Origin of the sequence: Lentisalinibacter salinarum (genome assembly GCF_040706555.1) — a bacterium.
Taxonomy (GTDB): Bacteria; Pseudomonadota; Gammaproteobacteria; order Steroidobacterales; family Woeseiaceae; genus Lentisalinibacter; species Lentisalinibacter salinarum.
Genome location: NZ_JAPDRH010000003.1, coordinates 56256 through 167709, shown reverse-complemented (window position 1 = coordinate 167709; position 111454 = coordinate 56256). Strand labels below are relative to the sequence as shown.

Here is a 111454-nt window from a genome sequence, read left to right as displayed (position 1 = left end):
TTGATGCTCGTCGGCCTGGCGGTGGTATCCTTCTGGCCCGAGCTGTCCCTGTTCCTCATCGATGACTGAGGGATGACTGACGGACGGGACGGCCGCGAAGAAGAATCAGCGGCGGTCTCTGCGAAGACCGCCTACAACGGTTTCGAGAGAGGAGAGAGCAAATGGCTATCAGTGCCGGAGAACGCATGCCGGAGGGGACGTTCGGCGTGATGACGTCCGAGGGTCCCGGACAGATGACGACCGACGAGTTGTTCAGCGGCAAGAAGGTGGTGCTCTTCGCCGTGCCGGGCGCCTTCACGCCCACCTGTTCCATGAATCACCTGCCCGGCTACGTCGAGCATGCGAAGGACTTCGCGGGGAAGGGCATCGATACCATCGCCTGCATGTCGGTCAACGACGCGTTCGTGATGGGTGCCTGGGGCAAGGACCGGGGCGTCGGCGACAAGGTGTTGATGCTCGCGGACGGCAACGGCGACTACACGCGGAAACTCGGTCTCGAGCTCGATGCCAGCGGCTTCGGCATGGGGCAGCGCAGCCAGCGATTCGCCATCCTGGTCGATGACGGCGTGGCGAAAGTGGTCAACGTCGAGGCGCCCGGGCAGTTCGAGGTGAGTTCGGCGGAGACGATGCTGGCGGCGGTCTGAGCGACGCAGTGGCCGCGCCGGTCAATCGCCGGGTCGTCCTCGCGCGCGTCCCGGACGGCGTCCCGGTGCCGGGCGATTTCCGCCTGACCGAGGGTGAGGCGCCGGAGGCCGGGCCGGGCGAGTTCGTCTCGCGCACGCTCTGGCTGTCGCTGGACCCCTACGTCCGCGGGGTAATCTCCGGCCGTCACCTTTCCGCCGACAAGGTCGGGCCGGGCGACGTCGTGGTGGGCAGCACCGTATCGGAGGTCGTAGCCTCCCGGCATCCGGATTACCGGCCCGGGATGCTCGTCGCCGACCGCAACGGTTGGCAGGAGTACGGCCTGTCGGACGGGGAGGGGGTGCGCGTCCTCGATGCGGACGGGCCGCCCCCGTCACTCGCCCTGGGCATCTTGGGCATGCCCGGTCTGACCGCCTGGGCCGGCCTGAAATTCCTGGCGAGGCCCCGGGCCGGCGAGACGGTGGTGGTATCCGCGGCGGCGGGCCCGGTCGGCAGTATGGTCGGCCAGATCGCGCGCCTGAGCGGCGCGCGGGCGGTCGGCATCGCGGGTTCGGCGGAGAAGTGCGAGCTGGTGACCGGGAGCTTCGGCTTCGACGAGTGCATCGACTACCGGCGCGAAGATCTGCGGGAACGCCTGGCGGCCACCTGCCCGGACGGCATCGACGTCTATTTCGACAACGTCGCCGGTGACACCCTGGCGGCCGTGATGGGTAATCTGGCGCTCGGCGCGCGTATCGTGCTCTGCGGCATGATCGACCAGTACAATCGCAGCGGCGAGCCGCCGCCCGGCCCGAACCTCGGACCGGTGATCGGCGCCCGGGCCCATATCCACGGGCTCGTGGTCTACGACTATTACGACCGCTGGGACGAATTCGCGGCGGAGGCGGCGGCCTGGTACCGGGACGGCCTGATCCGGGCCCGGGAGGACGTCTCGGACGGACTTCGGAACGCGCCGGAGGCGTTCTGCCGCCTGATGCGGGGCGAGAATGTCGGCAAGGCCCTGGTCAGGGTGGCGGAGGCAGGCTGATGCTCTACGATCTGCTCGTGCTCGTGCATGTGATCCTGTTCGCCTACTGGCTCGGCGGCGACCTCGGCGTGTTCTACGCCAGTCGCTTCGTCTCGAATCCCGACCTCGGACGCGAGGCGCGCAAGACCGCGGCCGCCATCATGTTGGCGGTCGACATGTCGCCGCGCATCTGCATGGTGCTGATCCTGCCCGCCGGCCTGCATCTGGCCGCGATCCGCCAACAGTTGCCGCTGTCCGATGCGGCGCTGGCCCTGATGTGGGTGGTGTCGTTCGTCTGGCTGGCGCTGGTGCTGGCCGTACACTTCGTGCAGGCGCCGCCGGCGGCCCGTGCCCTTCAGCGCACGGATTTCGGTCTGCGCCTCGTTGTCATCGGTGCCACGGTGGGGGCCGCCGTGTGGCACATCGTGGACCCCGGCTGGATTCGCGCCGACTGGATCGCGCTGAAACTCCTCCTTTTCGCCGTCACGGTGGGCTGCGGGCTGGCGATCCGCATCGCGCTGAAGCCCTTCGGCCCCGCGTTCGCCAGCCTGATGGAGGAGGGGTCCCGGCCGGCCACCGAAGGGGCCATACAGCGCAGCCTGACCCGGGCGCGTCCCTTCGTCGTCGCGATCTGGGCCGCACTGGTGCTCGAGGCGGCGCTCGGAATCTTCCAGCGGCCGGTCTAGCAGCGGCCGGAGGACGCGGTGATGCCCGGGTACGGCGGACGGCGATGTCCGCCGCACCCGCGGCCGATCAGCTGCCCAGCTGCTCCTCGAGCTCCGGGATGGCCTTGAACAGGTCGGCCACCAGGCCGATATCCGCCACCTCGAAGATGGGCGCGTCCTCGTCCTTGTTGATCGCGACGATGGTGCCGGCGTCCTTGATGCCGGTGAGATGCTGGATGGCGCCCGAGATGCCGATGGCGATGTAGAGCTCCGGCGCGATGATCTTGCCGGTCTGTCCCACCTGCAGCTCGTTGGGCACGTAACCCGCGTCCACGGCGGCCCGTGAGGCGCCCACGGCCGCGCCGAGCTTGTCGGCCAGTTTGAAGATGATCTCGAAGTTCTCCTCGCTGCCGAGCGCCCGGCCGCCGGAGACGACTCGCGGGGCGGTGGCCAGATCCGGCCGGTCCGACGAGCCCGCCTGAAGCTCGAGCCAGCGGGTATGCGTGGGCAGCTCCGCGCTGACCGAGGCCGCCTCGACGTCGGCACTGCCGCCGTCCCCCGCGGCCTGGTAGGAGGCTGCACGCACCGTGGCGACCAGCGTCTTGTCCTCCTGCGCCTTCACCGTGATGATGGCGTTGCCGGCATAGATGGGCCGCTTGAACTCGTACGGGCCGAGCACCTCCATGACGTCGGAGATCTGGTTCACGCCGAGCAGCGCCGCCACCCGGGGCATGAGGTCCTTGCCGAAGCTGGTGGAAGGGCCGAACAGGTGGGTGTAACCGTCGGCGAGTTCGGCGACCTGGGGCGCCATTACCGCGCCGAGGGCATGCTCGTTGGCGTCGTTCTCGACCGTGAGCACCTTCGTCACGCCGTCGATGGCCGAGGCCTGCTCCGCCACGGCGGAGGCGTCCTTCGCGAATACGGCGACGTGGATCTCGGCGCCCTCGATGCCGGAGGCGCATTTGACGCACTTCGGCGTGCTCGGGTTCAGGGATTGCCCGTCGTGTTCCGCAATGATCAGTACTTTAGCCATCAGACCAGCCCCTTTTCCTTCAGTGCATTTACGAGTCCCGCGACGTCTTCCACCATGATGCCCTTCTGTCGCTGCGGCGGCGGCTCATAGGCCGTGATCTCGAAGTCGGCTCCCACGCTCACCCCCAGGTCGTCGGTACTCATGGTCTCGAGCGGCTTCTTCTTGGCCTTCATGATGTCCGGCAGCTTCACGTAGCGCGGTTCGTTCAGGCGCAGATCCGCGGTGACGACGGCCGGCAGGTCCACCTCGATGACTTCCAGCCCGACATCCACCTCGCGGGTGATCTTCGCCTTGCCGTCCGCGAGTTCCAGGCCGGAGCAGAACGTCGCCTGGGGCCGGTCCCAGAGTGCGGCCAGCATCTGGCCGGTCTGGTTGGCGTCGTTGTCGATGGCCTGCTTGCCTAGGATGACGAGTCCCGGCTCCTCCTTGTCGATGAGGGCCTTGAAGACCCTGGCGGCGCTGAGCGGGTCCACGGCCTCACCGGTCTCGACCAGGATGGCACGGTCGGCGCCCATGGCCAGGCCGGTGCGCAGCTGCTGCTGGGCCTCGCCGGGCCCGATGGAGACCACCACGACCTCGCTCGCATCGCCGCGCTCCTTGATGCGCAGCGCCTCCTCGAGCGCGATCTCGTCGAAGGGGTTGATACTCATCTTCACCCCTTCGGTCTCGACGCCACTGCCGTCCGATTTGACCCGGACGCGGACGTTGTAGTCCACGACCCGCTTCAGTCCTACCAGAATCTTGTCCACGAATACTTCTCCTCGGGGGTGCGTGCCCGCACCCTTGTTGGATGACACATGCAAACACGTTATTGTCACTGACCGACGCCGGAGTGACAAGGTGCTGCAATGCAGCGAAAACGGCAACCGTCGACCACCCGATGTCCGAAACCCCGCTCATAGAGCCCGCCGAACTCTCGGCCCTCACGGTCGACGAGCGCCTGCGCGTCGTCGACTGCCGTTTCGTGCTGTCGGACCCGGAAGCCGGGCGCAGGGCGTACGGGGAGGGGCACCTGCCCGGGGCGGTCTACGCGCATCTCGACGACGACCTCGCGGGCCCGGTGACGCCGCTGAGCGGCCGCCATCCGCTGCCGGATCCCAACCACTTCGCCGCGCTGCTCGGCGCCTGGGGCATCCGTCCCGACTCGCTGGTCGTCGCCTATGACGACGCCTCCGGGGCGCTGGCGTCACGGCTGTGGTGGATGCTGGGCTGGGTGGGCCACGGGCCGCGGCGGGTCCTGGACGGCGGGATCGATGCCTGGTGCGCTGCCGGACTGCCGCTGACCACCGCCGAGCCGGTGCCGCCCCGCGCGCCGGCATATCCGGTGCGGCCGGATCCGGAGCGGGTAGCCGGGACGGAGGCGGTGATCGAGGCACTCGCGGCCGGAGTCCCGGTGGTCGATGCGCGTTCGCGAGAGCGCTTCCTGGGCCGCCACGAGCCGATCGACCCCGTGGCCGGGCATATCCCCGGATCGCTCAATCACCCGTTCTCCGCCAACCTGGCCGAAGACGGCCGCTTCCTGCCCGCCCGCGAGCTGGCAGCCCGGCTCGGGAGCCTCGGCGTAGGCGACGACGGCAACGCCGTCTCGCTGTGCGGCTCCGGTGTCACCGCCTGCCACACCATCCTCGCTGCCGCCGTCGCCGGGCTGCGCGAACCCCGACTGTATCCGGGCAGCTGGAGCGAGTGGATCCGCGATCCGGATCGTCCGGTGGCTGCCGGCCGGGACTGATCGGCGCGCACCCGGCGCCGGGAACCGGCGGCGCCAACGGCTGTCTTATTTCTGCAACAGCCCGTCGATGCAGGATCTTGTCCGGCATCATAGTCGTCTAGAAAGTAATATGTATCAATTAGTTATAGCGTCTTTCTTATGCGTTTTATCGCTCCTGGCAAGCGCCGATGATCGGGTGGAGACCTCGCCGCAGGCGCTTCTCGAGCCCGCTAACGATTGCATCTTCGCGCGATCCGTCAGAGACTACACTCCGCTCGATCGGTCGCACCTGATCCTGCGGGGACCCTCCCGCAAGCGAGCCTACCTGGTCACGGTGACAGGTGCCGCCACGAGCCTCAGGACCGACTGGCGCATCGCTTTCAGGACGCGGGATTCGCGTCTCTGCCCCTGGGGCGACGATGCGATCCTCGTCGACGATCCGGTGCAACGTGAGCTGCGGATCACCTCGATCCGCGAGATCAGTGACCGCGACGTCGACACGTTGATGGTCCACTTCGGCCGCAGGGAGGCCGACGAACAAAAGGCTCCGGAGCCGGCCGACGTGCCGGATGCCGGGGTCGAAGAGCTGGACAGGCCGATACCCAGCCCGCAATAGCGGGTCCGACCTGTCTCGCGATCCGCGCATCATCTCCGTGCGGACCCACCCGGGTGGCCCGTCAGGGTCACCCGGGTTTTTATTGGGCCGGGTCTGCGGCCTGTCGAAGGTGCGCGGCCGGGGTTTGACTTTCCCGTCCGAGGACCTAAAGTGTCAGGCCATCCTGACACGGACTCGCGCGAATTCCCGCAAAAAAACAGCCACATGGTCGCCAGCTATTCAGAAGAACAGGACCTGATCAGGCAGCTCGAGTCCATCTGTGGCGCCGGTTTCGTCTCGACCGATCAGGACGAGCGCGCTTTCTTTTCCCACGACGTGTATCGAAACGGGGCGACCGCGGCCGCCGTTGCCGCACCGGCAGACGCCGATCAACTCGCAGCGGTGGTGGCGGCGACCACCCGATCGGGCTATGCGGTGATCGCGCGCGGGGGCGGCATGTCCTATACCGACGCCTACCTGCCCATCTGTGCCGACACGGTGATCGTCGACAGCCGACGGCTGGACCGAGTGCTGGAGGTGAACGCGGAGGACAACTACGTGCGCGTGCAGGCCGGCTGCACCTGGGCGGCCCTGAACGAACGGCTGGCCGAGGAGGGCATGCGTACGCCTTACTGGGGGCCGTTGTCGGGCATCCGGGCGACGGTGGGCGGTGCGCTCTCCCAGGGCAGTATTTTCCTCGGCTCGGGGCGCTATGGCACCGCACAGGACAGCGTGCTGGGCCTGGAGGTGATCGCCGCGGACGGCAGCCGCATCGTGACCGGCAGTGCCGCCACGGGCCGTGCACGGCCGTTTTTCCGCTACCACGGTCCCGATCTCACCGGCCTGTTCACCGGCGACTGCGGAGCGCTGGGCTTCAAGACGGAAGCCAGCCTGCGTCTGATCCGCCGTCCGGCGGCGACCGAATACCTGTCCTGGTCGCTGCCGGACGCCGAAGCCCTGTTCCGGACGATGTCCGCGGTGGCACGCAGCGAGGCCGCCTCCGAGGTCTTCGCCTTCGACCCGTACCTGCAGTCTCTGAGGATGAAGCGCTCCAGCCTGGCCGAGGACGTCCGGACGCTGGGCAAGGTCGTGGGCGGCGCCGGATCCCTCGCCCGCGGACTGCGCGACGGCCTGCAGCTCGCCCGATCCGGCCGCGGCTTCCTGGACGACGTGCCCTATTCGCTGCACGTGAGCGTCGACGGCCGGGATGCGGCCGATGCGGCGGCCGGCGCCGCGGCCGTGCGCGCCGCGGTCGGCGGTGCGGGCAAGGAGATCGACAACGCCGTGCCGAAGGTGATGCGGGCGCATCCCTTCGCGGAGGTGAACAGCATGCTCGGGCCGGCGGGAGAGCGCTGGGCCCCCGTGCACGGCATCGTGCCGCCGTCGGAGGCCGCGGCCCTGTACGCGCGCCTGGAGGCCCTGTTCGAGCGCCATGGCGAGGAGGCCGAACGGCTCGGCGTGCATCACGGTTACCTGTTCTGCACCATCTCCAACCACGCGCTCCTGATCGAGCCGTGCCTGTACTGGCCCGGCGAACGCACGGCCTTCCACGAACGGGTGATGGACGACAGCCATCTCTCGCGTCTGCCGCCGGGTGAAGACAATCCCGAAGCCGCGGCGCTGGCGGCGTTGCTGAAAGACGAGCTGGCCGGCCTGTTCCACGCGGCGGGCGCGACGAGTTTTCAGATCGGCAAGTTCTACCGGTACCGGGAGGGGAGGGATCCCGGGGCCTGGTCGTTGCTGCAGGCGGTGAAGCGGCAGGTGGACCCGGACGGGCTGATCAATCCCGGCGTGCTGGGCCTCGCCTGAGCCGCCGGAGCCGGCCCCGACGGCCGGGACTTCTGACCGAAGCCGACTACCAGTTGCGGCCGCCGACCCAGCGGCCGGCGACGCCGCGGAACGGGCGTAGGTCGATGTCGTCCCAGAGTCCGGCGGCGTAGTAGGGATCGCGTTCCAGAAAAGCCATTGCCTCCTCCCGGTCACGGGCATCGAGCACGTAGAGACTCCCCGTCATCTCGCCGTCCGGTCGGTCCAGCAGCGGGCCGGCGACCAGGATGGTGTCGAGGTGGGCCTCCACGAATTCGAGGTGGGCGGCGAGGTGTCGGCGTCGGATCTCCGCGCCGTCCGGTCCGTCCCGCAGCCAGGCTGCCATGGCCATCGGCGTCTCCTTCCAAGTACACATCGGGGCGTCCAGATAGTAGCATTCGCCGGCAGCCGTCCCGGCTGCGGGCGACAGGCGACGGCGGATACCCGGCAATCCATACTCGAGAGCCCGACGTCGAGCGCCAATCGGCAGCGCCGCGCAAGAATGGCGCAGAGGAGAACCATGCATAGCAGCAGGGAGGTCGGCCCGAAGCGTTACCGCGAGAGCTTCGGCCGCTACTTCGAGGAGTTCGAGCCCGGTGCGGTCTACGAGCACCGTCCCGGCCGCACGGTGACGGCCACCGAGAACACCTGGTTCACCCTGCTCACGATGAACACCCATCCCCTGCATTTCGACGAGCGTTACGGCGCGGCGTCCGAGTTCGGCCGCAATCTGGTCGCCAGTCCGTTCACGCTGTCGCTGCTGGTCGGCATGAGCGTGAGTGACGTGAGCCAGAAGGCCATCGCCAACCTGGGCTGGAAGGAGATCCGGCTGCCCCATCCGGTGTTCGCCGGCGATACGCTGTACGCCGAGACGGAGGTGCTGGAGAAGCGTGAGTCCCGCTCGCGCCCGGAGGCCGGCATCGTCACGGTGCGCACGATCGGCCGCAACCAGGACGGCGTGGTGGTGTGCGAGTTCGAGCGCACGATGCTGATACCGAAGCGCGGCCATGCCGTCGACGACCGCATCGACTACTGAATCCCAATAGTGTCAGTGACCCGGGAGCAGCCATGAGCAACACCGCCGGCAACGCCGAAGGCGACAACCGCTACAGCGCCGAGGAGGAAGAGGCGATCCTGGATGCCGTCGGGCGCTGGGTCGAGCAGGAGGTCCGGCCGATCGCGCGGGAGTACGACCTGGCGGACGAATACCCCCACGAACTGGTCGAACAGATGAAAGGCCTGGGACTGTTCGGCGCCACGATCGGTCAACGCTGGGGCGGCCTCGGCCTGAGCGCCCGCACCTATGCCCGCCTGGTCGCGTTGATCAGCGAGGCCTGGATGGCGCCCACGGGCATCTTCAACTCCCACCTGATGATGGCGGCCTGTGTCGAGCGTTTCGGTACGGACGAGCAGCGCGAACGCTGGCTGCCCCGGTTCGCCGCCGGCGAGCTGCGTGGCGGGCTTGCGCTCACCGAGCCGGATGCGGGCACGGACCTGCAGGGGATCCGCACGACGGCGACGCGCGAGGGCGACGCGTACGTGGTCAACGGCACCAAGACCTGGATCACGAACGGCCTGCATGGTGACTGCGTCGCGCTGCTGGTGAAGACCGACCCGGACGCCGAGCCCCGCCACCGCGGCATGAGTCTTTTCATCGCCGAGAAGGGGCCCGGTTTCACCGTCGGTCGCAAGCTCGCGAAGCTCGGCTACAAGAGCATCGACAGTGCGGAGCTGATCTTCGACGGCTATCGGGTGGGCGCCGACGCGCTGGTGGGCGGCGAGGAGGGGCGCGGATTCATTCAGGCGGTGGGAGGCCTCGAGCTCGGCCGCATCAACATCGCCGCGCGTGGCGTCGGTATCGCGCAGTCCGCGCTGAACCGGGCGGTGCGCTACTCGCAGGAACGCAAGACCTTCGGCAAGCCGATCTGCGAGCACCAGGCCATCCAGCTCAAGCTCGGCGATATGGCCACGCGCGCCGAGGCGGGCCGTCTGCTGATGATGCAGGCGGCGGCCAAGTACGACCGCGGCGAACGCTGCGACATGGAAGCCGGCATGGCCAAGCTGTTCTGCTCGGAGGCGGCGCTGGAGAATGCCACCGAATGCATGCGCATACACGGCGGCTACGGCTATTCGCCGGAGTTCGAGGTGGAGCGGCTTTACCGGGATGCGCCGCTGATGTGCATCGGCGAAGGCACCAACGAGATGCAGCGCATCATCATCGCCCGCCAGCTGATCGAGCGCCGCCGTCTGTGAAGGCGCCGCTGGCAGGGCTGCGGATCCTCAGCGTCGAGCAGTTCGGCGCCGGCCCCTACGGCAGCCTGTATCTCGCCAACCTGGGCGCGGAGGTGATCAAGATCGAACAGCCCGGCACGGGCGACCCGGCGCGGCACATGGGCGCCTGGCGGCTCGGCGAAGACGACAGCGACTACTACCAGACCTTCAACCTGGCAAAACGCAGCCTGACCCTCGACCTGAAACGGCCGCGTGGGCGCGAGATCCTGTACCGCCTGGTCGCCCGCAGCGATGCGGTGATGAACAACCTGCGGGGCAGCCAGCCCGCGCGCCTCGGGCTCGACTACGCCTCCCTGGCACCGCACAACCGGGCCATCGTCTGTGGTCACATCTCCGCCTACGGCCGGGACAACGAGCGCGCGGACTGGCCCGGCTACGACTACCTCATGCAGGCCGAGGCCGGTTTCCTGTCGCTGACCGGCGAACCGGACACGCCGCCGGCGCGCTTCGGGCTGTCCATCATCGATTTCATGACCGGCGTCGTGGGGGCCCTGGGCCTGGTGGCCGCACTGCGCGAGGCGGAGCGGAGCGGGCAGGGCGGCGACGTGGACGTGAGCCTGTTCGACGTGGCCCTGCACCAGCTGACGTACCCGGGTACCTGGTACCTGAACCGGGGTGCCGTCACCGGGCGTCTGCCGCGCGGCGCCCATCCCTACGCCTCGCCGAGTCAGCTGTGCCGCACCCGGGACGGCTGGATCTTCATCATGTGCATGACGCAGAAGTTCTGGGAGATCCTGCTGGAGATCATCGGCCGCCCCGACCTGGCAGAGGACCCCCGCTTCCGGGATCTCGCGGCACGCAACGAGCATCGTGACGCTCTCACGGCCGTGCTGGACGAGGTGCTGGGCGAGCATGACAGCGCCGAGTGGCTCGAGCGCATGCAGGGCCGCATCCCCGCCGCGCCGGTGCTCGACGTGCCCGCCGCGCTGGACAATGCCTTCGCGCATGCCGTGGGCATGGTGGAGGAGACGCCCCACCCGTCGCGCGCGTCGTTCCGCAGCCTGGCCAATCCTATCCGCATCGACGGCGAGCGGGCGCCCGGGAGGACCGGCTCGGGGCTCGGGGCCGACAGCGACGCGCTGCTGGAAGAGCTCGGCTACACGGCCGGGGAAATCGAGGCCCTGCGCGGCGAAGGCGTGATCTGAGCCGGCACGGCCGGCGGCAGACGGACAGCGAGAGGATACGATGAGCGAAGACCTGGTACTGCAGCGCGACCACGCGAGTCTCTTCGGCGAGATTGCCTACCTCAGCGCGAAGCCCGGCCACGAGGGCACGGAGCGCGGGCGCGAGAACTTCCAGATCCACGTTCACGCGGACGGTTGCCGGACGGTCACGGCCCACTGCGAGATCGACGAGGCACCGAGCGTGATGCGCGACATCACCTACAGCGTGGACGCAGACTGGATGCCCACGGACTGCTTCGTGCGCCTGAGCGTGGGTGACCGCTTCACCGGCAGCGGCTGGTTCCGTTTCGCTGCGGACCATGCCGAGTGCGAGACCTGGTCGGCCGCCGAGGGCCGCGTCACCCAGCGCATGGAGCTCGCCCGTCCGCTGGAGACCTTCCAGAACCATGCCATCGCCTGCGACGCCTGGCACCTGCGGCTCTATGACCGCAGCCAGGGCCCGGGCGTGCAGGTGATCGAGCCCATACTGCTGTCGTCGCCCGACCACCGCGGCGCGACGGGCCCGATGCTCTTCTCCATCGGCATCGGCGTCGAGTACGTCGGCGAGGAGACCATCGAGGTGCAGGCGGGCGTTTTCGACGCGCTGCATTTCCGTTTCGTGTCCACGCCCGGCCTGCCCCAGGAGCATCCGCCCTACGACGTCTGGTGCACCCCCGACGAGTTCCTGTTTCTGCGCGGCCTCACCGGCGGCTACATGCGCACCCATTACGAACTGGCCAGCCTGCGCCGCTGAGCGCGCTCCCGGCCCGGAGACGACCATGACCCACCTGGCGCCCGCCGGCACCCGCTCCACCTGGCTGTTCTACGGCTGGGTGATCGTCGCCATGGCCTTCGTGACGCTGTGGATCTCCAACGGCATGACCCTGAGCGGGCTCACGGTCTTCGACAACGAGCTGCTGGCGGCCCTGAATCAGCCCGAGAGCATCGGACCGATCCGGCAGATGGCGGAGGAGGGCGGTCTGCGCGGCTGGGCGGCGCAGCAGATCCTCACCGACGAGGGCGAGATATCCCGCGCCGCCTACAAGTTCCGCGACACGCTCACGCTGCTGTCCGCGGGCCTGATGGGGCTGCTGGCCGGGGCGCTGGCCGACCGCATCGGCATCCGGCCCCTGATGGTGTTCGGACTGCTGCTGCTGTCCGGCTGCAACCTGATGTACGGGCGCGTGGACACCATCTGGGAGATGTATGGTATCCACTTCCTGTTCGGCATCGTGCTCACCACCGCCGGACTGATCGTCAACGTCATGCTGGTGTCGCGATGGTTCGTGCGGCTGCGGGGCGTGGCCATCGGCATCACGCTGGCCGGCACCAGTCTCGGCAACGCCCTGCTGCCCACCATCAACACCCTGCTGATCCAGTCGGAAGGCTGGCGCGCCGCCTTCGGCTGGATCGCCATCCTGCCGGTACTGCTGATCCCGCCGCTCCTGCTGCTGGTCAGGGACAAGCCCGCCGACAAGGGACTCGCGCCCCTCGGCGGGGTGCAGACCCGGGCCGGCCGCGCCTCATCGGACGACCTGCCGGGGATGACCTACGCCGAGGCGCTGCGCGACCGGAATCTCTGGCTGATCGCACTGATCGCGTTCTGTACCTTCTATGCCATCCTGGGCGCCGCCTCGAACCTGTTCCTGTACCTGAACGGCCGCGGGTTCACGCCGCAGACTGCCGCGGCCGGCATCGGCCTCGTGTTCACGCTGGGCCTGGTCGGCAAGATCGGCAGCGGCGTGCTGGCCGACCTGATCGGCAAGAAAAGGGTCTTCATCCTGGGCCTGGCCGTGATGTTCGGCGGCAGCCTGCTGATCCTCAACCCGGGCGCCATCTGGATCGGACTGGTGCTGTTCGGCTTCGGCTGGGGCGGGCTCTACACGCTGCTGCAGCTGCTGTGTGCCGACATCTTCGGGTTGAAGGCGCTCGGCAAGATCATCGGCACCATCACCATCCTGGACGCGGCCGGCGGCGGGCTCGGGCCGTTCCTCACCGGCTACTTCTACGATCTGAGCGGCAACTACGAGCTGTCGTTCGCCGTCATCGCCGGTCTCGTGGGAGCGGCGCTGATGGCGGGGCTGCTGATCCGTATCCCGGAGCTGCCGCCGGGCGCGAGCGCGGAGGACGGCCAGGCCGGCGAGCGCGATCGGAGCCCGGCCGAGGCGGCTCAGTAACCCTCCCAGCTGTCGCTGACCTTCTCCTCGTCGATGAGCGTGCGGCGGGCGATTTTCCCGGCCTTGATCCACTGCCAGACCCGGCAGCGGTAGCGGCCGCAATCGGACATCTGGATCATCTCGTAGAGATAGAGGTCGGGCTCGCCCTTGCGCACCCAGTTCAGCATCAGCGTGCGGTTGTAGTCGTCCAGCGGCACCTCGGCTGCCCAGCCCGTGATGAGTTCGTTGTCGAACCAGACGCGCCCGTCGCGATACGTGGCCGGAAAGTCGCGGGTCTCGGTGCTGCCGTCCTTCCAGGTGTACAGGTTGGTCTGGTGATAGGGATACTCTCCCGCCGCCGGAAAGCGGCAGATCAGCCGGCTGCGGTGTTCGTCTATCTTGTTGCCTTCGGCATCGGCATGCCGGTACCAGCCATCCCAGACGCCTTCGTTGGCCGCCAGCAGTGGCATCGTTTTCCGGATGTCGCTCATCGGTTCCTCCGTAGCGTTGGTCGGGCGGCTCGCGCCGGTCCGGCCGGAGTATAACGCCCGCTGCGGGCGGCCGTGACGGCCGGGCTAATCGGCGCCGCGCCACTGCTGCCGGGCGGGCGGGGAAGGCGATTCCGTGGCAGAATCCAGCGTTATGGTGGCCTGGGTCACTGAATCGGGCCGCTATACGGCCTAGTATGCGGCCTGGTATACGGCCGAGGATTTGCCGGGAAGGACCGGCCCGGCACCGGTGGGAAGAGGACCATGACGAGACCCGTATTCGATTCCAGCACGGCCCTGCACGATGTCCGCTACGAGATCCGCGGCCAACTGGCGCGGCGCGCTCACGAGCTCGAGAAGATGGGCTACGAGATCGTTCACCTGAATATCGGCAATCCGGGCCGTTTCGGCTTCCGCACGCCGGAGACCATGCGCCTGGCGATGATCGAGAACCTGGCCCAGTCCGAAGCCTATTCGCATCAGAAAGGAATCTTCCCCGCCCGCGAGGCGGTGGTGATGCAGCAGCAGAGCCGCGGTGTGGCCGGCGTCACGGCCGAGGAAGTGTTCATCGGCAACGGGGTCAGCGAGCTGATCGATCTGACCCTGCGGGCGATGCTGAACCGCGACGACGAGATCCTGGTGCCCAGCCCCGACTATCCGCTGTGGACGGCCGCCGTCACGCTGAACGGCGGTCGCGCGGTGCATTATCCGTGCCTGCCGGAGAACGGCTTCCTGCCCGACCCGGAGGCGCTCGAGTCGCTGATCACGCCGCGCACCCGGGCCATCGTGGTCATCAACCCGAACAATCCCACCGGCGCCGTCTACCCGAGGGAGCTGCTGGAGCGACTCGCTGCACTCGCCGAGCGCCACCGGCTGATCATGCTGGCCGACGAGATCTACGACCAGATGGTCTACGACGGCGCCGAGTTCGTCCCAATGGCGACCCTCGTCAACGAGACTCTCTGCATCACCTACAGCGGCCTCTCCAAGGTCTACCGGGCCTGCGGCTACCGCGTGGGCTGGGCCGTGCTGAGCGGCGCCCTGGAACGCGCCGGGGGCTACCTGGAGGGGCTGGAGCTGTTGGCCGCGCTGCGGCTGTGCAGCAACGTGCCGTCCCAGTGGGCGGTCCAGACCGCGCTGGGTGGCTTCCAGAGCATCCGCCAGCTCGTCGCTCCCGGCGGCCGGCTGTACCAGTCGCGCCAGACCGTGCTCGACGCCGTGGAGGCGAGCCGTTACCTGGAACTGGTGGCGCCGATGGGCTCGATGTACGCCTTCATCGGCGTGAATCCGCGCCGCTATCCGGGCTTCGACGACCAGGCGTTCGCGCTGGACCTGCTCGAGAACCGGCACGTACTGGTGGCACCCGGGACGAGCTTCAACACGCCGTACCGCAACCACTTCCGCATCACGATGCTGCCCGATTCCGACACCCTGGAAGAGGTCTTCGGGCGCATCGAGGAAGTGCTGGAGAGCGGCGTGCGCGGCCGCGTGACCGTTGCTTGAACCTTTTCGAGAAAATGAAGCGAACTTACTGATACTTCTATCTTATGACTGACGATTCGGTAGCCGGGAATACCGTGATCGTCACCGCCAGCCGGCGTCTGGCACGTCACCTGCGCCTGCGCCATGCCGCCGGGCGCGCTGCGGAGGGAGCGGCGGCCTGGCTGGCCCCGCGCTACCTCCCCTGGGACGTCTGGCTGGCCGAGGTCTGGCAGGCGGCGGGTTACCGTCCGGAAGGGCCCCTGCCCGCGCCGGTGCTTACCCCGCGGCAAAGCCGCACGCTGTGGGAGCGGGCGGCGTCGCGGGCGCTCGGGGAATCCACCACCTTGGCGGCAACCGGCGGTCTCGCGGCCCAGGCTGCCGCGTCCTGGCAGAGAGCCTGCGACTGGCGGGTTCCCGCCGAGGCCATACGCGAAGCGGCACGCTCGCCCGATGCCACTTTCCTGGCGCGGGCCAGCGGCTATTACACTGCGGCCTGCACGGAGGGAGGCTGGCAGGATCCGGCGGCACTGGCCGGCGCGCTGGCCGCGCGGTTCCGCCGGGGAGAGGCGGTGGTCGACGGGCCCGTCACTTTCGCCGGCTTCGAGCGCCCCGCGCCGGCGCAACGGGATCTGGTGGACGCCATGCGGGAGGCCGGCGTCACAGTGACGATGGAGTCGGGCGAGCATCGGCCTGCCGCCGCGACGGTCTCGGTGCGCCACGCGCCGGACCGCGATGCGGAGCTGCGGGCGGCGGGTGCCTGGGCGCGCGAATGTCTGCTGGCGGAGCCGGAACGTCGGGTCGGCATCATCGTGCCGGACCTCGCGGGCCGTGCCGCCCGGGCCGGGCGTCTGATCGGCGAGGGCTTCAGCCCCGGCTGGCAGCTGCGCGCCGACGCGGTCAGCGGCATCAATGTCTCCTACGGTCGCCCGCTGGCGGAATACGGCCTCATCGATGCGGCGCTCGGGGTACTCGGGCTGATCCGGGACGACCCGGACTTCGCCATGCTCGGCCGACTTTTGCGTAGCCCGTTCCTGGCACCGGCCGTAGACAACGGCCGGGCCGCCCTGGAGATCGCCCTGCGGGACCTGCCCGACCGCCGCTGGGACCTCGTCCGGCTGCCCGAGGCGCTGGGCAGGTCGGCCGATCGTCTGCCCGAGTCGGCCACGGTGTTCGTCGGTACATTGGCGGGGGTCGCGGCACAGCGCGGCGACTGGCAGGCGCGCGCCATGCCCGCGGTCTGGGCGGAGCGCATCGATAGCCTGCTGACGGCGGCGGGCTGGGGCCGGGAGACGGCCATGGACAGCGAGACCTGGCAGCTGGTCAATGCCTGGCGCAACGTCCTGAACCAGTTCGCCGCCACCGGCCCGGTCAGCGGGGCGATCAGTGGGCACGGGGCGGTGGCGCAGGTCGCCGCCATCGCGCGGGAGACCCTGTTCCAGCCCGAGTCCGACGACGCCGCCGTGCAGGTGATGGGCATGCTGGAGGCTTCCGGCATGACCTTCGATGCGCTGTGGATCGCGGGCCTCGACACCACCACGTGGCCGCCGCCGCAGCGGCCCGATCCGCTGCTGCCGATCGGTCTGCAGCGGGACTACGGCATGCCCGACGCGACGCCGGCGGATACCCTCGACTACGCGCGACGCATCTATACCGGGCTGCTCGGTTGCGCTCCGGAAGTCGTGGTGAGTTGGCCGCGCAGGGAGGGCGATGCGGAGCTGACGCCGAGCCCGTTGCTCGCCGGCCTGCCGGCCGCGGGCAGCGTCGCGGAGGTGCCCGTCTACGCGGAGACTCTGGCCGGGAGTGCGGCGCTCGCTCGGGTGGAACCCGACCCGCCGCCGCCGCTCGCGGCCGGCGAGACGCTGCCGGGCGGGCACGGTGTGCTGTCCGCCCAGCGGACCCAGCCCTTCGATGCCTTCGCCCGCTACCGGCTGCGGGCCGAGCCCCTGGAGACCCCGGTGGCCGGTCTGTCCGCGCGGGAGCGTGGCACGGTTATTCACCGGGCGCTGGAGGCGGTCTATCGGCGCTGGCCCGACCGGGACCGGCTGGCCGCGGCGGGCGCGGACGAACGGGGCCGAGCCGCCGGTGACGCGGTCGAACGCGCCCTGGCGCGCTACGGCAGGGGCGCCGATGCGCGACTCGCGGGCCTGATCGCGCTCGAGAGCGAGCGCTGCGCCGTCCTGGTCACACGCTTCATCGAGGCCGATCTGGTCCGGCCCGGCTTCGGCGAAGTGATCTGCGAGGAACCCCGTGAGGTGGCCGTCGGACCGCTGCGGCTTTCCATCCGGCCGGACCGCATCGATGCCGTCGACGGCGGCTGGGCGATCATCGACTACAAGACCGGCGCCACCGGCACCGCCACGGGGGTCGACCCGGAGAACCCGCGCCAGCTGCAGCTCGTGGTGTATGCCATCAGCCAGCCCGGGCGGGTGCGCGCGCTGGCCGTCGGCGTCGTCCATCCCCACCGCATCGGCTATCGCGGCGCCCGGGATGCCGACCTGGAGTGGCCGGGCACCGGCGTGCAGTCCGTCGACGACTGGCCCGCCCTCCTGAACGCCTGGAAGGCGCAGGCCCACGGGCTGGCCGAGGCGGTGGCTGCGGGCGACGCGAGGGTGAATCTCAGCCTGGGGCTGGACGACCAGCGGCCGCTGGCCGTGCTGAGCCGGGTGGCGGAACTGGCCGACCTGGCCGACGGAGAACAGGGGTCGTGAGCGATCAGCCCATCCCGGATCAGGCCGAGCGCGATGCGGCCCTCGACGTGGAGCGTTCGTTCATCGTCCAGGCGCCCGCGGGTTCGGGGAAGACGGAGCTGCTGATCCAGCGCTATCTCCGCCTCCTCGCCCGCGTGGAACGGCCGGAGGAGATTCTGGCGATCACGTTCACGCGCAAGGCCGCCGCGGAGATGCGTACCCGCATACTGGCGGCACTGGAGCGGGCGCGGGCGGGCGAGCAGGGCGATTCGGAGCACGAACGGCGCACGCTGGCGGCAGCGGGGGAGGCCCTGAACCGCGACCGGGACAGGGAATGGCAGCTGACGGCATTCCCGGAGCGCATGCAGATCATGACGCTGGATGCGTTCAACGCCCGCCTGGCGGCTGCGCTGCCGGTCACCTCGGGTCTCGGCGGCCGGGTGCGCATGGTCTCGGAGGCCGGCGAGTCGGGTATCTACCGGGAGGCGGCCCGGGCCACGCTGGACTGGGTCGCGGAGAGCGGGGAGACCGGCGACGCCGTGCGGGGACTGTTCCGTCACCTGGACAACGATGCGCTGGTGTGGGAGCGCTCCATCGCCGAGATGCTCGAGAGACGGGACCAGTGGCTGGCCATCACCGGTACCGGGCCGACCGGCCAGGAAGAACGGCTGCGGCGGCACTTCGAACAGGCCATCGCCATGCTGGTGACGGATCGGCTGCGGTCCCTGGACCGGGCGCTGCCGGAGGCCGCGCGGCAGCCGCTGCTCGAACTCGCCCGTTTCGCCGCCGGCAACCTGGCGGAAGCGGGGCGGGAGACGCCGCTTGCGCCGCTGCACGGCTGCGACGTCTGGCCCGCTCCCGACGCTCGACAGCTCGCGCAATGGCAGGCGCTGGCCTGGCTGCTGATCGCGCCGAGCAGCGGCGACTGGCGCAAGCGCGCGGACAAGAACCTGGGCTTCCCGCCGGGCAGCGACCGGGAGAAGGAGGCGCTCACCGCCGTGATCGAATCGCTGGCCGGATGCGAGGGTCTCGACCGGTTGCTGGCGGACGCCGCCAGACTGCCGCCGCCCCGTTACGCGCCCGAGCAATGGGAGGCGCTCACGTCCCTGCTGCACGTCCTGCCCCGGGCCACGGCCGAACTGAAGACCCGGTTCGCCGCCCGCGGACTGGCCGACTACGTGGAAGTGGCACTCGCCGCCCGTACGGCCCTGGGACCGCCGGACGAGCCGACCGACCTGGCGCTGGCGCTCGATTACCGCATACGGCACCTGCTCATCGACGAGATGCAGGACACCTCGCTGGGCCAGTACGCGCTGCTGGAGAGCCTGACCGCAGGCTGGGACGGCCGGGACGGGCGCACCGTGTTCTGCGTCGGCGATCCCATGCAGTCCATCTACCGCTTCCGGGAGGCGGAGGTGGGCCTGTTCCTGGCGCTGCGGGCGAGAGGCATCGGGCTGCTCCGGCCCCGGGAACTGGTGCTGCAGACCAACTTCCGCTCCGGCGGCAATCTCGTGGACTGGGCCAACCGGGCCTTCGCCCGGGTGATGCCGGCGGAGGACGACCTGGCCACCGGCGCCATCCGCCACAGCCCGTCGCAGGCGGCGCCGGGCCGGGAAGGCCTGGGCGAGTGCCGCGTCCACGCGCTGCTGGATGCCTCGCCCCGGGAGGAGGCGGAGACCGTGAGGAGGCTGCTCCGGGAGGCCATGGACGAACCGGGGCCCGGCGAGGTGGCCGTGCTGGTGCGCAGCCGCACCCATCTGCGCGAACTGCTGCCGCTGCTGCGCGCCGACGGCGTCGCCTACGAGGCGCTGGAGATCGACCGGCTCACGGACCTGCCGGAGGTGCAGGATCTGCTCGCACTCACCCGCGCCCTGATTCACCCGCTGGACCGGGTCGCCTGGCTCGCGCTGCTGCGGGCGCCCTGGTGCGGCCTCACGCTGGCCGGGCTGCACGCGCTGACGGTCGGCGATGCGCTCAGCCCCGTCATGGACCTCATGGACCGGGAGGAGCGCCTCGCGCGCCTGGACGCCGGCGAGCGGCGACGGGTGGAGTGGGTGCGGGAGCGACTCGCGGCAGCCCTCGAGCGCCCCGGGCTGCGCTCCCTGCGCGAGCGCGTGGAGCTGGCCTGGTTCTCGCTGGGCGGACCGACGCTGCTCCCGGGTGCCGCGGAAGCGGCGAATGCCTGCCGCTATCTCGATATCCTGGAGAGCCTCGAATCCGGCGGCACTCTGCCGGACGTGGCGGACCTCGAGTCCCGTCTGGACGAGGAGCGGGTCTCCAGCGAAGGCGCCGGCGCCCGCGTCCAGGTGATGACCATCCACAAGGCGAAGGGGCTGGAGTTCGATGCCGTCGTCCTGATGGGGCTCGGCCGCCAGCCGCGAGGCAACCTCCGCGCGGTGCTCAACTGGCTCACGCTGCCGGACGAGGAAGGTCACGAACACCTGCTGCCGAGCCCGATCGGCGCCCGCGGCGAGCGGGACAACGATCCCCTGCACGAATTCATCCACGGCGTGGAAGCGGAGAAACAGCGGCTGGAGCTCGACCGCCTGCTGTACGTGGCATGCACCCGTGCCCGCCGCACCCTGCACCTCGTGGGCCACACCCTCAGCCGGGACGGCAGCGCCCGGCCGCCGCCGGCCGGCACGCTGCTGGCCCGCCTCTGGCCGGCGCTCGAAGCCGACTTCGCCCGGGCCGCGGAGGCGGACGCGGGTGCCGATGAAGGGCACACGGCCGGCGACCCGGGCGCCGAGCTCGTGGCACCCCGGATCCGCCGCGCGGTGCAGCCCTATCGAGCCGGCGAGCTGCCGGTGCCGGTGGCGCCGCCGGCGTTGCGCTTCGCGTCGCCCGGTGCGGAAGCCGCGATCGAATACGCCTGGGTCGGCCGCGACCTGCGCCATGTGGGCACCGTCGTGCACGGCTGGCTGCAGCGGATGGCGGACTGGCCGGACGTGGATGTGGCGCGGCGCCGGCTCGAGGGTCTCGATGAGCGGCACGCCTCGCTGCTGGAAACCGCCGGGGTCTCCGCGGAAGGGCTGGAGGCGGCGGTGAGCCGGGTGCGGGCGGCCCTGCGCGGGACGCTGGAAGACCCGGCCGGTCGGTGGATCCTGTTCGGCACTCATCGCACCGCTGCGACGGAACTGCCCATTGAGGGCATTGCCGACGGACGACTGCTGCGCGTGGTCATCGACCGCTGTTTCGTCGACGAGTCGGGGACGCACTGGGTGGTGGACTACAAGACCTCGCTGCACGAGGGCGGCGACCTGGAACGGTTCCTGAGCGAGGAGGCCAGGCGCTACGCGGAACAGATGGCCGGCTATCGGCGGCTGTACGCCGCGGTGTACGGAGAGACGCCGCTGAGTCTGCTGTACTACCCGCTACACGGGCGCGTGGTGGCCATGGACGAGGCGGCGGCCTTGCGGCTCAGAGACGGCCTGCCAGGCTGAACTCCCGGCGTCCGGCCTCGTCCGGCGAGCCGAGGAAGCGCAGCGAGTTCGCGAGTGCGGCCGGCGCGCCCGGCCGCGCCTTGACCTGACCGCGGAGCTCGTAATTCCGCTCGCCGGTCAGCGCGATCTCGCCGGCCACTTCCAACGGTCCGCCGCCGTCCGCCAGGACGCCTCGCAAGCCGCCGTTCTCGGTGGGCAGGAACTCCACCCGGTAATTGCCGATGGAATTATTGCCCGCCGGCCGGTACACGAGATCCTCGACGCTGACGGTGCCCACCAGCTCGCTGGGCCAGCCGTCGTCGAAACGCCCGCGCTCGATGTCCGCGCGCAGACGGCCTTCCGCCTGTGCCACCGGCATGATCCGGGAGACGCTCTCGAGCGGCACGGACGCCTCGAGATCGGAGACGCTCAGCGCGCCCGTGACGCTCAGCGCGACGTCCCCGCGGACGCTGCCGCCCGGCAGTTCGGCGTCGATGCGGTAGCCCGCTGCCCCGCCCAGCAGGGCCGCCGGGCGGAATTCCCAGCTCAGCGGCGCCAGGAAAATCCCGCCGGCGGATGCACGCGCCGCACTGCCGCTCCAGATCGTACCCTCGACGCCGGCGGCGCGGAACTCGGTCGGGGCGAACCAGGCCACGGCGAGACGCGCGGGGAACAGGGCGACCAGGCCCAGAACGAACGCCGCGGCCGCGGCCGCGATGAGCAGACGGCGGGAGAACACTAAAGCGCCCGTTCCAGTGTGAGCGTGGCATCCACGCGGCCGGGCTCCGCACGATTGGAAAATGACGCGGCGCCGATCTCGATGTCATGCTGGCTGCCGAGCTGGCCCAGCCATTCCACCAGCGCGTCGAAGGCCACGTTCTCGAAGCTGACCTGGATGGAATCGCCGTCCAGGGGCCTGCTGCGTTTCAGCGTGGTGCCGAGCCCGCGCTGGCGCACGGTGCTGTCGATGACCACCACCAGAGACTGGCCGACCGGCGCGGACGCGGTGCCGCCGCCCGACGGAGACGGGAGACGGCCGCGCAGCTGGCGCAGATCGGTGACGAGTTCGCGCTGACTCTCCACCTGGTTCTCGAGCCGGCTGTTGGCCCGGTCGAGAGGCAGCCAGACGGCCAGATAGATCACCACTACGACGGTGAGCACGCCCGCCAGTGCCACCAGCATCTGCTCCCGCGGAGCGAGGTCCTGGAACCAGTCCTTCATGCGCCCGTTCCCTGGATCTGCAGGCGGCTGCGGACGCTGCCCTCCTGCTGGTCGGTGGACTGGATCCGGGCCGTGAAACGCCCGCCCTGGTCTACCAGCTTGCGCAGCCGATCCAGCGTCGCGACGTCCGGTGCGGTCAGCCGGATGTCCATGACGCCGTCGCGATAGCTGATGGCCTCGATGCGCGTGCCCGAGGTCTGGCTCATCGCGGTGCTGATGCTCTCCAGCGTCGCAAGGAACTGGCGCGACGTCTGCGCGGTGCCACCGCCCTGGCCGAGACGCGCGAGCTCGGAGTTCATCTGGGCGCGGGGATCGCGCACCTCGCGCACCCACGGGAAGGCGGCGCGGAAGGCCTCGTTCACCTCGGCCCGCAGCCGCTCGTCCTCCGCCCGCAGCTCGGCGTATCGGAGGCCGCTGCCGATCAGCGTGAGCACAATCAGCGCCGCCGCGAGCGCGGCTGCCGCCCGCCATGGCCGCAGCAGCGAGCCGGTGGCGCTGCGGGGCGCATAACGGCCCTGCAGCAGATTGATGCCGCCGCCGGCGGCGACCGTGACCGCAAGCCGGGGCAGGGCGCCGTCAGGCAGCAGCTTGACCTCCAGACTGTCCAGCTGCTGGCGCAGGGCCTGGAATTCCAGTTCGTGGCGCTCGGCGACCTCAGAGTCGCTGTAAATCAGTACGTGCCGGGGCACCTCCGCCGCCTCGCCGGCAGACTCTCCACGCTCGTCCGGGTCGTCCAGCGCACCGATGGCCGCCAGTGCGTCGCCGGGGCGCAGTCCCTCCAGCGCGAGTTCCATCGTGGCGCCGTCGTTCAGGATGATGCGGTCGTCCTCGATCAGTGCGCTCAGCGTGCCGGGGATGCGGGCGAGGCCCTGCGCTTCGCTGAACACGCCGGCCGGCTCCATGCCGGCCTCGCGCAGCCGTGCCAGCAGGGTGTCGAGGAACTCCCGCTCGACCACCGCCACCGGGATGCGGCCGTTGCTGCGCCGCTCGCCGGCGGCGAAGTGGAGCCGGTCCACGTCCTGGGCCACCTGTTCTTCCAGGGCGAAGGGCAGCGCCTGCAGCAGCCGGGCGCCCTTGGCCGGGACGTCGGCCGAAGTCAGCAGCACCTCGGTGGCGGGCACCAGGACGTGCACGCGGCGGTCGCCGGCCGCCGCGGCGGCTTCGGCCAGCGTGCCGTGGCCGGGTTCGCCGCGGCGCACACCGCTGGAGTCGACCGCCAGCCAGTCCGTCTCGCTCGCGTCAGCGCCCGCTACGCGGATGACGAAGATCTCGGCCATGCTCTATTCGGTGCCAAACGTCCTCAGGATGGGCGACACGTCGCCCTGGGGGCCACGCTGGAGGAGACTGTACATGGTGAGCCTGACCGTGCCAATACGGACAACACTCTCCAGCCGAAAGTAATTCGTTGATTCGCCGAGCGTATTCAAGACCTCCGGCTGCACGAGCGAGGAGAACGACGCCGTCACGTCGGCGAAGCCGCCTTCCTCCCGCTCCGCCAGCAGGCGCTCGGCGTCGGCGGCCGTCACGTTCTCGTCGAGCGACTGCAGCACGGCCGGCGTGGCCGTGTTCACGTTGATGGTGGTGCGGCCTGGCAGCGCGGTCACGTGGGGCCGCAGGATGCGGTAGATGTCCGGGTCCATGCCGGATACCGCCGCCAGTTCGCTGGCGCTGGCGACGTAGATGTTGGCGCTGCGGTAGGGCGGCATGCGGCCGGTGTACTCCCCGTCCTCCGCGCCGTCGGGGAACAGGGGTTCGGTGTCCGCATCCAGCCAGTCGGCCACGGAGCCTGCCAGCGAGGGCGGCAGGCCGAGCGCGAGGAGCAGGCGGCGGAACTGCTCGAGAGACGGTTCGTCGATCGCCCCGTCCGCGTTCAGCAGGTTGTTGATGTTGAAGCGGCCCTGCAGGTCCGTGAGTCCGCCGGCGATCTCGCCGCTCATGCCTGCGCCGTCCACCGGCAGGGGCGGCAGCCGCTGGGCCCAGATCTCGCCCAGGTGATCGGTGTCGCTCTCCTCGGCATCCTGGCGCAGGATCATGCCCACCCATTCCTCGGCGCCGAGGGCTACCTGGGCGGCCTGTTCCCGCCACAGCAGGTTCGTGGTGCGCCGGACATCGAGCGTCGTATCCCAGGCGAGGCTCACCGCATAGAGCGTGCAGAGCGCCACGATCAGCATCGCGAACATCAGGGCGACAGCCCCACGCTGCCGCGCGGGTGTACTCACTGGATCACCTCGACGACCCGGCGGATCTCGCCAAGCTCCTCGATCACCAGCACGATCTCGACGGCGCGGGGCCGCAGCGCCAGACCGAGAGCACCGGCACCGGCGTCCGGCGGCCATTGCTCCGTCCACTCGTCGCCGGAGAGATAGCGAATCCGTATGTCCTGCACGCCTTCGAGCAGCGTCGCCTCGGCGGGCTCGGTGCCCAGCGTGCGGTCCATCACCGGCCACTGCCGGCGGATGAGACGATCCTCCTCGATGCGGTACGCCACCCGCTGCAGCGCCGGGCGGGGCAGCACCAGGGGGTTCGACCAGCCGCCGCGGCTGAGCTCCACCAGGTCGAGGGAACGGGCGTCGGCGCGCAGGACCGGCAGGCGGCCGTCTCCGAGTTCGTCCCGCACGGGCCGTGGGGTCAGCTGTCCGAAGTCGAGACTCATACGCTGCACGGTGCGCTGCAGGGCCTGCAGGCGGCTCATCTGCTCGCTCACAACGCGGGAGGCTTCCACCACCCCGTTCAGCGTGGTGTAGGACGCGGCCGCCAGCGCCGCGAAAATGGCCAGCGAAACCATCACCTCGATCAGCGTGAAGCCGGCCTGCCGCGGCGCCGTTCTCACCGGTCCGCCCCTTCGCCGAGCGGGAGCGACCAGGCCATGTTGGCGGCGCCCGGCGGTCCGGGCTCGCCGATGAAACCGCTGACGTTGCGCACCACGTCCTCCGGCCGTTCGGCCAGGGAGACGGCGATGTCGATGCGGCGCAGGCTCTCGACGCCGGTCTCCGAAATCACGTATTCCCAGCGCCAGAGCCGGTCGGCCATCTCGGTCTCGCCGTTCGAGCGGCCCGGGTCCGGGAATTCGCCGCTCAGCCGCAGCTCGGTGATCTCGTTCAGGCCCACGTACAGGGCGAGGGTGCGGTCCCGCAGACTGCGTGAGGTATCGATGCTCTGCGTGCCCATGGCGAGGACCGCAGACAGGCCGAGCGACGCCACGGCCAGCGCGATCAGCACCTCCACCAGAGTGAAGCCCCGCGCGTTCAAGGTTCGTCTTCCGTAACCAGTTCGACCCGGCCGAGGAAGTCGCCGGTGAGTTCCGCGCGGGCATCGTCGAAGTCCCGGCTCAGCGTCAGCTCGAAGGGCGTCGTATCGCCGCTGGAGAGCAGCAGCACATGGGGCGTGGGGCCGGGGTCCGGCCCGTCGTCCGGGTCGCGGCGCTGACGGTCGCCCTCGATGGCCTCGAACAGCCGGATGTCACGGGATTCCAGGGTCAGGTCGAGGCGCAGGTCCTCGGCCAGCGTGCGCTCGCGCAGGATCTCGTCGCCGGCCAGCTCTACCCAGGCGCCCGTCTGCGGGTCCTGCTCGTAGAAGCGGTAGCCGTGCAGCCCGAAACGCAGTCCGTAGTCCCGGCTCTGCATGGCCGCTTCCTCGGCCGCGAGCTCGATCAGCGCGGCGAGGCGGCGTGCTTCGCGCTGGAGTTCGCGGTCGTCCTGCAGGAGCCCGATGCTTGGCAGCACCGCCGCCACCGAGATGCCGAGGATGACGATCACCACCAGCAGTTCGATCAGGGTGAAGCCCCGACCGGCCGCCGGGCGTCCCGATTCCTCCGCCGCACGGGACATCATTGCCGCCGCGGTGGCCGGACGATCACTCGTCCAGGGACCAGTTCCCCCGGTCCGCATCGATGCCCTCGCCTCCGGGCCGCCCGTCGGCACCCAGCGTATAGATGTCGATTTCGCCGTGCTGACCGGGGTTCAGATACTGATAGACGTTATCCCAGGGATCCTTCGGCAGCCGGTCCAGATAGCCGCCCGCCCGCCAGTTCTTGATGTTCGGATCGTTGGGGCGCTCCACCAGCGCGGCGAGGCCCTGCTCGGTGGTGGGGTAGCGGAAGTTGTCCAGGCGATAGAGCTTCAGCGCCGATTCGATGCTGCGGATATCCTGCTTGACCTTGGATATCTGGGCGTCGTCGATGCGGCCGATGACGTTCGGTGCGATGATGGCCGCCAGCAGGCCGATGATGACCACGACGACCATGATCTCGATCAGCGTGAAGCCCGCCTGTCGGGTAGCGCCTGCGGCGCCGCGCTCCGGCACCTGGCAAGTCAGGTAATGTTGCACGATATCTCTGCTCCGGGGAAAACCAGGGAAGCCACGTGTACAGCGTTCGAGCGCTGTCCTTCAATCAACGAAATTGTAGCAAACATGGGGTTACGAACCGGCAATTCCGCTGACGGCTGGTGGGACTCCTTCGGCGGCGCGAAGGTTCCTTTCGCCGTGCTGGCATGCGCGGCTCTCGTGGCGGCCGCGGCCGGAGAGGACGGGGCGGCCGCGCTGCGCTACAGCCGGGCGGCCGTGGCCGACGGCGAATGGTGGCGGCTGGCCGCCGGCCACCTGGTCCATCTCGGCCCCGGCCACCTGCTGCTGAACCTGGCCGGGCTCGCCCTGGTGGGCTGGCTGACCGGGCGCGAGTACGGGCCGAGCGGCTGGTGGCTCGTGGCCGGCGTATCGGCGGCCGCGATCTCCGCCGCGCTGTATCTGCTGCATCCCGGCGTCGCCTGGTACGTCGGCCTGTCCGGCGTCCTGCACGGGCTGCTGGCGGGCGGACTCGTGCCGGCGCTACGCCGCCGGGATCCTGCCGCGATGATTCTCGCGGCATTGCTGGCCGGCAAACTCGCATGGGAGGCCCTGGCGGGGCCCCTGCCGGGAGCCGAGCAGTCGGCCGGCGGCCCCGTGCTGGTGGAAGCCCATCTTTACGGTGCCCTGGGCGGGGTCGTCGCCGGGCTCGGCGCGCTGGGATGGTCGCGCCGGAGTCGGGCGACACAGACGTTATAATCCCGCCAGCCGCGTCGGGGGAGGGGACTCCCGGCCCGGCGCCGATGTCGCCATCGAGGGGAGGACCGCGTGAAGACAGCATTCGTGTTTCCGGGCCAGGGATCGCAGTCCCTCGGCATGCAGGCCGAGCTCGCCGAGGCGTTCCCGATCGTGCGCCAGACCTACGAGGAGGCCGGCGAGGCGCTCGGCCGTGACCTCTGGAGCCTGTCCCGGGAAGGTCCGGAAGAGCAGCTGGGACTGACCGTCAACACCCAGCCGCTGATGCTGGCGGCGGGCATGGCCGCGTGGCGCGTCTGGCGGGAGCGTGGCGGAGCCGCGCCGGCGTGGGTCGCGGGCCACTCCCTCGGCGAATATGCCGCGCTGGTGGCGGCCGGTGCGCTGGCGTTCACCGATGCGGTGCGGCTCGTCGCGGAGCGGGCCCGATTCATGCAGGAGGCGGTCGCGGAAGAGGCCGGCGCCATGGCTGCCGTCCTGGGCCTGGACGACGACGCCGTCCGTGCGGCCTGTGAGCAGGCGGCGCCCGCCGGTGTGGTCGAGGCGGTCAACTACAACGCACCCGGCCAGGTCGTGATCGCCGGCGAGAAGCCGGCCGTCGAGCGCGCGATCGAGGCGGCGAAGGAGAGCGGCGCGCGTCGGGCCATGCTGCTGCCGGTCAGCGTGCCGTCTCACTGCCGGCTGATGCGGCCGGCGGCGGACCGCCTGCGGGCGGCGCTGCAGGACGTGTCGATCGATCCACCCGGGATACCGGTCGTCAACAACGCCGACGTCGCGGTCGAGTCCGATCCGGCCGCGATCGCCGACGCGCTGGTGCGCCAGCTCTACAGCCCCGTGCGCTGGGTGGAGACGGTGCAGCGCTTCGTGGCCGAGGGCGCCGGCCGGGTGGTCGAATGCGGTCCCGGCAAGGTGCTGGCGGGGCTGGGCCGGCGCATCGATCGTTCGCTGCCCCATGCTGCCTTGGATACGCCGGCGGCCCTGGATGCATTGCTGCAAGAAGAGGAGTAACCGATGGCTGGAATCTTCGCTGCCGACGTACTGGAGGGGCAGACCGCCCTGGTGACGGGTGCCTCGCGGGGCATCGGCGCTGCCATCGCCGACGGACTGGCCGCCGCGGGTGCCCGGGTGATCGGCACCGCCACCTCCGAGGCCGGCGCCAGGGCCATCGGTGAACGGCTGGCCGGGCAGGGCGAGGGGGCGGTGCTGGACGTCTCCGATCCCGCGTCGGTGGATGCGCTGACGGGCGGACTGGAGTCGCCCCCTGACATCCTGGTGAACAACGCGGGCATCACCCGGGACAATCTCCTGCTGCGGATGAAGCCGGACGAATGGGACGATATCCTGCAGACCAACCTGTCCGGCGTCTACCGCATGAGCAAGGCCTGCCTGCGCGGCATGATGAAGAAGCGGGCGGGCCGCATCATCAGCATCGCCTCGGTGGTCGGCGTAATGGGCAACGCGGGACAGTCGAACTATGCGGCCGCCAAGGCCGGCATCATCGGCTTCTCCAAGTCGCTAGCCCGCGAGGTCGGTTCGCGCGGTATCACCGTCAACGTCATCGCGCCCGGGTTCATCCGCACGGACATGACCGGCGCGCTGGAGGAGGGCCAGCAGGAAACGCTGCTCGGACAGATTCCGCTCGGCCGGCTCGGCGAGGCTGCGGATATCGCCGCGGCGGCAGTATTCCTGGCGTCGCCTGCGGGCGCTTACATCACGGGTGAGACCCTGCACGTGAACGGCGGTATGTATATGATCTGAAAGGCCTCCGGCCCCGGATACCGGTGCTGTAGAATGGACGCCCGGTTTTCCAATACAATACCGGCCCTCGGAGGCGCCGGGGCCCGGACGGGGGCGGCGCAAGGGGTGTTCGCGGCAGCGGCTGCGTTCAGGTGAAAGCCGGGGCCGGCGCGGATCGCCGATTGGGGGACTCTTCCGCGGCCCGGCGGTAGAATTCAGGCAGTCTCTGCGAAGGAGAAACAGAAGCAATGAGCAGCATTGAAGAACAGGTCAAGAGCATCGTAGCCGAGCAGCTCGGGGTGAAGGAGGAAGAGGTCACCAACGATGCTTCTTTCGTCGACGACCTCGGCGCCGACTCGCTGGATACGGTGGAGCTCGTCATGGCCCTCGAGGAGGAGTTCGAGACGGAGATCCCGGACGAGGAAGCCGAGAAGATCACGACCGTCCAGCAGGCCATCGACTACATCAACGCCCGCAAGTCGGAATCCTCCTGATGTCACGGGCACGGGCCGGCGCGGTGCGCCCGGCCCGCGCTTCCCTTCCACCTATCCCGAACAGGTAATCCCGTGGAGAGACGCCGCGCAGTCGTGACCGGACTCGGCATCATCTCGCCCGTCGGCAATACGGTCGACGCGGCGTGGAAGAATGTCGTGGAAGGCCGCCCGGGAATGGCTCCCATCACGGACTTCGATCCGGAGCCGTTCGCGACCCGTTTCGCCGGCCTGGTGAAGGACTTCGATCCGGAAGAGCAAGGCATCCCGAAGAAGGAAGCCCGCAAGATCGATACCTTCGTGCAGTACGGCGTCGCCGCCTGCAACCAGGCGCTCGCGGCCAGCGGCCTGGAAGTGACCGACGACAACCGGGGCCGCATCGGCGTGGCCATGGGCGCCGGCATCGGCGGCATCGCCACCATCGAGGCCAACCACGAGAAGTATCTGAACCAGGGCCCGCGGCGTATCTCGCCGTTCTTCATACCGGGCGCCATCATCAACATGATCTCCGGTCACGTGAGCATCATGCACGGACTGACGGGGCCGAACCTGGCCGTCGTCACCGCCTGCACGACCTCCACTCACAGCATCGGCCTGGCGGCCCGCTCGGTGGCCTGGGGCGATGCCGACGTGATGCTGGCGGGCGGCGCGGAATATGCCACCACGCCGCTCGGGCTCGGCGGCTTCTGCGCGGCCCGGGCGCTGTCCACCCGCAATGACGAGCCCCAGCGTGCCAGTCGTCCCTTCGACCGGGACCGGGACGGTTTCGTGCTCGCGGACGGCGCGGGCTGCCTGGTCATCGAGGAGTACGAGCATGCGAAAGCCCGGGGCGCGCCCATCCTTGCCGAGGTCGTCGGTTTCGGCATGAGCGGCGATGCCTCGCACATCACGCTGCCTCCCGAGGACGGCGAGGGCGCGCGCAAGAGCATGGCGGCGGCACTCGGCGATGCCGGCCTCAACCCGGAAGACGTCGATCACCTGAACGGCCACGCCACGTCCACGATCGCCGGCGACATCGCCGAGACGGTCGCCGTCAAGCGCTGTTTCGGAGACCACGCCGCGTCGCTGCCGGTCAGCGCCACAAAGTCGACCACCGGCCATCTGCTCGGTGCTGCCGGAGCCGTGGAGGCCATTTTCTCCATACTGGCGATACGCGATCAGGTGCTGCCGCCGACCATCAACCTGGACAACCCGGACCCGCAGTGCGACCTGGACTATGTGCCCAACACGGCCCGCGATGCGAAGCTGCAGGTGGCCATGTCGAACTCCTTCGGCTTCGGCGGCACCAACGGCACGCTGATCTTCCGGGCCGTCTGACGGCATTCGGACATGCAGGCGGTGCAGGGGCGCCGCACGACCGTTGCCGCAAGACCCTCCTATGAAACCGGTGCGTGAACTCGCGGCCGGTACCGACCTGCTGGCCATGCACGACGCGTGGCCGGAGCGCTATCCGTTCCTGCTGGAGAGCGTCGAAGGCACCAATGCCCAGGCCCGCTACGACCTTCTGTTCGCCCTGCCCGGAGAGAGCCTGCGACTCGAAGCCGGAGGACGGCTCGTTGCGCCGGCGGACGTGCCGGTCGGCGCAGGATTCCTGGACTCCCTGGATCTGTGGTGGGCACGCGAACGGACCGGACTCGACGAGGGGCCCTTCGCCGGCGGCTGGTTCCTCTATCTGGGTTACGAGCTCGCCGCCGAGATCGAGCCCGGGCTGCGACTGACCGCGCCGGCAGGCCTGCCCGTCGCCCTCGCCACCCGGGTCCGGGGCGCCCTGATTCGCGACCGGCAGAGCGGGCGCACCCGGGCCGTGGTGGAACCCGGCAGCGAAGAAGGTCTCGAGCGCATGGCCGCCGACGCCGGCGCGGCACATGGCGATGCCGACGCGGGCGTGCCCGCACTGGCCGGACCGGCCGCGGAGGAGCCTCCTGAGGACTACCTCGCGGCGGTGGCCGCGGCGAAGGCCCGCATCGCGGCGGGAGACGTCTACCAGGCCAATCTGTCACGACTCTGGCACGGCAGACTCGCCGCGGGGATGACGCCGTCGAACATCTATCGGCGACTGCGCCGGGCCAACCCGGCCCCCTTCGCCGGCCTCATGCGAGTCGGCGAGCATTCCGTGATTTCCTCCTCGCCGGAGCGGCTGCTCCGGCTCGCCGACGGCATTGCCTCCACGCGGCCTATCGCCGGCACGCGTCCGCGTGGCGCCAGCCGTCAGGACGACCGTGCGCTCAGCGCAGAGCTCCTGGCGCACCCGAAGGAGCGGGCCGAGCACGTCATGCTCATCGACCTGGAGCGCAACGACCTGGGGCGCATCTGCCGGCCCGGCACCGTGCGGGTGGACGAGATGATGAGCATCGAGACCTACCGCCACGTGCACCACATCGTCAGCAACGTGACCGGCGAGCTCGAGGCCGGCGTGACGCCGGGCCGTGCCATCGGTGCCGTCTTCCCCGGCGGCACGATCACCGGCTGCCCGAAGGTCCGCTGCATGCAGATCATCGCCGAGCTGGAGTCCGGTCCGCGGGGTGCCTATACCGGCTCTTTCGGTTATCTCTCCCGCGACGGCAGCCTGGACCTGAACATCCTGATCCGCACCGTGGTCACCGACGGCACGGAAATGACGCTGCGGGCAGGGGCCGGCATCGTCGCGGATTCGGAGCCGGAGCGCGAGCTGGCGGAGACGCGGGCCAAGGCGAAGGGGCTGCTACTGGCCCTGGGACAAGGGCAAGGGCACGAGCAGGGGCAGGGCGCCGCGTGATGCGCTGGCATTACCTCGGCGGCGAGACCGACGCGCCCGGTCCCGACGACCGGGGGTTCGCCTACGGCGACGGGCTGTTCGAGACCATCGCCGTGCGTGAGGGCCGGCCCCGGCTGCTCGAGCGGCACCTGGAGCGCCTGCGTCTCGGTGCCGACCGGCTCTCGCTGCGCCTGCCGGCACGCCGACGAATCGATGAGTTCGTCGCCCGGGTCGTGGACGGGCTGCCGGCCGGGGATGGCCGGGGCGTCCTGAAGCTGGTGGCGACCCGTGGCGACGGCGAGCGGGGCTACGCCTACCGGCATTCGGATGCCCGGCTGCTTGCAGGCATCGGGCCCGCGCGTATCTGGCCGCGAGAGCGTCGGGAGCGCGGCGTTGCGTTGCGCTGGTGCCGCACGCGCCTCGGCCGTAATACGGCACTGGCAGGACTAAAGCACCTCGATCGGCTGGAACAGGTGCTTGCCCGGGCCGAATGGGACAATCACGATAGGGAGAACAATATCGCCGAAGGCCTGATGCTGGACAGCGACGGCCGCGCGGTCTGCGCTACCATGAGCAACCTGTTCCTGGTGCGCGGCGAGCGGCTGGTCACGCCGGCCGTCACCCATGCCGGCGTGGCCGGTATCATGCGCGGCCGCGTGCTGGAGCTCGCCGACCAACTGGGGCTCGATACGACGGTCCGGGAGGTGGAGCCGGCGGAGGTCATGGCAGCGGACGAACTCTTCCTGACCAACAGCCAGTACGTCCTCTGGCCGGTCGCTCGGCTGGGGACGCGCGGGTGGGCACGGGGTCGGCTCACCGCGACGGTCGCGGCTGCACTGGAGGCGGCGGGACTTACGGAATGACAGCCGGAATGACAGCAATATGACGAGGCTCATAATGGCGGCGCTGGCCGGCATGCTCGTCCTTGCGGTGGCGCTGGGCGGCACGCTGCTGTGGGCGCGGGCGGAGCTGCATCGCCCGCTCGCGCTGGAGGCGCCGGCGGTGGTGGAGATTCCGCCCGGCACGCCGCTCGCACGGGTGGCAACGGATCTGGAGGCGAGGGGCTTGCTGCGCCATCCCGCCGTGCTTTCCTGGTACGGCCGCCTGTCCGGCGAGGCGGCCCGGATCAAGGCGGGCGAGTACGTGCTGCAGCCCGGGCTGAGCGCGGCCGAGGCACTGGCCAAGTTCGTGGCCGGTGACGTGCGCCTCTACAGCTTCACCATCGTGGAGGGCTGGACCACCGCAGAGGCGGTACGCGCGCTGCAGGAACACCCGGCCATCGTGGCAAGACTCGGCCCATACGAACCGGAAGCGCTGCTCGAGGCCATCGAGGCCGGGGAGGACCACCCGGAGGGCCTGCTGTTCCCGGAGACCTACCATTTCCCGCGGGGCAGCGAGGACGTGACCATCCTGCGGCGCGCCTATGCACTGATGCAGGAGCAGTTGCTGGCGGCATGGCAATCACGCCGTGACGACATCCCCCTCGACTCGCCTTACGAGGCGCTGATCCTGGCGTCGATCATCGAGAAGGAGACCGCCCGGGACGACGAACGCCGGCGCATCGCGGGCGTGTTCACGCGACGACTCGAGCGCGGCATGCGACTGCAGACCGACCCCACGGTCATCTACGGCCTGGGCGAGGACTGGGACGGCAACATCCGCCGCCGGGACCTGCGTACGGATACGCCCTACAACACCTATACCCGCTCGGGTCTGCCGCCGACCCCGATCGCCCTGCCGGGCCGCGCGTCCCTGGACGCGGCGGTGGATCCGGCGCCCGGCGAAGCACTGTTCTTCGTGGCCACTGGCGAGCCCGACGGCAGCCACTACTTCTCGGTCACGCGGGAAGAGCACGAGGCCGCCGTGGAGCGCTATCTCGAGCGGCTGCGGGAGCGGAGGCGCTGAGCGTGGAAAGGGGGCGCTTCATCACGGTGGAAGGCATCGAGGGTGTCGGCAAGAGCACCAACGTGGGTTTCATCTGCGAGCGCATCGGCGCCGCCGGCTTCGGGGTCGTCAGCACCCGGGAGCCGGGTGGCACACCGCTGGCCGAAGACATCCGCGACGTCGTGCTCGCCGAGCGGGCGGAGCCCGTGCCGGCCGCCGCAGAGCTCCTGCTCATGTTCGCGGCCCGGTCCGTACACCTCGAAAACCTCATCCTGCCGGCCCTGGAGCGCGGCGACTGGGTCGTCTGCGACCGCTTCACGGATGCCACGCTGGCCTACCAGGGCTACGGACGCGGCCAGGATACCGACCGGATAAGGCAGATCGCCGACATCGTGCACCCGGGCCTGTGGCCGGATCTCACGCTGTTGCTGGACGCGCCGCTCTCGGTGAGCCGGCAACGCAGCCGGGCCCGGGGTATCACGGACCGCTTCGAGAACGAACAGGGCGCCTTCTTCGAGCGGGTGCGCGCCGGCTATCTGGAGCTGGCCGAAGCCGCGCCGGAGCGATACGCCGTGGTGGACGCCAGCCGTCCCCTGCAGTCGGTGCAGAAGGAGATCGCCCGTCATATCGATCGGCTCACGGCTGATAAAAAAGATTAGATAATTGACTCAAGAAACTGATAATAAAGAAATAACCTGGCTAGATGATATCTGCCAGAGCCTCGACCGCAATCGGGCGGCAGGGCGACTCGGCCATGCGCTGCTGCTGAGCGGCCCGGCCGGTACCGGCAAACGGGCGCTGGCCGACTGGCTCTGCGCGCGTTACCTCGCCGGCGACAGGGGCAGAGACGGCCATCACGACAATCCGCCGCGGCCCGTCTGGCCGGCCTCAGGACGGCAGCATCCGGACGCGATGCGGATCTCGCCGGAGGAGGGCAAGGCAAGGATCTCGGTGGACCAAGTGCGGGCCCTCGTCGCGAACATCGGCCTGAAGAGCCATGCCGGCGGCGGCAAGGCGGCGGTGATCGAGCCGGCCAACGCCATGACGCTGAACGCGGCGAACAGCCTGCTGAAGACGCTGGAGGAACCGCCGGGGGACGCGCTCATCATCCTGGTGGCGGACACGCTCTCGGGCATGCCCGCCACCATCCTGAGCCGTTGCGCGAGGCTGCGGGTCTCCCTGCCGGCGCCGGCCACGGCCCTTGCCTGGCTGGAGACCCTGGACGACGAGGCCGACTGGCCCGAGGCGCTGGCGCTGGCCGGGGGGGCGCCGCTGCGGGCGGTGGCCTGCGTGCGTGACGGCAAGGCGGAGTTGCCTGCGCGATTCCGCGATGATCTGCGCGCCGTCGTGGCGGGCCGGCTGGGTCCGCTGGATGCGGCGGCACGCTGGGCGAAGGCCGACGCGGTGTTCGCCATGGACTGGCTTGAGCGGCTGATGAGGGACCTGATCCGGGGCCGCGTCGCCGGGCGTTCGCAGGCCCCGGCGGGCGTGATGCCGGAAAGCGTGCTGCAGCGCATGGACAGCCGAAATCTGTTCTGTTATCTAGATCGCCTGACCAGGCTGCGGAACCAGCCTCCCGGCTCGACGAACGAGCAGCAGGTGGCGCTGGAATCGCTGCTGATCCCCTGGGCCGAAGGGTTCCGGGGTGAACAGGCGGGCCTGGAACGGTCACCGACGGGCGCATCGGCCGGCGGTGGCGCCGGATAGTTATCGAGGGATCTCATCATGTCCAAGCCGGGGCTGCTGACGTTGACGATCAAAGATAAGAGCGCGTTGTATCTGGCGTACATGCCGTTCGTGCATAACGGCGGCCTGTTCATACCCACCAACAGCTCCTACCGGCTGGGCGACGAGGTATTCATGCTGCTGAACCTGATGGGCGAGGACGAGAAGATTCCGGTGGCCGGCAAGGTGATCTGGATGACGCCAAAGGGGGCCCAGGGCAAGCGGACCGCCGGCATCGGCGTCCAGTTCTCCGAGCAGGACCAGGGCAATACCCAGAAGAAGATCGAGAACTACCTGGCCGGCGCGCTGAGCGGGGACAAGCCCACCCACACCATGTGAGGCCGCGGCGGCCGTCGTTCAGGGATTGCGGGCGCTGTTGATGCCGCCCCGCAGGACGCAGGCGTTGAAGCCCCTCTCGCTCAGGATGTAGGCGCCGGCCGAACTGCGCCGTCCCGTGTCGCAGCAGACGACGTAGCGCTTGTCCTTTTCCAGCGTGCCGAGCTTCAGTCTGATGAAGTAGAGCGGGATGTTGACCGCGCCTTCCTGGTGATAGTTGTCGAACTCGCTCGGCAGGCGCACGTCCAGCCACTGGCCGCCTTTCGCCACGATGTCCTGGGCTTCCGTATAGTCCACCCACTCGAGCATGGGCTCGTTCAGCAGCGTGTTGAAGTCGTCCTTGCCGAGACGCATCACCGAGCCGTCAGTCAGCATCGTGACCGTCGCGTTGCGCTTGGCATCGGAGATCAGGGCCTCTTCGCCGAAGGTGTCGCCGACGCCGAGTTCGGCGAGCCGGATGCCTTCCTTGTTCAGCGGCGTCTCCCTGGTGACCGCGCACTTCCCGCGGGTGATCACATAGAAGTAATCGCCCTCGGCGCCCTGCTTGATGACCTGGTCGCCGGCCTTGTAGTTGATCTGCTGCATGCGCATGAAGATCGCCTGGATGTTGGCCGGCGGGATCTTGTGAAAGGCCTTGGTCTGCAGCAGCGTGGTCATCCAGTCGTCGCCGCCCTCGGTCTGATCGTCGCGCAGCTCGCTCACCTCGTAGGAACCGGTCTGGTCCCAGGTCAGCATCACGTCCAGCAGGTCGCTGTCGATGTTGAGATACTGGATCTTCGTGCGGGTGCGAGCGGTGTAGCGCCGGGGCAGGATGGGGGAGAGCGGATTGCGCGCCTCCTCGGTGCCGCCCTGGATGGTCTCCACCACCTGATTGCCGTCCACGAGTTCCACGCTGCCGCTGACGATGTAGAGGGTGCGCTTCTCGGAATCCCCCTCGCGGAACAGGACCTGGTTCGCATCCAGTTCGTGGACCTGGGTCTTCTTCGCGAGCGCCGACAGATTCTCCCGCTTGAGTCCGTCCAGCGGAGAGAAGCCCTTCAGCAGGTTCGGATCTACCTGTCCTCGTTCCGTCATGTTATCGCCAGTTCATCCGTGGTGGGCCGCCGGCCGGCCTGTGCGCGGGCGGCGGTCAGAGAAAACGTCGAATCCCGGGTGGCGCATTGTACATTCAATGGCTTGGCAAGATCAGGCACGTGTCCCAATTTCCGCTGACTGCGGCACTCACTCCTCGCGGGAGGAGAACGCGTCCCAGCCTTCCGCGGGCCGGAACCGCTCGCCGTACTCCATGGCGAACTTCTCCAGGCGGCTGCGGATCTCGGCGACGCCGCGGGACCGGGCATAGTGCAGCGGGCCGCCCCGGAATGGCGCGAAGCCGGTGCCGAAGATCACGCCGGCATCGAGGAGATCCTCGTCCTCCACCACGCCCTCGGCCAGGCAGGCAACGGCCTCGTTCACCATCGGCAGGATCAGCCGGTCCTGCAGGTCCGGCGGCTCTGGCCCTTCCGGATCGGACTGCTTGACGGCCTTGCCGTCCTCCCAGCGGTAGAAACCCTGGCCGGATTTCCTGCCCAGATTGCCGGCGTCGACCATCTCCCGGAGTCTCTCCGGCAGCGGGTAGCCGTAGGCGTCGGCGAGGATCGTCGAGACGTGCCAGGCGACGTCCAGCCCGACGCTGTCGGCCAGCTCCACGGGACCCATGGGCATGCCGAAATCCACGGCCGCCTCGTCGATGATCTCCAGAGCGACGCCTTCCTCGTGCAGGCGCATCGCCTCGCCCATGTAGGGCGCGAGCACCCGGTTGACCACGAACCCCGGCGAGCTCGCGCACTCCAGCGGGAACTTGCCGATGGCCTTCACGAAAGCATGACCGGCGTCGACGGCCGCCGCCTCGGTATCGGCGCAGCGGATCACCTCCACCAGCGGCAGCTGTGCGACCGGGTTGAAGAAGTGCAGTCCGATCAGCCGCGCCGGCGCGGAGAGCACCGTACGCAGCTCCTCCAGGCGTATGGACGAGGTGTTGGTGGCGAGCACTGCGCCGTCCTTCATCTTTGGCTCGAGTTCCCGGTACAGTTCCTGCTTCGCGTCCTTGTCCTCGAATATGGCCTCGATCACCAGATCCGCCCTGGCCACGCCATCGCCGGCGACGTCCGCCCGGAGCCTGCCCTTCGCCGCTTCCCGTTCCTCGTCGTCACGGATGCGTTTGTCGAACAGCTTCTCCGCCCGTTCGAGCGCCGGCGTGATGTACTTCTCCTCCCGGTCCTGCAGCGTGACCTCCAGGCCGCGCAGCGCGCACCAGGCCGCGATGTCGCCGCCCATGACGCCGGCGCCGACGACGTGCAGGTGGCGGGCCCGGGGCGCATCGCTGCTGCCCTGGGACTTCAGCCGGTTCTGCAGGAAGAACACGCGTACCAGGTTGCGCGAGGTGTCGGTGCACATGAGTTCCGCGATGGAGCGCGCCTCGGCCACGTAGCCGCCGTCCGGGCTGCCGCCGTGCTCCTGCCAGAGGTCGACGATGGCGTAGGGGGCGGGATAGTGGTCGCGGCGGGCGCGTTTGGCGACCCGTCCGCGCATCTGTCTGGCGACGAAGGGGCGTACCGGCGCCAGATTCAGCAGCTTCTGGGTGAAGCCGGCCCGGCTGCGGGGCGGGCGCGAGCCGATGATCTCCCGCGCCGCCGCCTTCCAGTTGTCCCGCGTGACCAGGCGATCCACCAGTCCGGCGGACTTCGCCTTCTTCGGCGTCAGGGACTTGCCGGTCAGCATCAGCTCCATCGCCGCGGTGACGCCGGCGATCTGCACCGCCCGGACGGTGCCGCCGAAACCGGGATGGATACCGAGCTGCACCTCTGGCAGGCCGATGGTCTTGCGGTCGCTGTCCACGGCCAGGCGGTAGTCGCAGGCCATGGCGAGCTCCAGCCCGCCGCCGAGGGCGTAGCCGTCGATCACGGCCACCGTGGGGCAACGCAGCGCCTCGACCCGGTCGAGCACCTGCTGGCCCAGGCGCACCAGTTCGAAGGCCTGCTCGGTGCTCTCGATGCGGGTGAACTCGTTGATGTCGGCGCCCATGATGAAGCCGCTCGGCTTCACCGAATAGATGACCACACCCTTCGGCGGGTCGTCCTCGATGCCGCCGATGACGGCGTCGAGTTCACGGAGGACGGGCCCGGACAGTACGTTGGCGCCACCGTCGGCCTTGTCCGCCGCCAGCCAGAGGACGCCGCTCGAATCGGTCTCGGTGCGCCAGTGCTCGAGTCCGCCGGGTGCCTTTTCGTCGCTCATTGCCTGCTCCTTGCGCCGTGTCGGCGTCGTTGTTCCGATTTCCTCGTATCAGGCCGCCTGCACCGAGAAGTCGCAGACCAGCGGCAGGTGGTCCGAATAGCGGACCTGCGGGATCTCGAAATGCTCGATGCGGATACCCTCCTGGTAGAGGATGAAATCCAGCTCCTTGCGGGGCGCCCGGCTGGGGTAGGAAGGCGCGCCGGTGGTGTTCGCGCTCTTCAGGCCGGTGGCCTGCATGAACAGATACATCTCGTTCTCGCCCCAGAAGGTATTGAAATCCCCGGCGACCATCACCGGTTTCTCGGTCTTCATCACCAGGTCGTGCAGATGGCGTAACTGCAGATGCCGATGCCGGTACTTCAGCGACAGGTGCACCAGGAAGACGGCGAAATCGTCGAGTTCCAGCTCGATGATCAGCCGCTTGATGCCGGTGTCGAAATAATGGAAGCGCTCGCCGTGGACGCCGGGGGCGGCGAGAAACGCGTTGCCCTGTTTGCGGATGATCGGCAGCAGCTTGTTGACCGAGCTGGCCCCGTACTTGATCTCGTAGGAGGTGTTGTGGCCGAGCGCCCGCGCGATCTCCTCCGCCTGGTTCACGCGCCGGCTGCGGATGGAGCCCGTATCCACTTCCACCAAGCCGACGATATCCGGGCTCACCGACTGGATGAACTCGATGATCCGCTCCAGGTTGGTCCGGTTGCCGAGCAGGTAGCCCGCGCCCGGGACGGGCACGTGCATGGACGCACCGCCGCCGACCCCGTAGCGGATGTTGTAGAGCAATAAGCGCATGCCTGTTCCCGGCGTTCGGAGGGGCGGTCGGGCGGGCCGGGACGTTGCCGGCGCTGCCGACTCCCCGGACAGCCTGACTCTCCCGGATGATAGCAGGTCGGGCCGGTCCGGGAGGCAGTCGGGGCCGTGCGGCACATGCTGGCCCCGTGGTCGCCGGATTCGCTACACTACCCGGGTTCCGAGCCGGCCGCCGGAGGTCTTTCGTGTCCGAAGATAACCCGATACGGGTGTACGTCACCCACACCTTCAGCGAGAGTGACGACTACCTGCGGCTGTTCGAGTACATCGAGAGCAACCCCAATTTCTTCTACGTGAACACCAGCAAGCCGGACGAGCTGCCCGCCGGCGGCAGCGAGGCGTTCAAGGCGGCGCTGCGCGAGCAGATCGAGGCCGCTGAGACCGTCGTCGTCCTGGCCAGCCTGTTCGAGAAGAAACGGGACTGGATCCAGTACCAGATCGACGCCGCCCAGGCGCTCGGCAGGCCGATCATCGCCATGAAGCCGTTCGGCGGCGTCCTGCCGATGCCGGCTGAGGTGTCGCGAGTGGCCCGCGAAGAGCCGGAGTGGAACGAGCGCGAGATCGTGGACGCGATCAAGCGGGCGGCACGGAACGAGGATACCAACCGCTGGGAGGTCATCGACTTCCCCTGAGGCCCGTCCGGCGGCGGGCGCTCGCCATGGCAGCAGTCGAACTGCCGGGGACCGGATCCCCGCGCGGCAGGATTTTGTCCGGAGGAGTGAACGGAGAACCATGACAATCAAGACCGATGCACTGATCGTCGGGGCGGGCCCGTGCGGGCTGTTCCAGGTGTTCGAGCTGGGGCTGCTGGGCCTGCATGCGGAGGTGGTGGAGACCATGCCCGTGGTGGGCGGGCAGTGTGCCGAGCTCTACCCGGACAAGCCGATCTACGACATCCCCGCCATCCCGGTGTGCAGTGCGGCAGAGCTGGTCGAGCGGCTGATGGAGCAGATCAAGCCGTTCTCGCCCGGCTTCCACCTGGGCGAGGAGGTCACGGAGGTCTCCGGCGAGGCGCCATTCCACGTGAAGACCAGCGGCGGCAAGGAGTTCGAGGCCAAGACCGTGATCATCGCGGGCGGCGTCGGCTCCTTCCAGCCCCGGGAGCTACGCGTGGAGGGCGTCGACGAACTGATCGACCAGCACGTCTTCTATCGGGTGCGCGATCCGGGCCGCTTCGTCGGCAAGCGGGTGGTCGTGCTCGGCGCCGGCGACTCGGCGCTGGACTGGGTGCTGGAGCTGATCGACTCGGTCGAGGCCATGACGCTGGTGCATCGCTCGGATCAGTTCCGGGCGGCACCCGCCTCGGTGGCGCGGATGCGCGAGCTGGTGGCGACCGGCAGAATGGATCTGATCGAGTTCGGCAACGTGAGCGCCATCGACGCCGAAGGCGGCACGCTGCAGTCGGTGACCGTGGCGGTGAAGGACCAGGGCGAGCGCCGCGTCGAGCTGGACGACCTGCTCGTGTTCTTCGGGCTGGCGCCGAAACTCGGTCCCATCGCCGAGTGGGGCCTGGACATCAACCGCAAGACCATCAACGTGGACACGGAGAAGTTCGAGACCAATATCCCGGGGATCTATGCCATCGGCGACATCAACCACTACCCCGGCAAGAAGAAGCTGATCCTGAGCGGCTTCCACGAGGCCGCGCTGGCGGCCTTCGCGGCCAAGTCGTTCATCGAGCCCGACAAGAAAGTGCACCTGCAGTACACGACGACCAGCCCGATCATGCACAAGCGCCTCGGCGTGGACGACTGAGGCGGCCGCGACGGGCATGGCAACGAACGCCGGCATGGCGAGACCCTCCCGCCGGCCCGTCGTGATCGCGCACCGGGGCGCCTCCGGCTACCTGCCGGAGCACACGCTGGAGGCCAAGGCGCTGGCCTACGGCCTCGGCGCCGACTACCTGGAGCAGGACCTCGTCGCCTCGAAGGACGACGCGCTCCTGGTTCTGCACGACATCCACCTCGACCGGGTCACCGACGTGGCCGAACGCTACCCCGATCGCGCCCGGGCGGACGGACGCTGGTACGCACGGGATCTGACGCTGGCCGAGATCCGCACGCTGCGGGTGACCGAGAGGCTGGACGGGGAGCGCAGGCGAGCGAACTATCCCGGCCGCTTCCCCGCCCGCAGCGGCAACTTTCGCATCAACACGCTGGCCGAGGAGATCGCGCTGGTGCGCGGCCTGAACGCCTCCACCGGCCGGCAGGTCGGCATCTACCCCGAGATCAAGCGCCCGGCCTGGCACCGGGCCGAGGGAGTGGACCTCTCGGCCCTCCTGCTCGCCGCCCTCGACGAGGCCGGCGTCACGGCCCGCTCGGACGCCGTCTACATCCAGTGCTTCGACGCGAGCGAACTGCGCCGTCTGCGCGAGGAATTCCGTACCGACTTCCGGCTCGTCCAGCTCATCGGCGAGAACGACTGGGGCGAATCCGACACCGATTACGACGCGCTGAAGACGGAGGAGGGACTGGCCGCGCTCGCCGCAACCGCCGATGCCATCGGACCCTGGGTCGGCCAGCTCTACGCGCTGGACGGCCACGGGCGGCCCGGTGCGGGCCGCCTGGCAGCCGACGCCCATGCGGCGGGGTTCGCGGTGCATCCGTATACCTTCCGTGCCGACGATCTGGCCGCCGGTTTCAGCGACCTCGAGGAGATGCTGCGCTGGTTCGTGACCGAACTGCACATCGACGGCCTGTTCACCGATTTCCCCGACCGTGCCGCCGCCGTCTTCGACGAGCTAGGCCTGGTGCGCCAGGTGCCGCGGCCCTGAGCGAACGGTGCCGGGATCCGGCGAGTATCACTCGAAGCGCCAGGCCACACCGAGCGAAGGCACCAACGGCAGCCAGTAATCGGTCTCCTCCACCAGTACCAATCCGCCATCATCGCCGGTGATCGGCGTGTACTCCAGGCAGCAGGGGTTGCGGCTGTTGTACAGGTTGCTGACCTCCAGGTAGGCCTCCAGCGTGCCCCGGGCCAGACGGAACTCCCGGCCGAGCCGGAGATCGAGGCGGTGGAAGTCCTCGTAGCGGCGGCGGTTGCGGGCCTCCGCGATCACCTCGGGCCCGGTCCCGCCCTCGACCAGCAGCAGGCGGGTCTTCGGCCAGCCCGTGTGCACGCTGGCTGCCAGGCTGAAATCCCAGGGCCCGGTCGACCAGTCCACACCGAACTTAACGGCGTGGGTCTGATCCCAGCTCCGCGCCACCTTGCCCTCGTCGAACCGGTCCAGCACTTCCGACCAGGCGTAACTGGCCCACCAGGACAGCCCCTCATCCCCGGGCCGCCGTGTCAGCAGCAACTCCGCACCCCGTGCCGTGGCGGACTCCGGATCCAGGCGGATGCGGTCCGGCTGCAGTTCCGGCAGCAGGGTCAGGGCGTCGGTCAGGTTTTCGAACCGGGTCGCGAGGCTGCGCATCTTCTTGCGGTAGAGTTCCGCCCGCAGCCGGTAGGCACCGATATCCTGGATGGCGCTCAGGATCACATGCTCCGAGCGCTGCGCTTCCTCGAAGTCCGGCTGACCGTCCGCCACCTTGAGCTCGTTCAGTTCCTGGGCCTGGTAGAACCGGCCCCAGCTCAGCCGCAGTTCCGTCCCCGGACGCGGCCGGGCGAGCACGGATATACGCGGGCTGATCTGTTCGTCGTCGGCGGCGGTAGTGTAGGTCTGTTGGTCCCAGCGCAGACCGGCATCGGCCGTCAGCCAGTCGTTGATCTGCCAGCGCCGCGCGACGTACATGGCGAACTGGGCGCCGCCGGGCGACAGCGAATAGTCCCGTACCTCGGGGCCCGCGCCCGTAACGCCGGCGAGCCCTGCGAACAGCGGATCGAGCACGCGCTCGCTCGCATACTCGTACTCGCCCTCCACGTGCTTGAGGTCGAAACCGGCGCGCCAGAGGGACGACTCGCTGCGCTGCCAGGTCCAGTCCTGTTTCAGCCCGAAGATCCGGAAGTCGCGTTCGTCGCGGATGACCCGGCCGCTCACCACGCCGGGACGCTCGACGAAGCCGGAGCGGGCATTCTCGATCAGGCTCGCGGACAACACGGTGGCGGCACTGAGCCGCGCCGTCGCGAACCAGTCCAAGTTCAGCCAGAGATAGCGGTTGTCGTAGCGGGCGTCCGCCGCCGTCGTGTCGCCGGAGTCGCTGACACCGATCTTGTCCCGGGAGACGAGCGCGTTGCCGCCGAGTCGCAGGCTCGGGCCTAGGTCCCGCTCGGCGTGCAGCAGCAGATCGAGGTAGCGGGGCGTGCCGAGATCCGGATTCACGGCCTCCAGCATGAGGTCCAGGTTGCCGCGCCGGACGGCCGCCAGCCACTCGCCGTCACCCGCCTCGAAGGTGCCGAGGGAGGTCACGCCGGCATTCAGGAAGTCGACCCTGACCTCGGTGCTGCGTGGCGCCACCGGCCGGCGTATGCCGATATCCATGACCGCGCTCATGCGGTCCCCGTAACGGGCCGGGAAGCCGCCCGAGTAATAATCGATGCCGCCCACCGCCTGCATGTCCAGCATGCTGACCACGTTCTGGAAGTCCTTCAGGTGGAACGGCTCGTACAGGCGCAGGCCGTCGAACAGGACCAGTGTCTCGGTCTCCTCGCCGCCGCGCACGTGGGCACGGGCGGAGACGCCGCCGCCGGCGACGCCCGGCAACCGCTCGCCTGCGCGCAGCGGGTCGTCGGCCAGATTGGGGAGATCGAGCAGCCGTTCCCGGTCGAGGAAGGTGTGTGACCCGGGGCTCTCGTAGACGAGCCGGTGCAGGCTCGAGGTCACCACCAGATCGGGCAGGGCCCGCGGAGCGCGGGGCATCACGATGTCGGCCACGAGCACCTGCCCCTCGCGCAGGTCCAGCTCGCGTTCCGCCGACAGGTAGCCCTCGAGACGGATCCGCAGCGTGTGGCTGCCGGGCGCGACCTCCCGGATCAGGAATTCGCCCGCCCGGCCGGTTCGTCCCCGACCGGCACCGTCGACGACGACCTCTGCGCCGCCCAGCCGCCCGCCGTCCTCCGCGCGGACGACGCCGGTGACGGCTGCATCGGTCTGAGTGGCGCGGCCGCCGGCGCTCACCACCAGCAGGCGGTCGTCCGGACCGCTTACCAGCGCCAGGCCGGAGGCGGCCAGGACCTGGCGCAGGGCGTATTCCGGGTCGCTGGCTGTAGGCTCCCGGGCCACCCTGAGCCCGGGCGGCACCACGTCGCTGGAATAGATGACCGGCAGGCTCAGGGAATCGATGTAGTCGGCCAGCGGCCGCCCCAGCCATGGCTCGCCGGCCGCGTGCAGCAGCAGCGGCAGACAGAGCAGGAGGGCGGCCACCAGGCCGGGGCGGAGGCGATCCATGCAAGGATTCTAGTGGGTCCCCGCCGATTCCGCATGGCCCCGGCTGACGCGCCCCGGTCGGGGGGGCCGGAGACCGTAGCCTCGGACTCTGCCCATGGGCGAAAATCATGGACTAGAGCTATGGACTATAGCTATGGACGATAGACCTCGAGTCGGCCGTCCTCCACCCGGTAGGCGAGTGTCGTCGTGGCCATGACGGCCTGCAGCGCCTCGCCGGGGGTCATGCCTTCCACGCTCCCGGACAGGTCCACCGCCGCCGCGGCCGCGCCGGTGTCGCCGGAATAGTGCAGCTCGAGCCCGAGTTCGCGCGCGGACCAGCGCAGGAACTCGCCGAGCTTGCGGCCCCCGGCCGTCTCGAAGGCGGGCGCCACCGACTGGGCCCAGGCCCACGACGGGTCATGGGGGGAGATGTCACTCGCCTCGATTCCGCCGTCGGCGGTCACCCGGGCGGCCCGGCCGGCGGGAGCCACGTGCTGTCCCGGGTCCACGGCTCCGGACCCGGTGCCTGCGGCGGGCGCGATGGCCACCTTCCCTTCGCGCACGCGGATCAATGCCGCCTCGTCGGCCAGGCGCACCTCGAACTGGGTTCCCACGTCGGTCGCCGTCGCATAAGGGGTCATGATCGTCACGCCGTCGCCCGCGGAGCCGGCCTGAGCGGTGTCCACGTAAACGGCGCCGGCCTCGAGGCGCAGCCGCGCCTCGGCGGTGAGCGTCAACCGGGTGTCGTGATCCAATCTCAGCGACGTGCCGTCCGCCAGGCGGAGGGCGGCGCGTCCGGCACCGTCGGTGGAGAGGCTGGTCCCTGCCGGCAGCTCCGCGCCGGGATGCAGTCGTGCGCCGTCGGCGCCGCTCAGTTCGCCGCGCACGAGAGCCACCGTGGCCAAGGGCGCGGCCGGGGCGATCGTCTCCGCCGGGAAGCGAGCGATGAGTATGCCGGCCAGCGCGATGCTGGCGGCGAGCGCGACCGGGAGGTGCCATCGGCGGCCGGCGTGCCGGCGCTCCCGAGTCGCATCCCGCCACGCTTCGTGGACCGCGGCGTGCACCCGCTCCCGCGCGCCGGGCGGAATGGCCCGTCGCGGTCTGCCGCGCGCAATCAGGCGGGCCGTCGCCTCGTCGGCCGGCCGTGGCCTCCCGTCTCTGTCGGACCGTTCTTCTTCGCTCATCGCTCTAGTCTCTATTGTCCGCGAACACGCGCGGTGCAAATCCCCACAGCCGCTGGAATGCTTCCCGGAAGGCCTTCCGGGCCCGGGTCAGGACCGACTCCGCGGCCTTCTCGCCCAACCCCAGTTCGCCGGCGATCTCCGCGACGCTGAGGCCCTGCATGTATTTCCACTCGAGCGCCCTGGCGTAGTTGTCGGGCAACTCCTCGAGCGTGGCCTGAACGTAGCCGGCGATCTCGTCGCGGTGGCGCTCGGTAAGCGGATCGTCGTCGCCCTCGCCGATCCGTTCCAGGGCCGCGTGGATTTCGGCATTGTCTTCCACCGGCTGCGCAAAGGTTTCCTCGCGCCCGGACTTGCGGAAGTACGCCGACAGCTCGTTACGGCAGATGCTGCACAGCCAGGTGAAGAGCGGGGCGTCGCCCCGGTAGCTGTCCATCTTGTACATCACGTTGCAGAGTGTCCGTTGCACCACTTCCTCCGCGACGGCCTCGTCGCCCTCGGTCCGGCTCAGCGCGAATCGGAACAGGCGCGGGAAATACTCCGAGAAGAATTCCTCAAACGCCGCTTCGTCTCCGCGGCCCACCCGCATGGCCAGGGCTTTGTCGATACTGATCTGCGCCGTCATTCCTGGCCCCGGGGGCTCACAGGGTTAGAGTGTCCGAGGGGTAAAAATCCTTCGGTGGCAGCACGGCGCGGCGGGCGATCTGCAGAAGGACAACGGTTCATCGGTCTCGAATCATTCGTGAAATACGCGATAACTCACTGAATAATAAATCATTGTATAAAGCAACGTGGGGGCAAGCGCCTCATAGCCAGCCCTTGCGGCGGAACACGGTGAGCAGCGTGATCACGACGGCGGCCATGGTACCCAGAGCGGCGAAGTAGCCGTAGCGCCAGTCGAGTTCCGGCATGTAGTCGAAGTTCATCCCGTAGATGCCCGCCAGAATGCCGAGCGGGAGGAAGATGACCGTCACGATGGTCAGCACCTTCATGATCTGGTTCATGCGATGGCTGGTCAGGGAGATGTGTCCGTTCATCAGGTCGACCGCCAGTTCCTGGTACAGCTGCGAGAGGCTGGCGAGCCGTTCCATCTGCTCGTAGGCGTCGCGGAACTCGTGCTCGCCGCGTTCGCCGATGAAACGGCGCTCGCCGTTCATGAGATCCGCCATCAGCGCCTGCTGATAAGCGAATACCCGGCGCAGCTTGCGCAGGTTCGCTACATCGTTCAGGAGTTCGGCCAGCAGTTCGTCCCGGGGGTCCCGGAACATCTCGCCTTCCAGCGCTTCCAGCCGCTCCTCCAGCGCGAGGACGATCGGCGAGTAGCGGTCCGCGATGGTGCGGCAGATGCGGTACAGCGCATGGGCGGGCCCGCGGGCCAGCGCGAGCGTGCCCGCTTCCGCCTCGGCCCAGGTGCGCTCGATGCTGGGCGAGGTCTCGTCACGGCGGGAGATCAGGAATTTCTCGCCGAGGAAGAAGCCGATCTGGATGGTCTCGAAGTCGATATCCGTCGAGTGCGCGCTCAGACCCTTCAGCAGGAGCACCAGGTAGTCGTCGAAGATCTCGAGCTTGGGCGGATGCCGGTCGCGCTGGACGTCACTCACGGCGAGGGGCTCGAGCGCGAAGCGCTCGACCAGAATATGGTTCTCGAACGTCCGCTCCTCGCTGTCCAGGTCGATCCACAGCCATTCGTTCCCGTCAGGCGTCCAGCGCCGGATGAGTTCGTCGCCGCCGAAGCGGGTGGTATCTGTAGCCGGGTCGTGCAGAAGTACTCGCATGCCGCCTCTCTCCGGATCGCAGTCGTTGCCGTGGCAGGACGCTCATTCTAACCTGTGCGGCACCCGCGGCCGTGCGGGTAGCGGCGGCCGCGTGCGGCGGACCGCCGGTCAGTGACACGGAGAGACAGGGGAGGCCGATGGCGGAATCGACGCGTGTGGCGCTGGTGACCGGTGCGAGCAGGGGAATCGGAAAAGCCACGGTGCAGCGGCTGGCAGAGACGGGCTACCGGGTGGCCGTGCACTACGGACGTCGGGGAGATGACGCGCGATCGGTCGCAGAATCCCTGGCGGGGGCGGGTCACGGGACGTTCGGGGCCGACCTGGCCGACCCGGAGGCGGCAGGGGGCCTCGTCCAGCGGGTCGTCGACGCCTGTGGCCGGATAGACCTCCTGGTGAACAACGCGGGAGTGTTCCTGGAGCACGACCCGAACCGGGTCGACCTCGCCGCCTGGCGCGCGGCCTGGCGGCAGACGCTGGCCGTGAATCTGGTGGCGGCCGCCGATCTCGCCTTCTGCTGCCTCCCTCACTTCCCGGAGACCGGCGGCAAGATCATCAACGTCTCGTCACGGGGCGCTTATCGGGGCGAGCCGGAATCGCCCGCCTACGGCGCCAGCAAGGCGGGGATGAACTCGCTGACCCAGTCGCTCGCGAAGGCGCTGGGCGGCCGCGGCATCATGGTCTACGGGGTGGCCCCCGGCTGGGTGGAGACCGACATGGCGGCGGCGCATCTGCGAGGGCCCGGCGGCGATGCCATCCGCGCCCAGAGCCCGCTCAATCGGGCCGCGCGGCCGCAGGAGGTAGCCAACACCATCGCGTTCCTGGCCGGCGAGGAGACCGACTTTCTGAGTGGCGCCATCATCGATGTGAACGGCGCCTCGTACTTCCGCTGAGGGGCGCCGCTCAAAGCGTGCGGTGCTGCTCCTCTCGAGCCGGGTTCTCGGCCCGCTGCTGGCAGCGCAGGCAGCGCGATGCCGAGGGCAGGGCGATCAGGCGCTCGGGCTCGATCTCCCCGCCGCAGTCCACACAGTAGCCCCAGGTGCCGCGTGCGATACGGAGCAGCGCTGCTTCCACCTCGCGCAACTCTTCCACGTCACGGGTGATCTCGGCGAGGTCCAGGTCGACCAGCAGATCCGCCACCGCCTTCTCGCCGCTGTCCGACACCCGGCCGGCAAGTTCCTCGTAACGCTCGGAATCGGCCTTGACGAGTTCGCGCTGGATGTCGCGGCGCAGCGCCTGCGAGCGCTCCTGCAATGCGCGCTCGGCGTCCTCTCTGCTCTTCGCCGGGGATGTGTCCATGACTGTCCTCCCTTGTCCGGTCGTCCGTACCGCCGGACAGCCGCTGCCGGGTCCGGCGTGCCCCCCGCTGCACTATCCAGCCTGAGCCGCACGCCGGAGACTGTCAACAGCCGGGGTCAGAACTTCTCGGGCCGCAGCACCGAGACGTCGGAGAGATACAGGATCATGGCGTAATCCCGGTAGTAGTTCTCGCGCAGGTGATCGGCGATGCGTGCCGCCACCGCCGGCTCGCAGACCACCTCGACGCGGATATTGCCACTGGAGGTCCAGCCGGCGTCGCGCACGCCGCGGCTGCCGCTGCCGCGTGCATCCACGACGGTGTATCCGCCGGCACCGAGGCGCTTCAGGTCGGCCGTCAGGCTGGCTTCGATGACGGCCTCGGTGACGATGGTCAGCAGTTTCTTCGTCTCGGGCTGCACGTCTCGACCCTCCTCAACCGTGGATCGTGTTGGCCATCAGATGGTACAGGGGTATGCCGAAAAATATATTGAACGGGAACGTGATGCCGAGGGATATGGTCAGCGACAGGGTCGGGTTGGCCTGGGGCACGGCGATACGCATGGCGGCCGGCGCGGCGATGTAGGAGCAGCTGCCGGCGAGCACGCCGAGCAGCATGCTGCCGCCCGGCGACAGGCCGATGGCCCAGCCGAGGGCTGTGCCCGCGGCGGCGAGCGGTATCGGCACGATCAGGCCGAATGCGACCAGGAACGGACCGTACCGGCGCAGGCTCTGCGCCTGGCTCGCGGCGATGAGTCCCATCTCCAGCAGGAACAGGGCCAGCACCCCCTTGAACAGATCGAAGAACAGGGGCTCCAGCGGCGCCATGGCCTCGGGCCCGGTGGCCCAGCCGATCAGCAGGCCGCCGAGCAGGAGCACCATGCTCTTGCCCAGGAATATCTCGTGGGCCAGCGCACCCCAGCGCATGCCGCTGCTGAGCCCGCGTGCCAGCAGGATGCCGACGATCAGGCCCGGCATCTCGAGCAGCACGACGAACAGCGGCATGTGCGCCTCGAAGCCGACTTCCTTGCTGCCGAGGTAGGCCACCGCCACGGCGTAGGTGGCCACACTCACGGAGCCGTAATGAGCCGCGATGGAGGCCGCGTCGGGTCGTTTGAAACGCCCGATGTAGAGCAGGACGGGGAAGAGCAGGAGCGGCAGCGTGATCCCCATGGCGATGACCGCGGCCATCTGCGGCAGCACGCCCGCCAACGGCTGCTGAGCCAGCTCGACACCGCCCTTGAGGCCGATGGTGAGCAGCAGCAGCATGCTCAGCAGCTCGTAGATGGCGGGAGGCAGGCGCAGATCCGAGCGCAGGAGACCCGCCGTCAGGCCGAGCAGGAAGAACCAGATGACGGGATCCATCCGGCTGTCCCGTCAGAGCAGATAGACGACGACGTAGGCGACGAGCAGCACCGCGATCCACAACGCGGTCACGCCGATGGGCCAGGCCTGGGCGAAGACACCCCGGTCCTCGCCGGACTCCCCGGCGCCCAGATAGCGCCGCCCCATTCGGCCGACGTCGCCGCGGATACGCTCGACCGTCTCCCCCAGCAGGCCGCCTGCCTCGCTGGCTGCGGCGCCGATGCCGTAGGCGACGCGGTACAGCGCCACCCGCCAGGCCCAGTCGGTGTCCAGGCTGATCGTGCGGGTCCGCTGCATCAGCGGCAGCAGCAGGAAGAAAGCGAGGCCCGAGAACAGCAGCAGCTGCAGGTAGAAGAGCACCTTGCCCGGCTTGTAGGGCTCGTAGTCCACCGGGTAGGGCAGCAGCTCGTAAAAAGGCTGGGGATACACGCCGAGGGCGATGCACAGCACCGCGAACAGCACCATCGCGGCCGCCATGTTCCAGGGCGCGTCCTTGGGCCGCAGGCCGGAATCCTTCTGGAAGAACACGAACCAGGGGAACTTGATGCCGGCGTGGAGGAAGACGCCGGCGGAGGCCGCTGCGAGCAGGTACCAGACCACCACCAGATGCTCGCTGGCCGCCGCATCGGAGATCATCGACTTCGTGGTGAAGCCCGAGGTGAGCGGGAAGCTGGAGATCGCGAGCGCGCCGATGATGCCGCAGACCGTGGTCAGGGGCATGGTGCGGAACAGACCGCCCAGATCCGTGCACTTGCTCTTGCCGGTGCGATAGACGACCACGCCGGCGCTCATGAACAGCAGCGCCTTGTAGATGATGTGGGCGAAGGCATGGGCGGCGGCGCCGTTCAGCGCCATCTGGGTGCCGATGCCCACGGCACAGACCATGAAGCCCACCTGGTTGACGATGGAGTAGGCCAGGATGCGCCGCGCGTCGTTCTCCAGCAGCGCATAGATGATGCCGTACATCACCATGTAGACGCCCACCCAGATCAGCACCGGCTCGCCGGGGAACAGGAGTATCAGTGCGAGCACGGCGGTCTTGGTGGTGAAGGCCGACAGGAACACCGAGCCGGTCGGGCTCGACTCCGGATAGGCATCGGCGAGCCAGGCGGAGACCGGCGGTGCCGCCGCATTGATGAGGATGCCGATCAGCATCATCCAGGTGTCGAAGTTGGTGGCGAGCACCGGCATGATGTCAATGGAGCCGGTGTGCACCACGGTGCCCTCGATACCCACCTTCAGGATCACGCCGCCGATGAGATGCATCACCGCGTAACGGATGCCGGCGGCCCGGGCCGCCGGCGTCCCGCCGGCCCAGACGATGACCGTGGAGAACAGGGCCATCAGCTCCCAGAACAGGAACAGCGTGATGAGGTCGCCGGCGAAGCTCACGCCGACCGCGCCGGCCGCATAGGCGTTGGCGGCGGCGAGTTCGTACCAGCGTGCCTGACGGAAGGAGAACAGACCGCCGGCGAATGCCATGATGGCGAAGATAGTCGCGAACAGGCGGCGGACATCGCTGCCTTCCACCGGCTCGATCTGGTAATCGAGGAACGGCACCGTGGCGACGACGCCGTCAGGCACCTGCCAGATGGCCCACAGCGTCGCCAGCGGCGCCAGCAGGACGATGGCCGAGCGCAGGTGTCGGCGTGTCGGCCCGATCAGCAGGGCCGCGACGATCAGGATTACCGCGGGTGGCAGATATTCAGGCATCCCGCTTCTCCTTGTCCTCGAGGTAGCCGCCCTCGAGGTAGTAGTCCTCGTCGCGCTTCAGCGAGTAGCCGAGGGCCTTCGCCACCAGCACCATGGCGAGGCACGAGAAGAACCCGAACACGGCGCCGAACGCGAGCCAGCCGTCCACCACGAAGTGTCCCTTCACCGGGATGAAGAACTGGGCGACCACGGTGAGTGCGAGCACCACCCAGAAACCCCGCCAGAGCCGGCGGATGTTCTCCGGCCTGGCGAGCCAGTGATCGCGTTCGTCGCGTTCCGGTTGCCCGCTCATTCCCACACCTCGATCAGCTGCCGTTCGAGCTCGATGACCGGCCCGTTGAAGAAGAAGAACAGGATTGTCAGCGCCGCGGTCACTGTCAGCGCCAGTACGGCGGGGAAGGGCGCCTCGCCGTGCTCCTTCGCGCCTTCCGGTTCCCTGCCGAACCAGGCCAGATAGACGATCGGCAGGAAATAGAGCGCGTTCAGCGCCGTGCTGGCGATCATCGTAAAGATGGCCACGTAGTTGTCGGCCTGGAAGGCGCCGGCCAGGATGTACCACTTGGAGACGAAGCCGCCCGTGGGCGGCACGCCGATCATGCTGAACGCGCCGATGGTGAAGGCCGCCGTGGTCCACGGCATGCGCCGGCCGATGCCCGCGAGCTGGAAGATCTCCGTCTTCTTGGACGCCGTGTAGATGGCGCCGGCCGCGAAGAACAGCGTGATCTTGCCGAATGCGTGGGCCACCATGTGGATGGCCGCGCCGACCTCCGCCAGCGGTTTCAATACGTCCGCCGCCAGCACGATATAGGAGAGCTGGGAAACGGTGGAGTAGGCCAGCAGGCGCTTGATATTCGTCTGGCGCAGCGCCACGGCACTGGCGGCGATGATCGTGAAGGCGGCGGCATACAGCAGCCACTCGCCGCTCGGCTGGCCGAACAGGTAGTCGACGCCGAAGATATAGACGATCAGCTTGGTGATCGTGAAGACGCCGGCCTTGACCACGGCGACAGCGTGCAGCAGCGCGCTGACCGGCGTCGGCGCCACCATCGCGGCGGGCAGCCAGCGATGCACCGGCATTACGGCCGCCTTGCCGACGCCGAACACGAACAGGCCGAGCAGCAGGCCCAGCATAGGACCGCCTATCTTGCCTTCTAGGATCCCGCCGGGTGTGAAATCGCCTGTGCCGGCGGCGGCATACGTCCAGATGATGGCCGGCAGAAACAGGCCAATGGAAGTCGTCAGCAGGATGCCGAGATAGACCCGCGCCGAGCGGACCGTAGCCGCGTCGCCCTTGTGTGAGACCAGCGGATAGGTGGAGAGGGTCAGCATCTCGTAGAAGAGGAACAGGGTGAACAGATTCGCCGCGAAGGCGACGCCCATGGCCGCGGCGAGGGAGATGGCGAAGAAGGTGTAGAAGCGAGTCTGATTCGCCTCGTTGTTACCCCGCATGTAACCGATCGAATAGACCGAGTTGACGATCCAGAGACCGGACGCCAGCGCGGCGAACAGCATGCCCAGGGGCTCGACACGGAAGGCGATCTCGATGCCGGGGACGACCTCGGCCACGCTCACCGCCGGACGTCCGCCGGCCATGAGTTCCGGCAGCAGACTCCATACCACCACGGCCAGCAGCGTGGCGGTGACCAGGGTGACGGTCTCGCGAAGGTTGGCGCTGACGCGGCCCGCCAGCAGGATGCCCAGCGCGCCGGCGAGCGGCACGGCCAGCGCCGCCAGGATGGTGGTCGCGCCGGTCACGGCGTGTACCCCAGCAGGATATCGGCGCCCTGGCTGGCCAGCGCCAGCGGCACGTCGGGCGACAAGCCGAAGAAGATATTCGCCAGCGCCGCGAGCCAGGCCGCGGCTACCAGCACCACAGGTGCCTCGCCCGTCTTCGTCCCGGTCTTCCCGGCGGCGGCCGGCTCCTGGAAATAGGCCGCCTCGACCACCCGCCAGATATAGGCCAGCGCCATCAGGGAGGTCACGACGATCAGGGCGGCGAGTGCGGCGCCGTAGCCTTCGACGGCGATCGCCGCCGAGAGCAGATACCACTTGCTCACGAATCCGGCCGTCCCGGGGATGCCGATCAGGCTGAGCCCGGCGAGCACGAAGGCACCCATGGTCCAGGGCATGCGCCTGCCCGCCCCGCGGATCTGCTCCAGCCGGACGCCGCCGCAGCCGGCGGCGAGTGCCGCCACGGCGAGGAATAGCGCGCCCTTCGCCAGGGCGTGGTTGAACATGTGCAGGAGGCTGGCCGTAATGCCGGTGGCAGTGAGCAAGCTCACGCCCAGGGTCATGTAGCCGATCTGGGCCACCGACGACCAGGCGAGCAGTCGCTTCAGGTTCCGCTCGAACAGGGCCACGCTGGAGGAGATCAGCAGGGCGAGGAGGGCGAGCGGCATCAGGAACAGCGCGAACTGCAGACCGTGCTCGGCGAGATTCGGCTGGAACACCATGAAGTCGAAGCGGATCAGGACGTACAGCGAGACCTTGGTGGCGCAGGCCGCCAGGAAGGCCGTCACCATGTGCGGCGCGTAGGTGTAGGCGTTCGGCAACCACAGATGCAGCGGGAACACCGCCGCCTTGAGTGCCAGCCCCGTCGTCACGAAGCCGGCGGCCACCAGCACCGGCCGCAGATCGCTCACCTGTCCCACGCGCTCGGCCATGTCGGCGAGGTTCAGGGTGCCGGTCATCATATAGATGAGGCCGATGCCGATCAGGTAGAAGGTGGCGCCGATCGTGCCCATCACGAGATACTTGAATACCGCCGGCAACGCGCGCCGGTCCGGCCCGCCGGCCACCAGCACGTAGCTCGCCAGCGAAGAGATCTCCATGAACACGAAGACGTTGAAGGCGTCGCCCGTCACCGCGATACCGGCGAGCCCGGAGAGGGCCAGGAGCCATGCCGCATAGAACAGCGGCTGCCGCTCGTCCTCGATCTGGGAGTCGATGCTGCGCGCGCCGGCGAACAGGGCCATGCTGGAGGCGCCCGTGACCAGCAGCAGGATCAGCGCGTTGAACGAGTCCACCACCAGCTCGATGCCGAAGGGCGCGGCCCAGTTGCCCATCTCGTAGTCGGGCCGCCCGCCGGCGAGCACGGTCGCAGTCAGGCTCAGCGCGATGGCGAACGCGCACAGGCTGGCGGCGGTGGTGGCGGCCCAGGCGAGCCGACGCGGCCGCAGCAGCATAACCAGCGGCGCGGTTAGCATCGGCACTACGACCTGGAGTGCCGGAAGGTGCTGCTCCAGTGCGGTCACCGCCCCCCGAGCTCCCTGACGACGTCTTCCTCGACGGAGCCGAACTCCTCCTTGATGCGCACGATGATGCCGAGCCCGAGCGCGGCCGTGGAGATGCCGACCACGATGGCGGTCAGGATCAGCACCTCGGGCAGGGGGTTCGAGTACAGCACGTCCTCGTCGCCGGGCTTGAGGATGGGGCCGGTGCCGCCCTCCACCTTGGCCATGGTGATGTAGAGCAGGAACACGGCCGACTGCATCAGCGAGAGGCCGATGAGCTTCTTGAACAGGTTGCGCTTGGCGATGACCGCGTAGATGCCGCTCATCAGCAGCAGCGGAAACACCAGATAGTGATACAGCCCGAGGAACTCCATCATCAGAAACGCTCCCGGGCGGCGAAGGCGTGGAAGATCGTGAGGAGCACGCCGGTGACGGTGATGCCGACACCTGCCTCGATGACCAGCAGGCCCATCTGCTGGCCCTTGACCGGGTCGCTGGCCAGCACCGAGTAGTCGAGGAAGTTCCCGCCGGCCAGTATTCCGGCGACGCCGACGGCGCCGTAGAGGAGAGCGCCCCCGGCGGTGAGGCCGTTCAGCACCTTGCGCGGGATCAGCCGCAGCGCGCGCTCCTCGCCCTCGAGCAGGGCGTAGAGAATGATGGAGGAGGCGATGATGGCGCCGGCCTGGAATCCGCCGCCCGGGCTGTACTCGCCGTGAAACTGCACGTACAGGCCGAACAGCAGAATGAAGGGGATGAAGAGCCGGCCGACGACGCGCGGGATCAGGTAGTGCCGCAGGCCGTTATCGCCGGTGGCGATCATGCTCGTTCCCTCGGACTTCCGGGTCGGACGAACGCCGAGTATGAACATCACGCCGATGCCCGCGGTGAAGACGACGAACACCTCGCCGAGCGTGTCGTAGCCACGGTAGCTGCCCAGCACGGCCGTGACGATATTCGGTATGTCGATGAACTCCGGCGTCCTCTCCAGGTAGAAGGGCGCCACGTGGACGTGCACCGGCGCGTCCGGGTCGCCGTAGCTCGGCATGCCGAGGGTGGCGTAGCCCAGGACCAGGGTGACCGCGATGAATATGCCGATGGCGACGGGCCGGTAGGCTGAAGGGGTGCGTTCCCGCTCGGCGGTGAGCGCGAGCGCTCCCAGGAAGAATACGGTTGCGACGCCGGCGCCGACGGCGGCCTCGGTCAGGGCCACGTCGGCGGCGTCCAGCAGGAAGAAATTGATGGCGATCAGCAGACTGTAGATACCGGTGAGCATGACCGAGACGAACAGGTTTCGGGTCCTGACCGCGGCGACCGCCGTTACGACCAGCAGTGTCAGCAGGAAGGCGCTGAATATCTCGGTCATGAACATCAGGCGTCCTCCGCCTTTGCGTCGTCCCCGGCCTCATCGGCCGTCTTCGTTCCCGCCAGCAGCGCCGCACTGGCCAGGGCATTGGAAGCGGTGGGGCTGGTCAGCATCAGGAAAGCGAGTATCGCGATCAGTTTGAAGGTGGCCAGCGAGAGACCAGACTGCAGCATAACGCCGACCAGGATCAGCGGCGGCCCCATGCTGTCGGTCACGCTGGCGGCGTGCATGCGCGTGAACAGATCCGGCATGCGCAGCACGCCGAGCCCGCCGATGAAGACGAACACGCCGCCCACGGACATGAGAATCCAGCTCGCGATGTCCAGCGCCAGCGCCACCCCGTCAGCCCTCGCCGCCGGCGGGCTGACGGGAGGCCCGGTTGCGGAAGAACTCGAGCACGGCCAGCACGCCCGTGAAGTTGATCAGCGCGTAGGCCAGCGCCAGATCCAGGAAATCCGGGCGGTCGTACAGGAAGGCGATGACGGAAGTCAGCAGCACCGTCTTCGTGCCGAACATGTTCACCGCCAGCACCCGGTCATAGAGCGTGGGGCCCAGCAGCGCCCGTACGAGCGCGAGACCCATCGTCACGAGGACGGCGATGCTGACCACGTAATACATGCTCAGCGCCTCCGCAGCGAGGCTACCCGCCGGTCCATCTCGCCGCCGAGCAGCGACTCAGCGCCCGAGCGGGTCAGGCTGTGCACCTTCAGCACGCCGTCGTGCACGTCGAGCGTCAGGGTTCCGGGGGTGACCGTGATGGAATTGCCGAGGATCGCCTGGTCCATCGGATGGTCGGCGGTGGCCCGGATCTCGATCACCTGCGGATCCACGGGCAGGGAAGGCGTCAGGACGATGCGCGCAACCTGCAGGCTGGACAGGACCATTTCCCGCGCCAGCCAGAACAGGTAGCCCACCATCGAGAAGCCGTAGCTGAGCGCGTAGGCCTCGCGATGGAAATGGCCCATCCGGTAGACCAGGTAAATGGTCAGCAGACAGGAGAAAGCGCCGAGACCGAGGAGCAATGGTTTGTAAAGTCCGGACCACAGCAACCAGGCCGCGACCAGGGCGACGAGCAACAGCAGCTTCTCCGCGTTGGACGATTTGCGGCTGGTTTGCATGAGGAATGCTTCCCCGAGTCGAGTTAGTGCGTTGACGTCGCGGGCGCCACCATCGGCCCCCGCATCCCCCCGTCCATGGCGACCGCAGAAGATACCGTCCCGGGCGCCCGGATTCTAGCGTACAGGCGCACCGGCCGGCCTTGCGGGGCCGGTCGGAAGGTGTCGCGGCGTCCTCCGGAGGTGAGGAGCGGCTCGGAGCATAAGGAAAAGGAAATATGAAAACAATATCTAGTCTTAAATAGCCGGAAAGAGTTAACCTGTCTCGCCGGCACCCGGGCCGGCATTTTTCTGGAGTCACGCGCTTGGAGACACCCGACCACTGGCGAGGACGGCTGGGCCGCTGGATCGAGACCGGCTGGCCGCACTATCTGATCCTGAGCCTGATCGTGGCGAATGCCGTCACGCTCGGGCTGGAGACGTCCGATGCCGTCGTGGCAGAGGCGGGCGGCTGGCTGCGGGCCTTCAATGCCATCGTGCTCGCCGTTTTCAGCGTCGAGATCCTGATCAAGCTGGTCGCCTTCGGGCCGCGCTTCTTCCGCAGCGGATGGAACGTGATGGACTTCCTCGTGGTCGCCATCTCGCTGGTGCCGGCCACGGGTCCGTTGTCCATCCTGCGCAGTCTGCGCATCCTGCGAGTGCTCCGGTTGCTGTCAACGGTCCGGCGGCTGCGGCAGCTGACCGAGTCGCTGCTCTCGGCCATTCCCAGCATCGGCTGGATCACCTTCATGCTGGGCCTTGTCTTCTATGTGTTCGCGGTGATCGGCACCGAGCTCTTCGGCGAACGCTTCCCCGACTGGTTCGGGAACGTGGGCGCCAGCATGTACACGCTGTTCCAGGTGATGACGCTCGAGAGCTGGTCGATGGGCATCGCGCGTCCCGTGATGGAGGCCTATCCCCAGGCCTGGCTGTATTTCGTGCCCTTCATCCTGATCTCCGCGTTCACGATCCTGAACCTGTTCATCGGCATCATCGTCAACTCCATGCAGGCGCTGCACTGGGAGGAAGAGGAGAGCCGCCGTCAGGAGACCGAGGCGAAAGCCCACGCCGAGCGCGAGGAGATGCTGTACCTGATTCGCGAGACGGCGGAACGGCTGGCTCGCATCGAACGGCGCCTCGGGCGCGAATCATGAGGAGACGGGAGGCCCCGTCCGGAGACCGGTCATGCGCCATCTGAATTACGGGCATCTGCAATATTTCTGGGTGGTGGCCCGCGAGGGCAGCATCGCCCGCGCGGCCGAGGTGCTGCACGTCACGCCGCAGACCATCAGCGGGCAGCTGAAACTGCTGGACGAGGCGGTGGGGGAGCGACTGTTCCGCAAGGCGGGCAGGCGACTGGTGCTCTCCCGGACCGGCCAGATGGTGTTCGAGTACGCGGACGAGATATTCAACCTCGGCGCGGAGCTCGCCCAGGTGGTGCGCGGCCGACGGCCCGACGTGCCGCGGCACCTGAACGTCGGCATCGTGGATTCCATCCCGAAGCTGGTGGCGTGCCGCATCATCGCGCCGGCCCTGCAGGCCGAAGACGCGCCGCGCATCCGCTGCCAGGAAGGCACGCTGGACCGACTCCTCGGCGAACTCGCCGTGCATCGGCTGGACCTCGTACTGTCGGATCAGCCGCTGCCAGCAGGCCTGAACGTCAAGGCCTACAGTTACGTGCTGGGGGAGAGCGGCACGTCGTTCTTCGTCAGCGAGGCCCTGTACGAGCGCTACCGGGGGGATTTCCCGGCCATTCTCGACGGTGCACCGATGCTGCTGCCCAACCAGGGCACCGCGCTTCGGCGCCGGCTCGAAGAATGGTTCGAGGCGAACAGCCTGGTGCCCGTCGTGGCGGCCGAATTCGACGACAGCGCCCTGCTGAAAGCCTTCGGAGAAGCCGGGGCAGGGGCGTTCGCCGGCCCGACGGCCATCGCGGACGAGATCTGCCGCACCTACGGTGCCCGCGTCATCGGTTCGACGGAGGAGGTCCGGGAACGCTTCTACGCCATCTCGCCCGAACGACGCCTGAAGCATGCCTCCGTGGTCGCCATCACCGAGGCCGCGCGGGAGCAGCTGTTCGGCGTCGGTGATCATTAAGATTCGGGAATTCTTCCTGCCAGCGCGCTAATACTTCGGCCCACTCGAAGTAAATCCAAAGCACAATCCGCTGGTCGTCGGCGCGCCTCGTGGGCAACCTTCAGGGTCAACCCCTGCAAGGAGCACGCCCATGGATCTGAATCGAGCACTGGAAGGCCTGATGAGGAGCGGTATCGGCGGCAGTCTGGCGGCCGGACTCGCCGGTGGATTGGCCGCGAATGCGATCAGCGGCAAGAAGACCCGCAAGCTCGCGGGCTCGGCGCTGAAGATCGGCGGCGCCGTTGCCGTCGGCGGACTCGCCTGGAAGGCCTATCAGCGATATCGCGCGGCGGACGGCGGCACGGCCGCTGACGCTGCGCAGGCGCAGACCTGGCAAGGCCTGACGGAACCCGGCTTCCAGCCGGCAGAACCGGCCGCATGCCGCCACCGGGACCTGCTGATCATCCGGGCCATGATCGCCGCCGCCCATGCGGACGGCCACCTGGACGACAACGAGCGCCGCCGCATCTTCGACCGCATCGACACCCTGGATCTGGAAGCGGCCGAGAAAGGGCTGTTGTTCGACGAATTGCGCCGACCCCTCGGCGTGAGTGAACTTGCGGCCGCTGCCGGCACCCCCGAGCTGGCAGCCGAGGTTTACGCCGCGGCGCTGCTCGCCGTCGACGAGACCCAGGCGATCTCCCGCGCCTATCTGTCCGAACTCGCCGAGGCGCTGGCGCTGCCTACCGCGCTCGTGGTCGAACTGCACCGCAGTGCCGGCCAGTCCATCCGGTCCGTCACCGAGGCTGCGACCGGAGCGAATCACCGAGCTGCCTGATGCCCGCCCGGGCCGGGGTACGGTGTCCACGGCCGTGCCCCGGCCATTTTTTCGTGTGAAGCCGTATCCGCGCACGTGCCCGATCCCGAGTGCCCGCAGGTGGCGACGCTCGCCGCCGCCGGTTCGTAGATTCACCTATTCCTTTACCGGCTTCGTTTGTCGAATGCTGGCGACCGGCGCAGTCACCGTCCGACGATTCACCATGAGCATTCTCGTACTGAACAGCGGCAGTTCCTCCATCAAGATCGCCCTGTTCGATGCCGGGACCCTGACAGCCTGTTCACGGTGGACCGACCGATCGTGTTCAATTTCCACGGCTATCCCTGGCTGATACACCGGCTGGCGTATCGCCGCACCAACCACCGCAATCTCCACGTCCGCGGCTACAAGGAGAAAGGGAACATCAATACGCCGCTGGACCTGGCGATCGAGAACGAGATCGACCGCTTCAGCCTCGCCATCGACGTGATCGACCGCCTGCCGCAGCTGCACGTGGCAGGCGCTCACGTGAAAGACAAGCTCCGCGACCGGAAGATCGACTGCCGGCAGTACGCCTACGAGCACGGCGTCGATGCGCCGGATCTCCGGCAATGGACCTGGCCGTTGTCGTGAGCGGGCATTCGCGCTCGGGCGGGACGAAAGTGGCGAGAAAGCAGATTAAAAAGACATCATTAGTTGCTGAATAAAAACGAGTCGTCAGCCTCGGGGGGATACTCGGACTGCCGGTGCCTCAAGAGCGGTTCAGTCGGTGCCGGCCTAGGTGTCCTTCCATTCTCACGGCCAGTATTTAACATAATATACATTATGCGCGGTTAGGCCAGGGATCGGCACAGACCCTCAATAGCGGAATCCGGCCTCCCCGAAGTTCGGACAGGCCTCCACCCGCCGTGGATCGGCAGCCTCGTCCCGGCTGTCCCTCAGCCAGCAGTCGTCGAATATCGAGCAGTAACAGAACCGCAGCCCCGTGCCGGGCGACGCCACCGCCGCGCGGAACGCGGCGACCAGTGTCCGATCGTGGGTCTGCAGCAGCGTCACCGATTCACCGGGCGTCAGCACGCGGCCGATTATGAAGTTGCGGCCGAAATCGGGGGCCGGAGCGTCTTTCGCGACGAGGCTCGCGACGGCAGCCTCCCAGTCGCGGACCGGCGCCCCGGCGATGCGCAGTTCCATGGCGCGGACGCGGGCCGGACCTACGCCGGCGTTCGAGAACGCGATGGAAAATCCGGCGCCGGTCTCGTTGGCGTAGTCGCTGACCTCCAGCTGCAGATAGGGCCACACGGTGGCCGCGGTCTGCTTGCGGGCCGCCTCGGACTCAGTCAGCGCCGCGTACAGGGCCACTACGCCGATGAACACGCCGGCGACGGACAGCACCGTCTGCCAGACCGACACCCTCACGAACAGCTTCTCGGTGCGCGACATCGCCGGGGCACCGGCCGGGGTTTCCTGCGGGGCCTCCGCCGGGTCGTCGGTTCCCCGGCTGCCGGGTGTCTCTTGGGTTTCCAATCGCCTGCTCCTGAGGATGGCACGCCTTGCCCCCGTGGCAGGCGGTTGCCGGCGGCATTCTACCGGATGGCCTCAGCGCCCGGCTTCGGCATCGTCGGCGATGCGGCGTCCGCGGATTCCGGTTACGCTCTGCGCTCCGCCTCCCATTCGCACCCTGAAGGAAGCAATTGATGGCACGCCGCGGCGCCACCACGGCCGAGATCTCGCCCCTGTTCGAACCCCGCTCCGTCGCGCTCATCGGCGCCAGCGAGCGGCCCGGCTCTCTCGGTACGGTTACCTACCGAAACCTGCTGGAGGGCGGGTTCGAGGGCCCCATCCACGCCGTGAACCCGGCCCACGAAACGGTCCAGGGTCATGCCTGCGTGGCCAGTGTCCTCGATATTGACGGCGACGTGGACCTGGCGATCATCGTGACGCCCGCCGTCGCCGTGCCCGGCGTGCTGGATGAATGCGGCGAGGCCGGCGTCCCGGTGGCGGTGATCCTCTCGGCCGGTTTCCGCGAGGCGGGTCCCGAGGGTCGGCAGCTCGAGGCCGACGCCCTGGCTGCGGCAAGACGCCACGGCATCCGCTTCATCGGCCCGAACTGCCTCGGCATTCTGCGCCCCGACGCCGGGCTGAACGCGAGTTTCAGCCAGGTCATGGCCCGCGAAGGCCATATCGCGCTGGTGTCCCAGTCGGGCGCGCTGTGCACCGCCCTCCTCGACTGGGCGGCACCGCGCAATATCGGTTTCTCCTGCGTGGTCTCCAGCGGCACGGCGGCGGACGTCGACTTCGGCGAGATTCTCGACTACCTGGTGGTGGATCCGGCGACCCGTGCGATCATGCTCTATGTCGAGGGCATCCACGATGCGCGCCGTTTCATGAGCGCGGTGCGAGCGGCCTCCCGGGCCAAGCCGGTGATCGTGATGAAGGCGGGACGCCACGCCGACGCCGGCCAGGCCGCCATCTCCCACACCGGCGCCATGGTCGGCTCCGACGACGTGTTCGACGCGGCCGTCAGCCGGGCAGGCGTGGTGCGGGTGCACAACTACGTGGATTTCTTCGCCGTGGCCGAGACGCTGCACACGGGCGTCCGCACCCGCGGGCCGCGGCTCGCCATCATCACCAACGGCGGCGGCCCCGGCGTCATGGCGGCGGACTTCCTCGCCGACAAGCGTCTGCCGCTGGCGAAATTGTCGGAAGAGACCCGGCAAAAGCTCGACGGCGCCCTCCCCCGCGCCTGGTCCGGCGGCAATCCGGTCGACGTGCTGGGCGACGCCGGCGCGGACCGCTACGCCAAAGCCCTGGAATTCGTGCTGGAGGACGACGGCTGCGACGGCGTCCTGGCCATCCTCGTTCCGCAGGCGATGACCCAGCCGGAACCCGTGGCCGAGGCCGTGGCGGACATCGTGACGCAGGCGAAAAAGCCCGTGCTCACCTGCTGGATGGGTGGCCGTTCGATGGAGGCCAGCCGGGAGGCGTTCCGCGCCCGCGGCATCGCCACCTATGCGACGCCCGAGGCCGCCGTGGAGGCTTTCTCGGCGGTGGCGGCGCACCGGGCCAACCAGGAGATGCTGCTGCAGGTGCCAAAACCGCTCGGACGGCGGGAGGCGCCCGACCGGGAGGGCGCGCGGCTTATCATCGACGCCGCGCTGGCCGAAGGCCGCCGGGTACTGGATGTGATCGAATCCAAGGCCCTGCTCAGGACCTTCGGCATCCCGATACTCGAGAGCCTGCCCGCCCGGAGTGCGCGCGAGGCACTCACCCTGGGCGAGCAGCTCGGATTCCCGCTGGTGATGAAGATCCACTCATCCGACATCTCGCACAAGTCGGACGTCGACGGCGTGCGGCTGGGCATCGCCAATGGGGCCGAGCTGGGCACCGCTTACCGGGAACTCGTGCGCTCGGTGAGCGAGCGCATGCCGGATGCGCGCATAAACGGGGTGCTGCTGGAACGCATGTGGCGGCCCCGGAACGGCAGGGAGATCATGCTGGGCGTGATGAACGACCCGGTGTTCGGTCCGGCGGTCACCGTCGGCCTGGGCGGCACCCTGGTGGAGGTGATCCGGGACCGGTCGGTCGGCCTGCCACCGCTGAACCGTTTCCTCGTCCGCCGCATGATCGAGGAGACCCGGGCGTCACGCTACCTGGACGAGTTCCGGGGCAAGCCGCCGGCCAACCGGCGCGCGCTGGAAGACGTGATCCTGCGCCTCTCGGATATGGTCTGCGAACTCCCCTGGATCGAGGAACTCGACATCAATCCTCTGGTGGTGAACGAGAACAATGCCGTCGCGCTCGATGCCCGGGTGGTGTTGCGTGAGAGCCGTGCCTCCGCGCGGGAATACGGTCACATGGCGATACACCCCTACCCCAGCGGGCTGGTTGGCGAACACGTACTGCGGGACGGCACGCCGCTGGTGATCCGGCCCATCCGGCCGGAGGACGCGCGGCTCGAGCAGGTATTCGTCAGCAGCCTGTCGGAGCGCTCGAAGTACCTGCGCTTCATGTACGCCATGAAAGAGCTCACGCCCGCGATGCTCTCGCGCTTCACCCAGATCGACTACGACCGCGAGATGGCGCTGATCGCGCTCACCGACATCGACGGCGCCGAGCGTCAGGTCGGAGTCGCCCGCTACGTGACCTATCTGGACGGCCGGGGCTGCGAATTCTCCATCGTGGTCTCCGACGCGTGGCAGAACCGGGGTCTGGCCACCGAACTGCTGCGGCGGCTGATCGACGTCGCCCGGGACCGGGGCCTGGAGGAGATGGACGGGGTGGTCCTGCGGGAGAACCGGGGCATGCTGGCTCTCGCGAAGGAGCTCGGTTTCACACGCAGAACGGCACCGGACGACCCGGAGATCGTCTACATCACGCTCTCGCTGTGAGGCGGACGCGCGCCGGGGCCTGCCGACGCTAGTCTTCGACTCGCGTCAGCCCTTCCCGGATCGCGTAGCGGGTCAGCTCCACCACGTTGTGGAGGTCCAGCTTGCGCATGATGTTACGCCGATGGGTCTCCACGGTATTGAGCGCGATGTGCAGCTTCTCGGCGACTTCCGCCGACGTCAGGCCCTCCGCCAGCAGCTGCAGCACCTCGCGTTCCCGATCGCCGAGGACATCCCAGGCCGAGCCCCTCGGCGCCTCCGTATCCTGGATGATCTCGGCTGCCTTGGCCGTGACGCCGGGGCAAAGATAACTGGAGCCGCGGCTCACGGCGTCCAGCGCCGGCCGCAGCTCCGTATAGGCGTTCTCCTTGAGCACGTAACCGGACGCGCCGGCCCGGAGCATCTGCGCCATCAGGCGGCTGTCGTTGTGACTGGCGAGCGCGATCACACGCACGCTCGCATGCCGCTCCCGCAGGCGCCGGGTGGCCTCCACGCCGTTCAGGTCCTCCATGGCGACATCCATGACGACGATGTCCGGCACCGCGTCGAGACACAGCTCCAGCACCTCGAGCCCACTGCTCGCCTCGCCGATGATCTCGACGCCGTCTTCCCGCTCCAGTATCGAGCGGAGACCCTCCCGCATCAGGGTATGGTCGTCCGCGATCAGGACCTTGATGCCCAATCCCTCGCCCCCTCACGGTCAAACCTAGGAGTATCCGCCACCCGCGGGCAGATTACATACGAGGATACCCTCACCTGATCGGGAGGCGAACGAAGGCGGATCAGGCGCGCAGCAGATCCGCGACGCAGTCCGAGGACGCCAGGGGCGCGCTTGAGAAATCGCAATGCCCACGCGGATGCTACGTGACAGGTTCAGAGATGAAACCGCGTCGTAGCGCGGCATTCTTCGGGCACCATTGATGGGAAAGGGGATCATGAATCGATCGAATCGATCGCGGCAGAGCGATGACGCTCGCCGCAACGGCAAGCTAGCGCCGACCGTGGAAGACCTCGCGACGGCTGAACTCCCGGCGAACGAGAGTGATGCCGGGGTTCCTTTTCGCGGGTCGGAGCGCCCGCGCGCGCTGATCGTCGACGATGACGACGGCCACAGCCGCGCGCTGCAGGGACTGCTTGCCCGCGAGGGTTTCGACGCGAGGCACTGCCCCTGCTTTTCCGACGCCGCGCGCGAGCTTGCCGGCGCCGCACCCCAGGTGGCCTTCCTGGCGCTGGACGTCGGCGACGGCGACGTACTCGAACTGCTCGATCTGCCCGGCCTGGAGGGCTGCGACGAGATCGTACTGATGCACGAACAGGACAGGCCCCGGCGTATCCGCGCCGGCATGTCCCGTGGCGCCGGCTACTTCCTGGCCAAGCCATTCGACGAGGCGTTCCTCACCGATCTGCTGCGGCAGATGGTCGACTGGCCCCGGCGCGATCGGCGCCAAAAGGCGAAGGCCGCCCCCGCTCCCCCGCTCGACCAGTTCGGGGACCTGCGCGGCAATTCAAAGATCATGCGTGAGCTGTTCTGCCTGCTGCGCAAGGTGGCGGCGGTCGACACTTCGGTAATCGTGACCGGAGAGAGCGGCACGGGGAAGGACCTGGCCGCGCGCACCATCCACCGCTTCAGCGACCGGGCGGACGGACCGTTCGTCGCCAAAAACTGCGCGGCGATACCGCCCGAGCTCTGCGAGAGCGAGTTGTTCGGGCACGAGAAGGGCAGCTTCAGCGGCGCGAGCCATTGTCACCACGGGCTTTTCGAGCAGGCCCACGGCGGCACGCTGTTCCTCGACGAGATCACCGAGATGCAGCCCGAACACCAGGTCAAGCTGCTTCGGGTCCTGGAGAGCGCGACCTTCCGCCGCGTGGGCGGAGAGAGAGACCTTGCCACGGACGTGCGGATCATCGCGGCCAGCAATCGGGACCCGGAGGAGGCGATCGCCGACGGCAGCCTGCGCGAGGACCTCTACTACCGCATCGCGCGCTTCCCCATCGACATGCCGCCGTTACGTGAGCGGGGCGAGGACATCGAGGGGCTGGCGCGCTACTTCCTGCAGCGGCTGAACGAGCGCGAGGGTTGCTCGAAGTCCCTCGGCCGTGATGCGCTCGAGACCCTCGCCGACTACTCCTTCCCGGGCAACGTCCGGGAGCTCCAGAGCCTGGTCGAACGGGCCTTTCTGCTCTCCCCCGGCGAAATACGAGCCTTTCATCTGCCGCCCCTGACGGGCGAGCCCTCGGTGGCCGGCAATCACATCCGGGTGCGGGTCGGCTCGTCGGTGCAGGAGGCCGAGAAGGCCCTGATACTGGCGACGCTGCAAAGCCACGAGAACGACAAGACCGCCGCCGCGGAGACGCTCGGCATCAGTCTGCGCACCCTCTACAATCGTCTCAACAGCTATGCCGAGGAAGGCAACCGGGCGAGCTGACGCCACTCCCGATCGGTAAGCCGATGAGCCAATAAGCCGATGAGCGCCAGGGGCAGAATCCGGATTGGCACCTCGGGCTGGTCCTACGACCACTGGGACCAGACCTTCTACCCGGAGGGCCTGGACGCCGAGGCCCGCCTCGCGTTCTACGCCCGGCGCTTCGACACGGTCGAGATCAACAACTCGTTCTACCGCCTGCCGTCCGCCGCACAGGTCGCGGACTGGAGAGCGGCGACGGGGCGCGACTTCGTCTTTGCCGCCAAGGCGAGCCGCTATATCACCCACATGAAGAAGCTGCGGGAACCGCGCGAGAGCATGGCCCGTTTCTTCGATCGCATGGACGCGCTGGGCCGCAATCTCGGCCCGCTCCTGTTCCAGCTGCCGCCCGGATGGAGCTACGACGGCGAGCGTCTGGCGGCGTTTCTCGACGCGCTGCCGAGCGACGCGCGCTGCGCCATGGAGTTCCGGGATCACAGCTGGCTCAACGAGGACGCCCGCCAGCGGCTCCGGGAGCACGGCGTTGCCTGGTGCATTTACGACCTCGCCGGTTTCACGGCACCGAAGGAGATCACCGCCGATTTCGTCTACATCCGCCTGCACGGCCCGGAGGATGCCTACCGGGGAAACTATAGCGCCTCCGCGCTATCGGGCTGGGCGGGCGCCATCTCGTCGTGGGCGCGTCGGGGGCTGGACGTGTTTTGCTATTTCGACAACGACGAGAAAGCCTGTGCGCCGGGGGATGCCGCGCGCCTCCGCGACATGCTGGGCGCCGCGGACGGCGCCCGCTCAGCTGAGCCGGGCGGCGAGTAATTCTGCGACGGCCGCAGCTACGGGCGCACTCAGCCTCTCGCCGTGGCAGGCGGCGCAGGGACCCCCGCCCGGCACCGGCCGCGCCTCAGCCGCGTAGCCCACCGCCTGGAACGTCCATTGGCCGCGGAGATTCTTCACCTGCCCGATGTGGCAGCCCACCGCGTCGAACACGGCGTGCAGGTCCCGACGGAGTTCCAGCAACTGCGGCTGCCGCGGCTCCGCGATCCGTTCCAGTGCCTCGAAACGGAAACGCGCGACGCCGGGCCCGCCCGGTGCGAACAGCGTGGTCAACGGCGCAAAGCTACGGCGGTGGTGCCGGGTCGGGCCGTGGCGCAGCAGGCCCAGATAGTGCTCGTCCGTGCCGTAACCCACGTTGGTCTCCCAGCCGTAGCCCGGGCACTCGGCCGCAAGTTTCCGCATCAGGCGGTCGCGGGCGACCTTGGCGATCACCGAAGCCGCCGCCACCGACAGCGAACGCCGGTCGCCCTTGACGACGGTCCTGACCGTACAGTCGAGCTGCGGTGCGGCCCGTCCGTCGACGATGGCCGCATCCGGCGGCAGGTCCAGCGCCGAGACGGCCCGCCGCATGGCCAGCAGGTTCGCGTGGTAGATGTTGAGCCGATCGATCTCCCCGACGCTGGCCATGCCTACCGCGGCGTCGCCAAGGCCGAGGATGATGTCCCGAAAGCGTTCCCGCTCGTCGGCGGTTAGCAGCTTGGAGTCGGTCAGCCCGCGCAGCCGTCGGGGTTTTGCGCCGGCTGGCAGGACGACGGCGGCGGCGACCACCGGCCCGGCGATGGGCGCGTAGCCCGCTTCGTCGATGCCGCAGACACGGCCCTCGAACTCGCGCTCGATATTCAGAGTGGGCCATTTCGGGAGGGGCGTGCGGGCAGGCATCCTGCCGGGAGGTTAACCGAAACGGCTGGGGCTGTCTCGGTGTCCGCCTCGGCGCTGCAAGGGGCCTTTCCCCCGGTTGTCGAACGCCGCTCCGGCTACTCTGCCACCGCTTCCAGGCGGGCCCCGACCGGCATTGACGAAGCGCAATGCAGTCCGCCGGCGCGGCTCCGACACTGACCCATGAAGGAAATCGGCGCGGCACGCCGCCACCATGCTGACAGGTCCGGCGCTGCCCCGTGCGCCGGCCGTGAGAAACGGAAGGAGGGAAAATTGGCACCGCGTGCGGCGGAAAGCGGCGCACCACTGCGGACGGCCGGCTTCGCTGCAGCGGTGTTCGACCTGGATGCCGTCCTGACCGGCGCCCGGATGCGCCACGCCGAGGCATGGAAGCACGCCTTCGACAGGTTGTTCTGCGCGATCGAGTCGCAGGCGGAGCGCCCGTTCTCCATCGAGAGTGAATACGCCGCCTGCTGCCATGGTCGGCCACCGATCGACGCCGCGGCCGCGGTGCTCGCGGCTCGCGACGTGCAACTGCGCCCGGGTACGCCGGATGCCCCCCCGGGTATCGGCAGCATCCACGCGCTGGTAAAGCTGACGCACGAGATGTTCCTCTCCCTGCTCGACGCGCGGGGCATCGACCGGGGGGGCTCCGCGCTGGGCCTGGTAGCGGAGTTCCGTCGGAAAGGACTGCATACGGCCGTGGTGTCGCCGAGCCGGCACTGCATACCGGTACTCGCGGCAGCCGGGGCGTTGGAACTGTTCGATGCAAAACTCGACGGAACGGATGCGGCGCGGGCCTCCCTGTCGCCGAAACCGGCACCGGATTTTCTGACTGCCATGGTGCATGAGCTCGATGTTCAGGCCCGGCAGTGTATCGCCGTAGAAGATTCAGAGGCCGGGATCAGGGCGGCACGCAAGGCCGGATACGGCCTGGTGATCGCGATTGCCCGGGACGGGCCGGACCAGGCGGAAGCCCTCTCGCGTCTGGGTGCCGACACGGTTCTGGACGATCAGTACCTTGACGAATTCGACACCGCGGGTGTCTCGCCGCTCAGCGGTTCGGAACTCGAGGTTCTGCGAGATCGTCTCGGCGGCGCCGCTCCGGCGCTGTTTGTCCACTACGAGGGCACACTGGCGTCGAAAGCGGGACTTCCGGCCGACGACCCGCGGGCGGAAAGGCTCAAGCGGCTCCTGGCGCGGCTGGCCCGACGTTATCCGACGGCAGTAATCAGCGAATGCGATCTGGAGAAATTGCGCAGCGAACTCGACGTACCCGGCCTCGTCTACGCCGCCAGGGACGGCCTGGAGGTGGAGTTGCCGGACGGACGACGCGAGCAGCACCGGCCGGAGTCTGCGGCGGGCATGGCCTGGGACCGGGGCGAAGCGTTGCAGCGCCTGCTGTCACTCCTCGGCCTCGCCGAGGACGGCTCGGTGGTCCCGGTCTACGTGGGAGACGACATCAAGGACGAGGACGCTTTTGCGGCGATCGATGAGCGCGGCATCGGGATCTCGGTCGGAGGCTCCCCGGAATCGACCATCGCGCCCTTCACGCTGCCGGACCGGGAAGCGGTGTGCCGGTTGCTGGCGTGGTTCAGCCGGCAATAAGCCGGCGCGAGCTCAATCCCGCGCGAGCCTGCGGAGTTTCTGCCGGTCGCAGCCGAGGTGTTCGCCCCGGTCCGCCGATACCGGCTGAAGGACGCCGTCCCTCTTCAACTCGGCGACGATGCGGCTGACGCTCTCGGGCGTCACCCCGAGTGCCTCGCCCATATCCTGGCACGTGAGCAGTTCCACCTCGCCTTCCGGCAGACCGTCCTCCATGCGCTCCAGATACAGGATCAGCCGCGCTACACGGCTCCTGATGCGGCCGGTGGAGAACTCAGTGATCCAGACATCCGCCTGACGGATGTGCCCGTGCAGAGACTCGAGCAGGTCGATGTAGCGATGCGGCCGTTCGGCGCGCAGACGGCGCAGGTGACTGGCCGGCCAGCATCGAACGTTCACGTGCCCGAGGGTGACCGCGCTGTGGGGAGAGACGGCTCCGTCCTCTTCCGCGACCGGCATACCCAGAACCGAGCCGGGCCCGCGCAGGCCCACGATGCGCGCGCGGCCGTTCGGCAGGTGCCGCACGAGCTTTACGAGGCCGTCGCGGATGACGTACACGCTCGAAGCCCTGCTACCTTCCCGGAGCAACATGGTTTCCGGCCCGAAATGTCTCTCGGAGGAAACCGACACGGGACCGCCGTTCGGTCCGGCTGTCGGGTCTCCGTCTCCCCGGTTCCGGAGCAGATGATTCTCGGGAATCATGTCGCTCGTGTCGACGGCCTGCGTCATCCCGGACATTTTCCAGCGTCCCCCTTGAAGCGATTCATCCTGATTCCGGCGACGGTTGGCTCCGTCGCGGGAGACGTACTCGGTCTCCGCATTCAGTGTGGCGGCAGACAGCGCTGCCACCAATACCGGAATCGGGGTATAGGCTTGTCGGGAAACGCTGATTGAGGCAGACGGCGCCGTCTCGCCGGCTGCCGGGCGGGCGCATCGAGAAACCGCAATGTGGGCCGCGGCAGGTACGGGCTACGGTCCCGGCGATGGAAATCAGCAACTACTACGTGCCCGTCGCCCTGATCCTACCTCTCATCGCAATTCTGGGCATCCTGTGCGTCACCCTCGGCATGAGTTTCGTCCTCCGCCGGCGGCGCGGCCGGGAACAGCCGCAACGCGGCGACGGGCGACGGGACGAGCGATAAGGCTTCCCCTGCTGCGCCGCGCGAGGTGTCCGACCGGGATATCAGCTGCCGGCCATCTCCTTCAGCTTCTCCGCCTGCTCTTCGGTGACCGGATAAAAATGACCCAGGCCGCAGGACGCGCCCGGCGACAGCCCGGAGCACCGGTACGGCAACTGGTTGCGATAGATGTCGCCGTTGCGCATGTGGAACAGGATGTTGCGATCGTCGACCACCTCGGAACGCTCGATCCGGATCAGGCTCAGGCATTGTTCCGGCGGACCCGACACGAGGTCGAGCGCTTCATTCATCTGCTTGTCTTCTGCCGTTGCCTGTCCCGCTGCCAGCAACACAAGGCACGTCGCGGTGAAGAGTGCGCTGCTTCGCATGGTTCCTCCGGAGAACTGCTACACCCCTTACGCTAGGCCCGGCCTGCCCCTGCGGGCATTGAAAAAGCGCAATCGAGCCGGGTTGCGGCCCTGCCGTATTGCGTCCGCTGCGCCGCGCCCGCATCATCGCGTTGCACTGCCACCCCGCCACGCCCGAGGGAGCCCCGATGATCCACCGAACGTTAGATGTCCTCTCCTCCACCGCCACCTCTTTCCTGCGCGGCTTCAACGGTATCCAGGCCCGTCCGGCCCTGGACAAGCCGGAGAAGATGCTGGAGCTCTACGAGTTCGAGGGCTGCCCGTTCTGCCGTCTGGTGCGGGAAGTGCTGACGGAGCTGGATCTGGACGCGGTCATCTACCCCTGCCCGAAAGGCGGCGAGCGCTTCCGGCCCGAGGTGCTCGCCCGGGGCGGCAAGACGCAGTTCCCGTTTCTCGTGGACCCGAACACCGGTGCCAGCATGTACGAGTCCGCGGATATCATCGAATACCTGTTCGTCACCTACGGTCGGCGCGACGTGCCCTTGCGGTGGCAGGCGCAGAACCTGCAGAAGTTCACGTCCACCGTGGCCGGAATTCCGCGTTTCACCGCCGGCACCCGGGCCCGCCCCGGCGGCAGTCGTCCGGAACGGCTGCTCGAGCTCTACAGCTTCGAGTCGAGCCCGTTCGCACGCGTCGTGCGCGAGCGGCTGTGCGAACTGGAGATCCCGTACATCCTGCGCTCGGCAGGCCGGACAAAGGCGAGCGACTGGGTGCCGCCCGTCGTTCGCGACGCGCTGGGCATTGAAGGCCAGCCGGAGCTGGAGAACCGCCGCGCGCTGAAGTCCCGCGCGGGACGCGTCTCCATCCCATACCTGGTGGACCCGAACACGGACACCGAACTGGCGGAGTCCGGCGACATCGTGGAGTACCTGAACCGCACCTACGGCTGAAGCTCGGCCGCACGCCGCCGCCGGCCGTCCTACAGGAAGAACTGGGCCAGGTAGGGGTTCAGCAAGCGGCCGTCCGGGTCGAGCCGCCGGCGCATCTTGCGAAAGAACTCGAGCCGGCTGCCCAGCGAGGCGGCGACCTGCCCGGCCGAGAGCCCGTCCGTCTGGTCGAGAAACGGGATCCCGTTCCATTTCTCCGCGAAATCGGCGAACTCGAGCACGAAATCCTGCCACTGCGGACGGGGTGTGCTCACCGCCCGCAGCACGAACACCGGTCCGTCGAACGAGGGCGACAGCAAAGCGCTGCGGTCCCGGGCGAGCCGGTAGCCGACGGTGGGCATGTCGCAGCGGAACCGGGTGCGGGCGTAGTAGTCGCGACAGAATTCCCGGTAGGCCTGCACGATCAGCGGAAACTCGGCCGCCGGGAAGCACCAGCTGGAACAGGCGAGCCGGCGTCCGCCCCGCCCCCCCGGACGGGCTCCGCCCTGCTCCACCGCCGCGCTGCCGGCGTGGACGGGGGCGCTGAACAGCGTCTGACCCGCTCCGTTGATGCGGTCGATCATGCCGTAGCGCAGAGCGGGGATCGGCACGATCCAGGACATGGAGTTCGTCATCGCCGGCAGGATCGTGCTCTCGCCCCAGTCCTTGATTTTCCACAGCAGGCGGTTGACGTGGGTGTCTTCGTCGCCGTTGCGCCGTAGCTCGAGATACACCTGATCGCGGAATGGCAGCAGGTAGAAGCGCAGACCCAGCTTCGATCCCAGCAGCCGGCCGGAGACGGCCGCGAGCTCGGCCGTGCTGCAGCGCCGCCGCCGGATCGTGAAAGGACTCATGGGCCGCACCCGCAGCGTCACCTCGTGGATGACGCCCAGCAGGCCGTAGCTCAGCCGGAACATGTCCAGCAGGTGGGGACGGGAGGCGTCCACCGTGAGTTCGCCGCCCTCGGGCGTGACCACCTTCATGCTGACGACCTGGCTGGAGAACAGGCGGGTGCCGACGCCGGTGCCCGGACCGATGCAGGCGCCGGCCACCGCCCCGCCGACCGTTCGACCCATCAGGTCGTGTCCGCCGGCGAGTTCCAGCCCGTAGCCCGCCAGTTCGTCGGCGAGACGCTGCAATCGAAGCCCGGCCTGCACGGTGACGTGCTCGTCGCCGACCTCGAGGACGCCGTCGAGGCCTGTCATATCGATCACCGTACCCCCTTCGGCCACCGAGCAGGGAGTGGACGCGCTGCCGGCGCCCATCGGGCGGAGCGGTGCCGGCAGGCCCGAGCCCGTCCGCAACAGATCGCGCAGCGCCTCCGGACTTTCGGGCCTGGCCACCGGCGGGGCCGGCGTGCGGCGGGCGGCGCGCCGTGGTGTGACCGATCGACCATTGCCGTGATCGCCATGGATCCAGTCGCGGACCCGGTCGTGACTGACTGCGTCTCTCATCGGTGTCGTTCCTCCGCGGGACCGCTCCCGCCAACGGGCTGCGGCACGTTGCGGGTCACAGGTCCCGGCACGAGAATGAGCGGAGGATGGCCCGGGTGGGCGTGGTGCGGCAGGACGCCGCATCGCGCTTCCGTCTGGCAGCTCCGCTGTCCCGGCGACGGCCGGGGACCGGTGGCTTTGCGACCCGCCCTTTCGAACGGTGTGCCCTTTTCAAACGAACGCCGAGCGTCGCACGGGGCCGACAGACTGTCAATCGTGGGCAGAGCCCGACACGTTCCGGCACGGCATGATGTCAAATCGCCGCGCAAATACAGCCCGGCCGATGTCCGTTTGCCGGGGCTCGCGTCTTCGGTTTGCCACTATGCCGGGCCCTCCCCGTTGCTGCTTAAATGCCGTGGGTTACCGCCAAGAGTCCGGGAACAAAAATTCGGGGAGAGCGATGTACATCAATCCGGAGTCCGTCCTGCGCTGGATCCACATCCTTGCGATGGTCTACTGGCTGGGCGGTGAATGGGGCGTCTTCCAGACGTCTTACAACGTGGCGAATCCGAAACTCTCACTGGACGAGCGCCGGCGGCACATGGAGACCGCCTACCGGATCGATATCCTCGCCCGTACGGGCATCATCCTGCTGCTGCCTCTCGGTCTGCACATGGGGTTCAACCTGGGTGTGCACGATTACGGCGGCGGCTGGCTGTGGCTCGTGTGGATCGTCGCCTTCGCGTGGCTGTCGCTCACCTGGTCGGCATTCGTCTACCGGGACACCGACCGGGGACTGCGGCTGACCAGGATCGACGAGGCCGTCCGCTACGTCGTCATCCCCGCGCTGTTCCTGGCCGCTGTCTGGTCATACCTGACGGACTGGCCCTTCCGCGCGGACTGGTACTCCACCAAGGTGCTCATCTACAGCCTGCTGCTGGTGATCGGCCTCGGCCTTCGCTTTATCATGCGCCACTGGGTACCGATCTTCCGCGAGCTTGCCGAGAAGGGCCCGAATCCGGCGCTGGAGCAACGGCTGGCGTCAGAGCTCGCTATCGGCCGCGGCATGGCCTACGTGTACTGGATCGGCATTGCTTCCGTGGCCTTCCTGGGCGCGACAAAGCCATTCTGAAGCCAACGCCACGCCGCCATTGGCAAGGTCCGGGTAAAACCGGGACAATGCGCGCGGTTGAGCGAGGCGCCGGCGGCGCCATATCGGAGACATGAGCGGAGAAGAAATCAGCCGGATGAGCCTGGACGAGCTGCTGGTGCGCAACCGCAGTCTGCGTGCGCAGTTCAGCGAGGATCCCGGCCTCCAGGACGAACTCCAGGCGCTGCAGCGCTGGCAGGCAGGCCGCCTGGAGCAGACCTATGCGGACCTGCAGGAGCGGGAACGCTACCGCCCCGGCGTCGAGTTCTTCCTCGAAGAGCTCTACACCGACAAGGACTACCTGCCCCGCGACACCCAGCTCGAACGTGCCTCGCCCATCCTGAAGCGCATGCTGCCCGCCCAGGCTCAGGAGTCGATGCGCATGGCCGTGCAGCTGGAGGTGCTGAGCCAGGAACTCGACGGCGAGATGACCCGGCAGCTCGGCGCCGGCACCACGATCGACGAGCAGAGCTACGCGGAGGCGTACCGCAAGGTGGGCCGCCGGGACGACCGCGAGCGCCAGATCGGATTCATCCTGGAGGCCGGCCGGGACCTGGAGCGCCTCGTCAAACTGCCGATGATCTATACCCTCGTGCGCATGGCCCACGGCCCGGCCCATCTGGCGGGCTTCGGCGCGCTGCACGACTTCCTGGAAGACGGTTTCAGGGCCTTCCGTGCCATGGGCGGCGCAGAGGAATTCCTGCATGCCATCGAGGACCGTGAGACCCGCATAATGGAACAGATATTCTCGGAGCATCCGCAGCCTTTCCGGCTCTCCGACGACGCCGAGGCGCCGCCGACGGAGGCGCCGGGCTGAGGCCGCCTATTCGTCCCGCTGCAGGATTTCGATCAGCTCGTCGGCCTCTTCCGGATCCACCGGATGGAATTTGCCGAGACCGCAACCGGCCGCCGGCCTAAGTCCACCGGCAAAATCGGTCAGCACCGTGATGATATCGAGATCGCACAGGCGGCCGGTGGGCACCTTGTACATGAAACGCTCTTCGCGGGAGAGTCCCGGGCAGGCGCGCGGCAGCTGATTGCGATAGACCGTGCCGTTCTTCATGTAGAAGAAGATATTCTCGTCGTCGACGACTTTCGTGCGGTCGACGCGTATCAGCTGCACGCAACGGACCGCCTCCGGATCGTCGGCGGCGACATCGGTGGGCTTCGCTTCCCGCGGGCTGCTGGCACAGCCTGCGAGGACCAGTGTGACTGCTGCGACCAGCACGCCTCGTGGCCAGCTCTTGTCCATGTTCATAACGTCCTCCCTGTCCCGGCTCCCGCCGCGTATCGGTGTTCCTGTTGGTATAGTACCGCGTTAGCGCAGCCGTCAAGTAACCGGGAGGTGGAGGCCGGACAATGGAAAGTGCGAAGCCGGAAAGGATGCTGAAGGCGTTCATGCAGGGACTGGAGAAGCGCAACGCCCACGAGCCCGAGTTCATCCAGGCCGTCTGTGAACTCGCCCGCTCCGTGATGCCGCTGGTCCACGCCAACAGCGCCTACCGCCAGGAACGCATACTCGAACGCATGACGGAGCCGGACCGGATCATCGTTTTCCGCGTGACCTGGGAGGACGACAACGGCAACGTGCACGTGAACCGCGCCTGGCGCGTGCAGTTCAACCGCGCGATCGGCCCGTACAAGGGCGGGTTGCGTTTCCACAAGACGGTGAACCAGAGCGTGTTGAAGTTCCTCGGCTTCGAGCAGACCTTCAAGAACAGCCTCACGGGTCTGCCGATGGGTGGCGGCAAGGGCGGCTCCAATTTCAACCCGAAGGGTAAGTCGGATCGGGAGGTGATGCGGTTCTGCCAGAGTTTCATGACCGAGCTCTTCCGCCACATCGGTCCGGACGTGGACGTACCGGCGGGAGACATCGGCGTCGGCGGCCGCGAGATCGGCTACATGTTCGGCCAGTACATGCGCCTGACCAACGAGTTCGAGGGGGTGCTGACCGGCAAGGGCCTGTCTTACGGCGGCAGTGCGGTGCGCAAGGAGGCGACCGGCTACGGTGCGGTGTACTTCCTGCGCAACATGCTGGAGCGCGCCGACGAATCCCTGGAGGGCAAACGCATCGCCATCAGCGGCGCCGGCAACGTCGCTTTGTATGCAGCCGAGAAGGCCATCCAGGAAGGCGCGAAGGTGGTCACCCTCAGCGACTCCCACGGCCACATCCGCTGCGAAGCCGGCCTCGAGGCCGAGGCTCTCGAGGAGATCAAGGAGCTGAAGTTCCGCGCGCGGGGTCGCCTCGCGGAGCTCGACGGCAGGATCGGCGGGGTCGCATACACGGAGGGCGAGGCGCCGTGGGGCATGCCCTGCGACGTCGCCATGCCCTGCGCCACACAGAACGAGATCGGCGCGGAGGCTGCCGGAGCGCTGGTGGACCACGGGCTGATGGCGGTCGTGGAAGGGGCGAACATGCCCTGCACCGAAGAGGCCATCGAATGCTTCCGCGAGCATCGGGTGCTGTTCGCGCCGGGCAAGGCCGCCAATGCCGGCGGCGTGGCGGTCAGCGGGCTGGAGCAGACCCAGAACGTCGCCCGGGTCAGCTGGCCGCGCAACGAGGTGGACCGGCGGCTGAAGGAGATCATGCGCGACATCCACGACAAGTGCACCCACGAGATGGAAGATGACGGCGGCATCGACTATATCGACGCCGCCAATCGGGCCGGATTCCGCAAGGTGGCGGAGGCCATGCTGGCCTACGGCGTAGTCTGAATCCGGCCGCCACGTTGCCCGCGTTGTCCGGGCGGGCGAGAATGCTGCCATGGAGCTCCCCGACCTGCTCCTCCGCTGGCTCGCCGTCGCCCTCCACGGCCTGCTGGCGGTCATCGGAGCCATACACGCCCTGCTGTACAAGCGCGATCCCCGTTCGGCGCTCGGCTGGATGGTGGTCTGTCTCGCGATCCCGTTCCTCGGTCCGCTCGGCTACTACATGTTCGGTATCAACCGGGTGCGCACACGGGCGAAGAAGCTGCGCGGCGGCCATTTCCGCATCGGTTACGAGAGCGGCGACATCATCACCCAGGAGGACCTGGCCGAGCACGAACCGGGGCGCGGCCATATCGGTGCCGTCGTCTCCCTGCGTCCGCTGCTCGAGGGCAACAGCGTCAGCGCCCTGCACAACGGCGAGGAAGCCTATCCCGCGATGCTGGAGAGCATCCGCACCGCCGAACGTCAGGTGCTGCTCTCCAGCTACATCTTCGAGAACAACGTCACCGGCCGCCGCTTCGTTGACGCTCTGGCGGCCGCGCAGGACCGGGGCGTCTCCGTCCGGGTGCTGGTGGACGGCATCGGCGAGCTCTACTCCTGGCCGCGCATCAGCCGGCTTCTGGACCGCCGCGGACTGCCGGTGGCCCGCTTCCTGCCGCCGCGCCTGCTGCCGCCGACCCTGCACCTGAATCTCAGGACCCACCGCAAGATCCTGGTCGTCGACGGCCGCGTGGGCTACACGGGCGGCATGAACATCGGCGACCGTCACATCGTCGGTGCGGACGGCCGCCGCCGGGTCGTGGACATGCACTTCCGGCTGGAAGGCCCTGTGGTGCGCCAGCTGGCCGACGCGTTCTGGGACGACTGGCTCTTCGCTACCGGCGAGCCGCCGGAGGAGACGCCGGAGGCCGACTGGTCCGTCGCGCCGGGGCGAAAGCGCTGCCGGGTGATCACCGACGGACCCAACGAGGACCTGGACCGCATCGCCCTGGTGATGCAGGGCGCCATCGCCGACGCCAAGCGCAGCGTCTGGCTCATGACGCCCTACTTCCTGCCCTCCCGTGAACAGGTGGCCCTGCTCCAGGCCGCCGCCATCCGCGGCATCGAGGTGAATGTCATCCTGCCGGCGAAGAACAACCTGATCTACATGCACTGGGCCACGCGCAACTCGCTGCTGGAATTGCTGCAGTGGGGCGTGCATGTGTATTACCAGCCGGGACCCTTCGTCCACACGAAACTTTTCCTCATCGACGATGACTATTGTCAGATAGGTACGGCCAACGTCGACCCGAGGAGCCTGCGGCTGAACTTCGAGCTGGCCGTCGAGATTTTCGATTCGAGTTTCGCGCGCAGCATGATAGAACACATGGAAGTGACCCGGGCCCGCTCCCGGGCGGTCGGCTATCGGGAGATCGCCGACCGCTCGGTGCCGGTCCGGTTCCGGGACGCCATCGCCTGGCTGTTCTCGCCTTACCTCTGAGGCCCGATGCCACATGGTCAGACTGACGGAGAACATCGTACTGCCCGACGACGAACTGGAGATGAGTGCCGTGCGCGCCGCCGGTGCCGGCGGCCAGGCCGTGAACAAGCAGTCCACCGCCATCCATCTGCGGCTGGACATTCCCGCCTCGTCGCTGCCCGGCAACGTCAAGCGGCGGTTGCTTGATCTCGGCGACCAGCGCATCAGCAACGAGGGCGTGCTCGTCATCAAGGCGAGGGAACACCGCAGCCAGCGGCAGAACCGGCGCGAGGCCGTCCAGCGCTTGCGCGAGCTCGTGCGCCTCGCGAGCGTCTCCCGCAAGCCCCGCATCCCCACCCGGCCCGGGCCGGCGGCAAAGCGGCGGCGTGTGGACGAGAAGAAGCGCCGCGGGACGGTCAAGTCCCTGCGGCGGAGCCCGCCCCGGGATTGACGGGCGCGGCTTTCGCCCGCCGGCAACCATCCTTACCATGCACGCACTATGAGCACTATGGACACCAGCCGTTACGGTCGCCCCGACCCGGTCACGCTGCCCGCCCTGCTGGTCGGCGTGCTGCCGATCGTGGTGGTCAATCTCTGCCTCGTGATCAGCATCCAGGCACAGACCATCCCGAACTGCATCCCCTACCTGGAGGGCTGCACCTCGGTCAGCGCCGCCGGGCGCAACCCGCCGGCCATCTACCTGTTCCGTCTGGTGATGCTGCCGACGGCTGCGGCCCTGATCCTGTTCTGGATCATCAACCATCGCTGGCTGAACCTGCTTCGCGGCGAGCCGGAGCCACGCGGCGCCGTGATCCTGTGGCTCGGCGTGATCGGCGCCGTGTTCCTCGGCGTGTACGTGACCTTCCTCGGCACCGAGGGCGACTTCCAGCGGCTGATGCGCCGCTACGGCATCTACGTCTTCTTCGCCTTCACCGCACTGTCCCAGCTGCTCACCGCCCGGGACATGCTGGCCAGCGCGGCGACGCGGGACGACCGGCGCATCCGGCTGCACGCACTCATCATCCTCTGGCTGTGTGCGGGCATGCTCGCGATGGGGCTCACGAACGTGGTGCTGAAAGCCATCCTGCCCGACCCGGATCAGGCCGAGAATGTGATCGAGTGGAACTTCGCCATCCTGATGCAGGCGTTCTTCCTCGTCGCCTGGCGCTCATGGAAGCACACCGGGCTGGAGGCGCGGATGCTGCTGGGCCCGCGCTAGCTGCGGGCGGGAGCCCGGCCGGGTTCAGGCGCTCACGCGCTCCGTCAGGAGGCGCTCCAGGTCCGCCACCTCCTCATCGAGGAGGAAGGCTCGCTGGTCCCGCCAGCCGGTCATCATCGTCAGCGCGGACTGGTGCACGAGCAGCGTGTCACGATCCTCCGCTGCCGAGACTTCCCAACCGGGCACGACGATCACCGAGCGGACGGTGAGTGCGCGGCCGAGCCCGGCCTCGAGCTCCCGGGTGAGCCGCCTCACCGCGCCCCGCCAGTCCTTGAGCTCATGCCGTTCGCCGCCTTCGGCCCCGAACACGACGCTGCCCGCCTGCAGGCTCGCCGTGCGGTCGCCGGTCGGCGGCCTGTCGATCACGTGCACGGCATACAGGCCGTTCGTGCCGAGCACGATGTGATCGATACGATCGTCGCCGACGGGTACGCAGTGGAACAGATAGTTTCCCCGCGCCGCCACGTACTCGAGCCGCTGTGCCGTGGCGATATGGGCATCCAGCGAACGTGCCGCCCGGCGCCTGGTCTGCAGGATACCGAGGAGCACGCGCACCTCGTAGGCGGCGACCGCCGCCAGGAACAGCGACACCAGCCACCAGGCCCAGGGGTGCAGGTCGGTCCACCAGCGTTCCGTGCCGGCGAAGAACAGCGCCACGAAGACGCTCAGCAGGACGAATGCCGCGGCCAGGTGTGTGGCAGCCTGGACGTCGGTATCCCGGAGCTGGCGGCGGAAATCGTCACCCGGCTCGGTGCGTATGCGTTCGCCCAGGTGCGAGGGCCGGCGCAGCAGCCCGCCCGCAACGAGCCAGCACTTGCTCGTAAGCAGGAACGCGGCGGCGAAAGCCGCGCCCGCGATAAGAGAGCTGACGATATGCGGATCCGGGTACAGCGTCGTGCTCCTGGGACGGAAAACACCAAGTGTAGGGCGTCCGGCCGGCCGGCCGTCGTGAACCGGGTCACATCCCGGCGGCATCACGGCTCCCCTCATTCGGGCTTGCGGAATTTCAGTACGAGGCGGTCCGTGCGGCCGCGTATCTGCGGGTCGTACATGGGCGAGAGGCGCGTGTCCTCCGGGTTGCGGAGGACATCGCTGCGCTCTACCAGCTCGAATCCGGCGGCCTCGATCTCGCGCACCAGTCTCGCCTCGTCGATGCGGTGCAGCCGGCCGACCTCCGCGATCGTGATGTCCGGGCTGCCCGCGTGGTCGACCACGCCGAGGATGCCGCCCGGGCGCAGTGCCTCGCGGATGCGTCGCAGCATCGCGGGCCCGTCGATGCGCGGCCAGGAGCCGTCGTCGGGCCGGAAATAGATGTCGTGATAGGCCAGGATCAGCAGCGCCACGTCGACGCTGCCCGCTTCCGGCTCCATGTCGGTGACCGGGCCGTCGAGGCGCTCGACGTTGGCCAGCCGCCCGCCGGCGTAGCGTGCGGCAATCTCCTCGGCCGCATAATCCAGATAGGCCTGGTTGTTGTGGGCGATGACCCGCCCGGAGGGCCCGACGATGCGCGCCGCGATCTCGGTGTAATAACCGCCGCCGGAGAAGACGTCCAGCACGGTCATGCCGGGCTCGATGCCGAAGAAGGCGAGCACCTCCCCGGGCTTGCGCGCGGCGTCGCGCTCCCGGTCCGCAGCGGGACGCGCTTCGGCCGCCAGCGCCAGCGACACCGGATCGCTTGCCGCAGCGGCAGTATCGCCCCCGTCATCGCCCCCGCAGCCCGCGACGAGCAGGAGGGCCGTGAGGAGCGCGGCGGTACGCCGAGGGTTCATGGGCTCATTCCTGCGCTGACGCCAGCACGCCGCCCTGACGGCCGAGCAGGACACCCGGGTTGAGGATGCCACGGGGATCGGCTGCCCGCTTCGCGCCGGCCAGCATCTCCGCGTAGAGGTCCGGCCGTTCCCGATCGTAGCCGGAAGGGCGATGGTCCCGGCCGACGCCGTGGTGATGGGTGACGGTGCCGCCGCCCTCCACGACCAGCGCGTTGGCCGCCAGTTTGATCTCGCGCCAGTGAGCCAGCATGCGTTCCGGCGTGCTGGCCGCGTAGAGCGTGTAGTAGGGAGCAGGCCCGTCCGGATAGACGTGGGTGAAGCGGCAGGTGATCTCGCCGTCGCGGCCGGTGGTGCGCCGGATGGCTTCGCGGATACCCGCCGTGATGCGCGCATGCAAGTCCGGGAACGCCGACCAGGTGCACGCGGTCTCGAAGGTATCGACGATCACCCCGTGGGGCACGAGCACCTCGCGGTAGAAGGGCATGCGCAGGAATGCCTGCCGCCAGGCTGCAGCGGCGGCATCGCGCCCCCCCTTCCGCTCTTGCTCATTCTTGCCGCCTCCCCCTCCGGCGCGGCTCTCCCCGCCCGCCTCCGCGCAGATCTCCAGCGCCCGGACCAGGTTCGCGTCCTGGGGATGGTCGGCGCTCTCGAAACCCAGCACGAGCAGCGCCGAACGGCCGTCGCCCACGCCATTCATCAGCGCCTCGCCGGGGTCCAGCAGGCGGCAGTTGGCCGGGTTCAGCCCGCTCCGCGCTACCTGCCGCACCGCCTCGGCGCCCGCGGCGAAACCGTCGAAGCGCACCGTGGCGGAGGCCCGGTGACGGGGCACCGACTGCAGCCGCATCCAGGCCGCCGTGACGATGCCCAGAATGCCCTCGGACCCGCAGATCAGGCGCTCCGGCTGCGGTCCGGCGCCGCTGCCCGGCAGGCGCCGGGTGGTCATCCGGCCCCGCGGCGTCACCATTTCCACGCTCTGCACGAACTCGTCGATGTGCGTGTACAGGGTGGCGAAATGGCCGCCCGAACGGGTGACGATCATCCCGCCCAGGGTCGCCAGCTCGAAACTCTGCGGGAAATGCCTGAGCGTGAGACCTTCCGGCTTCAGCGCGGCCTCGAACTCCGGGCCCCGCGCGCCGGCCTCGATCAGCGCACAGCGGTCCTGCTGGTCGATGGCCCGCACCCGGTTCATGCGCGACAGATCCAGGCTGACCACGCCCGGGTAACCGTCGCCCACGTCGGGCTCCACGCCGCCGCAGACGGACGTGCCGCCGCCGAAGGGGACCACCGCCACCCCTTGGGCGTCGGCCCAGTCCAGGAGCCGCTCCACGTCTGCGGCGTCCTGCGGGTATGCGACGAGGTCCGGCGCATGGGACACCTGCCTCAGGAAGGCCCGGGCGATGTCGGCGTAGCTCTGCCCCATCGCGTGGGCCAGCCGGTCGGCATCGTCCGTGGTAACCAGCCTGGCGAGGTGGTCCGGGGCCTTAAGCCGGGGCACGGGCAGCTCGAAGTCGGACGCCTGCGGCACCGGCAGGGGTTCCGGCAGTCCGCCGAAGCGCGCGCCCGTCATCCGGCGGACGGTCTCCGCTTCCGCTGCCGTGGGTCCCTGCCCCTCGAAGCCCCAGCCCCAGAATTTTCGCCTTGCGCTCACCGGGGTACCCTCACGGCAGACTCCATTAAGCTTGAAAGCGTCTCAGGAATAAGCTGCATCTAGCGGAGAAATATCAAGTTGTGGGCTGTTCTGAGGCGGCAGCCTCGCCAAACCCGCGCATCATTACCAGGCTCGCTAGCGACAAGGCCACGTAGCCACCGAGCGCGGGCCAAACCGCGGGATCGGCGAACCAGGCAGGCTCGGCCTGCGCGAGCCAGAGGGCACCGAGAGGGACGGCTACGAGCAGGCGCACGAGTTCCAGTCGCAGTGCGCTTGCTCGTCCCTCGTTGATCACGGCGAGGTTGTAGACCAGGAACCAGAACAGCAGGCAGAGCACGAGCGTGGTCGAGAGCGCAGCCGTCGTGAACACCGCGCCGATGGCGGAGGATGCCAGCACCGCCAGCACGAACTGGCCCAGCAGATACGGCCTCGCGCCGGCGGACAGCACAGGATCGAACTTCTCGAACCGTGCCGGCGCCACGTTGCCCCTCGGCTCGTCCCGCACGTCCGGCGGACGCCAGCCCGTGCGCCGGAACCACAGCCCGAGCTTGTCGCGCCATCGGCGTGTACGCACGGCGTCCTGCCACAGGTAGTGGTAGACGTGCAGGTTGGCGTAAAAGGGATTCCAGCTCCTGAGCGGTTTGCGCACGCCGAAGACGACGGGTTCCTCGTCCAGTTCCTCCTGGAACGTACCGAACAGGCGGTCCCACAGGATCAGGATGCCACCGTAGTTCTTGTCGATATAGCGCTCGTTCTGCGCGTGGTGGACACGGTGATTCGAAGGCGTCACGAATACCCGGTCCACCCAGCCGAGCTTGCCCACGTGGCGGGTGTGGACCCAGAACTGGTAGATCAGGTCGATGGCGTTCACGGTGATGAAGACCTCGATCGGGATCCCCACCAGGAACATCGGCAGGTAGAAGACCCAGCTGAGCAGGAATCCGGAGCTGGTCTGGCGCAGCGCCGTCGAGAGGTTGTACTCCTCGCTCTGGTGATGCACCGCGTGCGCGGCCCACATGACGCTGATCTCGTGGCCGAAGCGGTGGACCCAGTAGTAACAGAAGTCCCAGAACAGGAGCGCGCCCGCCCACATCGCAAGTCCCGCCGTGCTGAAATCGAACAGGGCCATGTCCAGGGTCGCGATCGCGAAATAATCCAGCACGAACGCATAGATGGCGATATTGACCACCCGCGTGAACAGCCCGATGGTGGTGCTCAGCATGCCGGCACTGAGGCTGCCGATGGCATCGTTCAGGCGGTAGTAGCCGGTGCCGCGCCAGCGATCGATCGCCACTTCCGCGAGCAGCGCGAGGATGAAGAACGGGACGGCCAGCGCGATCAGGTCCATGGGGCACATGATAAACCGCCTCCGGTGCGTGACCAACGTCTGGACGTGGGACTACGGCGCCCGGTAATGTCCCGCCACCGTCTCCGGGAGACCCCGCCGATGTACACCGAAAAGGAACTCGAGGCCCTCGCCCGCGCCGCGGCCGAGCTCGCCGCCGGGCTGCCGGCCGACCCGCAGCGGGAGGATCCGGCGGCCGATCCGGCCCTCGTGCAGGTGCTGCTGGACACGGCGCGCCGCCTGCACGACAACTTCCCCTACCATCATCCGCTCTACGCGGGCCAGATGCTGAAGCCACCCCATCCGGTGGCCCGCCTCGCCTACGCCCTCGCGATGACCGTCAACCCGAACAATCACGCGCTCGACGGAGGACGGGCGAGCTCGGCGATGGAGAAGGAGGCGGTCGCGCAGCTGGCGGCGATGTTCGGCTGGAATACCCATCTGGGCCACCTCACCGGCGGCGGCACGGTGGCCAACATGGAGGCGTTGTGGATCGCCCGTGAGATGCATCCGGACCGTGGCGTCGCCGCCTCGGCCATGGCCCATTACACCCACCGGCGACTGTCGGGCGTGCTGCGGATGCCTTTCAGCGAGGTGGCGGCCGACTCCCACGGGCGTATGGATCCGGACGCCCTCGAGGCGGCCGTCTGCGGCGGCGGCATCGGCACCGTGGTGGCGACGCTGGGCACGACCGGAACCGGCAGCACCGATCCGCTGCCCGAGATCCTGGAGATCGCCGGCCGGCACGGCCTGCGCGTGCACGTGGACGCGGCCTATGGGGGCTATTTCCGCCTGCTCGAGTCCCTGTCCCCCGAGGCCGGGCGCGCTTTCGCCGCCGTGGATCGGGCCGATTCCATCGTCATCGACCCGCACAAGCACGGCCTCCAGCCCTATGGCTGCGGCTGCATCCTGTTCCGCGACCCGGCGGCCGCCGTCCACTACCGCCACGACTCTGCCTATACCTATTTCACCTCCGACGACCTGCACCTCGGCGAGATCAGCCTGGAGTGCTCTCGTGCCGGCGCCGCGGCCGTTGCCCTCTGGGCCACCCAGCGCCTGCTGCCGCCGGTGCCGGGCGGGGATTTCGCCGCCGGGCTGGCGCGCTGCCGGCAGGCCGCCGTGGCCCTGCACCGGGCCCTCGCCGACGACCCGGCATTCCTGACGCTGATGCCGCCGGACCTGGACATCGTCGTCTGGGCGCCCTCGGCCGGGACTGCCGGCGCCGTCAGCCGGGCATCGCGGCGCTGTTTCGAACAAGCAGCCGGAAAGGGCCTGCACCTGGCACTGATGGAACTGCCGTCGGGGCTGGCCGCCCGCTGGTGGCCCGGCATGGAGTTTGACCAAGAATCGGTGACGGTGTTGCGCTCGGCGCTGATGAAGCCCGAACATGACCGCGCGCTGCCGGTCATCCTCGAGGAGCTGCGCGCGGCGGCAGGCTGACGTCGCGTCAGCCTGCGCGCAGGAGCAACCGCATCAGCGCCAGCCCGGCGAAGAAGCTCATGAAGGCGCCGGCGAAGGTCAGGGCGAAGTAGCCGGCGGCGGTTAGCAGGTAACCGCCCCGCACGTACTGGACCAGTTCCAGCGTCAGGGTGGAGAGCGTCGTGAAGCCGCCGCAGAAGCCGGTCGCCAGCAGCAGCCGCGCGTTGCCGCTCAGGAGTTCGGTACGGGCCGCCATCTCCGCCAGCATGCCGATGAGCAGGCAGCCGAGCAGGTTCGCGCCGAGGGTGCCGAAAGGGAACACGATCGCCTGCCGCTGGAAGGCCACCGTGAGGCCGAAGCGCGCCAGCGCCCCGGTCGCGCCGCCCAGGGCCACCATGATCAGGGCCGAGAGACTGGTCATGCCGCGGGCGGTAAGCCGCCTAATCTTCCTCGCCCGCGTCGGCGTCGGAATCCCGGCCCTCTTCGCCGTCCTGTTCGGGGGTGCGGATCTTCACGTCGGAAGGAGCTTCGAATCCGAGCCTGATCTCGTTACGTCTCACCCTGATCACGGTCACCTTCACGTCGTCGCCGATGCGGATGGATTCACCGGCCTTTCGCGCAAGAATGAGCATGATTGCCTCTGCATCGAGCCCGGGCTCCGTCCGGAGCCTCTCGCGGGCTCCCCTGCAGTATAGGGCATGAGCGGGGCGGCCGGCATCCCGCACGCTCGCCCCGGCGTTCAGCTCAACGCGCGGCGCGATCTTCAGCCGACCGCGAGTCGGCGCTTCGTCTCGGCGTACTCGTCGGCGAGCCGCTCCACCAGGTCCGCCACCGGTATCACCTCGTGGATGCTGCCCACTCCCTGCCCCGCGCTCCAGATGTCCTTCCAGGCCTTCTTGTGGGTATTGCCGCCGCTGCCGAAGTCCATGGCGTTCTTGTCCGCCTCCGGCAGGTTGTCCGGATCCATGCCGGCACGGGCCACGCTGGGCTTCAGGTAACTGCCGTGCACGCCGCTGAACAGCGACGTGTAGACGATGTCGGACGCCGCGCTGTCCACCAGCATCTGCTTGTAGTCGGGCATCGCATTGGCCTCGTCGGTGGCGATGAAGCGGGTGCCGATGTAGGCCAGGTCGGCGCCGATGGCCCGCGCGGCGAGCACGTCGCCGCCGTTCGACATGCAACCGGACAGGATCACGGTGCCGTCGAAGAACTCGCGGATCTCCTTGACCAGGGCGAACGGGCTCAGGGTACCCGCGTGTCCGCCGGCGCCGGCGCAGACGGCGATGATGCCGTCCACGCCCTGCTCCGCCGCCTTGCGCGCGTGGCGCAGGTTGATGACGTCGTGGAACACCAGTCCGCCGTAGCCATGCACGGCGTCCACCACCTCGCTCGGCGGGCGCAGGCTCGTGATGATGATGGGCACCCGGTACTTCACGCAGGTCTCCATATCCGCCTGCAGACGGTCGTTGCTCGCGTGCACGATCTGGTTGACGGCGAAGGGAGCCACCGGCTTGTCCGGGTTGGCCTTGCGGTACGCGTCGAGTTCGTCGGTGATGCGATCCAGCCATTCGTCCAGCATGGACTGGGGCCGCGCGTTCAGTGCCGGGAAGGCACCGACGATGCCGGCCTTGCACTGGGCGAGCACCAGGTCCGGCGTCGAAACGATGAACATCGGCGCGCCGATGACGGGGAGGCGCAGGTTCCCCTGCAGCAGTTCGGGCAGAGCCATGGATTCTTCCTTCGCAGTGACGGGTGGCAGGGGCCGGCGGCTGCCGGACGATGCCGCAGCGCATGGTAGGCAGTGCCGCGCGGCGCCGCAAGCCGCGCCATGGCCCGTTAACAGGCTCTAGTCGGTCTCGACCCGGTACACCAGGTCCACCGCGTGCTGCTCGCCCGATCGGGACTCGAGCCGCAGCCGGTCGCTCAGGTCGTAGCGGACCAGCAGCGTGCCGATGGAGTCGAAGATGCCCCAGGCGTATTCCAGGTAGAGGTCCTCGCTGAGTCGCTTGCCGGCGAGCACCCGTCCGTCGTCGGCACCGCCCTCCACTGCCAGCATATCCAGACCCACCTCCTGACTGATCTGAGAGGCGACGGCGCCGGCCCGCGACAGCCCCAGCGACAGCGCCGCCCGGTTGAGGACATCGCCCTCGGCCGAGGTCGTGCCCGCCAGCGGCCGGCCCGTCAGCAGATAGGACAGGGCCTCGGCTTCCGGCAGCGGCGGCTCGGAGAACACCGTGGAACTGGGCGAGCGCACGGTGCCGCCTATGCGCACGCCGGCCAGCACCTCGCCGGTGTCGCGCACGGCGCGGATATCCAGCGTGGGGTTGGTGAGCGGGCCCGAGAACGCCAGCTCGCCGCGCTCCACGGTGAGTTCCTGACCGTAGGCCTTGTAACGGGCGTCGACGAGGCTCAGGCGGCCGAAACCCAGCCAGGGCCGCTCGCTGCCACCCGTCAGCCGCAGCGAACCGGTCAGATCCGTCTCCAGCCCGAAACCGCGCAGATGCACGGACTCCCCGAGGACCACCTCCACCTCGACGAACAGTGCCGGGCCGAGTCGCGCCTCGCCGGCTTCGGTGCGACCGTGTACCACCGTATCCGGGCTGGTGCGCACCGCGTCGCCGCCGAGTTCGCGCAGCGTGATGTCCGCCTCCGGCACCTCGATGGTGCCGCGGACCTCGAGGCGGCTCTCGTCCAGCAGGATTTCGAGATCCGGGCTCGCGCTGGCCTGCATGTCCGGCAGCCGGACGATCAGGAAGTCCTGCCCTTCCACCGTGAAGCGGCTGACCCAGCCGGCGTCCGCGGCGCGACGGGTCGTGCCGCGGATGCGCACCGTGCCGTCGCCGGAGCGCGCGCTGCCCTCGTAGTCGACGACGCCCGGCTCTTCCTGCCGGGCCACCACCTCCAGCTCGGTGATCTCGATGCCCGCGTCGGGGAACAGGAAACCGGCCTCGCGCAGCCGGAGCGCGCCGCCGAGCCGGGGCTCGCGGCGGCTGCCCGCTATCTCGACCCGGCCCATGACGTGGCCCCGGACCTGGGCCAGTTCCGGCACCAGCAGCGGCACCATGGAGAGATCGCGGAAGTCCAGCCGCAGGAGTCCCTCCACCGGGGCCGCCGGATCGAACAGGTCCGCCGTCTGCAGCCATGCCTCTCCGTCGCCCTGCTCGCCCAGGTCCATATTCGCCTCGATGCGGGCCTCGTTGCGCTCCACCGAGGCTCTGGCCGTGAAGGAACGGATTTCTAGTTGCGTCTGCCGGTCCTCGTCCAGCATCACCTCGACCCGGGCGTCCTCGACGGTCATCTCGGCGCCGCCGTCCAGCGCGCCCGCCTGCCAGGTCAGATCGGCCTGGCCTGCGGCTTCCCCTTCGAACCGCGAGCCCGCAGGGAATAGCGGTGCGAGCAGCGCGACGGGCACCCGGCGGGCGTCCGCGTTCACGCGGGTGATCTCCGCATCCCGGCTCGCCTCGGCGCACAACGTGCCGCGGCCCTCGCCGGTCAGACAGGCGCGGCCCAGCGTGATGGCCGGTGGCGCCATGGCGAGGCTGACGGGCTCGTCCAGCCGCCAGTCGCCGAATCGCGGCTGGCTGATGCGCAGGTCGCGCAGCTGCCCGGACCATCCCCCGTCGGCCAGGCCGCCGGTGGCCTGCAATTCCGCCTTCCCGGATGCCGCTTCGATTTCAAGCGAGAGGTCGTGGGAATCCGGCGCGCCCTCCGCCCGGATGTCGACCGAGGCAAGGCTCACGTCGCCGGTCTCGACCTGCGCGGCCACCAGCCGCAGGCGAGACCCCGCCGCCGCAGGACTCACCTGCAGGCTGGCCGGCCCGATCGCGAGGCCGTCCCAACGCAGACCGTCGGACTCGAGCGTTCCCTCGACTACCGGCTCGGCCAACGAACCGGACAACGCCACGTCTCCGCGCAGATCGCCTTGCAGGGCCGGCCAGATCGTCTCCAACCGAGGTGCCTGCACGGTGACGGCCAGATCCGGCTCCGGTGTCAGGCGTCCGTCCAGAGTGAGCCGGTTCTCGCCGATGGCGAATTCCACGCCCCGGGCGGCGGCCTTGCCGCCCTCGCCGAACTCCATTTCGCCGCGCCCCGCCAGGGGCTCGTCTCCATAACGGCCGCTCAGCTCCTCGACGCGCAGCATCCCCGTCGGCATCGATTCCGCCGGCCATCGGCCGCTGCTGCGGCCGATGGCCGAAAGGGTGCCCTCCAGGGGCGCTCCCCATGGGCCGGTCTCCAGTTCCCGCAGGCGAAAGGCAACGTCCCACTGCCGGGAAGGCAGCAGGCCCAGGCGACCGTCGGCCTCCAGGCGCCCCGCTTCGCTGTCGAGCCGCAGGCGCTCGACCTCGAGCGTCTCGAGGCTGCCCCGGCCCGTAGCCCTCGCGTTCACGGCGGGAGCCCCTTCCGTCGTCAGCCGTGCCTGCGCCTCCGCCGTGTAGGCGTCCAGCCAGCCTTCGAGTGTTAGCCGGCCGTCCGCCACCGAGAGGACCCGGCCGCCGTCCACGGGCAGTTGCAGCGTGGCCACCTCGTTCCGGAGTTGCGCATAGAAACCGGCCTCGCGGAGTTCCACCGTGCCTTCCGTGCGCACCTCTTCGGGCTCGCTCAGCCGATGCGTCACCGTCCACGCCTCGGCGTCGCCCTCGATGCGGCCCGACCCGGCCAGAGCCGGCCCGGCGCTGCCGCCGCCATAGCGCCAGTCCGCGTCGAGCCGGAGCCGGTATGGCGGGACGAACCGGGCCCCGCCGCGCGCCTCCAGACCCAGCCAGTCACTGTCCAGCATCAGCCGATCCGCCTCCAGGCGGCTGCCCCGCATTCCGGCCGCGAGTTCGATCACCCGGGCCGAGCGGGACCAGCCCGGGCCGCTCACGCGCACGTCTTCCAGCCGGCCGTCCTCGATGGCGAGCGGCACCGGCATGCGGAACCGGAAGCGCCCGTCCGGCTCCTGCGGGTCCTCCGCCTCGCCCTCTGCGATAGTCACCGACACGCCGAGTGCGCGCAGCCGCTCGAGCCGGATGTCCCGCCGGATCAGGGGCCAGGGATCGAGTTTCAGCTCCAGTTCCCGGACCTCGACGGTCACCCCGTCGCCGCGCCACGCCCCTCCCCGGAGCACGACGCCGCCGGCCAGAGTCCCGTCCACTTCACCCAGCTCCAGAGCCGACGGCAGATAGGGCTCCGCCGCCTCCAGTGCCAGGCGCAGGCCAGCGGGCGTCGCCACCACCAGCGCCGTCAGGACGACGGCGGCCGCGATCAGTGCGATCAGCAGGTAAAGGATGCCGCGGAACACACGCATCAGAGGTCCGGTCCCAGGGTGATGTGCAGGCGCACGCTGCGGCCCGGGTCGTCGAAGGGGTGGGCGAGATACACCCGCAGCGGCCCGACCGGCGAGCGCCATCGCAGCCCGATGCCGGCGCCGACGCTGGGCGACCATTCGAGCTGGTCGAACGCGTTGCCGGCATCCACGAACACCGCACCTGCGAAGTTGCCGAACAGGTCGTGGGCGTACTCCAGGCGCACGGTGGCCAGGCGGGTGCCGCCTACGACGTTGCCTTCCTCGTCCGTGGGTCCCAGGGTCTGGTAACCGTAGCCCCGGACGCTGGAATCGCCGCCGGCGAAGAATCGGAACTCGGGCGGCAGCTCGTCCAGTTCGCTTTTCATGGTGAGCCCGAGCTCGGTGCCGGCGATCAGCTTGCCCTTCGGCCCCAGCGGATGGACGAAGCGGAAGTAGCCGGAGAACTGCAGAAAGCTGGTGCTGGAACCGATGGCCCGGTGAGTACCCCTCGCTTCCACCCCGACGCTGTAGCCGCGGCGCGGATTGACGTCCCAGTCGAACCGGGCCCGGCTGAACGCGAGCGACGGCAGCACCAGCACGCTGTCGTCGCTGTCCGTGCTCACCTGATAATCCCAGTAGCCGAGTTCGAGGCCCTCGGTGCGCAGCCAGTCGCCGCCGAGCTTGGTCACGCGCTTTACCCCGAAAGTCGCGCTGTCGGTCTCCGAGGTGTCCGTGTCTTCGTTGCGCAGCCCGGCGTTGTAGCTCAGCCACTCGACCGTCGGATCGCCGACGGGCAACCGGTAGCTTGCCGTGAGGTAGGACTCCACGTCCGAAGCCAGCAACTCTGCACGCAGGCGGTGACCCCGGTCGTTCACGCGCATGTTCTCGTAGCCGCCTCGCAGCCGCAGGCCGCCGTCCGTGGAAGCGCCCACGCCCACGTTGTACTCGATGCGGGTCGCCGGCGTGAGGCGCACCGTCACCGGGATGCGGTGGTCGGGCGAGACGCTGAGGTCGGGCTCGATACGCACGCTGCGGAAATAGCCGCTGGTGAGCATGGCCTGATAGGCATCGCTGACCAGGGCCGCGTCGTAGGGCACGCCCTCCTGGAGATCCAGGAACCCGCGCACGAGCCCTGGCTCGAGGAAGTCCTGCTCGACGGTGATCTCGCCCACCCGGTAACGTGGCCCCGAAGCGAAATGCAGGGTGACGTCGGCTGCCTGCTGCTCCGGCCACACGTCGATCCGGGCCGCGGTGAACTCCGCCTCGACGTAACCCCGTTCGGCGGCGGCGATCCGCAGGCGATCCTTGTACGCCGCGTACTCACCGTGATGCAGCGGCTCCCCTTCCCGGGGACGCCCCTCCCGCGCTTCGGCCAGGAACGCCGGATCCTCCTCGGCCGCCCCGCCGATGCGGACATCCACTTCGCGGTAACGGGTGCGCGGCCCGGCGTCGACGACCACCGTCGCCAGCCAGCAATCTTCGCGCTCCAGGTCCAGCGTCTTCTCGAACGTTGGACCGTAATAGCCCAACGCTCTCAGCGCGTCGGTAATCTCCTGGTCCAGGTTGCGGAACCCCCGTCGCACCCGCCACGCAGGCGCATCACAGGGCTCGTCCGAGAGTCCGGCGAAGGACCGGGCGTTGGCGAGCAATTCGCCCTCGATTCCCTCGATGAGCAGCTCGGCCCGGGCGGCGGGCGCCACGGCGGCTGCCACGACCAGAATGCCGCCCAGGAACGCGCCCGCAATCCTGCCCGACCGACGCCGCGAACCGGCCGGCCCGTTGCTCCCCCCTGACGCCGACGCACAGCGGTCCGTCAGAACGCCTCCCCTTTACGTGGCATCGAGCGGGCAATCGAGAGCGTTTTCCGACCGGCTTGCATCTTTCTCCCCGGGCTTGAACGAGTGCGCAGAATCCTATCACGGCGACGGCCCGGCACCGCCGCCCGCAGACCGGCACCAGACTGTCAGCTGGCGGCGCGGGCTGCGTTGACGGCCGTCAATCGGCCACGGTGTCGGAGTCCGGGTCGGGTGCGGCGGCGCCGCCGTGGCGGCCCGCGCCGGCGGCGAAACTCCGTGCTCCCGCCGCGCTCTCGCCGCTGTCCAGGGTGGCGCGACCGAGAGCGTATTCCAGCGCCATCGCCCCCTCTTCGTCGAGGCTCCATTGCCGCAGTGCGCTCAGGCGGTCGTTCCTGAGACAGGTCTGCGGCAACGCGCCGATCTCCCGGGCGAGCGCCATCGCCTCGGTGACGGCCTGCCCGGGCGCCACGAGCCGATTGGCGAGGCCGAACTCCGCCGCCTCCTCCCCGCCGATGCCGCGTCCGGTGAGGATCATGTCGAGCGCCCGGCTCTGGCCGATCAGGCGCGGCAGGCGCACGGTACCGCCGTCGATGAGAGGCACGCCGAAACGGCGGCAGAAGACGCCGAAGACGGCGTCCCGGCTGGCCACGCGCAGGTCGCACCAGAGCGCGAGTTCCAGCCCGCCGGCGACCGCATGACCCTCCACCGCGGCAATGACCGGTTTCGTGAGCTGCAGACGCGTCGGTCCCATGGGACCCGGACCGTCCGCAGCCACACGGTTGCCGTTGCCCGCCGCGAAGGCCTTCAGATCGGCGCCGGCGCAGAAGGTGCCGGCGGCCCCGGTCAGCACCGCTACGCGCGCCTCCGCGTCTCGTTCGAACGCCTCGAAGGCGGCCAGTAATGCGGCTGCCGTATCGCGATCGACGGCATTGCGATGGTCGGGGCGATTCAGGGTCACCAGCGTGACGTATCCCTCTCGCTCCAACAGCACGGTCGGGTTTTCTGTCATGACGGCCAAACCTCCATGCCGAGTCGAATTCCCGTGATCACCAGGAACACTCCGAACAGACGGCTGAGCCAGCGCCGGCTCAGCCGGTGTGCCACGGCCGCCCCCAGGGGCGCCATCAGGATGGTCGCCGGGATAATGAGCGCCACCGCCAGCAGATTCACGTAGCCCAGGCTGAACGGCGGCCGGCCCGGCTCGTCCCACCCCGCCAGCACATAGCCCACGCTGGCCGGCAGGCTGATCACGAATCCGAGCAGAGCCGCAGTACCCACGGCGCGGTGGATAGGCTGGTTGAACAGACTGAGGGCGGTGACGCCGAAGGTGCCTCCGCCGATTCCCATCAGTGTGGACAAGGCACCGATCGAGAATGGCAGGGAGAGCGCGGTCGTGCCGCGGGGCACGCCGTCCCGCAGCACCACGTCGTCCAGCGGCAGCCACATCTTCACGCCGAAGATGACGGCCATGACGGCGAAGATGGCGGTGAGCGTGTCGCTGTGCAGGCGATCGGCAATGAGCACGCCGGCGCAGGCGCCCAGGAAAACGGCCGGAGCCCAGCGGCGCGCCAGGTCCACATCGACCGATCCCCGCCGCCAGTGGGCCCGGCTCGAGGACAGCGACGTGGGGATTATGGTGGCCAGCGAGGTCGCCACCGCGACGTGCATCGTCACCGCGCCGGCGGTGTCCGTGGCCGCGAGCGCGACCAGCAGCGCGGGAACGATGATGATTCCGCCGCCGATGCCGAGCAGCCCGGCCAGGAAACCGGCGACGATGCCGGCGGCGAGCACTGGCAATGCGAGTGTCAGAAGCTCGGGGCCCATTGCGGCCATCGTGTCCATCGGCTCCACGGGACTCCGTCGGGCTGTGCGCGGGAGTCACGGAGGATGCCCGAGGCCGGGCGTTATTGAAAGCGCGGTGCGCGCCGGCGCGCCGCCCTCAGCTGCGCCCGGACTCCCCCAGCAGCGCGCGTCTGAGGTCGGCCGCCCGCGCCTCCGGGTGCAGCCAGATGGACAGGAAGGCGGGCCCGAAGGCGGGCTCCGCCACCTCGCCGCTCTTCTCGCCGTTGTGATAGAAGACCGTGCGCTCGTCCGGCAGCACGAGGCACGACAGAGTATCGCCCGCCCGGACGTCCGGCAGCAGCTGGCGTAACCAGCCGAACCAGCGCGGCGGCGCGTCCACGCCGAGGCGATCCCATTCCTCCCGGGCGATATCGATCAGCTTTGACGCGCTCACCTCCCGGTGATAGTAGATCTCGAATCGGGCCCGCTCGGTGTCCGTCCAGTCACTGAAGCGGCCGGACTCGGTCGCGAAAGAGGCATGGTAGACGCGCAGTCCGAACCAGCTGTACTCGCCCTGGCCGACCTCCTCGAGGCCGTCCGCGGCCGGCCCGTCCGAGGCGTCCGCCGCGGCGGATGCCGCACCGGGGGCCAATGCCATCGCCGTCGCCATTGCCATTGCCGCCACCATCGTCACGGCGGTCGTACGCCCGACCTGCAGGCCCTTCAGCAGGTGCCGGAGCCCTCTCCCCGACAACGGGATTTGCGTCGTTGCATCCATAGTGGCGGTCTCCTCGAAACCATGCGGTACCATGCCGCTTCTGCACGGAGATTCGACAGGGCGGCGCCGGCGGATGCAACCAGCCCGCCGGACGGGCGCAAACACAGGCAGAGGAGAGAGCATTGACGGCTGCGCAGAAGCAGGCCCGCGCCGTACTGGTCGGCATGGGCATCTTCCACCTCGGCTGCCTGGGAGCGTTCTGGACCGGCGTGAGCCCGGCCGCGCTGACGGTGGCACTGATCCTCTACCTCGTGCGCGGTTTCGGCGTCACGGCCGGCTATCACCGGCTGCTGGCACACCGGTCGTTCCGTGCCGGCCGGTGCGTACAGTTCCTGCTGACGCTCGCCGGCAGCCTGGCCACCCAGGGCGGCCCGCTCTGGTGGGTGGCCCACCACCGCAGCCACCACCGCTACACCGAGACGGACCGGGACATCCACTCGCCCCGGACCCAGGGATTCTGGCGCTCGCACATGGGCTGGATGCTGTCTGCCGAGAGCTTTCGCGAGAACGGTGCCAATGCCAGGGATCTCTACCGCGTCCCCGAGCTGAAATTCCTGCAACAGCACTATGTCTGGATCGTGCTCGGCCAGGGTGCCGCGATCTTCGGCCTGGGCGAAGGGCTGGCCGCGCTCGGCGTGAATACCTCCGGGCTGCAAATGCTGGTCTGGGCCTGGTTCATCGCCACCGTTGCCCTGTGGCACGCCACGTTCATGGTGAATTCCGTCTGCCACCTCTGGGGCAGCCGCCCGTTCGACGCGGCCGACACCAGCACCAACAACTGGCTGGTGGCGGTGCTGGCGCTGGGCGAGGGCTGGCACAACAACCACCACAAGTTCGCCTACTCGGCGCGGCACGGACTCGAATGGTGGCAGTTCGACCTGACCTGGGTCCTGTTGCGCGGGATGGAGAAGCTCGGCCTGGTGTCGGAACTCAGGCTGCCGCGGCGGCGGATGCTGGAACGCGCCCGCGCCGCGGGCTGAACAATCGGCCGAGAGATCGGCCGAGAAACCGGCCGACCATAGCCGGACTACAGGCGGACGAGGACGACAGGCCGGGCGGACTACGCCTAGCGGCCGACGACCTGGTCGATCACGAGCCGTGCCGTCTCCCCGCTGTCCATGCGGTAGGTGGTCGCGCCGATCAGGTCACCCTCGCTCTCGCTGATCGAGCCGCCTTTCGCGACCCGCGCCACCAGCTCGAGCTCCTCCTCGGTCGAGAGCTGCCGCCCCGCCATCATCGCGTTGGCGTCGCTGAGGGTAATGGACAGCGGCAGATCGCCGGCACGGCGGCGGACGGCCGCAATCGGCGGGCCGCCGACACCCGGCGTGCGCGCGAAGATGAACAGCACCGCGTCGGCCGGCGCCTGGGAGGCGAGTTCCGGGCTCAGCGTCACCTGCAGCGGTACCGTGCCGGGCTCCACGTCGGGCGCAGGGACCGGTGCCTCCGGCTCCGGCTCGGGTTCAGTAGCGGCCACCGGAGCCGCTTCCTGCGACGGCATCTCTGCCGTCGCCGCCATCGGCGTCCCGGCATCGCCCTCTCCGGCACCCGCGGCGGCACGCAACTCGCGGATATTGTTCTCGAGTATCTGTCGCACGTCGTCCGGCGGCGAGGTGTCGAGTATCTGCTCCCAGCGGTCCGCCGCGAGCAGCCGCTCGCCCCGGTTCGCCGCCGCCAGACCCGCATACCACAGCGCGCGCGCGTTGTTCGGCGCGAGCTGCAGCGCGTTCTCGAACAGCTGACCCGCCCGTCCCCTGATGGCCGTGCTGTCGGCGAACAGGATGGACTCGCCGAGGTCCAGCATCACGACCGGATCGTCGTCGGCCAGCTCGTAGGCCCGCTCGAAGGCCCGTGCCGCCTCCCGATAACGTTCCTGCGCGCGGTAGCTGCGGCCGAGGAATTTCCAGCCTTCGACGTCGTCCGGGTTTTCCTCCAGGCTGGCCGCCAGCTCCGCGATGGCATCCTGCGCGTCGCTCGCATGCGGATTGTCGTCCGTCGCCGCGGAGCTGAGGACGCTGTCGAAATCGTAGTCGCTGAGGTAGACGTAGGTGCCCACGGAGACGCCCAGGAAGGCCACGGCGACGAGAGCCGCGAAGCCGCCGGAGCTGCCATCAGTGCCCTTGCGCAGTACCAGGTAGAGGGGAGCCACTGCAGCCAGCGCCATGAGGCCGGCTATCGCCCAGAAGATCGTCGTTGTCATAGATTCACCGGGCCGGGGAGCCGGCCGCTCTTGCTAGCTTTCATCGTCGATGGGGAGACTGGTACGCCGCTGGATCACCCGGAACAGCACGATACCGGCAACGAGCAGCAGCAGGACGGGAGCGCCCCACAGCAACGCCGTGCGTTGGTCGAGCGGCGGCCGGTACAGCACGAACTCGCCGTAGCGATCGGTGAGAAAGACCAAGATCTCGTCGTTCGACTTGCCCTCGGAGATCATCTCGCGGATCTCCCGGCGGAGATCTTCGGCGAGCATCGCGTTCGAGTCCTTGATGGACTGATTCTGGCAGGTGGCGCAGCGGACCTCGTCAATGAGTTCCTCGTAACGGGCCTGCGTGGCCGGGTCCTCGAATGCCGGGCCCTGGTCGATGGCCAAGGCGTGCCCCGTCAGTGCCATGAGGAGCACCAACAAACCTGTTCTCAGAGATTTCACGACCCTGCTTTCCTCGCCTCGGCGATCCGTGGCTCGAATTCCTCGCGCCATACCTGTGGTGTCAGCGGGCTGACGTGTTTGTAGATGACCCGCCCCTCCTTGTCGAGCAGGAAAGTCTCGGGCGCGCCGTACACGCCCCAGTCGATGCCCACTCGCCCGTCGCCGTCGAAGGCATTGGCTGTATACGGGTTGCCCAGATCGCGCAGCCAGCGCAGCGCGGCCGGCCGCTCGTCGCGCCAGTTCAGCCCGTAGATCGGGATGGTGCCGGAACGGGCCAGGGCCATCAGGAAATTGTGTTCCTGGCGGCAGGCTACGCACCAGCTCGCCCAGACGTTGACCAGGGCCACCTCGCCGCGGATGTCCGTGTCGGACACGGTCTCCTCCGGATTGCTGAGCTCCGGCAGCGTGAAGGTGGGCGAGTCCCGCCCGATCAGCGGAGACGGTAACTCGCCCGGATCCTTGCCCAGGCCCGCCATCAGTGCGATGAGCAGACCGATGAATACGGCGATGGGGAGTATGTAACGGATCATGTCGCGGCCCTGCCCTCCGCGGCCGCCGCGGCCTCCATGGCGCGCCGCTCCGCGGCAGGCACCCGATAGCGCCGGTCGGTCATGGCGACGAGCCCGCCGAGCGCCATCACGGCACAGCCCAGCCAGATCCAGCGGATCAGCGGCTTGTACTGGACGCGCACACTCCACGCCCCGTTACCCAGCGAGTCACCCATGGCCACGAAGAGATCCCGGTTCCAGGCCGGATGGATGTCGGCTTCGGTCATCGGGCTCTGGCGCACCCGGTAGACCCGCTTCTGCGGCCGCAGGATCGTCACGAGTTCATTGTCCCTGCGGACCTCGAACTCGGCCTCCACCGCGTCGTAGTTCGGGCCCTGTACCTCGCGCAGCCCGCGCATGGTGAAGTCGTAGCCGGCCACTTGCAGCGTCTCGCCGGGGCTTGCCCGCATGTCGACTTCCTCGCCGTAGGACATCACGGCAGTAACGCCGATGATGAACATGCCGACGCCGAGGTGGGCCAGCTGCATTCCGGTCACACTGCGCGTCTGGCGGGGCCCGGAACGCCTGCCGAAGAAGCGCATCAGCGGATCCCAGACGGCGGTGAAGCTGACGAAGATCGCGGCCAGCATGCCGGTGAATATCAGCGGCGTGATACGCCCGTAGATCAGCCAGGGAATGAACAGGGCCAGCGGTACCGCAATGGCCAGCGGCACGCGCACCTGCCGCCAGATGGCCATCTTGTCGCCGCTGCGCCAGGCGGTATTCATGCCGATCCCGATCAGCAGCGCCAGCGGCAGCATCGGGATGATGAAGGCCAGGTCGAAGAACGGCGGACCCACGGAGATCTTGCCGAGGCCGAGGCCGTCCAGGAACAGCGGATAGAGGGTACCCAGAAGCACCAGCGTCGCCGTGATCACCAGCAGCACGTTGTTCAGGAGCAGGAACGTCTCCCGCGACAGGGGCTTGAAGCCGGCGTCGGAGTCCATCTTCGGGGCACGCCACGCATATAGCCCGAGCGCCGAGCCCACCACGATGCCGAGGAAGGCCAGGATGAAGGCGCCGCGGGTCGGGTCGCTGGCGAAGGCATGCACGGAGACCAGCACACCGGAGCGCACCAGGAACGTGCCGAGCAGGCTGAGCGAGAAAGCGGTGATCGCGAGCAACAGCGTCCAGCTCTTGAACAGGCCGCGCTTCTCGGTGACCGCGAGTGAATGGATCAGTGCCGTGCCCACCAGCCACGGCATGAACGAGGCGTTCTCCACCGGATCCCAGAACCACCAGCCGCCCCAGCCGAGCTCGTAGTAGGCCCACCAGCTGCCGAGTGCGATGCCGATGGTGAGGAACACCCAGGCCGCCGTGGTCCAGGGGCGGGTCCAGCGGGCCCAGTCCCGGTCGAGTTTGCCTTCCAGCATGGCCGCCACAGCGAAGGCGAACGCCACCGCGAAGCCGACGTAGCCGATGTAGAGCATCGGCGGATGGATGACCAGCGCCGGATCCTGCAGCAGCGGATTGAGGTCCGCGCCGTCGGGAGCCGCCGGTACCAGCCGCTCGAACGGATTGGAGGTGAACAGCGTGAAGGTGTAGAAGCCGACGCTGAGCAGGCCCAGCACGCCGATGACCCGGGCGACGAAGCGCTGCGCCATGTGGCGCGAGGCATAGGCCACGCCGACCGTCCAGGCTGCCAGCGCCAGCGTCCACAGGAGCAGCGAGCCTTCGTGGGCGCCCCAGACCGCCGCGATGCGGTAACCGACCGGCAGCATCGAATTGGAGTTGTTGGCGACGTAAAGAACCGAGAAATCGTTCTGTATGAAGGCCCAGGTGAGGCATACGAACGACACTGCCATGAAACCGAACTGCGCGGTCGCGGCCGGGCGGGCGACCGCCGTCCACTGCGTCTTGCCGAGCTGCGCGCCGACCAGCGGCACGGTGCCCTGGACCAGTGCCAGCGCCAGCGCGAGGATGAGTGCGAATTGGCCGATCTCGGGGATCATGGTGTCGTCCGCTCCGGGAAGTGGCCGCTGCGCTTCAGCGAATCGGCGACTTCCGGTGGCATGTAGTTCTCGTCATGCTTCGCCAGGATCTTGTCCGCCTGGAAGACGCCGTCATCCCCGAGACGTCCGTGCGCGATCACGCCCTGGCCCTCGCGGAAGAGGTCCGGCAGCACGCCGTTGTAGCGTACACCGAGGGAGTTCTGATAGTCGGTGATGGTGAACTCCACGTCCATGCTGCCTGATTCCCGTTCGATGGTGCCTTCCTTGACCATGCCGCCGACGCGGTAGGTGCGTTTGTCCGGCACGTTACCGGCCACCACCTGATCGAGCTCGATGTAGAACATCATGTTCTCCCGGAAGGCGGTCAGGCTCAGGGCCGTGGCGATCGCGAGACCGGTCACGGCCAGCCCGACGGCCAGCATCCGCTGTCGGCGAGGGGTCATCAGTCGTCCTCCATTGCTTGGATTCTGCGGGCCACGTTCAGCCTGGCGGCTGCGTGGCGGCGTCTTGCCGAGGTCACGTTAAAAACGAGAATGATTGCGGTTAAGGCGAAGGAACTCCATACGTACCCGCCGTAACCGCCCATGGCCAGGAATTCACTCATCGCTGCAACTCCCCTGCCGGGATACTCTCCCCGACCGCGTTTTCCCCGAGAAGTTCACGCTTGACCCAGCGGGAATGGCGCTCACGCTCGAGCACCTCGGCGCGGGCCCGGGTGAGCAGCACTGCGGCGAAGAATAGTGTGAAGCCGATGATCATGATCAGGAGCGGCGTCAGCATGTTGCCGGTGATCGACGGCTGATCGAACTTGGCCAGCGTGGCACCCTGGTGCAGGGAACTCCACCACTCCACCGAATAGTGGATGATGGGCACGTTGATGACGCCCACGATCGCCAGCACGCCGCTGGCACGGTCGGCCTTGTTGATGTCGTCGATGGATGCGCGCAGGGCCATGTAGCCGAGATAAAGGAACAGGAGTATCAGCTCGGAGGTGAGCCGTGCGTCGCCCCACTCCCACCAGGTACCCCACATGGGCCGGCCCCAGATGGAGCCGGTCGCCAGCGCCAGGAAGGTGAACGAGGCGCCGATGGGCGCGCAGGCCGCGGCCACCGCGTGGGCGAGCTTCATCCGCCAGATGAGACCGATGGCTGCGCCTGTGGCCATCACCACGTAGGCCATGAGCGAGAGATAGGCGGACGGCACGTGCACGTAGATGATGCGAAAGCCGTCACCCTGCTGGTAGTCGGCAGGTGCGAGCACCAGGCCCTTGAAGGTGCCGACGACCAGGGCGATGGCGGCGAGTACGCCGAACCAGGGGGCGAGCTTGCCGGCGATGCGGTAGAAGTGGGGCGGCGAGCCCAGCTTATGAAACCAAGTCCACATGAGTCCTGTCTTGCTCCTGTCTGCCAATGTGCCTCAGTCGGCACTGATCCTCAGCGCCGCCGAAGCCGCGAAGGGTGAAAAAGTCATTGTCAGCATGGTGAGTGCCGCGAGAAGGTAGAGCGATCCCCCCGTCGTCTCTCCGTCAGCCGAGAGACTCACGGCTCTCGCACCAAAAATCAATACGGGCATGACCAGCGGCAGCACCAGCAGGCTCAGGAGCGAATTGGCCTGGCGCAACCCCACCGTCAGGGCCGCTCCCACCGAGCCGATCAGGCTGAGACTCAGGGTGCCCAGCACGAGCGAGCCCGCGAGAATCGGGAGCGACTCCTCCGGTATGAAGAAGGCGACGCCGGCCACCGGCGATATGATCACGAGCGGCAGCCCCGTCACAAGCCACTGTGCCGCGATTTTTCCGAGGACAAGAACAGAGACAGGCTGACCCGACAGCAGCAGCTGCTCCAGCGTGCCGTCTTCCCGGTCCTGCCGGAACAGCGTGCCGAGCGACATCAGGGAGGCGAGCAGCGCTGCCACCCACAGCACGCCCGGCCCGAACTTCATCAGCAGCTGCTTGTCGGGGCTGACCGCCAGCGGGAACAGGCTCACCACGATCGCGAAGAAGATGAGCGGCGTGGCCATGTCGCCCGGCCGCCGGAATGCGAGCCGCAGCTCCCTGGCGACGATCGTCAGCCAGACGCTCCACAGTCCCGCAGGCTCGGGTCGCCTATGCGATGTCATGACTTCCTCCCGAGTTCCAGTTGCGCGAGCTCGACCCGCTCGACCTCGACGGCTTCGTGGGCCACCAGCACACAGACACCGCCGCCGACGACGTGTTCCGAGATCAGCTGTTTCACCAGCGCCTTCCCGGCCACGTCGAGGTTGGTCAGGGGCTCGTCCATGAGCCACAGACGAGCCTCGCTCAGCAGCAGATTCGCCAGCGAGGCGCGCCGGCGCTGCCCGGCCGAGAGCCGGCCCGCCTGTATCTCGGACAGACGGCCGATGCGCAGCTTGTCCATCACCCGGGCCACGGCGGAGTCGTCGCTGCCGAAGCGCAGGCGCCGATGCATCGACAGATTCTCTCGCAGGGTCAGGTCGTCCTTCAGCGCCGGCCGGTGGCCGCACCAGGCGAGGTCCTGGGCATACTCCTGGCGCACGCTCTCGATGCGATGGCCACACCAGTAGACCTGACCGTCTTCGGCCAGCGTCAGCCCGGCGAGCGTGCGCAGCAGCGTCGTCTTGCCGCTGCCGTTCGGGCCCACCACGTGCAGGGCCTCGCCGGGACCCACTTCCAGGTCCAGCCGCTTGAACAGACACCGGTCGCCGCGGAACAGGGTGAGCCCGTGAGCCTTGAGATGGGGGGCACCGAGTTCAGGCACGGGCGGCCTCCGGCCGACTGCAGTAACCTGAGGGCTCCCGATGACCGTTGGCGTGCCGGTCAGATAAAATCTTTAATTTCAGCATCTTAAATTAGATTATTAAGTCGGATTCTGAGATCAGCAATCGTAGTGTCATCCTGCGTACTTATGCCGCGTGTCGAAGCGTTTACATAAGTTCGGCGTCTGTCGTAGACTGAACGGCCCGTTTCGGCGGGCAGGAATCCGAAGGCGACGTCACCCGACCAGCAACGAAGACGGCAGAATCGGCTTCCAAAGCTTCCAGGGCTTCCAAGGCTTCCAAGGCTTCCAAGGCTTCGAATGAACAGTCGCATACCTGGTCTCGAGCGTGAGCCTTTCGGCATGGACGGAACCACCCCCGTCTATATCGAAACGCCTCCCATGCGCGACGCCCTTGCGATGATGCACGAAGTCTACCGTGATCCGAAGGGGCTCGGCACGCTCCGCGGCCTGACCGGAAGCGGCCGCAGGACCGTGCTGGAGCAGTTCGCATCCCGGCTCCGGCGCGAGGACGTCTCCGCAGTGGTCGTGGATGGTAACGGAATGGACCGGCTCGCGCTGTTGCGGACAGTGCTTAGTGAGATCGGGTACGAACTCGATACCGTCGCGCCGGACGATCTGTCCAGCATGCTGCGGGTATTCCTGATCCACCAGTGCCACGCCGGTCAGCCCGTCTTCCTCGGCTTCGTGAACGTCAGCGGGATGCACCCCTCGGCGCTGGAAGAGATCTGCCGGCTCGTCCAGATCACCGCAGCGAATGAAGCGGCCGCCAGGCTGGTTCTCTCCTGCGACGATCGCCTGGAGCAGATCATCCAGGCGCCGGCCATGGTCCCGGTGCGCGAGCGGATCACCGCCGGCTGCCGTCTGCGTCCGCTCGATCTGATCGAGACCGACGACTACATCGTCCGGCACCTGCGCGCGGCCGGTGCCGGCTCCCATACCGAGTACCTCACCGACGGCGCCATCGCCCTCCTCTGGCGTGCCAGCGGCGGACTGCCGGGCGAGATCGAGTCCCTCACCCGCGACGTGCTCCTCGGCGGACGGCTGCCGGCGGATACGGAAGAAGTTCGCGCGGCGCTCGGCATCGACGAGCGGCCTGCGGAACCGGCAGCTCCCGCTCGGCCGGCCGACGCCACCCGGCCCGAGCCGCCCACGCGGCTGGTCGTGTCGCGGGACGGCAAGATCGTCAACGACAGGCACTGGCCGGCGGGTCGGGTCCTGATCGGCCGTGACGCCTATAACGACGTCACCCTGACGAGCCGCTATGTCAGCCGGCATCACGCGCTGATCGTGGTGGAGGACGGACGCGCCTGGATCGCAGACCTGAAGAGCATGAACGGCACCTACGTGAACTCCCGGAGGGTGTCGCAGAAAGCGCTGCAACACGACGACGTGATCTCCATCGGCAATCACCGCGTGAAGTACCTGAATCCGGCCGCCCGGCACGGGGATGTCACGGAGGAACCGGGGCTCGCGGACACTGCAATCATGCGCAGTCTGCAGGAAGTGCGCCACCTGTTCGCCGTAGACGAAGCGGGCGACGACACCGTGCTGCAGCATGCCGGCGAGCCCGAAGCCGCAGGCGACAAGGCCGGCTGAGCGCTCCTCCCCCGCCCGTCAGCGGAATTCCGCCTCGATAAGGCGGTCGATCTCGCGCTCGATGTCCTGACGGAAGAACATCAGCGACAGCCCGACCGACGCATCGATCACGATGTCGTCCTCGTGCACGTCGATATGACCGCTCAGAGCCGGACGCTCGAAACTGAGTCTGTTGTCCTGCCAGCGGATCCGCACGCCGTATTCCGAAGCCAGCTCGTTCGCGATGCGGTTGACGGCGGCGACGGCTTCGTCGTGGCTGAGTCGGTGTCTGCGCCGTATCCGTATGCTGGGCATGGTTCGGGGAGCGCAGTGGCTCAGGCGCGGGCCTCGGCAGCGCTCTCGAGTTCCTCGAAGGCGGCGGCGATGCCTTCCGCGATACGGTCGGGGTCCGGGATGGCCCGGCGGCCGGTCAACAGGCCGAAATGGAGATTGCCGGCGTAGCTGTAGATGGTCACGTTCATGGACATGCCGGGCGGAATGGTGGAGATGGGATAACTGGCCATCAGCCGCGCACCGCGGATGTAACGCGGCTCGGTACCGCCGATGACATTGGAAACCAGCACGTTGCCGAGCGGCGGGAAACGCTCGGACAGGTGCGCCAGATCGCCGATCTGCATCAGCGTCTGCACGAGGATGGTGTAGGCCTCGGCGGCCTCGATCCCCATCTCGGCATACTCGTGCTTGACGCGGCCGGCGTGCTCGTGGATCTCCTGCAGCCGGGCCAGCGGATCGGATTCGCCGGAGGCGAGCTCGAGCAGAGCGATGGTCACCTGGTTGCCGCTGCCGCCCTCGTCACTGCGCACGGAGATCGGCATCTGTGCCACCAGCGGCTTGTCGGGATGCTCGTCACGCTCGTCGAGATAGCGCCTCAGCGCGGTGTCGCAGAGCGCGAGGATCACATCGTTGACGGTCACGCCCTGCTGTTTCGCCAGCGACCTCGTCCGGTCGAGCGAAAGGCTGCATACGCCGAAGGCCCGGGCGGCCGTCAGCGGCTGATTGAACGCCGTGCGCGGCGCGGTGAAGGGCACGGGCAGCTCGTCGCCACCGCCGAGGAGTCGCCAACCGTGGCGCAGCGCGAGCTGACTGAGTTGCGGCCCCACCATGGCGAGACGGCCGAAAGTCTTCGCCGAGCCGAACAGGGTCTCGACGATGCCCTTGCGCACCGCCTCGTGCTCGCGGCTTTGCTCGGCATTGGCCCACATCGGCGCCACGTCCTCGTCGGGCGTCTTCGACAGGCTCGCCATCGAACGCCGGGACATGCTGATGCCGTCCATGTAGGCGTGATGGATCTTGGCGTAGACGCCGAAGCGGCCGCCTTCGAGCCCCTCGATGACGTAGACCTCCCACAGCGGCGCGTTGCGGTCGAGCAGGCGGCCGTGCAGCTGTGCCACCCGGTCCAGCAGGTCCTGTCCACGGCCCGGCGCCGGCAGTGCCTCGTGGAAGATGTGATCGGCCAGGTCCATGTCCGCATCGACCACCCAGCGCGGACGGCCCGCCAGCGGGACTTTCAGCTTCTGGTTGAACGGCTCCACCGGCTCGCTGGCCAGCATATCCGCCACCAGGCCGCGCACGAAGTCCTCCGGCGCATCCGGCGGCGGCTCGAAGACCTGCAGACCGCCCACGTGACGCGGGCTGTCCTTCGTCTCGAGCAACAGCAGCATGTAGTCGAGGAGTGACAGCTGCGACATGGCCACCTCGGCGCCGGATATCTGTTCAACCGGCGTCGAGGATAACGCGCGATCCCTGCCCCCGTCACGTTGCCCTCACGGAAAGGGGCAGGTTCAGCCGGCCTTCTCCTCCACCCTGGCGAGCAGCTCCCGGATCTCCTCGCGCCGGCCCTGATCGGCAAGTGTGCGGTCCGGTCGGGACGGCGCCTCCAGCGCATGCTCCAGCGCCCGCCGCGCCGCGTCGTAGTCCTTCTCCTCGTACAGGAATTCGCCGTAGAAATAGTTCGGGTCGATCCCGTCCGGGTTCATGGCGATGGCCTTCTCCAGATATTCCCTCGCCCGGTCCTTGTCGCCGAAGCCGATGAAGCCGCCGGGCACCTTGTAGTACAGCGCGCCGAGACTGGTATAGACGGATCCCTGGAGAACGGTCGGATCAAGTTTCTCGGCGGCATGCAGCGCATCCCGGGACTTCTTCGCCAGGCCCATGGCACCGAACGGTCCTTTCACCCCGGCGTAGGTGCTGAGCACGATGCCCTGCCATACCAGGGGTTCGGCCCGCCCCGGATAGGCCGCGACCAGCGCGGCCGCGTCGTCCGCGAGGGCCTCGAACGCGTCCTTCTGCTCGCGCCCTTCCAGCTGATAGTTGGCCTCGGCCCAGCGTTGCTGGACTTCCAGCAGGCCCTGCTCCATGTCCGCCGCCCGGGCCAGGCCCGCGGCCGTCAGGCCGAGCACGAGCATCGCGCCGGCCAGCATGATCCGGGCAGTTGCCCGGGTCCGAATCGTCCGTATCATCTTGTTCACCTCATTGACTGGAAGTACGTGGACGGAGGTACGCCTCCACCACCGGTCTCTGCCTGCCGAGCGCACCGTCGACCAGGCGGGGTGCGACCGCGTTCAGTTTCACGAACAGGCGCTCCGGCCAGCCGATGAATCGTTCCGGCCGGGAACCGGCCAGCAACGCCATCGCCCGCCGGGCCACCCGCTCCGGGGGATCCATGGCGACCCCCAATTCCTCGTTCATGCGGCATGCGGCGTCGCCGTTCATCCGCGTCCGGGTCGCGCGCGGAGCGAGGTAGAGCACGTCGAGAGCGGTACCGGCGCACTCCCGACGCAGCGCTTCGGTGAAACCGTGCAGCCCGAATTTCGTCGTGGAATAGACGGTCTGGCCGGGCATGCCGATGGAACCCAGCACCGAGCCGACGTTCAGCAGCCAGGCCGCCGGCCGTGCCAGGAGATGGGGCAGCAGGGTCCGCGTCAGGAGCATGGGCGCCAGCAGATTGGTCTGCACCAGCGCCTCGATGTCCGCCGCGCTCTGGTCGTCGAAGCGGGCCAGCGAATTCACGCCCGCATTGTTGATCAACATGTCGATGCCGCCCTCGAAGCCCCGGGCCCGCCGCGCGAGGCGCTCTCTGGCGGTGGCATCCGTGATGTCGCCCGCCTCGGTCAGGATGACCGTCCGACGCCCGACTGGCCGGGCTTTCTCCGCCAGTTCATCCGCCAGCGCCCCGAGTCTTGCCTCGTCCCGTGCGCTCAGCAGCAGGTGGGCTCCGGCCCGGGTCAGGTCACCGGCCAGTGCCGCGCCGATGCCGCCGGTGGCGCCGGTGAGGAGCACGCGTCGTCCGGCGAGATTCACGCCACGGCCTTCTCGGCCGCGTCCCCGGCGGCCGGCAACGAACGAAAGATGCCTGCATAGAGGAGGAAGAACCGGCGCGCGCAGTGACGGACCGCCCGGCGATCCTCGTCGCGCTCCAGCCGGTTCAGCAGGCCCGCCAGGAACTTCACGTGCTCCTGATCCACCTCGCCGTGGGAGATGAGGTAGGAGAAGGCGCTCTCGGGCAGCCCGAGGCTACGGCCGATGGAGGCCGCGGCCTGTCCCGCGATGGCGATGCTGGTGCCTTCCAGCACGTAGACCATGCCGAAGAAGCCCACCGGGTTGCCCCGGCCGATCGTGTCCCACGCATAGCTCACCATCTGCTCCGTCGCGAAGCCCGGCGTGCCGTGGCGCACCGCGTCTGCATCGCCGCCGGCCGCGGCGACGTCGTTCAGGATCCACTCCTGGTGGCCGTACTCGTCGTTGATGTAATGGACGATGGCGCCGCGCAGCCACTCGTAGTCGTCGCCGAGTCGGCTGCCGCAGGCCATCAGCAGGGGCACGGTGCACTTCACGTGGTGGTAGGCCTCGGTGAGGAATGCCCGGTATTGCGCCAGGGTCACGCGGCCCTCGAGGGCATCGCCGATGATCGGCGAGCGGAGCAGATGTTCGCGCTCGGCAGCGGTGTGGTCGGCCAGGGCCTGGAAGAAGTCGGTCATGCGTTGATCACCTTCTTGTGGGGCGCCGTGGCGCCGTGGATCAGATC

At 68.5% G+C, this 111454-nt stretch carries 111 protein-coding genes, 3 pseudogenes and 1 riboswitch (2 of these 115 only partly in view); of the genes and pseudogenes, 49 read left to right on the top strand and 65 right to left on the bottom strand.

Annotation, left to right across the window (positions count from 1 at the left end; all coding sequences use genetic code 11):
* From ACJMKZ_RS11280 to ACJMKZ_RS11265, 4 genes are all read left to right on the top strand, one after another.
* Positions 1 to 69 carry the 3' portion of a TRAP transporter large permease gene (locus ACJMKZ_RS11280; protein WP_405233325.1) on the top strand. It extends 1194 nt beyond the left edge of the window, so the window shows 69 of its 1263 coding nt (coding positions 1195-1263); the start codon falls outside the window, past its left edge; the stop codon is at positions 67 to 69.
* Between the two features lie 92 nt (positions 70 to 161).
* Positions 162 to 644, top strand: coding sequence for a peroxiredoxin (locus ACJMKZ_RS11275; protein ID WP_405233324.1), 483 nt, complete (start codon positions 162 to 164; stop codon positions 642 to 644).
* 8 nt (positions 645 to 652) lie between these two features.
* Positions 653 to 1669: an NADP-dependent oxidoreductase gene (locus ACJMKZ_RS11270; protein ID WP_405233323.1), complete on the top strand. Its 1017-nt coding sequence runs from the start codon at positions 653 to 655 to the stop codon at positions 1667 to 1669.
* Positions 1669 to 2334, top strand: coding sequence for a hypothetical protein (locus tag ACJMKZ_RS11265; protein ID WP_405233322.1), 666 nt, complete (start codon positions 1669 to 1671; stop codon positions 2332 to 2334). The genes ACJMKZ_RS11270 and ACJMKZ_RS11265 overlap by 1 nt, the downstream gene beginning before the upstream one ends.
* A 67-nt stretch (positions 2335 to 2401) precedes the next feature.
* Here the strand turns inward: ACJMKZ_RS11265 and ACJMKZ_RS11260 are convergent, their stop codons facing one another.
* Together ACJMKZ_RS11260 and ACJMKZ_RS11255 are read right to left on the bottom strand one after the other, a co-directional pair.
* A complete protein-coding gene (locus ACJMKZ_RS11260; RefSeq protein WP_405233321.1) occupies positions 2402 to 3346 on the bottom strand; it encodes an electron transfer flavoprotein subunit alpha/FixB family protein in 945 nt (314 codons plus the stop codon).
* Positions 3346 to 4095: an electron transfer flavoprotein subunit beta/FixA family protein gene (locus ACJMKZ_RS11255; RefSeq protein WP_405233320.1), complete on the bottom strand. Its 750-nt coding sequence runs from the start codon at positions 4093 to 4095 to the stop codon at positions 3346 to 3348. Before ACJMKZ_RS11255 ends, ACJMKZ_RS11260 begins: the two co-directional genes overlap by 1 nt.
* Before the next feature lie 131 nt (positions 4096 to 4226).
* Between ACJMKZ_RS11255 and ACJMKZ_RS11250 the strand changes: the two genes are divergently transcribed.
* From ACJMKZ_RS11250 to ACJMKZ_RS11240, 3 genes are all read left to right on the top strand, one after another.
* The gene (locus ACJMKZ_RS11250) at positions 4227 to 5075 is read left to right on the top strand and encodes a sulfurtransferase (RefSeq protein ID WP_405233319.1); all 849 of its coding nucleotides are present in this window, start codon (positions 4227 to 4229) and stop codon (positions 5073 to 5075) included.
* Positions 5076 to 5142: 67 nt separating this feature from the next.
* Entirely contained in the window at positions 5143 to 5670 is a 528-nt protein-coding gene (locus ACJMKZ_RS11245; protein ID WP_405233318.1) for a DUF6491 family protein, read from the top strand.
* A gap of 204 nt (positions 5671 to 5874) precedes the next feature.
* Entirely contained in the window at positions 5875 to 7458 is a 1584-nt protein-coding gene (locus tag ACJMKZ_RS11240; protein ID WP_405233317.1) for an FAD-binding oxidoreductase, read from the top strand.
* 46 nt (positions 7459 to 7504) lie between these two features.
* Here ACJMKZ_RS11240 and ACJMKZ_RS11235 read toward each other — a convergent pair whose 3' ends face one another.
* Positions 7505 to 7807 carry a YciI family protein gene (locus ACJMKZ_RS11235; protein WP_405233316.1) on the bottom strand — a complete coding sequence of 101 codons (303 nt, stop codon included), beginning with the start codon at positions 7805 to 7807 and terminating at the stop codon, positions 7505 to 7507.
* Positions 7808 to 7975: 168 nt separating this feature from the next.
* On the opposite strand from ACJMKZ_RS11235, the gene ACJMKZ_RS11230 reads away from it, so the two are divergent.
* From ACJMKZ_RS11230 to ACJMKZ_RS11210, 5 genes are read left to right on the top strand one after another with little or no spacing between them, the layout of a single operon-like run.
* Positions 7976 to 8491: a MaoC family dehydratase gene (locus ACJMKZ_RS11230; RefSeq protein ID WP_405233315.1), complete on the top strand. Its 516-nt coding sequence runs from the start codon at positions 7976 to 7978 to the stop codon at positions 8489 to 8491.
* Between the two features lie 32 nt (positions 8492 to 8523).
* On the top strand, positions 8524 to 9708 hold the full coding sequence (locus ACJMKZ_RS11225) for an acyl-CoA dehydrogenase family protein (RefSeq protein ID WP_405233314.1): 1185 nt from the start codon (positions 8524 to 8526) through the stop codon (positions 9706 to 9708).
* The gene (locus ACJMKZ_RS11220) at positions 9705 to 10892 is read left to right on the top strand and encodes a CaiB/BaiF CoA transferase family protein (RefSeq protein ID WP_405233313.1); all 1188 of its coding nucleotides are present in this window, start codon (positions 9705 to 9707) and stop codon (positions 10890 to 10892) included. The genes ACJMKZ_RS11225 and ACJMKZ_RS11220 overlap by 4 nt, the downstream gene beginning before the upstream one ends.
* Before the next feature lie 40 nt (positions 10893 to 10932).
* Positions 10933 to 11664, top strand: coding sequence for a hypothetical protein (locus ACJMKZ_RS11215; protein WP_405233312.1), 732 nt, complete (start codon positions 10933 to 10935; stop codon positions 11662 to 11664).
* A gap of 25 nt (positions 11665 to 11689) precedes the next feature.
* Positions 11690 to 13087: an MFS transporter gene (locus tag ACJMKZ_RS11210; protein ID WP_405233311.1), complete on the top strand. Its 1398-nt coding sequence runs from the start codon at positions 11690 to 11692 to the stop codon at positions 13085 to 13087.
* On the opposite strand, the gene ACJMKZ_RS11205 is transcribed toward ACJMKZ_RS11210, so the two are convergent.
* Complete coding sequence (locus ACJMKZ_RS11205) at positions 13081 to 13557, bottom strand: DUF3598 domain-containing protein (RefSeq protein ID WP_405233310.1); 477 nt, start codon at positions 13555 to 13557, stop codon at positions 13081 to 13083. The genes ACJMKZ_RS11210 and ACJMKZ_RS11205 overlap by 7 nt on opposite strands.
* 261 nt (positions 13558 to 13818) lie before the next feature.
* Between ACJMKZ_RS11205 and ACJMKZ_RS11200 the strand changes: the two genes are divergently transcribed.
* Genes ACJMKZ_RS11200 through ACJMKZ_RS11190 form a run of 3 tightly spaced genes read left to right on the top strand, consistent with a single transcriptional unit; the run spans position 13819 to position 21166 of the window.
* Positions 13819 to 15057 (top strand): aminotransferase class I/II-fold pyridoxal phosphate-dependent enzyme, encoded by a 1239-nt coding sequence (locus tag ACJMKZ_RS11200; RefSeq protein WP_405233309.1) that lies wholly within the window; start codon positions 13819 to 13821, stop codon positions 15055 to 15057.
* Positions 15058 to 15101: 44 nt separating this feature from the next.
* Positions 15102 to 17744: a PD-(D/E)XK nuclease family protein gene (locus ACJMKZ_RS11195; protein ID WP_405233308.1), complete on the top strand. Its 2643-nt coding sequence runs from the start codon at positions 15102 to 15104 to the stop codon at positions 17742 to 17744.
* Positions 17741 to 21166 (top strand): UvrD-helicase domain-containing protein, encoded by a 3426-nt coding sequence (locus ACJMKZ_RS11190; protein WP_405233307.1) that lies wholly within the window; start codon positions 17741 to 17743, stop codon positions 21164 to 21166. The genes ACJMKZ_RS11195 and ACJMKZ_RS11190 overlap by 4 nt, the downstream gene beginning before the upstream one ends.
* Here ACJMKZ_RS11190 and ACJMKZ_RS11185 read toward each other — a convergent pair.
* From ACJMKZ_RS11185 to gspG, 8 genes are read right to left on the bottom strand one after another with little or no spacing between them, the layout of a single operon-like run.
* The gene (locus ACJMKZ_RS11185) at positions 21144 to 21884 is read right to left on the bottom strand and encodes a type II secretion system protein N (RefSeq protein WP_405233306.1); all 741 of its coding nucleotides are present in this window, start codon (positions 21882 to 21884) and stop codon (positions 21144 to 21146) included. The genes ACJMKZ_RS11190 and ACJMKZ_RS11185 overlap by 23 nt on opposite strands.
* Complete coding sequence (gspM, locus tag ACJMKZ_RS11180; RefSeq protein ID WP_405233305.1) at positions 21884 to 22366, bottom strand: type II secretion system protein GspM; 483 nt, start codon at positions 22364 to 22366, stop codon at positions 21884 to 21886. The genes ACJMKZ_RS11185 and gspM overlap by 1 nt, the downstream gene beginning before the upstream one ends.
* Positions 22363 to 23643: a type II secretion system protein GspL gene (gene gspL / locus ACJMKZ_RS11175; RefSeq protein WP_405233304.1), complete on the bottom strand. Its 1281-nt coding sequence runs from the start codon at positions 23641 to 23643 to the stop codon at positions 22363 to 22365. The genes gspM and gspL overlap by 4 nt, the downstream gene beginning before the upstream one ends.
* A 3-nt stretch (positions 23644 to 23646) precedes the next feature.
* Positions 23647 to 24585 carry a type II secretion system minor pseudopilin GspK gene (gspK, locus tag ACJMKZ_RS11170; RefSeq protein WP_405233303.1) on the bottom strand — a complete coding sequence of 313 codons (939 nt, stop codon included), beginning with the start codon at positions 24583 to 24585 and terminating at the stop codon, positions 23647 to 23649.
* On the bottom strand, positions 24582 to 25196 hold the full coding sequence (gspJ, locus tag ACJMKZ_RS11165; RefSeq protein ID WP_405233302.1) for a type II secretion system minor pseudopilin GspJ: 615 nt from the start codon (positions 25194 to 25196) through the stop codon (positions 24582 to 24584). Before gspJ ends, gspK begins: the two co-directional genes overlap by 4 nt.
* Positions 25193 to 25615, bottom strand: coding sequence for a type II secretion system minor pseudopilin GspI (gene gspI / locus ACJMKZ_RS11160; protein ID WP_405233301.1), 423 nt, complete (start codon positions 25613 to 25615; stop codon positions 25193 to 25195). The genes gspJ and gspI overlap by 4 nt, the downstream gene beginning before the upstream one ends.
* A complete protein-coding gene (gspH, locus tag ACJMKZ_RS11155; protein ID WP_405233300.1) occupies positions 25612 to 26196 on the bottom strand; it encodes a type II secretion system minor pseudopilin GspH in 585 nt (194 codons plus the stop codon). Before gspH ends, gspI begins: the two co-directional genes overlap by 4 nt.
* A 22-nt stretch (positions 26197 to 26218) precedes the next feature.
* Positions 26219 to 26668: a type II secretion system major pseudopilin GspG gene (gene gspG, locus ACJMKZ_RS11150; protein ID WP_405234148.1), complete on the bottom strand. Its 450-nt coding sequence runs from the start codon at positions 26666 to 26668 to the stop codon at positions 26219 to 26221.
* 108 nt (positions 26669 to 26776) lie between these two features.
* On the opposite strand from gspG, the gene rrtA reads away from it, so the two are divergent.
* From rrtA to ACJMKZ_RS11095, 11 genes are all read left to right on the top strand, one after another.
* On the top strand, positions 26777 to 27406 hold the full coding sequence (rrtA, locus tag ACJMKZ_RS11145; protein WP_405233299.1) for a rhombosortase: 630 nt from the start codon (positions 26777 to 26779) through the stop codon (positions 27404 to 27406).
* Between the two features lie 69 nt (positions 27407 to 27475).
* Positions 27476 to 28408 carry an ACP S-malonyltransferase gene (fabD, locus tag ACJMKZ_RS11140; RefSeq protein ID WP_405233298.1) on the top strand — a complete coding sequence of 311 codons (933 nt, stop codon included), beginning with the start codon at positions 27476 to 27478 and terminating at the stop codon, positions 28406 to 28408.
* A gap of 3 nt (positions 28409 to 28411) precedes the next feature.
* The gene (gene fabG / locus ACJMKZ_RS11135; RefSeq protein WP_405233297.1) at positions 28412 to 29158 is read left to right on the top strand and encodes a 3-oxoacyl-ACP reductase FabG; all 747 of its coding nucleotides are present in this window, start codon (positions 28412 to 28414) and stop codon (positions 29156 to 29158) included.
* Between the two features lie 227 nt (positions 29159 to 29385).
* Positions 29386 to 29631, top strand: coding sequence for an acyl carrier protein (gene acpP, locus ACJMKZ_RS11130; protein WP_405220550.1), 246 nt, complete (start codon positions 29386 to 29388; stop codon positions 29629 to 29631).
* Between the two features lie 72 nt (positions 29632 to 29703).
* A complete protein-coding gene (fabF, locus tag ACJMKZ_RS11125; RefSeq protein WP_405233296.1) occupies positions 29704 to 30945 on the top strand; it encodes a beta-ketoacyl-ACP synthase II in 1242 nt (413 codons plus the stop codon).
* 61 nt (positions 30946 to 31006) lie between these two features.
* Complete coding sequence (locus tag ACJMKZ_RS11120; RefSeq protein ID WP_405233295.1) at positions 31007 to 32383, top strand: aminodeoxychorismate synthase component I; 1377 nt, start codon at positions 31007 to 31009, stop codon at positions 32381 to 32383.
* Entirely contained in the window at positions 32383 to 33225 is an 843-nt protein-coding gene (pabC, locus tag ACJMKZ_RS11115; protein ID WP_405233294.1) for an aminodeoxychorismate lyase, read from the top strand. Before ACJMKZ_RS11120 ends, pabC begins: the two co-directional genes overlap by 1 nt.
* Positions 33226 to 33244: 19 nt before the next feature.
* Positions 33245 to 34267 carry an endolytic transglycosylase MltG gene (gene mltG / locus ACJMKZ_RS11110; RefSeq protein WP_405233293.1) on the top strand — a complete coding sequence of 341 codons (1023 nt, stop codon included), beginning with the start codon at positions 33245 to 33247 and terminating at the stop codon, positions 34265 to 34267.
* Positions 34268 to 34269: 2 nt separating this feature from the next.
* A complete protein-coding gene (tmk, locus tag ACJMKZ_RS11105) occupies positions 34270 to 34905 on the top strand; it encodes a dTMP kinase (RefSeq protein WP_405233292.1) in 636 nt (211 codons plus the stop codon).
* Positions 34906 to 34909: 4 nt separating this feature from the next.
* Entirely contained in the window at positions 34910 to 35953 is a 1044-nt protein-coding gene (locus ACJMKZ_RS11100; RefSeq protein WP_405233291.1) for a hypothetical protein, read from the top strand.
* 18 nt (positions 35954 to 35971) lie between these two features.
* On the top strand, positions 35972 to 36310 hold the full coding sequence (locus ACJMKZ_RS11095) for a PilZ domain-containing protein (protein WP_405220539.1): 339 nt from the start codon (positions 35972 to 35974) through the stop codon (positions 36308 to 36310).
* 18 nt (positions 36311 to 36328) lie between these two features.
* Here ACJMKZ_RS11095 and ACJMKZ_RS11090 read toward each other — a convergent pair whose 3' ends face one another.
* From ACJMKZ_RS11090 to ACJMKZ_RS11080, 3 genes are all read right to left on the bottom strand, one after another.
* On the bottom strand, positions 36329 to 37381 hold the full coding sequence (locus ACJMKZ_RS11090) for a cyclic nucleotide-binding domain-containing protein (protein ID WP_405233290.1): 1053 nt from the start codon (positions 37379 to 37381) through the stop codon (positions 36329 to 36331).
* A 147-nt stretch (positions 37382 to 37528) separates the two neighbouring features.
* Positions 37529 to 39583 carry a 3-hydroxyacyl-CoA dehydrogenase NAD-binding domain-containing protein gene (locus ACJMKZ_RS11085; protein WP_405233289.1) on the bottom strand — a complete coding sequence of 685 codons (2055 nt, stop codon included), beginning with the start codon at positions 39581 to 39583 and terminating at the stop codon, positions 37529 to 37531.
* Positions 39584 to 39631: 48 nt separating this feature from the next.
* Positions 39632 to 40372: an endonuclease/exonuclease/phosphatase family protein gene (locus tag ACJMKZ_RS11080; protein ID WP_405233288.1), complete on the bottom strand. Its 741-nt coding sequence runs from the start codon at positions 40370 to 40372 to the stop codon at positions 39632 to 39634.
* Positions 40373 to 40575: 203 nt separating this feature from the next.
* Between ACJMKZ_RS11080 and ACJMKZ_RS11075 the strand changes: the two genes are divergently transcribed.
* From ACJMKZ_RS11075 to glpQ, 3 genes and pseudogenes are all read left to right on the top strand, one after another.
* Positions 40576 to 41022 (top strand): TIR domain-containing protein, encoded by a 447-nt coding sequence (locus ACJMKZ_RS11075; protein ID WP_405233287.1) that lies wholly within the window; start codon positions 40576 to 40578, stop codon positions 41020 to 41022.
* 100 nt (positions 41023 to 41122) lie between these two features.
* Positions 41123 to 42145: an NAD(P)/FAD-dependent oxidoreductase gene (locus tag ACJMKZ_RS11070; RefSeq protein WP_405233286.1), complete on the top strand. Its 1023-nt coding sequence runs from the start codon at positions 41123 to 41125 to the stop codon at positions 42143 to 42145.
* Between the two features lie 13 nt (positions 42146 to 42158).
* Positions 42159 to 43163: pseudogene (gene glpQ / locus ACJMKZ_RS11065) on the top strand (glycerophosphodiester phosphodiesterase); the annotation flags it as partial.
* 27 nt (positions 43164 to 43190) lie between these two features.
* On the opposite strand, the gene ACJMKZ_RS11060 reads toward glpQ, so the two are convergent.
* The 4 genes from ACJMKZ_RS11060 to corA form a co-directional block, all read right to left on the bottom strand.
* Positions 43191 to 45716: a TonB-dependent receptor gene (locus ACJMKZ_RS11060; RefSeq protein ID WP_405233285.1), complete on the bottom strand. Its 2526-nt coding sequence runs from the start codon at positions 45714 to 45716 to the stop codon at positions 43191 to 43193.
* Between the two features lie 131 nt (positions 45717 to 45847).
* Positions 45848 to 46879 carry a FecR family protein gene (locus ACJMKZ_RS11055; protein WP_405233284.1) on the bottom strand — a complete coding sequence of 344 codons (1032 nt, stop codon included), beginning with the start codon at positions 46877 to 46879 and terminating at the stop codon, positions 45848 to 45850.
* Between the two features lie 4 nt (positions 46880 to 46883).
* Positions 46884 to 47501 (bottom strand): RNA polymerase sigma factor, encoded by a 618-nt coding sequence (locus tag ACJMKZ_RS11050; RefSeq protein WP_405233283.1) that lies wholly within the window; start codon positions 47499 to 47501, stop codon positions 46884 to 46886.
* Between the two features lie 181 nt (positions 47502 to 47682).
* The gene (corA, locus tag ACJMKZ_RS11045; protein ID WP_405233282.1) at positions 47683 to 48651 is read right to left on the bottom strand and encodes a magnesium/cobalt transporter CorA; all 969 of its coding nucleotides are present in this window, start codon (positions 48649 to 48651) and stop codon (positions 47683 to 47685) included.
* Positions 48652 to 48788: 137 nt separating this feature from the next.
* Between corA and ACJMKZ_RS11040 the strand changes: the two genes are divergently transcribed.
* Positions 48789 to 49541 carry an SDR family NAD(P)-dependent oxidoreductase gene (locus ACJMKZ_RS11040; RefSeq protein WP_405233281.1) on the top strand — a complete coding sequence of 251 codons (753 nt, stop codon included), beginning with the start codon at positions 48789 to 48791 and terminating at the stop codon, positions 49539 to 49541.
* Positions 49542 to 49551: 10 nt separating this feature from the next.
* Here ACJMKZ_RS11040 and ACJMKZ_RS11035 read toward each other — a convergent pair whose 3' ends face one another.
* From ACJMKZ_RS11035 to ACJMKZ_RS10980, 12 genes are all read right to left on the bottom strand, one after another.
* Entirely contained in the window at positions 49552 to 49947 is a 396-nt protein-coding gene (locus ACJMKZ_RS11035; RefSeq protein ID WP_405233280.1) for a TraR/DksA family transcriptional regulator, read from the bottom strand.
* 116 nt (positions 49948 to 50063) lie between these two features.
* The gene (locus ACJMKZ_RS11030) at positions 50064 to 50366 is read right to left on the bottom strand and encodes a P-II family nitrogen regulator (protein ID WP_405233279.1); all 303 of its coding nucleotides are present in this window, start codon (positions 50364 to 50366) and stop codon (positions 50064 to 50066) included.
* A gap of 13 nt (positions 50367 to 50379) precedes the next feature.
* Positions 50380 to 51309 (bottom strand): sodium-dependent bicarbonate transport family permease, encoded by a 930-nt coding sequence (locus tag ACJMKZ_RS11025; RefSeq protein WP_405233278.1) that lies wholly within the window; start codon positions 51307 to 51309, stop codon positions 50380 to 50382.
* Between the two features lie 12 nt (positions 51310 to 51321).
* Positions 51322 to 53022, bottom strand: a complete 1701-nt coding sequence (locus ACJMKZ_RS11020) for a Na(+)/H(+) antiporter subunit D (RefSeq protein ID WP_405233277.1) — start codon at positions 53020 to 53022, stop codon at positions 51322 to 51324.
* A complete protein-coding gene (locus ACJMKZ_RS11015; RefSeq protein ID WP_405233276.1) occupies positions 53015 to 53314 on the bottom strand; it encodes a hypothetical protein in 300 nt (99 codons plus the stop codon). The genes ACJMKZ_RS11020 and ACJMKZ_RS11015 overlap by 8 nt, the downstream gene beginning before the upstream one ends.
* Positions 53311 to 54777: a monovalent cation/H+ antiporter subunit D family protein gene (locus ACJMKZ_RS11010; protein ID WP_405233275.1), complete on the bottom strand. Its 1467-nt coding sequence runs from the start codon at positions 54775 to 54777 to the stop codon at positions 53311 to 53313. The genes ACJMKZ_RS11015 and ACJMKZ_RS11010 overlap by 4 nt, the downstream gene beginning before the upstream one ends.
* Positions 54774 to 56276 (bottom strand): monovalent cation/H+ antiporter subunit D family protein, encoded by a 1503-nt coding sequence (locus ACJMKZ_RS11005; protein WP_405233274.1) that lies wholly within the window; start codon positions 56274 to 56276, stop codon positions 54774 to 54776. Before ACJMKZ_RS11005 ends, ACJMKZ_RS11010 begins: the two co-directional genes overlap by 4 nt.
* Positions 56273 to 56632 (bottom strand): cation:proton antiporter subunit C, encoded by a 360-nt coding sequence (locus ACJMKZ_RS11000; protein ID WP_405233273.1) that lies wholly within the window; start codon positions 56630 to 56632, stop codon positions 56273 to 56275. Before ACJMKZ_RS11000 ends, ACJMKZ_RS11005 begins: the two co-directional genes overlap by 4 nt.
* The gene (locus ACJMKZ_RS10995; RefSeq protein ID WP_405233272.1) at positions 56632 to 57624 is read right to left on the bottom strand and encodes a DUF4040 domain-containing protein; all 993 of its coding nucleotides are present in this window, start codon (positions 57622 to 57624) and stop codon (positions 56632 to 56634) included. Before ACJMKZ_RS10995 ends, ACJMKZ_RS11000 begins: the two co-directional genes overlap by 1 nt.
* A complete protein-coding gene (gene mnhG, locus ACJMKZ_RS10990; RefSeq protein WP_405233271.1) occupies positions 57624 to 57956 on the bottom strand; it encodes a monovalent cation/H(+) antiporter subunit G in 333 nt (110 codons plus the stop codon). Before mnhG ends, ACJMKZ_RS10995 begins: the two co-directional genes overlap by 1 nt.
* 4 nt (positions 57957 to 57960) lie before the next feature.
* Positions 57961 to 58236 carry a monovalent cation/H+ antiporter complex subunit F gene (locus ACJMKZ_RS10985; protein ID WP_405233270.1) on the bottom strand — a complete coding sequence of 92 codons (276 nt, stop codon included), beginning with the start codon at positions 58234 to 58236 and terminating at the stop codon, positions 57961 to 57963.
* Between the two features lie 2 nt (positions 58237 to 58238).
* Positions 58239 to 58736, bottom strand: coding sequence for a Na+/H+ antiporter subunit E (locus tag ACJMKZ_RS10980; RefSeq protein WP_405233269.1), 498 nt, complete (start codon positions 58734 to 58736; stop codon positions 58239 to 58241).
* A 302-nt stretch (positions 58737 to 59038) separates the two neighbouring features.
* Between ACJMKZ_RS10980 and ACJMKZ_RS10975 the strand changes: the two genes are divergently transcribed.
* The 4 genes and pseudogenes from ACJMKZ_RS10975 to ACJMKZ_RS10960 all read left to right on the top strand — a co-directional run.
* Positions 59039 to 59866, top strand: coding sequence for an ion transporter (locus tag ACJMKZ_RS10975; RefSeq protein WP_405233268.1), 828 nt, complete (start codon positions 59039 to 59041; stop codon positions 59864 to 59866).
* Between the two features lie 31 nt (positions 59867 to 59897).
* Positions 59898 to 60809: a transcriptional activator NhaR gene (gene nhaR, locus ACJMKZ_RS10970; RefSeq protein ID WP_405233267.1), complete on the top strand. Its 912-nt coding sequence runs from the start codon at positions 59898 to 59900 to the stop codon at positions 60807 to 60809.
* A gap of 130 nt (positions 60810 to 60939) precedes the next feature.
* Positions 60940 to 61626: a tellurite resistance TerB family protein gene (locus ACJMKZ_RS10965; RefSeq protein ID WP_405233266.1), complete on the top strand. Its 687-nt coding sequence runs from the start codon at positions 60940 to 60942 to the stop codon at positions 61624 to 61626.
* A gap of 261 nt (positions 61627 to 61887) precedes the next feature.
* Positions 61888 to 62238: pseudogene (locus ACJMKZ_RS10960) on the top strand (phosphoketolase family protein); the annotation flags it as partial.
* Between the two features lie 225 nt (positions 62239 to 62463).
* Here ACJMKZ_RS10960 and ACJMKZ_RS10955 read toward each other — a convergent pair.
* On the bottom strand, positions 62464 to 63129 hold the full coding sequence (locus ACJMKZ_RS10955) for a hypothetical protein (protein ID WP_405233265.1): 666 nt from the start codon (positions 63127 to 63129) through the stop codon (positions 62464 to 62466).
* A gap of 170 nt (positions 63130 to 63299) precedes the next feature.
* On the opposite strand from ACJMKZ_RS10955, the gene ACJMKZ_RS10950 reads away from it, so the two are divergent.
* A complete protein-coding gene (locus ACJMKZ_RS10950) occupies positions 63300 to 65993 on the top strand; it encodes a bifunctional acetate--CoA ligase family protein/GNAT family N-acetyltransferase (RefSeq protein ID WP_405233264.1) in 2694 nt (897 codons plus the stop codon).
* Positions 65994 to 66021: 28 nt separating this feature from the next.
* Here the strand turns inward: ACJMKZ_RS10950 and ACJMKZ_RS10945 are convergent, their stop codons facing one another.
* Complete coding sequence (locus tag ACJMKZ_RS10945; protein WP_405233263.1) at positions 66022 to 66672, bottom strand: response regulator; 651 nt, start codon at positions 66670 to 66672, stop codon at positions 66022 to 66024.
* Positions 66673 to 66925: 253 nt separating this feature from the next.
* Between ACJMKZ_RS10945 and ACJMKZ_RS10940 the strand changes: the two genes are divergently transcribed.
* Together ACJMKZ_RS10940 and ACJMKZ_RS10935 are read left to right on the top strand one after the other, a co-directional pair.
* Entirely contained in the window at positions 66926 to 68416 is a 1491-nt protein-coding gene (locus ACJMKZ_RS10940; protein WP_405233262.1) for a sigma-54-dependent transcriptional regulator, read from the top strand.
* A 39-nt stretch (positions 68417 to 68455) separates the two neighbouring features.
* A complete protein-coding gene (locus tag ACJMKZ_RS10935) occupies positions 68456 to 69226 on the top strand; it encodes a DUF72 domain-containing protein (RefSeq protein ID WP_405233261.1) in 771 nt (256 codons plus the stop codon).
* A gap of 273 nt (positions 69227 to 69499) precedes the next feature.
* Here ACJMKZ_RS10935 and ACJMKZ_RS10930 read toward each other — a convergent pair.
* Positions 69500 to 70123, bottom strand: a pseudogene (locus ACJMKZ_RS10930) (ribonuclease HII); the annotation flags it as partial.
* A gap of 180 nt (positions 70124 to 70303) precedes the next feature.
* On the opposite strand from ACJMKZ_RS10930, the gene ACJMKZ_RS10925 reads away from it, so the two are divergent.
* Positions 70304 to 71728, top strand: coding sequence for an HAD-IA family hydrolase (locus tag ACJMKZ_RS10925; RefSeq protein WP_405233260.1), 1425 nt, complete (start codon positions 70304 to 70306; stop codon positions 71726 to 71728).
* A gap of 12 nt (positions 71729 to 71740) precedes the next feature.
* Here ACJMKZ_RS10925 and ACJMKZ_RS10920 read toward each other — a convergent pair whose 3' ends face one another.
* Positions 71741 to 72427 (bottom strand): Crp/Fnr family transcriptional regulator, encoded by a 687-nt coding sequence (locus ACJMKZ_RS10920; RefSeq protein ID WP_405234147.1) that lies wholly within the window; start codon positions 72425 to 72427, stop codon positions 71741 to 71743.
* A 281-nt stretch (positions 72428 to 72708) separates the two neighbouring features.
* Between ACJMKZ_RS10920 and ACJMKZ_RS10915 the strand changes: the two genes are divergently transcribed.
* Entirely contained in the window at positions 72709 to 72867 is a 159-nt protein-coding gene (locus ACJMKZ_RS10915) for a hypothetical protein (RefSeq protein ID WP_405233259.1), read from the top strand.
* Between the two features lie 41 nt (positions 72868 to 72908).
* Here ACJMKZ_RS10915 and ACJMKZ_RS10910 read toward each other — a convergent pair whose 3' ends face one another.
* Positions 72909 to 73232 carry a hypothetical protein gene (locus ACJMKZ_RS10910; RefSeq protein ID WP_405233258.1) on the bottom strand — a complete coding sequence of 108 codons (324 nt, stop codon included), beginning with the start codon at positions 73230 to 73232 and terminating at the stop codon, positions 72909 to 72911.
* Between the two features lie 167 nt (positions 73233 to 73399).
* Between ACJMKZ_RS10910 and ACJMKZ_RS10905 the strand changes: the two genes are divergently transcribed.
* Positions 73400 to 74161, top strand: coding sequence for a glutathione S-transferase N-terminal domain-containing protein (locus ACJMKZ_RS10905; protein WP_405233257.1), 762 nt, complete (start codon positions 73400 to 73402; stop codon positions 74159 to 74161).
* A gap of 29 nt (positions 74162 to 74190) precedes the next feature.
* Here the strand turns inward: ACJMKZ_RS10905 and ACJMKZ_RS10900 are convergent, their stop codons facing one another.
* On the bottom strand, positions 74191 to 75591 hold the full coding sequence (locus tag ACJMKZ_RS10900) for an FAD-binding oxidoreductase (RefSeq protein ID WP_405233256.1): 1401 nt from the start codon (positions 75589 to 75591) through the stop codon (positions 74191 to 74193).
* Between the two features lie 133 nt (positions 75592 to 75724).
* A riboswitch (cyclic di-GMP riboswitch) is annotated at positions 75725 to 75807 on the bottom strand.
* 223 nt (positions 75808 to 76030) lie between these two features.
* On the opposite strand from ACJMKZ_RS10900, the gene ACJMKZ_RS10895 reads away from it, so the two are divergent.
* Positions 76031 to 76702, top strand: coding sequence for a hypothetical protein (locus ACJMKZ_RS10895; protein ID WP_405233255.1), 672 nt, complete (start codon positions 76031 to 76033; stop codon positions 76700 to 76702).
* A gap of 91 nt (positions 76703 to 76793) precedes the next feature.
* Entirely contained in the window at positions 76794 to 77537 is a 744-nt protein-coding gene (locus ACJMKZ_RS10890; RefSeq protein ID WP_405233254.1) for an FFLEELY motif protein, read from the top strand.
* A gap of 6 nt (positions 77538 to 77543) precedes the next feature.
* On the opposite strand, the gene ACJMKZ_RS10885 is transcribed toward ACJMKZ_RS10890, so the two are convergent.
* Positions 77544 to 77978: a DUF6491 family protein gene (locus ACJMKZ_RS10885; protein WP_405233253.1), complete on the bottom strand. Its 435-nt coding sequence runs from the start codon at positions 77976 to 77978 to the stop codon at positions 77544 to 77546.
* Between the two features lie 101 nt (positions 77979 to 78079).
* Here ACJMKZ_RS10885 and gdhA point away from each other — a divergent pair, with 101 nt between their 5' ends.
* The 4 genes from gdhA to ACJMKZ_RS10865 are packed head-to-tail and all read left to right on the top strand — an operon-like array spanning position 78080 to position 82107.
* The gene (gene gdhA / locus ACJMKZ_RS10880; RefSeq protein WP_405233252.1) at positions 78080 to 79435 is read left to right on the top strand and encodes an NADP-specific glutamate dehydrogenase; all 1356 of its coding nucleotides are present in this window, start codon (positions 78080 to 78082) and stop codon (positions 79433 to 79435) included.
* Positions 79436 to 79484: 49 nt separating this feature from the next.
* Positions 79485 to 80909, top strand: coding sequence for a phospholipase D-like domain-containing protein (locus tag ACJMKZ_RS10875; RefSeq protein WP_405233251.1), 1425 nt, complete (start codon positions 79485 to 79487; stop codon positions 80907 to 80909).
* Between the two features lie 13 nt (positions 80910 to 80922).
* Positions 80923 to 81339 (top strand): alternative ribosome rescue aminoacyl-tRNA hydrolase ArfB, encoded by a 417-nt coding sequence (gene arfB / locus ACJMKZ_RS10870; RefSeq protein WP_405233250.1) that lies wholly within the window; start codon positions 80923 to 80925, stop codon positions 81337 to 81339.
* A 48-nt stretch (positions 81340 to 81387) separates the two neighbouring features.
* On the top strand, positions 81388 to 82107 hold the full coding sequence (locus tag ACJMKZ_RS10865; RefSeq protein ID WP_405233249.1) for a hypothetical protein: 720 nt from the start codon (positions 81388 to 81390) through the stop codon (positions 82105 to 82107).
* Positions 82108 to 82131: 24 nt separating this feature from the next.
* On the opposite strand, the gene ACJMKZ_RS10860 is transcribed toward ACJMKZ_RS10865, so the two are convergent.
* From ACJMKZ_RS10860 to ACJMKZ_RS10845, 4 genes are all read right to left on the bottom strand, one after another.
* On the bottom strand, positions 82132 to 83082 hold the full coding sequence (locus ACJMKZ_RS10860; protein WP_405233248.1) for a hypothetical protein: 951 nt from the start codon (positions 83080 to 83082) through the stop codon (positions 82132 to 82134).
* Positions 83083 to 83093: 11 nt separating this feature from the next.
* The gene (locus ACJMKZ_RS10855; protein ID WP_405233247.1) at positions 83094 to 83876 is read right to left on the bottom strand and encodes a class I SAM-dependent methyltransferase; all 783 of its coding nucleotides are present in this window, start codon (positions 83874 to 83876) and stop codon (positions 83094 to 83096) included.
* A gap of 4 nt (positions 83877 to 83880) precedes the next feature.
* Positions 83881 to 85524: an FAD-binding oxidoreductase gene (locus tag ACJMKZ_RS10850; RefSeq protein WP_405233246.1), complete on the bottom strand. Its 1644-nt coding sequence runs from the start codon at positions 85522 to 85524 to the stop codon at positions 83881 to 83883.
* Between the two features lie 73 nt (positions 85525 to 85597).
* Positions 85598 to 86872, bottom strand: coding sequence for a sterol desaturase family protein (locus tag ACJMKZ_RS10845; protein WP_405234146.1), 1275 nt, complete (start codon positions 86870 to 86872; stop codon positions 85598 to 85600).
* 99 nt (positions 86873 to 86971) lie between these two features.
* On the opposite strand from ACJMKZ_RS10845, the gene ACJMKZ_RS10840 reads away from it, so the two are divergent.
* Positions 86972 to 88309, top strand: coding sequence for a pyridoxal phosphate-dependent decarboxylase family protein (locus tag ACJMKZ_RS10840; RefSeq protein WP_405233245.1), 1338 nt, complete (start codon positions 86972 to 86974; stop codon positions 88307 to 88309).
* Between the two features lie 7 nt (positions 88310 to 88316).
* Here ACJMKZ_RS10840 and ACJMKZ_RS10835 read toward each other — a convergent pair whose 3' ends face one another.
* The 8 genes from ACJMKZ_RS10835 to ACJMKZ_RS10800 form a co-directional block, all read right to left on the bottom strand.
* Positions 88317 to 88709, bottom strand: coding sequence for a CrcB family protein (locus tag ACJMKZ_RS10835; RefSeq protein WP_405233244.1), 393 nt, complete (start codon positions 88707 to 88709; stop codon positions 88317 to 88319).
* Positions 88710 to 88728: 19 nt separating this feature from the next.
* On the bottom strand, positions 88729 to 88920 hold the full coding sequence (locus ACJMKZ_RS10830) for a carbon storage regulator (protein ID WP_405233243.1): 192 nt from the start codon (positions 88918 to 88920) through the stop codon (positions 88729 to 88731).
* Positions 88921 to 89051: 131 nt separating this feature from the next.
* Positions 89052 to 90017, bottom strand: coding sequence for an NAD(P)H-dependent flavin oxidoreductase (locus ACJMKZ_RS10825; RefSeq protein WP_405233242.1), 966 nt, complete (start codon positions 90015 to 90017; stop codon positions 89052 to 89054).
* Between the two features lie 117 nt (positions 90018 to 90134).
* A complete protein-coding gene (locus ACJMKZ_RS10820) occupies positions 90135 to 93575 on the bottom strand; it encodes a translocation/assembly module TamB domain-containing protein (protein WP_405233241.1) in 3441 nt (1146 codons plus the stop codon).
* Positions 93575 to 95266 (bottom strand): autotransporter assembly complex protein TamA, encoded by a 1692-nt coding sequence (locus tag ACJMKZ_RS10815; RefSeq protein ID WP_405233240.1) that lies wholly within the window; start codon positions 95264 to 95266, stop codon positions 93575 to 93577. Before ACJMKZ_RS10815 ends, ACJMKZ_RS10820 begins: the two co-directional genes overlap by 1 nt.
* A 283-nt stretch (positions 95267 to 95549) precedes the next feature.
* A complete protein-coding gene (locus ACJMKZ_RS10810; RefSeq protein WP_405233239.1) occupies positions 95550 to 96359 on the bottom strand; it encodes a crotonase/enoyl-CoA hydratase family protein in 810 nt (269 codons plus the stop codon).
* The gene (locus ACJMKZ_RS10805; protein WP_405234145.1) at positions 96356 to 97192 is read right to left on the bottom strand and encodes a sulfite exporter TauE/SafE family protein; all 837 of its coding nucleotides are present in this window, start codon (positions 97190 to 97192) and stop codon (positions 96356 to 96358) included. Before ACJMKZ_RS10805 ends, ACJMKZ_RS10810 begins: the two co-directional genes overlap by 4 nt.
* Before the next feature lie 97 nt (positions 97193 to 97289).
* The gene (locus ACJMKZ_RS10800) at positions 97290 to 97910 is read right to left on the bottom strand and encodes a chalcone isomerase family protein (protein ID WP_405233238.1); all 621 of its coding nucleotides are present in this window, start codon (positions 97908 to 97910) and stop codon (positions 97290 to 97292) included.
* Between the two features lie 122 nt (positions 97911 to 98032).
* Between ACJMKZ_RS10800 and ACJMKZ_RS10795 the strand changes: the two genes are divergently transcribed.
* Complete coding sequence (locus ACJMKZ_RS10795) at positions 98033 to 98890, top strand: acyl-CoA desaturase (protein ID WP_405233237.1); 858 nt, start codon at positions 98033 to 98035, stop codon at positions 98888 to 98890.
* Between the two features lie 86 nt (positions 98891 to 98976).
* Here the strand turns inward: ACJMKZ_RS10795 and ACJMKZ_RS10790 are convergent, their stop codons facing one another.
* Genes ACJMKZ_RS10790 through ccmA form a run of 9 tightly spaced genes read right to left on the bottom strand, consistent with a single transcriptional unit; the run spans position 98977 to position 105813 of the window.
* Positions 98977 to 100107, bottom strand: a complete 1131-nt coding sequence (locus ACJMKZ_RS10790; RefSeq protein WP_405233236.1) for a tetratricopeptide repeat protein — start codon at positions 100105 to 100107, stop codon at positions 98977 to 98979.
* 33 nt (positions 100108 to 100140) lie between these two features.
* Positions 100141 to 100521 (bottom strand): cytochrome c-type biogenesis protein, encoded by a 381-nt coding sequence (locus ACJMKZ_RS10785; protein ID WP_405233235.1) that lies wholly within the window; start codon positions 100519 to 100521, stop codon positions 100141 to 100143.
* A gap of 32 nt (positions 100522 to 100553) precedes the next feature.
* Positions 100554 to 101087: a DsbE family thiol:disulfide interchange protein gene (locus ACJMKZ_RS10780; protein ID WP_405233234.1), complete on the bottom strand. Its 534-nt coding sequence runs from the start codon at positions 101085 to 101087 to the stop codon at positions 100554 to 100556.
* Positions 101084 to 103057 (bottom strand): heme lyase CcmF/NrfE family subunit, encoded by a 1974-nt coding sequence (locus ACJMKZ_RS10775; RefSeq protein ID WP_405233233.1) that lies wholly within the window; start codon positions 103055 to 103057, stop codon positions 101084 to 101086. Before ACJMKZ_RS10775 ends, ACJMKZ_RS10780 begins: the two co-directional genes overlap by 4 nt.
* On the bottom strand, positions 103054 to 103503 hold the full coding sequence (gene ccmE / locus ACJMKZ_RS10770) for a cytochrome c maturation protein CcmE (RefSeq protein WP_405234144.1): 450 nt from the start codon (positions 103501 to 103503) through the stop codon (positions 103054 to 103056). The genes ACJMKZ_RS10775 and ccmE overlap by 4 nt, the downstream gene beginning before the upstream one ends.
* Entirely contained in the window at positions 103500 to 103661 is a 162-nt protein-coding gene (gene ccmD, locus ACJMKZ_RS10765) for a heme exporter protein CcmD (RefSeq protein WP_405233232.1), read from the bottom strand. The genes ccmE and ccmD overlap by 4 nt, the downstream gene beginning before the upstream one ends.
* Positions 103658 to 104440 (bottom strand): heme ABC transporter permease, encoded by a 783-nt coding sequence (locus ACJMKZ_RS10760; RefSeq protein ID WP_405233231.1) that lies wholly within the window; start codon positions 104438 to 104440, stop codon positions 103658 to 103660. The genes ccmD and ACJMKZ_RS10760 overlap by 4 nt, the downstream gene beginning before the upstream one ends.
* A gap of 33 nt (positions 104441 to 104473) precedes the next feature.
* On the bottom strand, positions 104474 to 105175 hold the full coding sequence (gene ccmB / locus ACJMKZ_RS10755; protein WP_405233230.1) for a heme exporter protein CcmB: 702 nt from the start codon (positions 105173 to 105175) through the stop codon (positions 104474 to 104476).
* Positions 105172 to 105813, bottom strand: coding sequence for a cytochrome c biogenesis heme-transporting ATPase CcmA (ccmA, locus tag ACJMKZ_RS10750; RefSeq protein WP_405233229.1), 642 nt, complete (start codon positions 105811 to 105813; stop codon positions 105172 to 105174). The genes ccmB and ccmA overlap by 4 nt, the downstream gene beginning before the upstream one ends.
* A gap of 360 nt (positions 105814 to 106173) precedes the next feature.
* Here ccmA and ACJMKZ_RS10745 point away from each other — a divergent pair, with 360 nt between their 5' ends.
* The gene (locus ACJMKZ_RS10745) at positions 106174 to 107430 is read left to right on the top strand and encodes an FHA domain-containing protein (protein WP_405233228.1); all 1257 of its coding nucleotides are present in this window, start codon (positions 106174 to 106176) and stop codon (positions 107428 to 107430) included.
* A gap of 18 nt (positions 107431 to 107448) precedes the next feature.
* Here the strand turns inward: ACJMKZ_RS10745 and ACJMKZ_RS10740 are convergent, their stop codons facing one another.
* The 6 genes from ACJMKZ_RS10740 to ACJMKZ_RS10715 all read right to left on the bottom strand — a co-directional run.
* Entirely contained in the window at positions 107449 to 107724 is a 276-nt protein-coding gene (locus tag ACJMKZ_RS10740; protein WP_405233227.1) for a polyhydroxyalkanoic acid system family protein, read from the bottom strand.
* Positions 107725 to 107744: 20 nt separating this feature from the next.
* On the bottom strand, positions 107745 to 109118 hold the full coding sequence (locus ACJMKZ_RS10735; RefSeq protein WP_405233226.1) for a WS/DGAT/MGAT family O-acyltransferase: 1374 nt from the start codon (positions 109116 to 109118) through the stop codon (positions 107745 to 107747).
* Positions 109119 to 109211: 93 nt separating this feature from the next.
* A complete protein-coding gene (locus ACJMKZ_RS10730; RefSeq protein ID WP_405233225.1) occupies positions 109212 to 109889 on the bottom strand; it encodes a tetratricopeptide repeat protein in 678 nt (225 codons plus the stop codon).
* Positions 109890 to 109899: 10 nt separating this feature from the next.
* Positions 109900 to 110730: an SDR family oxidoreductase gene (locus tag ACJMKZ_RS10725; RefSeq protein ID WP_405233224.1), complete on the bottom strand. Its 831-nt coding sequence runs from the start codon at positions 110728 to 110730 to the stop codon at positions 109900 to 109902.
* On the bottom strand, positions 110727 to 111407 hold the full coding sequence (locus ACJMKZ_RS10720) for a TenA family transcriptional regulator (RefSeq protein ID WP_405233223.1): 681 nt from the start codon (positions 111405 to 111407) through the stop codon (positions 110727 to 110729). Before ACJMKZ_RS10720 ends, ACJMKZ_RS10725 begins: the two co-directional genes overlap by 4 nt.
* Positions 111404 to 111454 carry the 3' end of an AMP-binding protein gene (locus ACJMKZ_RS10715; protein WP_405233222.1) on the bottom strand. It continues 1494 nt past the right edge of the window, so 51 of the gene's 1545 nt are visible here — the last part of the coding sequence; its start codon lies beyond the right edge, outside the window — the gene reads right to left on this strand; its stop codon occupies positions 111404 to 111406. Before ACJMKZ_RS10715 ends, ACJMKZ_RS10720 begins: the two co-directional genes overlap by 4 nt.

Coding starts and splice junctions, on each gene's coding strand:
- ACJMKZ_RS10935 (WP_405233261.1), top strand. CDS start 68,456: ATGAGCGCCAGGGGCAGAATCCGGATTGGCACCTCGGGCTGGTCCTAC.
- ACJMKZ_RS10805 (WP_405234145.1), bottom strand. CDS start 97,192: ATGGACACGATGGCCGCAATGGGCCCCGAGCTTCTGACACTCGCATTG.
- ACJMKZ_RS10845 (WP_405234146.1), bottom strand. CDS start 86,872: ATGGACCTGATCGCGCTGGCCGTCCCGTTCTTCATCCTCGCGCTGCTC.
- ACJMKZ_RS11245 (WP_405233318.1), top strand. CDS start 5,143: ATGCAGGATCTTGTCCGGCATCATAGTCGTCTAGAAAGTAATATGTAT.
- ACJMKZ_RS10940 (WP_405233262.1), top strand. CDS start 66,926: ATGAATCGATCGAATCGATCGCGGCAGAGCGATGACGCTCGCCGCAAC.
- ACJMKZ_RS10780 (WP_405233234.1), bottom strand. CDS start 101,087: ATGATCCGTTACATACTCCCCATCGCCGTATTCATCGGTCTGCTCATC.
- ACJMKZ_RS11195 (WP_405233308.1), top strand. CDS start 15,102: ATGACTGACGATTCGGTAGCCGGGAATACCGTGATCGTCACCGCCAGC.
- ccmD (WP_405233232.1), bottom strand. CDS start 103,661: ATGAGTGAATTCCTGGCCATGGGCGGTTACGGCGGGTACGTATGGAGT.
- ACJMKZ_RS11070 (WP_405233286.1), top strand. CDS start 41,123: ATGACAATCAAGACCGATGCACTGATCGTCGGGGCGGGCCCGTGCGGG.
- ACJMKZ_RS10835 (WP_405233244.1), bottom strand. CDS start 88,709: ATGACCAGTCTCTCGGCCCTGATCATGGTGGCCCTGGGCGGCGCGACC.
- fabG (WP_405233297.1), top strand. CDS start 28,412: ATGGCTGGAATCTTCGCTGCCGACGTACTGGAGGGGCAGACCGCCCTG.
- ACJMKZ_RS10775 (WP_405233233.1), bottom strand. CDS start 103,057: ATGATCCCCGAGATCGGCCAATTCGCACTCATCCTCGCGCTGGCGCTG.
- ACJMKZ_RS10885 (WP_405233253.1), bottom strand. CDS start 77,978: ATGAACATGGACAAGAGCTGGCCACGAGGCGTGCTGGTCGCAGCAGTC.
- ACJMKZ_RS11050 (WP_405233283.1), bottom strand. CDS start 47,501: ATGACGGCGCAGATCAGTATCGACAAAGCCCTGGCCATGCGGGTGGGC.
- ACJMKZ_RS10790 (WP_405233236.1), bottom strand. CDS start 100,107: ATGACAACGACGATCTTCTGGGCGATAGCCGGCCTCATGGCGCTGGCT.
- acpP (WP_405220550.1), top strand. CDS start 29,386: ATGAGCAGCATTGAAGAACAGGTCAAGAGCATCGTAGCCGAGCAGCTC.
- ACJMKZ_RS10825 (WP_405233242.1), bottom strand. CDS start 90,017: ATGGCTCTGCCCGAACTGCTGCAGGGGAACCTGCGCCTCCCCGTCATC.
- ACJMKZ_RS10985 (WP_405233270.1), bottom strand. CDS start 58,236: ATGTATTACGTGGTCAGCATCGCCGTCCTCGTGACGATGGGTCTCGCG.
- ACJMKZ_RS10830 (WP_405233243.1), bottom strand. CDS start 88,920: ATGCTCATTCTTGCGCGAAAGGCCGGTGAATCCATCCGCATCGGCGAC.
- ACJMKZ_RS10950 (WP_405233264.1), top strand. CDS start 63,300: ATGGCACGCCGCGGCGCCACCACGGCCGAGATCTCGCCCCTGTTCGAA.
- ACJMKZ_RS11095 (WP_405220539.1), top strand. CDS start 35,972: ATGTCCAAGCCGGGGCTGCTGACGTTGACGATCAAAGATAAGAGCGCG.
- ACJMKZ_RS10730 (WP_405233225.1), bottom strand. CDS start 109,889: ATGATACGGACGATTCGGACCCGGGCAACTGCCCGGATCATGCTGGCC.
- ACJMKZ_RS11025 (WP_405233278.1), bottom strand. CDS start 51,309: ATGGATCCCGTCATCTGGTTCTTCCTGCTCGGCCTGACGGCGGGTCTC.
- ACJMKZ_RS11090 (WP_405233290.1), bottom strand. CDS start 37,381: ATGACGGAACGAGGACAGGTAGATCCGAACCTGCTGAAGGGCTTCTCT.
- ACJMKZ_RS10735 (WP_405233226.1), bottom strand. CDS start 109,118: ATGTCGCAGCTGTCACTCCTCGACTACATGCTGCTGTTGCTCGAGACG.
- gspL (WP_405233304.1), bottom strand. CDS start 23,643: ATGGCCGAGATCTTCGTCATCCGCGTAGCGGGCGCTGACGCGAGCGAG.
- ACJMKZ_RS11225 (WP_405233314.1), top strand. CDS start 8,524: ATGAGCAACACCGCCGGCAACGCCGAAGGCGACAACCGCTACAGCGCC.
- gspM (WP_405233305.1), bottom strand. CDS start 22,366: ATGAAGGACTGGTTCCAGGACCTCGCTCCGCGGGAGCAGATGCTGGTG.
- gspH (WP_405233300.1), bottom strand. CDS start 26,196: ATGATGTCCCGTGCGGCGGAGGAATCGGGACGCCCGGCGGCCGGTCGG.
- ACJMKZ_RS11035 (WP_405233280.1), bottom strand. CDS start 49,947: ATGGACACATCCCCGGCGAAGAGCAGAGAGGACGCCGAGCGCGCATTG.
- ACJMKZ_RS11235 (WP_405233316.1), bottom strand. CDS start 7,807: ATGGCCATGGCAGCCTGGCTGCGGGACGGACCGGACGGCGCGGAGATC.
- ACJMKZ_RS10800 (WP_405233238.1), bottom strand. CDS start 97,910: ATGGATGCAACGACGCAAATCCCGTTGTCGGGGAGAGGGCTCCGGCAC.
- ACJMKZ_RS10860 (WP_405233248.1), bottom strand. CDS start 83,082: ATGCCGCCGGGATGTGACCCGGTTCACGACGGCCGGCCGGCCGGACGC.
- ACJMKZ_RS10900 (WP_405233256.1), bottom strand. CDS start 75,591: ATGAGAGACGCAGTCAGTCACGACCGGGTCCGCGACTGGATCCATGGC.
- ACJMKZ_RS11020 (WP_405233277.1), bottom strand. CDS start 53,022: ATGCCTGAATATCTGCCACCCGCGGTAATCCTGATCGTCGCGGCCCTG.
- arfB (WP_405233250.1), top strand. CDS start 80,923: ATGGTCAGACTGACGGAGAACATCGTACTGCCCGACGACGAACTGGAG.
- ACJMKZ_RS11200 (WP_405233309.1), top strand. CDS start 13,819: ATGACGAGACCCGTATTCGATTCCAGCACGGCCCTGCACGATGTCCGC.
- ACJMKZ_RS11205 (WP_405233310.1), bottom strand. CDS start 13,557: ATGAGCGACATCCGGAAAACGATGCCACTGCTGGCGGCCAACGAAGGC.
- ACJMKZ_RS10810 (WP_405233239.1), bottom strand. CDS start 96,359: ATGACAGAAAACCCGACCGTGCTGTTGGAGCGAGAGGGATACGTCACG.
- ACJMKZ_RS11250 (WP_405233319.1), top strand. CDS start 4,227: ATGTCCGAAACCCCGCTCATAGAGCCCGCCGAACTCTCGGCCCTCACG.
- ccmB (WP_405233230.1), bottom strand. CDS start 105,175: ATGACATCGCATAGGCGACCCGAGCCTGCGGGACTGTGGAGCGTCTGG.
- ACJMKZ_RS11230 (WP_405233315.1), top strand. CDS start 7,976: ATGCATAGCAGCAGGGAGGTCGGCCCGAAGCGTTACCGCGAGAGCTTC.
- ACJMKZ_RS10910 (WP_405233258.1), bottom strand. CDS start 73,232: ATGCGAAGCAGCGCACTCTTCACCGCGACGTGCCTTGTGTTGCTGGCA.
- ACJMKZ_RS10740 (WP_405233227.1), bottom strand. CDS start 107,724: ATGCCCAGCATACGGATACGGCGCAGACACCGACTCAGCCACGACGAA.
- ACJMKZ_RS10980 (WP_405233269.1), bottom strand. CDS start 58,736: ATGCAAACCAGCCGCAAATCGTCCAACGCGGAGAAGCTGCTGTTGCTC.
- ACJMKZ_RS11240 (WP_405233317.1), top strand. CDS start 5,875: ATGGTCGCCAGCTATTCAGAAGAACAGGACCTGATCAGGCAGCTCGAG.
- ACJMKZ_RS10965 (WP_405233266.1), top strand. CDS start 60,940: ATGGATCTGAATCGAGCACTGGAAGGCCTGATGAGGAGCGGTATCGGC.
- ACJMKZ_RS10760 (WP_405233231.1), bottom strand. CDS start 104,440: ATGTGGACTTGGTTTCATAAGCTGGGCTCGCCGCCCCACTTCTACCGC.
- ACJMKZ_RS11080 (WP_405233288.1), bottom strand. CDS start 40,372: ATGCGCTTATTGCTCTACAACATCCGCTACGGGGTCGGCGGCGGTGCG.
- gdhA (WP_405233252.1), top strand. CDS start 78,080: ATGGAAAGTGCGAAGCCGGAAAGGATGCTGAAGGCGTTCATGCAGGGA.
- ACJMKZ_RS11015 (WP_405233276.1), bottom strand. CDS start 53,314: ATGAGCGGGCAACCGGAACGCGACGAACGCGATCACTGGCTCGCCAGG.
- nhaR (WP_405233267.1), top strand. CDS start 59,898: ATGCGCCATCTGAATTACGGGCATCTGCAATATTTCTGGGTGGTGGCC.
- ACJMKZ_RS11055 (WP_405233284.1), bottom strand. CDS start 46,879: ATGAGCGAAGAAGAACGGTCCGACAGAGACGGGAGGCCACGGCCGGCC.
- ACJMKZ_RS11000 (WP_405233273.1), bottom strand. CDS start 56,632: ATGATGGAGTTCCTCGGGCTGTATCACTATCTGGTGTTTCCGCTGCTG.
- pabC (WP_405233294.1), top strand. CDS start 32,383: ATGCGCTGGCATTACCTCGGCGGCGAGACCGACGCGCCCGGTCCCGAC.
- ACJMKZ_RS10995 (WP_405233272.1), bottom strand. CDS start 57,624: ATGTTCATGACCGAGATATTCAGCGCCTTCCTGCTGACACTGCTGGTC.
- ACJMKZ_RS11265 (WP_405233322.1), top strand. CDS start 1,669: ATGCTCTACGATCTGCTCGTGCTCGTGCATGTGATCCTGTTCGCCTAC.
- ACJMKZ_RS11275 (WP_405233324.1), top strand. CDS start 162: ATGGCTATCAGTGCCGGAGAACGCATGCCGGAGGGGACGTTCGGCGTG.
- ACJMKZ_RS11120 (WP_405233295.1), top strand. CDS start 31,007: ATGAAACCGGTGCGTGAACTCGCGGCCGGTACCGACCTGCTGGCCATG.
- ACJMKZ_RS10820 (WP_405233241.1), bottom strand. CDS start 93,575: ATGCGTGTGTTCCGCGGCATCCTTTACCTGCTGATCGCACTGATCGCG.
- mltG (WP_405233293.1), top strand. CDS start 33,245: ATGACGAGGCTCATAATGGCGGCGCTGGCCGGCATGCTCGTCCTTGCG.
- ACJMKZ_RS10905 (WP_405233257.1), top strand. CDS start 73,400: ATGATCCACCGAACGTTAGATGTCCTCTCCTCCACCGCCACCTCTTTC.
- rrtA (WP_405233299.1), top strand. CDS start 26,777: ATGGGGTTACGAACCGGCAATTCCGCTGACGGCTGGTGGGACTCCTTC.
- ACJMKZ_RS10865 (WP_405233249.1), top strand. CDS start 81,388: ATGAGCACTATGGACACCAGCCGTTACGGTCGCCCCGACCCGGTCACG.
- ACJMKZ_RS11060 (WP_405233285.1), bottom strand. CDS start 45,716: ATGGATCGCCTCCGCCCCGGCCTGGTGGCCGCCCTCCTGCTCTGTCTG.
- ACJMKZ_RS11210 (WP_405233311.1), top strand. CDS start 11,690: ATGACCCACCTGGCGCCCGCCGGCACCCGCTCCACCTGGCTGTTCTAC.
- ACJMKZ_RS10890 (WP_405233254.1), top strand. CDS start 76,794: ATGAGCGGAGAAGAAATCAGCCGGATGAGCCTGGACGAGCTGCTGGTG.
- ACJMKZ_RS10915 (WP_405233259.1), top strand. CDS start 72,709: ATGGAAATCAGCAACTACTACGTGCCCGTCGCCCTGATCCTACCTCTC.
- ACJMKZ_RS11215 (WP_405233312.1), top strand. CDS start 10,933: ATGAGCGAAGACCTGGTACTGCAGCGCGACCACGCGAGTCTCTTCGGC.
- ACJMKZ_RS10925 (WP_405233260.1), top strand. CDS start 70,304: ATGAAGGAAATCGGCGCGGCACGCCGCCACCATGCTGACAGGTCCGGC.
- ACJMKZ_RS10920 (WP_405234147.1), bottom strand. CDS start 72,427: ATGATTCCCGAGAATCATCTGCTCCGGAACCGGGGAGACGGAGACCCG.
- corA (WP_405233282.1), bottom strand. CDS start 48,651: ATGCGAGTACTTCTGCACGACCCGGCTACAGATACCACCCGCTTCGGC.
- ACJMKZ_RS10875 (WP_405233251.1), top strand. CDS start 79,485: ATGGAGCTCCCCGACCTGCTCCTCCGCTGGCTCGCCGTCGCCCTCCAC.
- ACJMKZ_RS10745 (WP_405233228.1), top strand. CDS start 106,174: ATGGACGGAACCACCCCCGTCTATATCGAAACGCCTCCCATGCGCGAC.
- ACJMKZ_RS10855 (WP_405233247.1), bottom strand. CDS start 83,876: ATGAACCCTCGGCGTACCGCCGCGCTCCTCACGGCCCTCCTGCTCGTC.
- ACJMKZ_RS10785 (WP_405233235.1), bottom strand. CDS start 100,521: ATGGCACTGACGGGGCACGCCTTGGCCATCGACCAGGGCCCGGCATTC.
- ACJMKZ_RS11040 (WP_405233281.1), top strand. CDS start 48,789: ATGGCGGAATCGACGCGTGTGGCGCTGGTGACCGGTGCGAGCAGGGGA.
- ACJMKZ_RS11085 (WP_405233289.1), bottom strand. CDS start 39,583: ATGAGCGACGAAAAGGCACCCGGCGGACTCGAGCACTGGCGCACCGAG.
- ACJMKZ_RS10840 (WP_405233245.1), top strand. CDS start 86,972: ATGTACACCGAAAAGGAACTCGAGGCCCTCGCCCGCGCCGCGGCCGAG.
- ACJMKZ_RS10895 (WP_405233255.1), top strand. CDS start 76,031: ATGTACATCAATCCGGAGTCCGTCCTGCGCTGGATCCACATCCTTGCG.
- ACJMKZ_RS11260 (WP_405233321.1), bottom strand. CDS start 3,346: ATGGCTAAAGTACTGATCATTGCGGAACACGACGGGCAATCCCTGAAC.
- ACJMKZ_RS10720 (WP_405233223.1), bottom strand. CDS start 111,407: ATGACCGACTTCTTCCAGGCCCTGGCCGACCACACCGCTGCCGAGCGC.